We start from the raw sequence: 115,343 nt of genomic DNA, 5'->3' as shown, positions 1-115,343 counted from the left end.
ACAATTACCTTCTTGGGTGTACGTCCTTGCAGTTGCTCTTGTGTTTTTTCATGGGCCATTACTGCAGCTTCAATATCTTCCTTACTCAAATCCAAAGAAAGATCCATCGTAAAGCGCATTTTACCATTAAATGAAATAGGATAGGTTTTACTATCTTCTACCAAGTGCTTTTCATCAAACTCAGGAAAAGAAGCCGTCGAAACGCTCTCACCATTCCCTAGAAGCGACCAGAGCTCTTCTGCGATATGAGGCGCATAGGGCGATATTAATATACATAAAGGCTCTAACACTGCCTTAGACTGACACTTTTGAGACGTTAATTTATTCACCGCAATCATAAAAGTGGAAACTGAGGTATTGAACGAAAAGTTCTCAATATCTTCTTCCACCTTTTTAATGGTTTTATGCAGTGTTTTTAAACTCTCTTTCGAAGGTTCGGAATCATTCACTTTTACGCCATTATCATCTGTATATAACTTCCACATTTTTTTAAGGAACGAATGTACTCCGGTTATACCGGCCGTATTCCAAGGTTTCGCTTGCTCTAACGGACCTAAAAACATTTCGTACATACGCAAGGTATCGGCACCGTAGCGCTCGCAAATATCATCTGGGTTGACGACATTGTATTTGGACTTGGACATTTTTTCGACTTCACGTCCCACAATTATATCCCCTGGTAGTGATGAAATAAAAGAATTACCTTTGAAGGTTTCCCCGCCATCTGGAAAAAAAAGAAAATTACTATAGCCAGGATTATTTGATAAAAATGAGGAAATATCTAACTTATTAGATGAATCTACTAATGATATGTCTACATGAATAGCGTCAAAATAGATTTTTTTTATTTGAGGTTTCATGTTATTGTTTAACTGTGAATAAACAACTTCATCTGAATGAATAAGACTAGCTTCAATCTCGTTACAAATTTTCAGTTTTAAAGCTGGAGATATACCTCCTGTTTCAATAGAATTTTTAAAATTAAGTGAAAAGAGATACGGCAGCCTTAATGTATTTGAATAAGGTTTCCTTTTAATCTCAACATCGTTTTGATCAAATTCCTGTAAAAAAGATTTTTCATAATTCACAGCTAGTCTATATATGAACGCACTACTGCCAGTTATCATTCCTTGGTTGATCAACTTCTTCGCATATTCATCAACAGGTAAATACCCGCGGTCAAATAGGAATTTTTGCCAGAAACGGGAATATAATAAGTGCCCTGTAGCGTGTTCGCTACCACCAATATATAGATCGACTTCCTTCCAATAATCAACCGCCTCTTTGCTAACAAAAGCCTCATCATTATGCGGATCCATATAGCGATTGAAGTAATATGAGCTTCCTGCCCAACCTGGCATGGTGTTGAGTTCTAAGGCAAAGACCGTTTTATTGTCGATTAGGTCATTACTTACAACCTTATTTTCTTTGGTATCCCAAGCCCACTCGGTAGCATTTCCTAAAGGTGGTTCTCCTGTTTCGGTTGGTAAGTATTTTTCCACTTGCGGCAATTCAATGGGTAAATGTTTTGCCTCAATCATTTGTGGCAAGCCATCTTTATAATACACCGGAAACGGCTCTCCCCAATAGCGCTGGCGTGAAAAAACAGCATCCCGCAATCGATAGTTAATCTTCCCTTTGCCTTGGCCGATTTTTTCTAATTCATCAATTGCTTTTCTAACAGCGTCTTTATATGACAAGCCATCTAGAAAATCAGAATTAGCGATAACAGTATTGTCTTTATCTGCAAATGCTTCTTCAGAAATATCAACGTCTTTAAAAATGTTGGGAATATCGATCCCAAAATACTTAGCAAAATCATAATCACGTTGGTCACCACATGGTACTGCCATTACGGCTCCTGTACCATAACCCGCCAACACATAATCCCCAATCCAAATTGGAATTAGTTTTTTAGAAAAAGGATGTTCAGCATAGGCTCCTGTAAATACCCCACTTATGGTTTTCACATCGGCCATACGTTCACGCTCACTTCGCTTTGCTGTAGCTTCTACATAGGCGTCAACGGCTTCTTTTTGTTCTGGTGTTGTTATTTTTGACACTAGCTCATGTTCCGGAGCTAAGGTCATAAACGACACACCAAAAATGGTATCGGGTCTGGTAGTAAAAACTGCTATTTGACTTTCATGATTTTTTATGTTGAATGAAACACTTGCACCTTCCGATCGTCCAATCCAATTGGTTTGAGAATCTTTAAGGGGTTGCGGCCAGTCTATTTTGCTTAACCCGTCCAACAAACGTTGCGCATACGCTGAAATACGCATGCTCCACTGAGTCATTTTTTTACGCACAACTGGATGGCCTCCTCGCTCTGAAACGCCATTGACAATCTCATCATTTGCCAGCACGGTACCCAATGCAGGGCACCAATTCACCTCGGTCTCCGCTAAATATGTCAATCTATATTTTAGAAGAATCCGTTGCTTTTCATCGTCAGAATAGGCATTCCATACATCAGCTGAGAACACCACAATATCTTCATCACATGCAGCATTTACACTTACATTTCCTTCTTTTTCAAATATTGAAGTAAGCTCTTCAATAGCTCTTGCCTTATCCTGATCATTATCATACCAGGAGTTAAAAAGCTGAATAAATATCCACTGTGTCCATTTATAATATTCCGGATTTGAAGTTCGAACTTCACGACTCCAATCAAACGAAAATCCAATTTTATCTAGCTGTTCGCGATAGCGTTTGATATTTGTTTCGGTGGTGATAGCAGGGTGCTGTCCGGTTTGGATGGCATACTGCTCAGCCGGTAAACCAAAACTATCATAACCCTGTGGGTGCAATACATTAAAACCTTTATGCCTTTTGTAACGGGCATAAATATCACTGGCGATATACCCCAGTGGGTGCCCCACATGCAGTCCAGCTCCCGAAGGATATGGAAACATATCTAAGACATAATACTTAGGTTTATCTGAATTATTGTCGGCATGAAAAGTCCCATTTTCTGCCCAATATTGTTGCCACTTGGCCTCGATCGTATTAAAGTGATATTGCACGGTAATTCTATTGTGTATCAGCCTGCAAAAATAAGCGGTTTCAATGACATTAACGCATAAAAAAGCGAAGACAATGCTTCGCTTTTTTTAGTTGTTCGTTTTTTTAAAATTGATAGCCGACAGACAGTTGAAAGACCGCATTTTTCACATCCGGATTTTCATCTATCGTAGTGAGCCCAGCTACGTACCTAACCTGAGTAAAAATACCAGAGTTTGTTTTATAACCAAAGCCCAAAGCTGCTGATACATCCATATTTTCAGCCACAGGATCCATGGTCGTACCATCGCCAAACTCAAATTCATCTTTTACCAAAAAAGAAACTTGAGGCCCTATTTCAACAGCAAATCCTTTAGCTACATAATACTTCGCTAACACCGGAACAGCGATGTAATTTAATTGTAAATCGACCTCATCACCCACTTTTCCGCCTTGCTCAGAGTACAACAATTCAGGCTGAACAGAAAACTTATCAGAAATACCAAGTTCTGCTGTTACTCCAATTAGTAAACCAGCTTGTGCATCATACTGATCCGCTCCCTGTATGTCTGCAAAATTAACCCCTGCTTTTATTCCAAAATCGAACTTTTTGTCTTGTGCTTTTATCCCAAAAGCAAGCAAGAACATTACTAAAATTAGTACTTGTTTTTTCATCTTAAGTTTTTGTTTATTTATTTGGCAGTGGTTAAACAAGCACTATGCCAAAAACAAAAACTGCCGCTATAAAGTGTACTAAGAGACACTTCTCGCCTTTATCTCCATTGGTAACAGACAGTAATAAATAAATGAATTAACTGGTGTTGGGATTCCCATGTTCTTTCCCTCTTTTACAATGTAGCCATTGAAATTTTCTAATTCTGATGGTTTGCCTTCCATTATATCTCGTTGCATAGAAGCGGTGGAGTGATATGCCTGCTTGTCGATCGCCACAAAAGTTCTCGTAATAGTTTCTTGATTGATGTTAATGCCTTTTGCATTAGCAATTTGCAAAATTTCATTCGCCGTTTGAAGCATCATATCTCTCAAATAATCATCTTCACGCATCGGTCCAATTTCCGACCGAGTTAATGCCCCAATGCCGCTAATAGTTGTGATGAATAAAAACTTAGTCCAGATAGCCATTTGAATATTATCAGGAACAATACAGTCAATTTCTGCTTGATCGAATAGGGATTTAATTTTTAAAACACGGTCGGTTTTTTCATTGTCCAGCTCTCCAAAAATAACTTGAGGGTGAAATGCAAAATGATTAATCACCCCTGGTGATTCAATCTTACTTATTATTCTGCATAGGCCAGCCAAGACCTGATTAGGTGTTAGCGACCTTAATAATTTATCGGCATTATCTGCTCCGTTTTGAAGTGGTATTACCACGGCTCCCTTTTTTAATAATGGTTTTAGCTGAATACCAATATCTTCTACTTGCCATGACTTTACTGCCAGAAAAATAACATCGGCTTGTTTTATTTCTTGAAGGTCTTCAGTTGCATTCACATTCGATATTGAAAAGTCTCCTTCTATGCTTTTAACATAAAGACCATTCTTTTTTATCGCCTCTAGATGTTTTCCTCTTGCAATAAAGGTAACATCGTAACCAGCCTTCGCTAACTTACCGCCAAAAAATCCGCCCACTCCACCAACTCCGTATACAACAATGTTCATAATATGTGGTTATTTATACAAAGCAAGATACTATTCATTTGCTTTTGTTAGTTAGATTTGTGTTGACAACAAGATTTCATGAGTTCATCGTACGATAAATATCAAAAACGACGCTTAATATCCTCTTATTTCTCAGTAATCATCAGTATATCACTGGTACTTTTTTTATTGGGGTTATTAGGATTGTTGGTACTCAATACCAAAAAAGTGGCCGATCATTTTAAAGAAAAGATTGCCCTATCAGTTTATTTAAAAGACAATGCGAAAGAGATCGAAGTAAACCGACTGCAAAAACGATTATCAATTGCAGATTATACTAAGTCTGTAACCTATATCTCAAAAGAGCAGGCAGCTGAGGAACAAAGCAAAAAAATTGGCGAGGATTTTTTAAGCTACCTAGGATACAATCCGTTACAAAACAGTATGGACGTATTTTTAAAAGCCGATTTCGTATCACCGGAGGCTTTAGAAGAAATTACAACAGACATTAGCTCAAAAAGTTTTGTAGATGAAGTAGTGTATGACAAACCCCTTATTGCATTACTAAATGATAATGTAAAACGTATTAGCTTTTGGGTTTTAGTAATTAGTGGGGTATTTACATTTATTGCCGTATTACTAATAAATAGTTCGATCAGACTATCGGTATATTCAAAACGATTTATCATTAAGACCATGCAAATGGTAGGAGCTACCAAAGGTTTTATAAGGAAGCCCTTTATTTGGAATAGCATCAAGCTTGGCATCATAGGAGCTTTTCTAGCGATAGCTGGTGTTGCTATGGTATTATACTACCTAAATAAAAGTTTCTTAGAGCTTAACTTGTTAAACGACACTTTATTAATTGTTGGTTTATTTGTGGGCATTTTACTTATGGGAATTATCATTACTTGGGTCAGCACCTTTTTTGCAACCCAGCGTTTTCTCAATCTTCGAACCGACCAGTTATATAGCTAATGAAGTACTTTTTCTGGACTTTTTCGATAACGTTATTCGTTATTTTTCTGGTACTTTTTTGGATTACCTTTCGACCCATAAAAAATGTAACCTCAGATGATGTTATGAAAGTCGAAGGCCTTGTAACCAACATATATCCAGGAAGTGGAAACGATATTTATTTTAAGCTAGAAAAAATAGAGCGCCCTTTTTATATTAATAGAGGAATGGAACTTGGTCTTTATTTAGACAGTCTTAACAATACTGTTTTAAATAAAAGGGTTATTTTGCACAGCATTAAAAGATGGACCCCTTTAACCACAAACAAGATGCACCCGCATATCTCGAAATTAACGGTTGATGGTGCCGTCATCTTTAATGAAATTGAAGATCAATGAGTAAAAAAACGACTAAAAAGTCTGAACAAGAACCCACCAAAGAATTTGTCTTTGGAAAAAGAAATTACATTTTCATGTTTATTGGGTTAGCTTGTATTGCCTTGGGTTTTATTCTAATGGCTGGTGGCGCTAGTGATGATCCCAATGTCTTCAACCCAGAGATTTATAGTACAAGACGTATTCGTGTAGCACCTACTTTGGTACTTATTGGTTTTGCGATAGAGATTTACGCGATTTTAACTTCGCCAAAGAAGAAATAATTAAACGCTTTCAAACCAGATATATCGCGTACTTTTAACCCAACAAAAATTCAAACATCTTTTTTCTGAATGGAAATTATCGATGCTATTATTTTAGGTATTATTCAAGGGCTTACTGAGTTTTTGCCTGTTTCATCAAGTGGGCATTTAGAATTAGGGAAAGCCATTTTAGGAGATGAATCTGTACCGGAGGAGAGCTTGCTGTTTACAGTAGTCATGCATTTTGCAACAGCCCTTAGCACTTTGGTCATTTTTAGAAAGGAAGTGTTTGAAATACTTCGGGGGTTGTTGCAGTTTAAATGGAATGAGGAAACGCAATTTTCGTTAAAAATCATTCTTTCGATGGTACCCGCAGTATTTTTAGGCTTGTTTTTTGAAGAACAATTAGAAGCTCTTTTTGGTGAAAACCTTCAACTTGTTGGTTTTATGTTATTAGTGACCGCCTTATTACTATTTTTGGCAGATCGTGCTAAGGACACCCAGAAAAGTGTAAGCTACCCAAATGCCTTTATTATAGGACTTTCTCAAGCAATTGCAATGCTACCGGGGATATCGAGATCAGGAGCCACCATTTCGACTTCCGTTTTATTGGGGATTGATAAAACACGAGCTGCGAAGTTTTCATTTTTAATGGTAGTTCCATTAATTTTTGGGAGCATTGCTAAAACGCTATTTGAAGGTAAAATAACTTTAGAAAGTGATCAGTTAATTCCGCTTTCAGCAGGTTTTATTGCAGCATTTGTTGCCGGTTTAATAGCATGTACATGGATGATTAGTTTAGTAAAGAAAAGCAAGCTAAGTTATTTTGCTATATACTGCCTTTTGGTTGGCGCGGCTGCCATTATCTATTCGTACTTTTCTTAATATTGTTTTATGCGACTAACTGCGGATGACTACCAAAACGGACAAATATTATTAATTGATAAGCCTCTTGAATGGTCTTCATTTCAAGCCGTTAACAAGATTAAGTGGACCTTAAAGAAAAAGCTTGGTTTAAAAAAAATAAAGGTAGGTCATGCTGGTACCTTAGACCCTCTTGCAACCGGATTACTGATTGTTTGTACGGGGAAATTCACAAAACGAATTCCTGATCTTCAAGGACAAGTAAAAGAATACACCGGAACGTTTCAGTTGGGCGCAACTAGACCAAGTTACGATTTGGAAACTGAAATTGATGCAACCTTTACTACCGATCATATTAGTGATGATCTTATTAAACAAAAAACAGCTCAGTTCATTGGTGAAGTAGATCAACAACCTCCTATCTTTTCAGCCATTAAAAAAGATGGCAAACGTCTTTACGAACATGCTAGAAAAGGCGAATCAGTAGAAATACCTACAAGAAAAGTTACCATTCACGAATTCGAAATTACTTCCATTAATGAGATGGAAGTGACATTTAGAGTAGTTTGTAGTAAAGGTACCTATATACGCTCTTTAGCTCATGATTTCGGTAAGGTGTTAGGATCAGGGGCCTACTTGTCTTCACTTAGACGCACTAAAATCGGAAGTTATGTTGTAGAAAATGGCATTTCTCCCAATGATTTTGCAAAACAATACGAGTAATCTGCAAAACAATTTGTTTAAACTACTAATTTGTTTTAAATTTACGTAAGCACTTACGTAAATTGCGTCATAATGAAAGAATTTTATACCAAGACGGGCAAAATGGCTATCGGCACTCGCCTGCGTTTATTAAGTGAATATTTAACCGACCAATCTGCTAAAGTATTTAAATCATACGATACCGATATGAAACCTAAATGGTTTCCGGTATTCTTTACTATATCGCAAGAAACAGCCTTACCTATTACTATCATCGCGCATCAAATAGGGCAATCACACCCGTCTGTTAGTGGCATCGTAAAAGAACTGCTAAAAGCCGGTTTAGTAGAAGAACATAAGGACAAAACAGATGGCCGTAAAAACCTAATCACATTAAGTAAAAAAGGGCTTGCGCTACAACAAAAACTTGAATATACATATGAGGATGTCGGAAGTGCAATCGAGAAGATCACAGCTCACTCCACTCATCAATTATGGCAGGCTCTAGAAGAATTTGAATATTTACTAGAGCAAAAATCACTGTTGCAACGAGTCTTTGACGAGCGCAAAAAAAGAGAGGCTGCTAACGTAACAATAGTACCATTTGAAGATAAATATCACGTTCATTTTAAAAGGCTTAATCAAGAATGGATTGATAAATACTTCATCATGGAAGATGCTGATCATAACTCTTTAGATAATGCACAAGAATACATTATTAACCGGGGTGGTGATATTATAATGGCCCTGCATAATGACGAAGTAGTTGGTACTTGTGCCTTAATCAAAACAGACAATGAAGAATATCAATATGAATTAGCTAAAATGGCGGTATCACCAAAAGCGCAAGGTCTAGGTATTGGTTGGATTTTAGGTAAGGAGGTTGTTAAAATCGCAAAAAGTAAAGGAGCAAAGAACATATATTTAGAGAGTAATACCATTCTTACCCCTGCTATCACTTTATATAGAAAATTGGGTTTTAAAAAAATCACAGGCATCCCCTCTCCCTATGAACGTAGCAATATTCAAATGGTCTTAGACCTAAATACATAAGGTTTTGACATAATATGTCAGTTTTTGATTCGTTACCAATACCTGACTTATTGATGAACCTTAGAGATGCGGTAATACCGCATCTTTTTATTTAATTAAGTAGGGTATATTTCTTCGAAATCGTTTTATAGGTAAATACCGTATATACTAAACCAAGAAAAAATATGTTATTTTTAAATAATGCAACTCAATAGAAAGCATAAGGCCTCCATCATTACCGTATTAATCGCCATGAATCTTTTAATGTTGGTATTTAACCTCAGTCTTACAGGTGAACCGACTACCATGGCTGAAACTTTTATTGAACTTCCGGTTGCAGATGAAGAAACCCTAGAAGAGCTTGAAAAACAGATTGAAGAATTAAAGCAACAAGATTTCAAGAAAATTGAAAGTCATGACGCTATTAATGAAAACCAAAAGTTTATTAAGGAGTTTCAAGAAACAAAAAGTTTAGAAGAGCTACGTGCAGAAGCAGCAGCACAGCGTGAAGCTGAAGAAGCAGAAGCCTCGGAAGGCGATTTGAATTCTGCTATTGCAGGTAACGAAAAAAGCTTAGCCGAAAAAGAAGAAGAAAAGAAATCATCAAACGGAGATGATAGTAAAAAAGATCTTGCACAAAACTTTACCACAAGCCGCAACAGTACCGTATCTTTTTCATTAATCGATAGAGAACCTGTGTATCGTATTCCAAACCCAACCTACACTTGCATATCAGGTGGTAAAGTGGTTATTAATATTACTGTGAACAAATTTGGTGATGTCATTGACGCTTCTCATAACCAAAGAGCATCTTCTACTAACAATGGTTGTTTAGTTGATAACGCCCTTAGGTATGCTCAAAAGGCCAAATTCAACAATAGCAACAAAGCCCAGCAGATTGGTACAATCACCTACGTTTTTCAACCAAAAAGCTAGAAAATTATTTCAATAATTCAAGTAGGTCCTTAATCGTATCCTGACCTTTATCCTTATTGTACCAAACTTGCAAATCTTGTTTAAATTCTGGAGTTAAAGCACCATTAACATCCTTAAAATCGTTTACCATTTTGGTGGCATTGGTCGGCCGTGGCCCCCAAGTACCAACTACTTTTTCGGTATTATTATCAATGGCTATAAGTTTAGGAATAGAGCGCCCTCCATTGGTAAGGTACTGATCCATAAGATCAAGGTTCTCATCACGAAGTACTACTTTTAAATCGATTTTTTCTGTTAACGCTGCCAACTTATCCATCGCGGGCATTGTTTGCGCAGCATCGCCACACCAGCTTTCAGTAAGTACTAACCAAGTAAGATTCCCCTTAAAGTTGGTAACCTTTTGCTTTGTTTCTTCACTTAGTTTAATAGTCTTTGCCAACCTTTTCATACGCCTATCATTTAACGTACTGTAATTTAATAAGGCCTCCGTCTGTTCTGGTCCGGTCGATTTACCTTCAGCAACCAGATTGGTAACTAATTCTCTATATGCATTGTAGCTAATAGCTTTTTCTAATGCTTTTGTTAAGGGTGATTGTATAATTGTTTCCATATTTTTCAAATCTATTAAATGCATCTTTCATAAAAAGTGACATTTATTACCTTAGTGTGATTTTTATAAAAACCTTACAATGGAAAAACATCGCTGCGGTTGGTGTGTTGGAGACGACCTTTATGAAGCGTATCACGATCTTGAATGGGGAGTACCTGTTTATGATGATGACCAGTTGTTTGAATTCCTAATTTTAGAAACTTTTCAGGCAGGTTTAAGTTGGATTACCATTTTAAGAAAACGCGAAAACTTTAGAAAAGCCCTCGATTTTTTTGATTATAAGAAGATCGCACGATATGATGAGGGCAAGTATGAAGAATTGATGAGCAATGCTGGAATTATTCGTAACAAGCTAAAAATACGGGCGACTATTTCTAATGCACAAGCTTTTTTGAAAGTGCAGGAAGAGTATGGTAGTTTTTCTAAATATATATGGGGTTTTGTAGATCATAAACCCATTCAAAATAACTTAAAACACTACAAAGATGCACCCGCTAAAACCGAATTATCAGACACCATTAGTAAAGGCCTAAAAAAAAGAGGCTTTAAGTTTGTAGGTAGCACAGTCATATATGCATTTATGCAGGCAATAGGTATGGTTAACGACCATGAAGTGGGTTGCTTTAGATATAAAGAGGTGCAAAAATTGTGAGAAGTTTTTTCCTTAAATGATATTAGGTTCATTTCGGGCTTCTTCCGTGGTCGTAATTACAATTTCCTGAGGATTTAACAAAGCCTCATTTTTTGGAGTGTACGGAATAATATTTAACAGCTTTTCTATTACTTCTAGTCTTGCTTTCCCTTTCTTATTTGCTTTGATGATAATCCATGGAGCGATTTTAGTATCAGTCTTTTTAAACATTCGTTTTTTATACTCAGTATATACATCCCATAGTTCTTGCGCCTTAGCATCGACATCACTATACTTCCATTTTTTTAATGGATCTTGTTGAATATCTTCAAAACGCTTTGCCTGTTCATCTTTTGAAATAGAGAAATAAAACTTTATCAATATAGTGCCAGACTCAATAATCATCTTCTCAAAAGGATTGATCTGCCCCATAAAAATTTGATACTCTTCTTCCGTACAAAAACCGTTAACAGGTTCGACTACAGCTCGATTGTACCAACTTCTATCGAAAAATACGATTTCTCCTTCTTTTGGCAGTTGATTTACGTAGCGTTGAAAATACCACTGCCCCTTTTCTTCTTCAGTAGGTTTTGGTAAGGCAACTACCCTAAATTCTCGTGGATTGATATGCTCAGTAATCCTTCTTATGGCACCACCTTTACCCGCGGCATCTCGACCTTCAAACAAGACTACAACCTTTTTGTTATTGGTTGTTACCCATTGCTGTAGTTTGATTAATTCTTCCTGTAGTTTTTCTAACCGGAGCTCGTAATTTACATTACGCAAGGTTTTTCCGATACTAAGCTCATCGTTAGAAAATAACTGTCGTAAACCCCGTTTGGTGTTTAATTTTTCTATATCTGATAACGCACTCATAAACGGCTTAATCTATATGGTTTAATCTTCTATAATAACGGCTAACAATGTTGGGGTCACAAAACAATGTAGCTCCTGAGTTTCCTTTTCCATCATATTCAAACTGTGACAGCACATAGCGCATACTCTCCAACCGGGCTTTCTTTTTATTATTTGTTTTAACAACAATCCATGGACTAAATGTGGTATGCGTGTTGCTAAACATTTGTTCTTTATAATAGGTGTAATCATCCCATTTTTTTTGCCCTTCTTGATCTACAGGGCTAAATTTCCATCGTTTTAAAGGATTTTCAAGTCGGCTTTGAAATCGTTTCTCTTGTTCATCCTTAGAAATGGAAAACCAAAATTTTATTAAGATCAAACCATCTTCATGCAACATATGCTCGAACTCGGGTACCTGAGACAAAAACGTGTGATATTGATCTGTAGTGCAAAAACCCATTACAGGCTCAACTACCGCACGATTATACCAACTTCTATCAAAGAAAACTATCTCTCCCGGGTTTGGCAGTTCTTTCATATACCTGCGAAAATACCATTGCCCCTTTTCTGTATCTGTAGGCTTGTTCAAAGCTACCACGCGCATCGATCTTGGATTTAAATGTTCTTTAAACCTTCTTATTGCTCCCCCTTTTCCTGCCGCATCTCTTCCCTCAAAAATTATACATACCCTTTTTTTATTTGCTGCTACCCATTGTTGCAATGAAACTAGCTCCGCTTGTAGGCGTTTTAGTTCTTCTTCATAGGCAAGATTAGACTTCAAGTTTTTGAGTATTTTAATCTCTCCTTTCTCTTCTAATCGCTGTGCCAGCATTTCACGGGTAGTACACTCTTGAAAATCAGTTAGTGTAAGCATAGTTTGGTTATTTTAAATAGGTTAAAAACTTAGCACGCGGAATTTCTTCTGCGCCTAAACTTTTTAAATGATCAGTATAAACTTGACAGTCTATTAACTCTTTCTGTTCTTTTTTACATTTTTCAACGAGGTGTACAAACGCAATTTTGGAAGCATCACTTACCGAATGAAACATACTCTCACCACTAAAAACTTTTTTCATACTAACACCATATAGCCCTCCGACCATTTCTCCTTCTAGCCAAACCTCAACTGATTCAGCAATGCCCATTTGGTGTAACGTTTCATAAGCTTCAATCATTCCTTCGGTTATCCAAGAACCGTCTTGACCCTTACGTTTGGCATCGGCACATTTTCTAATAACTTCCCCAAATGCTTCATTATGGGTAATCTCAAAAGAATGCGTTCTCATTTTTTTTTGCAAACTCTTCGAGATTTTTAAAGAATCAGGATACAGTACCATACGTGGGTCTGGGCTCCACCACAACAAAAAATCGTCATTTTCTGACCAAGGAAAAATCCCATTTTTATAGGCGAGTAACAGCCTTTCTACACTAAGGTCCCCTCCGATAGCAACGACCCCTTCTGCTGAAGAAGTTGTCACTGGAGGAAACTCCAACTTATTCGTCAGATAAAACATATATTCTTAAAAATAGCAATTAAAAGAAAGATAAGAAATTATCTCTTTTTAATATAGATGATTACCATATTAATAAGCTAACCGTTGTTTTAACATAATCAAACCCGATAAATCTTTGATTTTTAGAGAATTTTCCCCACATTTGAAAATGATCTTCGTATTCTCTTTCTTTTCATCATTGCTTTTGAGTTAGTTTTGAAGATCATTAAATCAATATATCGCTCTCCGATTTTTCGGGGAGCTTTTTGATTATAAGAGCAATAAGCCCAGCAGATAGATAGTACCACCTACAAGCATTAGTATTAGCGTATAAGGAAGAATTTCTTTTGCTTTCAATTTGGTAATTCCCAATAACGGAAGTGCCCAAAAAGGTTGCAACATATTCGTAATCTGATCGCCATAGGCCAATGCCATTATTGCTTTTGGTAATGGAACATTCAAACTCAGTGCCGACTCTACAACAATGGGTCCCTGAATGGCCCACTGTCCACCTCCGCTTGGCACAAAAATATTTACCAGTCCAGCGCTAAAAAAGCTTACTATTGGCAAGGTGTCTTCTGTAGCAATACTAACGAAAAAGTCAGATATGCCTGAAACCATTCCGGTGCTTTTCATAATTCCCATAATCCCGAAATATAATGGAAACTGAATAAGAATACCTGAAGTACCTTGAATTGCCTCATTTAGTGCTTTCAAGAAATTTGTAAAACTACCGTGCAACACAATAGCTAAACCAAACATAAAAAAGTTAAGCATATTGGGAGTAATGGTAAATTCCGTCAGGCTTTTGCTGTATTGATATGAAAATGCTAATAATATCAATATTCCGAAAAACCAAGCCAAGTACTTTGAACTGTCTAATTTCTCTGCCCCATCTGCTTTTGCATTAGTAGTATCAAAATTGTATGGGTTTAATTGAAGTGGTGTCGCTGTTGTTTTTTCTGAAACAACCCTAAGAACCAGTGGCACGATAATTAAAACAGCGCCGAAGATCAACAAATTCCACCAACTAAAAATTGTTTGATCCGTACTTATAAGTTCAGGAATCATTCCTGCGATGTCTTTGTCTTCAATGGTATTAATAAATCCCTTAAGATGGCCTTTTTCAGCAACCTTAAGCGGTGCAGAACCTGATATACCCCCGTGCCACACCATTAAACCAGAATAACCCGCAGCCCCCAATAGTGGATAGTTAATTGGGATGTTATTTTGCTGCGCATACTCTGCTACTTTTCTAGCTAATATCGCCCCAAAAATCAACCCTAATCCCCAATTAAAAAAAGCCACCAGCATAGTAGTAATACAAACCATCACTACGGCACTTTTACCGTTTGTTACTAAGGTTGTGATTGCCAGAATCACCTTGTTCATTGGCTTGCTCAATACAAGAATATGGCCAAGTACCAGTATTAACATCATTTGGTACCCAAATACGAGTAAATCAGTATTCCATATCCCTTTCTCCCATTCTGATAAAATGAATAGCATCTTGTTACCCTCTACATCCGGTGTAAAGAAAAAAGCCAACATCATTGTCAACAATGTTAGTAACACCGCGATAGTGAAGGGAGATGGCATAAAGCGTTTAAAGGCCGATGTAATAGCTTGGGTGATATTCATTAATTTTAATTTGATGTCAATTTATAAAAGAAAAGGCAATACCATATCAACCAAAGTTTGATTCAAATATATTTGTTCATTTTTAATGTAAAGTCCTTGTCAATTCAGCATCAGTGTAACATAATCGTTGATTTATATACCTATTAGATACATCAATTTTATTATAATCATGCATAATGTAGATACGTATCGTACTTTGTTCATTATAAAAGGAATACTTACCCTAGTATTTTCACTCTTCTTTGTGCTCTATATGGCTATGGGTGGATTTTTTAGTGCAGCTATCATGCTAGATTCTAGCAATAATGACTTACCATTTAATCCAGGGATGATTTTTGTAATTATAGGAGGTATCGGCTTTCTCATTACTATAACTTTAGGCATATTAACCTTATATGCAGCTAAGTATTTGGGCCAACGCACCAACTATACTTTTATTTTTGTGGTTGCCATTCTTAATTGTCTTACAGGCGCATTAGGCATTGTTCTTGGCGTATTGACCTTGGTAGAGCTTAATAAGCCAGAAATAAAAGCACTATTTAGTGCACAAGAACATGGACTTATACCAACAAAAAATCCCTACTAAAAAGCAGGGATTTTTTGTTGGTATTTACTTTTTAAAAAGGTAAATCGTCGTGCTCTTCTTCGTTTAGATCCGTAGCTGGTTCGAAAGCTTCCATTGGCGGTACAGGCGGCACGCCTTGGTTCGTATTGGCTGCTGGAGCTAAATTCTCAATTCTCCAACCTTGTATCGAGTTAAAATATTTGGTTTCGCCTTGCGGGTTTACCCACTCACGTCCTCTAATATTAATACTAACTTTTACTTGCTGCCCCACTTGATAGCTATTCAATAAATCACACTTATCTTGAATAAACTCTATTAAAATATGTTGCGGGTATTGCTCATCCGTTGTTACCACCAATTCGCGTTTTCTAAAACCATTACTTCCATAGGTTTTAGTTTCATCAATCATCTTAATACTTCCTGTAATTTCCATCGTTATTTTTAATTTATTGCCAACAATACTTTCCAAGCTGAAAGTACTTCATTTTTATTTAAATATTCTTGTGCTTTTAAATGAACTTTTTCTTCATCATCAGCACTTAAAATAGCTTTTATCCCAATAGACTTGTTCACAAAATTTGCAACCTCATCGCTACTAGGCAGTGCATCTACATTACCTAATTTACCCAAATCATTACCAGTTAACACCTTACTGTTTTTAATTTCATAAGGTATTTTATCAACTCCTATACCCAAGCTCGACAAAGGTTTTGGCACTTCAAACATACCCATATTTGCACGACTATACCAGTTACCCCCCATACGCGCCACTAGGTCTATTTTATGCTGATCAATAATTCCATTTTCATCTAGTACTGCTTCTTCAATATGCATTTTTACCACTTCGCAGATAACCAAGTTACCTGCACCGCCTTCGGTTCCTAATTTAGTGACTTCTTTAACGAAACACTCAAACTGCACTGGAGACTCTTTAACACGAAATGGCTTTACTTTTTCTGAACGAACCGCTGTTAAACCTGATTTTTTAAACTCGTCGACTCCTTCTGCATACTCCGTGCTAGATAATGACATTTGTTGTACAATATCGTAATTTACAACATTGATAACCACCTCCCCGGTGGCCTCTGCATTTTCTAGCGTATGTTTAGTAGTATTATTACGTACCCGTCTTGCCGGAGAAAAAATTAAAATAGGGGGATTTGCACTAAACACATTAAAAAAGCTAAAAGGTGATAAATTTGGCCTACCCTTGACATCAATGGTACTCGCAAAAGCTATAGGTCTTGGACCAATTGCACCCAACAAATAACCATGTAGTTTTGGTATCGCAATTTCTTTCGGGTCTATTGATAACATCCTTACTATTTAATTTGTAGCAAAAGTAACTAAAGTCGTGCGCTCAAAAAAAGGAATATAGATAAAGGTATCATCAAATTAACTTATATTTAATCGCTGTAACACCAACGCACCTAAATGTTATTTGAAGACCAAAAAACGATAACAAGACGCATTATCATTGTTTGCTCTTTTATTGTTGTTGTACTTATCGTTTGGAATACCAATTCATTGTTCCGTATTATGAAAACTGAGGAACGCGTTAAAATGGAAGGCTGGGCCGTTGCACAGCACGAAATACAACGACAGGACCCGGATGAAGATATAAGCGAATTAGCATATTGGTATACGGTTCGGGGTAAATTGAGCTCTCCTATGATTATCGTTGATAAAAATGATAGTATTGTTGGTTACGATAACATTGACACCTTAAAAATTGCAAAAGACCCCAACTACATCTACAAAATGTTGGAACGAATTAAAAAAGACAATGAGCCCATTAAAATTGAGTATGACAATTTTTTAAATCAACGGCTTTATTATGGAAATTCATCCTTATTAAAAAAGCTTACCTACTTCCCGATTGCTCTTGTATTAATTATTGTACTTTTCGCCACTGTCACCTATTTCTTTTATCGCACCTCTAAAATATCAGAACAAAATAAGCTTTGGGCCGGTATGGCTAAAGAAACAGCGCATCAAATAGGCACCCCATTATCATCATTACTGGGTTGGATTGAGATACTGCGTTCTCAGAATGTAGAGGAAAGTACTTTAGTAGAGATCAATAAAGATGTCGAACGCCTTCAAACCATTACCGAGCGTTTTTCTCAAATAGGATCCATACCAAAATTAGAAAGAACTAATATTATAGCTGAAACGACCAATACCTTCAATTACTTAAAAATGCGCAGTTCGAAACTCATTACATTTGAATTGCAGGTCCCAGAAGATTTTATTTATGTAAACTTAAACTCGCAATTATATAGCTGGACCATCGAAAATTTAGTTAAAAACGCTATCGATGCTATGAAAGGAAAAGGTCTTTTACGGGTAGTTGCAAGATTAAGTGACAAAGAGGTAAAGATTAAGATTATAGACACGGGAAAAGGAATCCCTAGAAGCCAGTTTAATCAAATATTTGAACCGGGATTTACCTCAAAAAAAAGAGGATGGGGCCTTGGCTTATCTTTGGCAAAACGCATTATAGAAGACTATCATCAGGGAAAATTACGTGTTAGCCATTCAGAAATTGGAAAGGGCACGACTATGGAGATCGTATTGAATGTTATTGCCTAGACTTTTTTAGAAAGTTCGCTGGCTAAAGCAGCAAACTCCTCTTGCAATCTAGCAGTGTTATTCTTAAAATCCATATCACTCATTGAATTTATAGGAATAAGGTGCACATGTGCATGAGGTACTTCTAAACCCACAACAGCTATACCTACCCGGTTACAAGGCACTACCTTTTCGATAGCTAAGGCTACTTTTCTTGAAAATTGCATTAGCCCATTATAAGTACCTTCATCAAGATCAAATATTTTGTCAACCTCTTTTTTAGGAATGCACAGAGTATGGCCCCAAGCGTTTGGATTAATATCCAAAAATGCTAGAAACTCATCGTTTTCAGCTACCTTATGACAAGGGATTTCCCCTTTAATAATCTTGGTAAAAATTGAAGCCATCTTTTTTATTTGTTATTGTTAAAAGTAGAAAAACGGTTATCAAAAAACCAGCTAACAACTATATAATTGTTTAACTGGTTTTTACGGTTGATTAAAAATAGAATTGTTATTCTCGAGTAATCTCTAAAATGTCAAATTTAAGAGTGCCATTAGGCACGTTAATCTCTGCAACTTCTCCTACTGACTTTCCTAAAAGTCCTTTTCCTATTGGTGAATTAACCGATATTTTTCCTGATTTAAGATCAGCTTCGCCATCAGCAACCAATGTATAATTCATTTCCATACCATTGGTTTGGTTTTTTATTTTAACTGTAGATAATACCAATGCTTTTGACGTATCGAGTTGCGACTCATCAATTAATCGTGCTCCAGAAAGCGTTTCTTCTAATTTTGATATTTTCATTTCTAGAAGTCCTTGCGCTTCTTTAGCAGCATCATACTCCGCATTTTCCGACAAATCACCCTTATCTCTTGCTTCTGCAATTGCTTGCGAAGCACGAGGTCGCTCCACATCTTTTAAATGACTTAGCTCGTCCCTTAGTTTTTTTAATCCTTCTTGGGTATAATAAGACACCTTGCTCATAATTTCAATTTCATTTTATTATAGCTCATATATAAACACAAAAAATCCCATCATAGCGGGATTTTAATCAAATATACGAATAATTTAAGCGATTATTGATGTATATAACCCTCATTGCAAATAAATGTTAATCCAAAATAAACATACACATTACTGTGTTTTGTTTAACTACCTTGCAAAAAAGAACTGCATGAATCGATTTATTATACTACTGTTTTTATTGGTGTTTTTATCTTGTAAAAACGATGACAATCGCCTAAATAGAAATCCATTTTTATTGGATACTGCTTTTTCTTTCGATATCAACCTTTCCTTAAATAGCAACTTATCATTCACTGGCAATAGCCAGTATTTTGCAAATGCTGGTATTGGGGGTATTATTGTTTTTAACTCAGGTATTGGTTTTGTTGCCTGGGAAGCCAGCTGCCCAAATCATGTGCCTAATAATTGCAGTACGATGCAGGTAAACGGAGTGGAAGCCCAATGCAGTTGTGAAGATTATCGTTATAGCCTTGGCAACGGGCAACTTTTAAATCCACCAGGAGGGGATCAACAGGTATACCCAATGCTTAATTATCGAGCAATAGAAAGTAACGGAATTGTAACGGTTTCCAATTAATAAAATCACCGTTCCCAACCCCCCTCCTTTTTAGGAGAGGGAATTAAAGGGAGCGCGTTATATACCTAAAAATTTAATGTCATTCCTAATAAAAAGTTAGTGCCAGCTTGCGGATAAAGAAAGTTTTCAGTGATTGCTGGGTCGTTAGAGCCTTCTGGTCTGAAAAAATAGCTAAAAGTATAACCATTGGATTCATACAACTCATTTAAAAAGTTGTTTACCAACAAATCAAATCGTACCTCTTTAATCCAATTTGGTTTTAGCACCCAAGACGCATTAAAATTGTTAACGAAGTAACTGTCTATTTTCTTGCTATCGCTTGATGTATTGTCTAAAAATTGATTCCCAACATATTTACTAAGCACGCTTAGTTTAAGTTGTTCTACTGGTTGATAGCTTATAACACTACCCGCTATAATATTTGGAGAAAATGCAATATCTGTATCTTCTAAAGTGGTGGTAACCGGTCCAAAAGAAACAGTATCGAAAGTAGCAGGGTCAAACTGAGTATCGAAAACAAGAAAGTCAAATGATTTTATTCTGTTTTGACTTAAAGTGGCATTGGCAGAAAACGTCCATTTTTGTACAGGCTTATATGTTGCTTGCAGCTCAATACCCGCACGATAACTTCTATCTACGTTCTGTCTAATTGGCCCACCGGTATCATCAATTGCACCCGTTAGTACTAATTGATCTTTGTAGTCCATAAAATAGAAATTGGCATTAAATGCTAATTCATTATTCTGTAGGCGATACCCAAATTCCCAATCAAATAGCTGTTCTCTTTTTGCATTGGGGTTGTTAATTAAATCGTCTCGGTTTGGCTCTCTATTTCCAACGGAAAACGAACCATATACCGTTTGGTTTTTATCAAAAGCATAAGACAATCCCATTTTAGGATTAAAAAAACCAAAATTTTGATCGACTGCTATTGGGAGTAAATCAGAACTTGTACCAAATGTCTGGTAATCAACAGCGCGGTATTGCAGGTCACCAAATACTAAAAACTGCTGATTAATATTATATTCAGCTTTCGCATAAACATTGATGTCTCGTTTGTCTCCATTGCTAAAATAATACTCTGTACCTGTTGCAATTGCTGAAGGAAACGTGTCTGAAATGATTTCCCCAAAATGATCACCATCATATCTTGTAAAACTTCCACCAAAATTGGCATTAAGCCCTTCGACTTTATAGTTCAAAGAATATACCAAAGCATAAAAATCGTTATCTAACCAACGTCTTCTCACTACATCACCACCTTCATCAGTATTTGGACTGTTGGGAAAATAATCGCCTAGATCATCACCTTCTCTAAATTGCTCGAAAAACCCACGACCATACGTATAATTAAGTGATAAATTACCTGAAAACTTATCATTAAATTGATGGGTTGCATGCAATTGATAGTGGTCTTGATTGTAGTTATCAACCTGATTTTCGTAAGTATAAAAGTTATACGTACGCCCAGAATTTAATAGATTTTCTGCTTCTGCATCACTTAAAAAATTACGATCAATATATGCTTGTATATCAGCATCAGTACCCTTAACCCTTGATTCTGGTGTCCCAAACCACGATTGATACGTACGTTCTTGCCCTCCGAAAACAAGAGCTTTTATCGCTGTGTTTTGGTTTAAAAACCCACCTTCAACATAAAAAGATTTAAGATCAGAAGTTGCTCGATCTATATACCCATCAGACTGAATTTTTGATAATCGAACCTCAGCATAAAATCCGTTTCTAAGCCCAGTTCCTAATTGAACATTATGACGATTGGTACCAAAAGAACCGAATGAGTTTATGATAGTGGCATAACTTTCTGATGATGGTTTATTCGTCTTTAAATTAACCGTTGCACCAAAAGCAGCAGCACCATTTGTCGATGTCCCCACCCCTCTTTGCACTTGAATATCATCTACTGATGACACAAAATCAGGCATATTTACCCAAAAAGTCCCTTGAGACTCTGCATCGTTATACGGTATTCCGTTAATAGTTACATTCACACGAGTTGCATCGGTACCTCGTACCCGAATACCAGTATAACCAATACCCGCACCTGCATCTGACGTAGTGACTACTGAAGGTAGCTGGTCTATAATAATAGGTAAATCTTGTCCAAGGTTGATTGATTGTAACTCCTCCTTAGTGATGTTGGTAAAAGCTATAGGTGTTTTGGCAGTCACCCGTGTAGCTGATACCAGTACCTCGTCTAAGGCAAATTCTCTTTTTCCCAATTGCACATCGAGGGTAGTGTTTTTTAAAATTACCACCTCCTTTTCAAATGGCTCGGGTGCCAAATAATTAAATTGAAGCGTGTATGTACCTTTTGATAATGTAAGCGCATACTTCCCCTCAAAATCTGTGGTAGTTCCTATAGTTGTTCCTTTAATGATTATAGAAACTCCAGGAAAAGGTTGATTGTTTTCATCGGTGACTAAGCCCGATAGTTTGAATTGTTCTTGTGCAATGGCAAATTGAACTAAAAATACCGCTGCAATTGATAATAAACGTTTCATTCGTATGAAATTTATACGAATAAAAGGGGTCATTATTCAGTTTGTTAATAAATGATTCTTGGCAACATTTGACAATGTGCCAACCGCGTTCCTAAACAGCATTACCTGTTCTAGGTTCAATGGGTATAATCTCAGCCTTTTCAGTTTAGAAGTATGGGTTACAAGTGTTACTCTTAACTATAAACCCTGAACTCATAACTGATCAAAGCACCCCTTCGAGATGTGAACGCAAAACTACAACCAAAACGGGATATAAAGAATCAAAATTTCACTTTTTTTAGAGCTATTAGATGTAGTTCTACCGTATATATATTGATGTCAAAAGCAAAGAAATCAATTACCACTAAGGTTATTTTTGGTTACATACTGGTAACCGCAGTGGCTGCATTTGCGGTAGTATTTCTTTATAATCAACTCCCTTATTTTTCAAAAGCCGCAACCACACCGGAAAGCAAGAACGAACAACTACTGATTATCAGCAACACCTTAACCAATTTATATGCAGCCGAAATTTCGGCTAGAGCGGCCATGCAATCTGGATCAAAAAAGAAATTTGAAACCTACCAAAACCAGATCACAACGATTAAAAAAACGATCGATTCGTTGTTAGTTGCTTACCCAAATCCGGAACAGGTAGATAAACTTGACAGCATTAAGGTTTTGTTAGATAAAAAGACAGCTACAGTTAAAGAGCTTTCGTCTTTAAAGAGAAAAGAGCTTTCTAAAAACTATTACAAAAAAGCCATTGACGAGCTATCCAAAACTGATATCATTTTTGAAGACTATGAAAATGACCCTAGGTTGGCCGATTATGATCCGTATGTCAAAAGAGTTATTGTAGACTACCTTGAATTTTTAAGAAGTGACAACAAGAAAAAACAGCATACTGATTCTTTAGCGCTTGCAGTTAAAAAAACACTAGCTAAACTTAACGAACAGAATATGCGTTTTAAAAAAGTACTCTCTAAAAAGGAGCGTTCTTTATTAGAAAGTGATCAGACAATAACCAATAAAATTAGAGGCATTCTTGTGGATGTTGAAAAGGGGGCAATCTTAAGGTCTATTCAACAAAACAAACAGTTAGAAAGTAGAATGTCTAGAACGGCAAAAACCCTAAAATACACGGGATTTGGGGCTTTATTTATCATATTAGTTTTTATATTAATAATCGCTCGAGATAATAAAAAAAGATATGAATATGAACAGCAATTAGAGACCTCAAAAAAGTATGCAGAGTCAATCTTGAAGAGTAAAGAACAATTAATGGCAGCCATTACCCATGATCTTAGGGCGCCGCTAACTACCATTTCCGGTTTTACTGAATTACTTGAACAAACCGATCAAAACAAAAAACAACGACATTATATCAACCAGTTAAAAAGTGCCACTAACTTTACTCTACAACTGGTAAATGATTTACTTGTTCTTTCGAAATTACAAAGCAACAAAGTTACTATCGAGCCAAAAACATTTGAGGTCGCTTCTTTATTAGATCAAACCTTTAACGAGCTGACTAATAGTGCTCCTAACCCCCGTATCAAATATATTCTTGACATTGAAAAAATTAAAGGCAAACAGATAGTAACCGATCCACTTCGAATCAAACAAATTGTAGTTAATTTATTGTCCAATGCCATTAAATTCACTGAAAATGGGAGCATCAGTCTCCGGGCTGATATTGATAATAGAAGTGATAAACCTTATTTGATAGTAGATGTAACAGATACGGGAATCGGCATAGCAAAAGACAAACAAGAACTTATTTTTGAGGAATTTACGCAGGCAGATAATGACACAGAAGATGTATATGGTGGTAGTGGGTTGGGTTTAACCATTGCTAAAAAACTCACTTACTTACTAGGCGGATCGATTAGCGTTATAAGTGCATTGGGAGAAGGCTGTACCTTTAGAATGGAAATCCCTGTTGATCTTGATGCTAATCAGACTTTAAAAGAAAACAAGAACTTTATCAAACAAAAGGATATATCTAACCTAAAAAATAAATCAATTTTAATTGTAGACGATGACCCCAATCAGTTAACCTTACTCAAAGAGGTATTATCAAGAAATGGCTTAAATGTGACCGCAAGGAACAATGCAAAACGCGCTTTATCTATACTAAAGGAAAGATGGTTCGATCTAGTAATTACTGATATACAAATGCCCAATTATGATGGTTTTTGGTTTGTAGACAGACTTCAGAAAAATGGGGTTTCCACCCCTATTATTGCCTTGTCAGGTCGCACAGACTTGTCTATCGATGCGTATATTAATGCAGGGTTTATCATAAAAGTTGACAAGCCTTACAAATCTCAATTTCTGTTAGAAGCACTGGCTACTGTTCTAAGTGGAGAACGCTTTATTGAAACAAAAAATAATCAGTTAGCTGAGACTAAAAATAACATTATCTATGATCTATCAGAAATAGGGGAATTTGTTCAAGGTGATTCCGATGCTGTAAAAAAAATTTTAGAAGTATTTATTGAAAACACTAAAGAACAACTCGTTACATTACAAAAGCATACAACCAACCGTACAAAAATTGGTTACATCGCTCACAGATTGACCCCCATGTTCAAACAAATTGGTTCAAAACAAATCGTCACTATATTGGAAGTTTTAGAATTTAACAATGAAGCTTTATCTGATTATGAACTTTCGAAACTCATCGAAGATCTTGGGAATTCTGTTCAATTCTTATTCAGTCATTTAGAGGATGAAATTAGCCAATCCCATACAACTTGAGTTTGTTGTAAAGTGTTTTACGATCAATCTGCATTAGTTTAGCTGCTTTAGTTTTATTTCCTTCTGTTTCTTGTAATGCTTTTTTTATTAGTACTATCTCATTATCTGCATTATATAAACTAAACTTTTCCTTAGTAGCGGTTTCTGTCATTTCTGATGGAAGAACAACAACTTCAATCAAACTTCCAGACGATAGCAAAACCCCCCTTTTAACCACATTTTTTAGTTCTCTCAAATTACCTGGCCAGTTATATGCATTGATCAATTCTTGGGCCTCTTCTGTAAATCCAACGATATTCTTATTAAGATCGAAATTAGCCTGTTCCAAGAAATGCAAAGCGAAAAGCATTAAATCGTTGCCACGATCTTTTAATGATGGCACCTTAATTGAAAATTCATTAAGCCTATGATATAAATCTTCACGAAACTTACCACCTACTGTTGCTTTGGTCAAATCTTCGTTGGTCGCTGCAATTACTCTTACATTTACCGTGATCTCATTATTACTGCCTACTGGTTTAATTCGGAGTTCTTGCAATGCCCGCAACAATTGTACTTGAGTTTCGTAACTCAAATTTCCGATTTCATCTAAAAAAAGAGTTCCTCCATTCGCGGCTTCAAAATGACCTATTTTGTCATTAATTGCCCCTGTAAATGAACCTTTTAAATGTCCAAAAAACTCACTAGCTGCTAATTCTTTCGGGATAACACCGCAGTCAACTGCAACAAAGGGTTGATCTTTTCTATTGCTCTTTGCATGAATGGTTCTTGCGACATTTTCTTTTCCGGTCCCACTTTCGCCAATAATAAGAACTGACATATCCGTTGGGCCGACTAAGTCAATAAATTCGTTTAACTTTCTTGAAGCTGGACTAGATCCTTTTAAAAACTTGGGGCTACCATTAGGAATAACATTTTGTTTTTGCCGCGTCTCCGGTTCAGTCACTACTTTTAACGCAGCCTCTACTTTTTCTAGTAATATATTTGGCTGAAAAGGTTTTTCTATATAATCAAAGGCTCCATTTTTCATGGCATTTACCGCAGTAGAAATATCAGCATAGCTGGTCATAACCATAACTGGTGTTTCTTTTTTATCTGCTTTTATTTGATTTAATAACCAAAGGCCATCCTGATCGGGTAAACGAAGGTCGGTAATTACAAGGTCCAGACTCCCTTCCTTTAATTTAGCTAACCCGGTTTTAGCATCATATGAAGTCTCTACTTGGTATGATTTTTTGCCAAGAAAGGTCGCCAACATTGTAGAAAATGCGACATCATCGTCTATGATAAGTAGTTTAGGCATTTACATTAAGGTTATTTTATATACGCAACGACCCGTGTTAACGGACTTTTAAAATTTGTCAAAAAAAATAAGAGAGGCCATTAAAAATGACCTCTCTTAAGCAGCTCCGTTAAAAGCTAAACTAACCCTAAATGAAAATAATCAACTAATTCTACTTAAAGAACTCGTAAACTTTTACTCGATAATCGAGATTAATATATTTCAAGGCTCGCCTCGAAATCTAAATGATCTCTCAATACATAGCACTTAAGCTTGCTCAGAGATCTTTTATTTTTCTTCTTCTTGCTTAATCCAATTTCCTTCAGCATCACAATAAACAGTAGATGTTTCACCAGCTTTATCCGCTAATTCTAATTTAAAAGTAAGCGCGTCTGCTGTTGCATAGGCTTTTGATATGGTGTGCTCTGCATAGTCCTTTGCTGCTGCATCTTTTACTGCTTGTGGCAAATTATCAACTGCAATCTCTACGAAATCTTGAGTTGCAGATGTTACAACAGCGGTTTCAGCTTCGTCAGCTTGTTGAGCCGTAACGCTAAATACAAATCCTAAGGCTAACGCAGGTACTAACAATAATTTTTTCATGATATAATTCTTTAAAATTTACAAAGTGTTTTACTTGCTTATTTCTAAAGGAATAGTTGTGCCAAAAAATTAAATGAAATAATACATAAATTGTAACATATTGATTATCAATATGTTAATTTTGATAAAAGAAAAATGAAACCTAAATCAGCTCTTCAAATTTTTTGTAGATTCTACAGTTTGGGTGTGGAATTTTTCCACAAATTGATTTGTTCATAGCAAGAATACTTTAATCTTTTGCTCTTAGTTTTGTGGTTATATAAAATCTAAATCGACTTACTTGGAAGACATATTTTTGCTTTCTAATGAGCTAGACTTACTCGTCTTTTACCTGATGTGCAGGTTTGAATAAGTCATTTACCGTTTTTACCGGATTAAATGTTGTTAAAGGAACTTGTACGAAGATGGTGTTCCAATTTGCCATAGCCCCATTCCATAGCCCTGGCAGCTCTAAAGCTTTCAATTTCTTGCCATCTTTTGATTTTGCAGCGATGAAATAGGCTTTCTTATCCACAAACTTTGTGAGGTCATATTTAATACCATGATGATCACGCACACCACATACTAGATCAACTGGATTAAAATGCGTCGACTTTTTGAACAATTTGGTTTGTTCTTTGTCCTTTTTATTTATCTGTGCTGACTCTACAATCTGCAAACTTGTGATACCACTTTCATGTTTTACCCAAAAGGGTCCTCCACCAGGTTCCCCTTCGTTTTTGACCATCCCACATATTCTAATTGGCCTGTTTAATTTTTCAAGCAAATATTCAACCTGATATTTTCGAGCATATTTTTCAAACTCAGAACTTACCTGTACGTTTAAACTACTATACACAAATTGAAGTATTTCTTCTAGATCAAGCGAATCGGGATTAGCTTCTAAAGCTCTTGAATATCGAAATATTTGTCGCTGTAATTCAAGTAATTTACCAGCTAAAACTTTCTTATTTGAAGTAACTGCCTCTTCATACCGCTGTACTACCACATTGTCAATATTTTTAATAAAAATAATATCAGCGTCTATGGTATTTAAATTTTCGATTAAGGCGCCATGTCCTCCTGGTCTAAATACTAATTGACCCTCATTGTCTTCAAGTAAGTTATTTTTCAAGTCAACAGAAACCGTATCAGTATAGGCCTTCTGAAAAGAATACTCAATATCAAATGCGATTCCAGTTTTTTCTGAGACTTTGGCCTGTATCTCTTCTTCCTTATTCTTGAATTTTTCAAGGTGATCTTCAGATACAGTGAAATGTAATTTAGCATACTCGTTATTGGCTGCGTATCCAGCTGCTTCAAACAAATGTTCTTGAAAGGGTGTTGCCAAATGGCTCTTATATTGATGAAAAGGAATAAGACCTTTTGGGAAAGCGCCATAATCTAAACCAACCTCAGTAACCAACGTTTTAACAAAAAGAAGTCGAAAAGCATCGGAAGAAAGCCCATTGTAGTTTGGTTCAACTTCCTTTAATTGCGCTAGTACTTCATTGTAAAAAGGCAACTTTTCAATTCCCACAAAAAAAGTACGTAAGCTTGTTTCTCTTTTTCTATTAATATATGCGTTAATTGATTCTTTTTCGACATTGTAATCATTAAGAAACTCGAACAGAAACTTAAACATACGGGTCGCTGCGCCTGAAGCAGGCACAAACTTTATAATATCAAGGTTATTCTTAGCATTTTCATACACCTCAGCAAGATGGAAGGCTTCTTTGTCTAAAACAGTTATGCCATTATCTACAGTGGCAGGAGCAATAATATTCAATGGTAAAATTCCAGATTTAAATAGCTGTAATTGTCTGTTTAATTCATTCTCGCTTATCCCTCTATCAGCTAATTGGGTTTTATGTTGGTCTGTAAGTTCTAGCATATTTATGTTGTGTTCAGTAAACGATCGATTTCTCTTACTGCGGTATTAAAACGCTCTTTTTTGGTTCCTTTCACTAAAATATATGGCCTATCATATTGATCAAGAGTGTTTTTAAAATAAGTGAACATCCTTTCTCGTTCATCTGGCTTGTCTCTTAAATCATCAGCCACCCACGGAGTATCGATATACGTTAACAAATATAGATGGTAGGTATTTTGTAATGCGTACTTTTCAAGTAGGGGATCACAACTACCAACATAATACGCTTCAGAATATACTTTAGTCTCCAATAAATCAGTATCACAAAATAACAGTTTATCGGCGTTTAAGGTAAGCCTATTCTCAGCTGTAATTTGTCCCGCTGCTATTGGTAGCAAATCTTCCGGCTGACAAACTTCTTTGGTTTTGTCCCATTTCTCTTGAAGATATTCTCGCGCATATTCAGCAACCCAAGGCTCCTTATAATGAGCAGCCAATTCCTTAGACAGGGTTGTTTTTCCTGTAGATTCCGGGCCAAAACAAACAATTTTTATAATGTTACTGGAGTGCTGTCTAAGTTTTTCTTCCATGCGCGATACCCTTGAATAGCAAGTATTGTAAAAATAAGATATTGCAACGATAACATTCCCAAACCTCTATAAGCATACAATGGAACGGTTATTAAATCTGCAAAAATCCATAAAGTCCAGTTTTCTATTTTTTTATTTGCCATATACCACATTGCAGTAAAAAATACTCCAGAGGTAAAAATATCAATGTAATTAGCAGCTTCTATTTCATAATTAGCAGTTTTATACACTAAAAACGTGACCAGCATTGTGATTAGAAACATACCAAAACCAATTAATTTCTCTTTTCCATTTGTACGTGATATTTTGATCACTTTTAGGTTCTCTCTTTTTCTTGACCAATTCCACCAACCGTAGATACTCATAATTGAATAATAAAAATTCATCATCATGTCTCCAAAATACGCTGCTTTATAAAGTAGGTAAACTGTAATGATTGTTGCTACTAGACCGATAGGATAAACAAGAATATTATCTTTTTTAGCATAAACGACACTTGCTATTCCAAAAACAAATGCAAAGGCTTCTAGAATTATAAAAAAAACGGAAGTATCCTTATAGGACTCCAGAAAAAAATCAAAAATGGGGCTCATAATTGCTTCTATCTGATTTTACGACTTTCATATTTACTAGAATATGATCTACATTTTCAAAAGCTGTTTTAACTTCCTGTTGGATAAATGGCATCACCTCATCATATGCACCATAAATTTGAGTACTAAGCGGATTTTCAAGAACAGTGAATTTAGATGCTCTAAGTTTTTTAATGAATGCAATAATCGGTTGTTCAAAATTATCTTGAAGCGGTGTTAACGTAAGTTCGATTGATATGTTCATTTTTTAGTATTGAGTAGTTAGTAGTTAGATTTGAGATACTATTAATAGTTGAGTTTCTTGCTTCTTAAAAATCTAATCCTCTAGAGCGTAAACGCAGGTATACCCATCAAATTCTAACCAATGAAGTTGATATTTTTGAGCTACTTCTTCAAAATGTGCCCAGGCTTTTCCCAATTGTTCATCAACTTGAAAGGGAATGACTTTAACATGATCCTTAAAACTCAATCCTCTCGGAGGGAACATCTTATAAATAGCCTCTTTGGCTCCCCAAATTACAGTTAATATTCGAACATAATCACTATCAGTAGTATATTCAAACTCATATTTTAAAAACTTATGTGCAATCACCTCTATTTTATCACGCTGCATTTCTATATCGATCCCAACATTCTCATCACTAACAATAATGCCTGAATAACTGAACGAATGAGTAATAGAAATATGCTTCCCATCTTTCAAGTGAGGTTTCCCTTCTTCATCGTAAAACAAATCGAAATCAGAATAGCCCGCCTCCGCCAATAACATACGTACACTTAGAAATCCGCGTTGATGCTGAACAGATTTCATACCATTAACCCGTTCTTGAGAAGTGGGTTTTAAATCCATTCTCTTCAAAAAATCATCTCTGCTTTCGTCTATTTTCCAGATATATACCCGGCTATTATTCTCAAGTGTTATTGTTTTGTAAAGAGGCATCTACTACCAAGTTATTATGTACCTTTGCACAGCAAAAATTTCAGACGAAAGTAAACATAAATACAATGAGTACAAACACAGTTCCATACACGGCTTATAAAGTAAAAGATATTACACTTGCTGACTGGGGAAGAAAAGAAATTGAATTGGCAGAGGCAGAAATGCCGGGATTGATGTCTTTGCGTGAAGAATATAAAGATGAGCAGCCTTTAAAGGGGGCTCGTATTGCAGGTTGTTTGCATATGACGATTCAAACTGCGGTTTTAATTGAAACTTTAGTGGCACTTGGCGCTGAAGTTACATGGAGTTCTTGTAACATTTTCTCGACACAAGATCAAGCTGCCGCTGCAATTGCAGCTGCCGGTATCCCTGTTTATGCTTGGAAAGGAATGAATGAAGAGGAGTTTGACTGGTGTATCGAGCAAACATTATTCTTTGGTGAAGACAGAAAACCTTTGAATATGATTCTTGACGACGGTGGTGACTTGACCAATATGGTTTTAGATCGTTATCCGGAGTTGGTTGAAGGAATTAATGGACTTTCAGAAGAAACTACCACTGGTGTCCACAGATTGTATGAGCGTATGGCAAATGGAACATTACCAATGCCAGCGATTAACGTCAATGACAGTGTTACCAAATCAAAATTTGATAATAAATACGGTTGTAAAGAAAGTGCTGTTGATGCAATTCGTCGTGCGACGGACGTAATGCTTGCGGGAAAACGCGTGGTCGTTTGTGGTTATGGTGATGTAGGCAAAGGTACTGCAGCCTCATTTAAAGGTGCGGGATCGATTGTTACGGTTACCGAAGTTGATCCTATTTGCGCACTGCAGGCAGCAATGGACGGTTTTGAAGTAAAAAGATTGGAAACTGTTGTTGCCAATGCTGATGTGGTAATCACCACAACAGGAAACAAGGACATTGTTAGAGGGGAACACTTCGAAGCAATGAAAGACAAAACCATTGTTTGTAACATTGGCCATTTTGATAATGAAATTGATGTTGCTTGGTTAAATAGCAACAGTGAAAAAGTAGAAATCAAGCCTCAAGTTGATAAATACAACATTAATGGTAAGGACATTATCTTGCTAGCCGAAGGTCGTTTGGTAAATTTAGGTTGTGCAACAGGCCACCCAAGTTTTGTAATGAGTAATTCATTTACAAACCAAACACTGGCGCAAATTGAGCTTTGGAACAATATAGAAAACTACAAAAACGAAGTATATATGCTGCCAAAGCATCTTGATGAAAAAGTAGCAAAACTTCATTTGGCTAAAATTGGAGTTGAATTAACAGAACTTAGAAAAGATCAAGCGGATTATATTGGTGTAAAAGTTGAAGGACCGTTTAAACCGGAGTATTATAGATATTAGTATTGAGTACCTAGTATTGAGTATAAAGTATTGACCCCGACCTTTTTTGGTTGGGGTTTTTGCTTTAACAATCCAACCACTTTTTAAAGTTACTGGTCCGTTCTCTAGAAACTATGATCTGATCTTCATTTCTAGGATTTAGTTTAAGCAATAACCGACTATTAAAGTAACTGTGTATTTCTTCAACAGCATTTACAGAAACAACATATTTTCGGTTAATTCTGAAAAAATGAATAGGGTCTAATATTTCTTCTAATTGGTCCAAGGAATACTCAATCGGATAATTTTTCCCCTTATACGTATATAAGCAAATAGCGCCGTCATCTGATTTAAAATAGGCGATATCATCCACTTTAAACATATTAAACTGGTTGCCAATTTTTACCATAAAACGGTGCTTATATTCTTTGGTAAACATGGATCTTAGTTGATCAATTTTGTCCGGTGAATCCTTCACCGGTTGCGTTTTGTGAAATTTATTCAGTGCATTTTCCAAATCTTTTTTATCGATGGGTTTTAATAAATAGTCAAGGCCATTATACTTAAAACCTCTTATCGCGTATTCATTAAATGCGGTGGTAAAAATTACCGGAGCATGATTATCTAATGCATCTAAGATGTCAAATCCATAACCATCGTTTAGTTGAATATCCAGAAAAATAATATCCGGTTGTCGCTCCTTTTTAAACCATTTTAATCCGCTTTCTACCGAGGTTAGTTGTGCTACAATCTCAATATCAGGTGCTAGTTCACCAATCAGGTTTGCCAACCTTCTTGATGCGATATTCTCATCTTCTACTATTACTGCGGTCATAACTAACTAACGGCTAATAATGATAATGGCTTAACATTTTTTGACAATAAGGGAATGCTCACTCTAAAAAATTCTTCAGACATTACAGTACTTACTTTTTTATCGGTGTAAAAAGAGTATCGTTTCTGGATATTTTTTAATCCCAACTGTGTACTTGGCTCTTCTAAAGGTCGTTTGTGTAAATTATTCTTAATCACAATCTCAAAATCTTTGGCTTCGATTCTAATCTGTAGTGGTTTTTCCTTTGAAAAGTAATTGTGCTTTAACGCATTTTCTACTAACATCTGCAACGATAAGGTTGGTAATAAAAAATCTTTTGGGTTCACCATAATATTGGTAGATATCGTGACAGAATCCTTATGTCGTATATCCATCATAAAAATAAAAGAGTCTAAAAAATTGAGCTCTTTTTCTAAACTTACTAAATCCTGCTCTCTATTATCTAAAATATACCGATAACAAGATGCCAATCTTGATACAAAGTCAGAAGCTAAATCCCGATCTTCATACATTAAAGAAGTAAGTGTATTTAGGCTATTAAACAAAAAGTGGGGACTAATCTGGTCCTTTAAGGACTTGTATTTTGACAGTGTAGCTTCTTTTGCCACTTCGTGCAATTTATTCTCGACCTCTTTACTTTGCTTTAGTGAAAAATAAAATAAATTAAAGGCCATCAGACTTAAGCAAAGAACCACCGAGCGTAAAAAGTCAATGCGAAATCGCAGCCAAGGATCATTAGGATTTAGCCTACAAATATCATCAAAAACAAAAATTCCTGAATAGTAAATTATTGCAGAAACTGGCAGAAACAAAGCCAAATTGGTTAACAGTATTTTTGAACTACTGCCAAGATCAAGCGTACTATTGGGATGTCTCTTTAAATATCTTTTTACCAGCCAATCATTGGTCTCCCACGTATAGAAAAAAAGAAAAACAGCAGTCCCAAAGTAAAACAAGACGGTAGCTATATGCTCTTTTTCCTCGGTAACAGAGCTGTCATCGATAGTTAGCTTAATGAGGCCAAACACCACTATTACAACTAAAAACCGTAACGAATATTTTTTTAGCTTCTGCTTCAACATCTTTTTTAAACACTTGATAACGATAAATATAAGTAACCATAAATCAATTTAACGCTTAATTTATGCAAACTGTTCTATTTATCATTGAATTGTTGATTTTCTAGGTTTAATCGTTTTTCAGTCTGATTGCACCAGGAAGCACAGTTAAACATACGTATTCGTTGTTTTACAAGACAAATCTTCGTTTAAAGAATCCGCACTTCAAAATACCGCTAACGCTTTTCATATTTGATCAAAACAAAATCAATCATGAAAAAGCTATTTACCATAACATGTATGCTATTAACGTTCTTTCTACATTCACAAGTAGGTGTTATCAAAGGACTAGTAACCGATAAACAATCTGAAATGCCTTTAGAAGGGGCTACTGTTGAATTACTGAATACTGAGACTGCAACTGGCATCGTAACAGATTCCGATGGCTATTTTAGATTGAATAACGTACCAGTAGGTCGACAAATAATAAGAGTAAGTTATATTGGTTTTGAAACCACTACCATTCCAAATATTGTTGTTACATCTGGAAAAGACGCTGTAGTCAACATTAAACTAGTAGAATCTTTTAATCAACTAGATGAGGTGGTGCTGTCAAGTAGCAATACCAATAAGGACCAAGCGCTGAACAAATTAGCAACGGTATCAGCCCGTCAGTTTAGCGTTGAAGAAGTCAACCGATTTTCAGGTGGACGTAGTGATGTGGGCAGGCTTGCCGCCAACTTCGCCGGTGTATCAGCTCCTGATGATAGCCGAAATGATATTGTTGTAAGAGGAAATAGCCCAACCGGATTATTATGGCGACTAGAAGGAATCCCTATTCCAAGCCCTAATCACTATTCAACCGCAGGTACAACTGGCGGACCCGTATCGGCTTTAAATCCAAACATGCTGAAAAATTCAGATTTTATTACCTCAGCGTTTCCTGCGGAGTATGGTAATGCCCTAGGTGGCGTATTTGATCTTGGATTTAGAAAAGGGAACATCGATGATTATGAATATACTGCACAGGTCGGGGTTTTTACCGGCGTGGAGGTGATGGCTGAAGGGCCTCTTGGAAAAAACAAAGGCTCGTTTTTAGTTGCTGGGCGATACTCGTTGGTTGGTCTTATCGGTGCGGGAGCAGGCGGTACAGCCGCTACCCCTAATTATAACGATATCTCATTTAATTTTGATTTCGGCAAGAGTAAACTAGGTAGTTTTAGTTTATTTGGAATCATTGGAAATTCTGATATCGAGTTTTTAGGTGATGACATTGACGAAGATGATTTATTCTCGGCTGAAGATGAAAATGCATTTGTCGATTCAGGATTTGGGGTAGTCGGACTAAAACATAGCATACCCATTGGTAATAACTCTTACCTAAGGACTGTGCTTTCGGGTTCCTTTTCTACAAATGAGTTTACCGCTGACAGATTTATTAATAAAGACACTCCGCAGGAACGCGTTATATTATATAATGAATCGGATAATAACGAAAATCGTTTGAGCTTTTCTACCCTATTTAATTCAAAACTCAGTAATAAAAGTACGCTTCGCGGAGGGGTTTTAGTAGAAAATTTTGGTATTGACTACGATCAAAGCACCCGTGACGAACAGCCTGACAATGATGGTGATGGCGACCCTGATCTTTTTAATTTCAACAACATTGATGACAATCTAAGTATCATACAACCCTATATTCAGGGACAATTTAGACTTACTGAAAAATTAACGCTCAACACCGGCTTGCATGGTCAGTACAGTTCATTAAATGAACAATTCGTTTTTGAACCTCGAGCCGCAATTAATTACGCAGTAGCTCGTAACCATAAAATAAACCTAGGTTACGGAATTCACCATCAGTCGATTCCCCTACCCTTATTATTTTTAAATGAAAATATTAACGGTTCATTGGTTCAAACCAATCGTGACCTTGATTTTGTGCAAAGCAGTCACTATGTGCTTGGTTATGATGCTAAATTATCCAATAGCTGGAGAGCAAAGCTTGAGGTCTATTATCAAGATATCTCAAAAGCCGGAGTAGAATCGTTCCCTTCATTCTATTCGACCTTAACTGAGGGGGCTGATTTTGTATTCAGTAACGATAAAGTATCGCTAGTCAATGAGGGTTCAGGTTTTAACCAAGGTATCGAACTTACTGTAGAGAAATTTTTTGATCAAGGATATTACGGATTGCTTACTGCATCATTGTTTGAAAGCAAATACGAAGGAAGCGATGGCATCGAACGTAACTCTCCATTTAATAACGGTTATGTAGTAAATCTATTAACCGGTAGAGAATTCAAAATAGGCAAAGCGAAACAGAACATTCTTTTTTTTGATACCCGACTCACCGCTTCTGGTGGCCGCTATTTCACCCCTATTGACCTGGCGGCATCACAAGCAGCAGGTTTTGAAGTGACCCAAGACGATATTGCATTTAGTGAGCAATATGATGGTTATTTTAGATGGGACGTAAAATTTGGTATTAAGCTAAATAGTAAGAATAAAAAGCGATCACATCAATTTTATGTTGATTTACAAAACGTTACCGCAAACGAAAACATATTTGCCGCACGCTATAACCGATTAACCAATGAGATCAATCAGGTTGACCAAATAGGGTTTTTCCCAGATTTCGGATATAAATTTCAGTTTTAACTAAGCAAAAATCATCATGATCAAAAGAGTTATCACATCAATCATCATAGTACTTATTATGTTATTTGTAACAGCTGCAATTGTGAACAACAAAGAGCAAGATCCTAATTTTCTGAATGATGAAATCGTCAGAATAGAAAAATATATCCAGTATGGCGATGCACAGAACACTAATGTATCACAAGTAGCTGTTTCATGGCATCTAGATCACATTTTAAAAACCGTCAATAGGATTACCGAAAATCTAGAAACATCAGATCCCAATGCATATGAAAGCAGCTTTAGCGTACCTCGATTAATGTCTAATACATTTGGGTTTATTCCAAGAGGTCGGGCAGAATCCCCACAAAGTGTGCGACCACCAGAGGTTGTTAAAACAGAAGACATTTACAATCAATTAGAAGAAGTAAGACAGAACCTTCAAAAAATTGAATCATTAGATGAAAATGCTTTTTTTGAACATCCGGTTTTTAGTAATTTAAATAGAGATCAAACCAGGCGATTTTTAAAGGTACATACCCAACATCATTTAAAGATCATTCGAGATATACTAAAGAACTAAAATTTAAAAGATAACATCATGTCTTATTTGATTAAAATTTCGTTACTCATTAACATTGTTGTTTTAGTGCCGATTTGTTATGGCCTCATCACAAAAGCTAGCTGGGTCGACGCCAGTTACGGGAGTTTTACTCCGGCCAGAGGAATTTTACTTTCAGTATATATAGCCATTTTACTAGGCTCGATGTTACTTCTTTTTAAGCCAGACCCCAAATTTGTTGCTGCGTTGTTAGTTGTGCAAATCGTGTATAAATTTACGACGCCGTTTACTGTGGGTACAGCAACTAATCCTGTTGTGATGAGTAACCTAATTATTGCATTTTTTCATACGATCACCCTAGTTGTTATTTGGCAAAATAATCTGATGTAGTTTTGGGTAATTCATTCTAAAGGAAGACAGTAACCTACAATCTCATTTTAGGATCACTCTCATAAGCTGAATCAATGGCAACCAAACGATCAAGAATTTCAGCAAACAATTGAAAAAGTAATTTTAGCGTTTCTTTGTTTTTTAAAATCCCGGCTTGTTCAAAATACAACACATTCACACCATCGGGATACTTCTTTCCAAACCAACCTTCATCTTTTCGTATGGAAACGCTAACCTTTGGGATCATTTCAAATAGTATTTTGAGTTTAGGGTCCCGAAGGAACTTTCTTATTTTATTATTATTGTTGGATTGGATAATGTAATTATTGTCAAAACGAGGGTCTCCTATTTCGATGTCCTGCATGCCAAAGAACTTACCAATATCTGCAAAAAAACCTTCACGGTAAATCTTAAAATAAAAGCTATCCTTATTCAAGAAGGGGACTCTAAGTCTGGTATACGTTATTTTATCGCGATGAATAGTATCTAAGAGCAGTTCCCACTCCTTATGATTGTATCGTAATTCGTTGGTTTTCCAAAAGCCACGATCTATAAACTCACCGTCGATATCGTTGGCAATTTGTTTCCAGATTTCATCTTTTGATGGACCAAAAAGGGAATGGCGTGACATAATTTATGATTTATGTATAGTTAATTAGTAATCCTGTTATTATTAATGTTACAATAAACTACAATCATAATTTAATTAAATCACATATGACCGCAAAATAAAAACCCCATCCAAAACGGACAGGGTTTTTAATTCCTTTAAAGAAAACAGGTTATTATGCCTCAAATGGCACGATAGATACGAATGATTTTCCGCCCTTTTTCTTTTCGAACTTTACAATACCATCTACTTTGGCATGTAAAGTATGGTCTTTACCGGCATACACATTTTCACCAGGATTGTGCGCAGTACCGCGTTGTCTTACGATGATGTTTCCTGCAACGGCAGCTTGACCACCAAATATCTTAACACCTAAGCGTTTCGATTCTGATTCTCTACCGTTTTTAGAACTACCTACTCCTTTTTTATGAGCCATGTCTAAAGTTTTATTTTGTTAGTACTTGGTAGTGAAAATTACTTTTCTACACCACCGTCTAATTTGTCTTGTAATTCCTTAAGTTCATCCCACTTACCATCAGCAGCCAATTTAGCTTGCTTTGGCCATGTGTCAGTTACGTGATTTCCGCGAACTCCTTCAATGATCTCAGAAATTTTAGCCGGCTTCGCTTTTGCAAGATCAGCAAACGTTGCGATTCCTGCAGCAACCAAAGTCTCAGCAATTTTAGGACCAATACCTTCAATTTTCTTAAGATCATCAGCTTTAGCAGCCTTTTTCGGAGTGGCTTTTTTCGGAGCAGCTTCTTTCTTAGGCGCTACAGCTTTTTTAGCAGCTGGCTTTGCTTCTTCCTTTTTAGGAGCAGCAGCCTTTTTAGCAGCTGGTTTTTCAGCCTTTGCTTTGGCAGGAGCAGCTTTTTTAGCGCCACTAGCTTTAATTTCTTCAATAATGATCTCTGTCAATGACTGACGGTGACCATTTTTTACTTTGTAACCTTTACGTCTTTTCTTTTTGAAAACGATTACTTTGTCACCTTTAAGGTGCTTTAAGACTTTTGCCTCAACAGCGGCTCCGTCTATAGCCGGGGCGCCAATGGTAACTTTGCCAGCGTCATCTAATAACATTACGTTGTTAAAAGATACTTTAGCCCCTTCTTCAGATGCTAAACGATGTACAAAAACCTTTTGGTCTTTCGCAACTTTAAATTGCTGCCCTGCTATCTCTACAATTGCATACATAGCGTACGTGTTAATTAAAATTGTTATTTGCTTTTACACATGCTTCAAACACAGGTGATTAAACCCTTGTTTTGAAAGCGGTTGCAAATATACTTCTATTTAATTAAATGGCAAAGTGTTTTTAGGTAGTTTGAGTAATGTTTCTGCTCTTTTTAAAAAGTTGCATAAACGCTAGCGTTAACACTACAGAAGATGCGAATCCTTCAATGATTAGTATCGCAATTAATATGCCAGGCCCCTGGGCGTATGATGACTTCCAATAATCTAATAATGCATCAACAAAAGCAGGATCAATATGATACATATAAATTGCCATAAAAACAACAAATAGTACTGTTGCAATAAATCCTGTTAAAAGCCCGGTTTTAAATCCCCCACCATAACTGAAATCTTCATCTTGATCTGCTTTATAAAACCTAATTGAGCTATAAATTCCAAAAGAAACAATCACTCCGTTAAACAAACGAAGCCATGGGTTTTCATGCAATCCAACTAAGCGTAGAATTAAAAAATACGCTACTAACCCTGCGAAAATAAAAAGCGCATATCGAACTGACGAGCCTGCTTCTTTTAACATAATTAATTGGTTTTATGGTTGATAGTTATAAAAAGGTACTGATTTTATATGAAAAAAGAAAAAGCTAAGCGATCAAATACATTTATTAAAACCAATATAAATACTGCATCAATGGTTATTTTTGTAAAAAGTATGTAACAATACTGGTAGGAACGCGTCCTACCACTAGTTTAAAAATATTTCAATAAAAACACACTAATGAAAAAACAATTGCTAGCTGCCTCTGCTTTGCTTGCGTCACTTGCCGTAAGTGCACAAGAGGTGAAATTTGAAGAGTTCGATCTAGCCAATGGCATGCATGTTATTCTTCATCAAGATAATACCGCTCCTGTGATAACCACGTCGGTTATGTACGAGGTAGGCGGTAAAGACGGAGATCGAGAGCGCACAGGTTTCGCGCACTTTTTTGAGCACCTTTTATTTGAAGGAACTAAAAATATTGAACGAGGTTCGTGGTTCAAGCTTGTAAGTTCTAATGGAGGGACAAATAATGCTACCACTTCTTTAGACCGAACTTATTACTATGAAGTATTCCCTTCAAATAATCTTCAATTAGGTTTATGGATGGAATCTGAGCGATTACTTCACCCGGTTATTGATACCGTTGGAGTCAATACTCAAAATGAAGTAGTAAAAGAAGAGCGTCGCCAGAGTTATGACAACCGTCCATACGGAGGCATTTTAGAAGCTATCCAAAAAAATCTGTTCGTAAAGCATCCGTATAAGGACCCTAACGTAGGCTATATGGAGCATCTGGATGCTGCTACTTTAGAAGAGTTTATGGCGTTCAAAGACAAATACTATGTGCCAAACAACGCTGTGCTAGTAGTTGCTGGCGATTTCGAGCCGGAATCAACCAAAAAAATGATCAAAGACTATTTTGAGCCAATTCCACGAGGGAACGATATTGAACGTAACTATCCAGTTGAAGAGGATATTACTGAAACCATTAAGGCAAAAGCCTATGATTCGAATATTCAAATTCCTGCTTTAGTTTTAGGCTACAGAACACCTGGTTTCAAATCGAGAGATGCCAGAGTTTTAGATATGATTTCTTCTTATTTAAGTGATGGGAAAAGCTCTAAATTATATAAGCGCTTGGTTGATGAAAAGAAAATGGCCCTGGCCGTTCAAGCGATCAACCTTAGTTTACAAGACTACAGTATGTACATATTATTTGCCTTACCTCAAGGAGAAAACTCAATGGCCGATGTTCAAAAGGAAATTGATGAGGAAATTGTTAAACTACAAACTGAGTTAATATCTGAGCGCGACTACCAAAAATTGCAAAACAAGTTTGAAAATCAGTTTGTAAATGCTAATTCTAGTGTTGAAGGAATCGCTTCATCATTAGCAACTTACTACATGCTATACGATGATGTAAACCTCATCAATACCGAAATTGACATTTACCGCTCAATTACTCCGCAGGAGATTATGAGTGTGGCTAAAAAATACTTGAAGCCTAACCAACGTGTAGAGCTTGAGTATTTACCAAAAAGCGCTAACGAGAACTAAAATGAACGTATTGAAAACCATACACATGAAAAATAAAATTTTAAGCCTTGCTTTTCTATTCCTATTTACCATAGTAGGGCAAGCACAAATAGACAGAAGTCAGCAGCCTAAACCGGGCCCGGCTCCTAAAATTAACCTAGGAAAACCCTTCACATTTAAACTTAGTAATGGTTTAAAAGTATTGGTTGTAGAAAATCATAAATTACCAAGAGTATCTGCAAGCTTACGTATTGACAATCCGCCACATCTTGAAGGTGATAAAGCCGGCTTATCAGGCTTAGTAGCCTCTATGATGGGTAACGGAACTACCAGTATTGCGAAAGATGCATACAACGATGAAGTAGATTATTTAGGTGCTCGTATTAGTTTTGGTTCTAGTAGCGCATTTGCTTCATCATTATCTAAGTATTTTCCACGAGTTTTAGAATTAATGGCAGATGGTGTTATCAATCCACTTTTAACTCAAGACGAGTTGGATGCAAAACGCGATCAATCTATTGAAGGGTTAAAGGCCGATGAGAAAAATGTAGGTGCTGCGGCATCAAAAGTGCGTAGGGCGTTAGCATATGGTACCAACCACCCTTATGGCGAATTCGAAACTGCTGACACTTATAAAAACGTAACGCTTGATGATGTAAAAAAATACCACCGAGATTTCTTTGCTGCCGAAAATGCGTATTTAGTGATTGTAGGCGACGTAGAATCGAAAGAGGTTAAAAAACTAGTTAAAAAGCAATTTCAAGATTGGAGAAAAGCAGCTGCCCCAGCAGTTACATATTCTAATCCTAAAAATGTACAGTATACCCAAGTCAACTTCGTTGATATGTCGAATGCCGTGCAGTCAGAAATTTCTGTTGTAAATACTACGGATTTGAAAATGAATGATGCGGATTACTTCCCAACACTAATTGCTAACCAAATTTTGGGTGGCGGCGGCGAAGGTCGGTTATTCTTAAACCTAAGAGAGGATAAGGCGTTTACATATGGAGCGTATTCTAGTGTAGGCAGTAATAAATATGGTTCTTCATTATTTAGAGCAGGTGCTACCGTTCGTAATGCTGTTACTGATAGTGCGGTTGTTGAGTTTTTAGATGAGATCAATAAAATTAGAAATGAAAAGGTTTCTGCTGAAGAACTAAAAAACACGAAAGCTAAATATGTTGGCCGTTTTGTACGCGCATTGGAGCGCCCACAGACTATTGCAAACTATGCGCTAAATATTGAGACACAAAATCTGCCTGAAGATTATTATGAAACCTATCTTCAAAAAATCGAGGCAGTTACCGTTGATGACGTACAGCAGGCAGCACAAAAACATTTTGCCGCAAAAAATGCCCGCGTAGTGGTTACTGGTAAGGGTAGCGAAATTGCAGAGAAGCTTTCTAATATGCGCTATGATGGAAAACCATTACCGATTAAGTTTTACGATAAAAATGGTAAATCGGTACCAAAACCAGATTTCAATAAAGCTGCACCAGAAGGGGTAACGGCAAAATCAGTATTACAAAAATATATTGATGCTATTGGCGGAGCGGATAAACTTTCGAAGGTGACGTCGGTTTTGGTAATTGGGGAAGCGAAAGCTCAGGGTATGACCTTAGCATTCGAACAACGAAGAACTTCAAAAAAGCAATTTTCGCAAGATGTAAAAATGGGACCAAATTCGGTGATGAAACAAGTACTGAATAAAGATAAGGGCTACATGATGATGCAGGGTCAAAAAATGGATATGGACACTAATATGGTCAATGGTTTTGTTACTGAATCGTATCCGTTTTACGAAATGACATTTGTGAACGATGCCAACATCAAATTTGAAGGGATTGAAAAAGTGGATGGAAAAGATGCCTACAAGATTAAATTAAGCGATACTAAGGCAGCTTTATATGATGTTGAAACAGGGCTAAAGGTTAAAGATTTAACCAAAGTGAGTATGGGAGGTCGTACTATGGAATCTGGTCTTGGTTTCGGAGACTACAAAGAAGTAGGTGGAATTAAATTCCCATTCCTATACAAGCAGTCTCAAATGGGACAGACTATTGAAACAGTAGTAAAAGAAATTAAAGTAAATGAAGGAGTTAGTGATGCTGATTTCAACTAAACTTTCTTTTCATTCAATATTAAAAAAGGAGCTGTATAGCTCCTTTTTTTATGCTTTCTTATTAACCAGGTAAACTCCTGCCAAGATTAAACCAGCAGCTAACATTTGGATGATGGTAATTCGCTCGCCATCTAGTAACCCCCAGAATATAGCAACTACGGGCATCATATAGGTAACAGAAGTTGAAAAAACCGGATTTGATATCTGTATCAATCTATTGAACAATACTTTTGCCAGCGCGGTACCAAAAACAGACAACAATAGCACATAACCAATCGATATTTGTACGGTCTTAGATGTCATTACCTCAGTTGCGAAAAAGCCGGTATACATTAAAACCCCTAATGCGAAAGGGACAATAAATAAAAAAGTACCCGCAGTTAAACCTAGCGCATTGAGATCTTGTAAATAGCGCTTCACGATGTTTACATTAAGCGCGTACATTACGGTTGAACTAATGACAAAAAGCGAATAGTAATAATTTTGATCTGGATTAATACTGGCACCTTTTAAAATTAAAATTGCGGTACCACTTAAACCGATTAACACCCCGAGTACTTGAATCCATCTGGTTTTAATTCTAAATAACAATACTCCTGTAATAATTGTAATTAAAGGCACTAGGGAATTTAACATCGATGCTACTGCGCTGTCGATTTCAGTTTCAGCATAAGCAAAGAAGAATGCCGGAAAAAATGTTCCCAAAAATCCAGCGAGAATAAGATGTTTCCATGAAGTCTTGGGTATATCTTTTAGCTGTTTATATCCTAAACCAATAACGACGATTCCTGACATGATGATTCGCAATGCACCTAGTTGCATTGCTGTAAGTCCCACAAGCCCCTTTTTAATCAGAATAAAACTGCTACCCCAAATTAATGAGAGAATGATAATTAGTGCCCACTTGTTGGCGTACAACTGCTTTCGCCATTTAATGACAACAAAAAGTAGCACAAGAATTGCCAAGATGGCCTTTATGATTCTTTGATCAATAATAGAATCACTTAGTAATAGGTAAGTCATACTCTTAACATGCAGGTATTTAAAGCGCTGTTTTTAACAGGTATTCGCCAAAATTTAACGCAAAAGTGGCATTTTTCACTTGATTTAATGTGCCTATTTCGTATAATTTTGTCATATTCGTAAAAAGATGGCTAAGAAATTATGAAAAAAGTGTTTCCCCTTATTCTTGTAATGCTACTTGTCGTTGCATGCAAGAAACAATTGAGTCAAAATGACAATTCAGTAGATAAAACAACCATAGCCAAAGCTAGTTTTGGTACTACAGAAAAAGCTGAGTTGGTTATTAGCGGTATGACATGTGCCGTTGGATGCGCAGGTACCATTCAAAAAAGCCTAGCAAAAGTAGAGGGTGTTCAATCTGCTGAAGTTGATTTTGATCGTCAATTAGCAATGGTTGAGTATAACCCTTCTAAAGTTGTTTTACAAGACCTTGAAAATACCATCCGCAAAACTTCTGATACGTATAAAGTAATCTATGCAAAAAAAGTAGACACTTTTAGTAAAAAAGAAAGTGCGGAAGAGCTATCTAAATGAACCAAAGGCATAGAAATTATTGGCCTTAAAAATAAAGTCGGGCCCTATAAAACTTAAGAAATATTGGATGAAACGATCAGGAAGAGAACAACTTTGGATCGCTTTGTCCAATTTTTATTTAGACAATGAGCTAGACGATTATCACTATCGTCAAGTTGCCGCTATATGCAATGAATATAACTTCTCATTTGATGAGGCTAAAAACATAGACAAAACCGAAGTTTTTCCAACATTATACTCCAATTTACTTTCCATTGCTGGCATTTGGGATGGTTTTGATGAAGATTGGTTAGTTGAACAATGTTCACGCAATCAACTTCAAAAAGATAGGGTGATTTTTAAATGTAAATCTATCATCAAAACGCTTTTAGCTGGCCATTTTTTTAAAGAAAACTGGAAGAATTTTGACCGAGTAGTCAGTGATAGATAAAACATTACCTAACTATACTTAAAAGCTAGATAATTTCTTGAAGCTATTGTATTTTTGCACCAAATTTTGGCATCATTTTTAAATGAACCGGTCTGCTGCTATTTTTTTCACTTTTCTATACATCTTAGCAATGCTAAGACCAGTTGCTCCACTTTTTGTTTATGTGGTTAATCAGGATTATATAGCCGAGTTTTTATGTATTAACAAAGATAAACCTGAGTTAGCATGTAAAGGTAAATGTCAGTTGATGATAATGTATGAGGAACAGGAAAAAGAAAACAGTAAAAATGCTCCTCGGATTGCTCTGGAAGAATATCCAATCGGATTCGTAAACTTCATTCTTTTAAAAGAAAAACCACAAACAGTTAACGCAACCAATAATAGCTTTCACTATATCAACAATTACCGTTACAGGTATAGTTTCCAGGATGATCATCCACCAAATTTAAATTCTTAGTCACATCAATTTATTGGGTCCATTCTAACCGCCATCAATTTGATGACGCAACTACTCATGACCCTAATTCAACATAAAACAATAACTAAGAATTGATATTTCAATGAAAAAACTTTTTTATGCCATTTTATTTATGGCTACTACTACATACGCACAAGAATTGGAAAGCACAAAATGGATGGGCAATCGACCCGATGGCCATGCGCCAATATCAGTTATGGGTGACCACACCCATGGTAAAGGAGAATTGATGTTCTCATACAGATATATGTATATGAACATGGAAGACCTTAATCGAGGTAGCAACAATGTTTCATTCCAAGACGCATTATCAGAATACATGGTAACTCCAACCAGTATGCCAATGAATATGCATATGCTAGGCATGATGTATGCTCCAAGTGACAAAATCACTTTAGTAGCAATGGCAAATTATGTAGACAGCGAAATGGAACATTTAACTAGAATGGGAAGCACATTTACTACAGAAGCATCTGGTTTTGGAGATTTAAAAGTTGGAGCGTTATACACGTTTTTTAATAAAAATAGTCAACAACTGCATGGGCAAATTGGTGTTTCTATTCCTACAGGGAATATCGACATAGAGGATGTCACCCCAGCTTCTTCGCCAAATGAGGTAATTTTACCGTACCCCATGCAAATTGGTAGCGGAACATTTGATGCCGAATTGGCGCTAACCTATTTAAAGCAGTGGATTGGTTGGTCATTCGGTTCGCAAGTCAGAACCACCATTCGTACCGGCATTAACGATAACGACTACCGTCTTGGAAATCGATATACTATCAATAATTGGTTTGCACATAATGCCACCGATTGGCTTAGTTTTTCAGGTCGAGTGGAATTTGGCACTATCGATCGTATTGAAGGAGCAAATCCGGCTTTAAATCCCATGATGGTTATTACTGCCGATACAGTTAATTCAGGAATGACCTACGCGAATGCGGCTATTGGTTTTAACTTATATGCATTTCAAGGCGGATTGAAAAACCTTCGTTTTGGTTTCGAAGCAGCATTACCTTTGTTTCAAAATATGAATGGCATACAATTACGAAATAAAGAAACACTAACTTTCGGGTTACAATACGCACTTTAATAATTACATCTCACCGGCAATGCCGGTGAGATTATAAAACATAAAACAACACTTATGAAATACCTAATTTTAACAGTAACCTTGTTTTTTCTAACAGCAAGTTGCAAAAATAAAACTGAGCAATCTGACACAACGAAAGAACCCACTCAAATGCAACGTGTCATGGCCGTACATGATGAGGTAATGCCTAAGATGGGCGAGATTGGGAATCTTATAAATAATTTAAAAGAAAAACAGGACTCTACAAACACTCAAGCCTACGAGAAAGCTATTGAGGATCTGCAAAATGGCCATGATGCTATGATGACTTGGATGCAAGATTTTGGTGAACGCTTCGATTATGAAGAAAGTATGAAGGGAAAACCACTTACTGAGCAAAAAAAGGAGTGGTTAAATGAAGAGGAAGAGAAAGTGAAAATAATGCGCGATAAGGTGATAAATAGCATTAAAAATGCTGAGCAACTTTTAGATAACTAATCTCATGGATAAACCTGAAAAAACCATTTATATAATTGGGGGCGGCATTAGCGGGATGATAGCAGCAATAGCGCTTACAAAGCAAGGATACTCCCCTCAAATAATCGAAGCCTCCGACCGATTAGGTGGTCGGGTAAAGACGGATATTGTAGATGGATATCAATTAGATCATGGTTTTCAAGTGCTACTTACAGCATATCCTGCAGTAGCTAAATATCTAAATGTAGAAAATCTTGATCTTCAAAAGTTCTGGCCTGGCGCAGAAATATTTTTTGACGGGAAGAAAACCAGAATTGGAGACCCGACAAGGAATCTCAAATTATTACTTCCAACTGTTTTTAGCTCAGTGGGCAGTTTAGGTGATAAATTCAAAATTCTGAAACTCAATATCTGGCTAAAGAAAAAACCACTACCCGAGATCTTTGAAATTGAAGAAACTTCTACACTAACTTTTTTAAAGAACTATGGTTTTTCAAATACAATCATTGATCGATTTTTTAAGCCATTTTTCAGTGGTATTTTTTTGGAGCCAGATTTAGCGACTTCCAACCGGATGTTTTTGTTTGTTTACAAAATGTTTGGTGAAGGTTTTGCGGCACTTCCAAAATCAGGTATCGAAGCGATCAGTCAACAGCTAGCGACTAAGATAAATAGTGAAAACATAAAACTAAAAGCCGAAGTGGCTTCAATCGACGGAAATACTATTAGTTTAAAAGATGGTAGTACACTTGAATCTGACTATACTATTATAGCTTGCGATCCTAGTAAGTTAGTTTCTAGTTTTAAAGGGCCATCTATTCAATGGAAATCATGCGACAACCTGTATTTTGAAACAGATGAATTCCTGCGTGATCCGTTAATTGGATTGATCGCAGATGAAAATGCCCTAATAAACAACATCTTTTTTCACAACACTTTAAAAACTCAAAGTACGGGGAGTAAAAATCTGCTATCGGTTACTGTGGTGAAAGATCATCAGTTAACTGAAGGCGATCTGGTTGCTAAAGTTGTCGATGACCTCAAACAGTTTTGTAAGATAGACCATGTGAGATTTGTAAAGCACTATCAAATAAAAAAGGCACTACCTGATTTGGACAATTTACAAAACGATCTGGAACCGCTCGAAGCTCAATTAACAGAAAACACCTTTATCGCCGGTGATCATGTATTAAATGGGTCTTTGCATGCGGCGATGGTTTCGGGTGAAAAAGCGGCTTTAGCTGTGGTTAATGTCATAAAAGCCAATTAGCGACATTCTGTTGTCGGTGCTTGCCCATGTAAGTGCATTCATTCTCAGGATTAAAGAAATGTTTTTTGTACTTTACCTTAGGTAATTAAAACAGCACATTTTTTGAATTTATCATTTGTTCAAGGTCTTGTTTTAGCGGGTATTGTTCAGGGAGTTGTTTTTTCTGGAATTGTTTTCTTTTCAAAAAAGTATAAAGAGCGTTGTCTGAAGTTTCTCGGCGCACTCATCTTAACATTTACCTACAGTAACATTCAATATCTTTTACCAGAAATTGGTGCAATTTCACTTGGCGATATGTATGTCTACCTATTTTTACCTGTCGCAACGCTAGCACCACCATTGTTGTACACCTATGTGCGTACCTATTTACTTCCTCACAAAGCGTTATCTACTGGAGAAAAAACTTGGTTTGCTCCCTTTATTATGTTCCTAATACTCACATTGATCTTCCGTTTTGCACGAATTTCCGGGTATGAAAATGACTCATTTTATAGGTTTTTCAATGTTGCACTTAATTTACAAGAGCTGTTAGGTATTGTATTAATGATTGTTTTGTCGTGCATCTGTTTCTACAAAGTAAATGCGTTTTTAAAGAGTCATAACACAAAAGGATCAGTAATGATAAAACAAAATCTTGGCTGGTTGAAAATAACGTTAGTACTCCTATTTATCACCACTATGCTTTGGGGATACGCGGCAATAAACAACATATTTTTCGCTGGGTTTAATCCTGTTTTATTTTACGGTTTATGGTTAGGCATGTCTTTTTTGATTTACTGGTTGGGTTATGTTGGCGTATATAAATTAGGAATTTTGAAAGAGCGACAACAAATCCATTCTTACAGGCAGAAGAAAGGTAGTAAGATGAAAGATAGAGTTGCAAAAAATCCCAAACTTGAAATGTTACATAATTTGATGGAACATGACCGCATATTTTTAAATCCTACCATTTCTTTAAATGCGGTAGCTGAACGGTTAGATCTTAGTCCAAGTCATTTATCACATGTACTAAATAATGAGCTACAAACCAACTTCACCAATTACATTAACCAATACCGGGTGGCAGAAGCCAAACTGTTGTTAAAAAATCCCACTTTCAGCAAATACACTACTACTGCCATTGGTTTAGAATCAGGTTTTAATTCAAAATCAGCCTTTTACCGTGTTTTCAGGGAATTAACAGGAAAAACCCCCGCAGCTTTTAAGAAAAAAGAAGTTTGATGATATAAGTATTTTTAGCGACAAGCAAAATTGTTGTCCTATTTTATAGGAATTGCCAGAAATTGGGAACGTCTTTTTGTGACCGATCAGTATTTTAACGTTTCCCCCAATTTTCATTTTAAACAGCTGTTTGCCGGTTATGAATCGAATTAATTATTGGAGGTTTTTCTTTTTATTTCTTATTGTACAAAATGCATTTCCGCAGCCTCAAAAAACGCAATTTAAAGCAGAAACGTTGACAGCACTTCATGAAACGCTAAAAACCGTCGAAAAGTCAAACGACGATTTGATTTTAACAATTGCCGAAAAGGCGCAACAGTTACAAAGCAATCTACAGAAAGAAGCTATGACTCCGTTTCTTGAAACACTGAGTCAGTTGGTAGATCTACAAGATAATGCAAGACTGTCATTTATATACCATATCATTTCATCAAGAAATTTATTGTTCTACCATAAGTATGAGATGGCTATTGAATTGGCAGAAAAAGCAATTCATTTGAAAGAACATGGAGCACCCGAAGAAAATATTTATCTATATACTACTTTAGGTACATGTTATTATTACACTGCTAATTATGAAAAAGCACTAACCTACCACTTAAAGGCGCTTGATATTTGTAGCACCTCTGAAATTTCAGGTTGTTCCAGCGGTATTTACAACAATATGAGCGTGGTGTATATGGGTTTGGCTGATTGGGATAAATCGCAACGGTACACCCAGCTAGCGCTAGATAGCAGTGAGACAACAAAAAACGACTTTGAACGATCAAGAGCCATAGGTAATATGGCGATCATTTTTGCGGAGCAAGGAGAATTTGAAGAATCCGAAAAATGGTTTTTAAAAGATTTAGAAATGGATTTCGAAAGTGGTGATAGCATATCGGCTGCTAGGAACTACAACAACTTAGGGATCCTGTATGAGTATCAAAATAAACACAAAAAAGCACTGGAATTTTGCGAGAAAGGATTAGCACTTGCTAAGGCAATGAATGATGAAGCTTCAATAGCTTTGGGCTATCAAAACGTGGGGAATGCACACAGAAAGTTGGGTAATACACAACAAGCGTTGGATTACTTTCAATTGGGAATGAAAATGACACAGTCTTTAGGCAACAGAGATAAGCTTAGGGATGCCTATTTTAACCTTTCAGAGTTTTATGAAACCATAGGTAATTATAAAAATGCGAATAAATATCTAATGCAATACATTGACCTTAATGACAGCATTGTGGGAGAAAATCATTTGAATGCCATCAAAAAAATAGAAATTGAATACGAAACCCAAAAAAAGGAAAATGAAATCCTTAAACTTTCTGAAAAGCAGCTGATTAATGAAAGAACAATCGCTACACAAAACCGATGGGTAAAACAACTATTTTTTGGCCTGATTGCGGTCTTAATTTTAGGCATTCTTTCTTTTTTTATTTACAAACAACGTTTACAAAACAAAAAACAAGAAGAATTAATTCTAGCCATATCAGAAACACAAACTGAAGAACGCAAACGCATTGCGCAAGATTTGCACGATAGCATAGGTGGCGCACTAGCATTAGCAAAAAACAAGGTGGAGGCAGCGGCCGATATCATAAATCCAGAACAACCCACTCTTACTGAAGCTATTCATACCTTGATAAAAACAAGTAATCAAGTTCGGCAAATTTCACATAATTTAATGCCAGGTGAATTGGTTCGATTTGGTTTGGCAGCAGCCATTAGTACGTTGTTAGAGCAGCTAAATACCGAGGCGCTTAATGCGCAATTTTATAGCACGAAAATGGAGCAACGTATTGAACCGGTTAAGGAAGTACAACTGTACAGAATTGTACAAGAAACCTTACAAAATGTGCTCAAGCATGCAAAAGCAAAAAATGTGTTTGTACAACTAAATAAGCACAAAAACTTTTTGAGCCTCATGATCGAAGATGATGGCATTGGTTTTAAAGAAACAACAAATAAAGGCTTGGGAATTTCCAATATTGAACAACGCATTAAAATGCTTAAAGGAACATTTAATATTGATTCAAAACTAGGCATTGGGACCACAATTAACATTCAAGTACCTGTATAATATGATACAAATTGCAATTGCTGACGATCATCAACTTTTTAGAGAAGGCCTCGCTTCGATGCTAGATCAACATGATGAGATTACCATTGTCGGACAAGTGGCAGACGGTAACGAGGCACTCCAACTTCTAGAAGTTACAAAACCGGATATCTTATTGTTAGATATTGAAATGCCCATTGTTGATGGTTTCTCGGTTTTAAAAGCAATGAAAAAAGGTCATTTGAGTACCAAGGTATTAGTGTTAACCATGCATGACTCCAATACTTTTATTAAAAATATTGTTGCAGCGGGGGCGCATGGTTACCTTAAAAAAGATACAGCAAAGCGAACACTCATTGAAGCCATTAATCAATTGGCAAACACAGGAAGTTACTATCCGCCAGAAACCGCTCGCTTGGTTTTTGAAAGTCTTCGTGAAAAAGAGGATGAAAAAGTGGTAACACCACGAGAGAAAGAGGTCATTACATTAATCTCAGAAGGGTTAACCACAAAAGAAATAGCAGCAAAACTTTTTCTAAGTAAGCATACGGTCGAATCACATCGCCAAAATATTCTACTGAAACTTGATTTAAACAACAGCGCTGAGTTGGTAAAATATGCCATGAAAAAAGGTTGGGGGTAAAATTCCCCATACCGCCTAGTAGTATTCAGCCATATTTCATTTTGGTATTTTCAAGCTAAAATTTCACGCTTTTAAAAAATGATCTTGCATACAGCTAAAATTCAAGGTCATGAAAAATTTTAAACCACTATTGCTCATAATTTTCCTATTACTCGTTGTAGTTGCTTGTAATAAAGAGGAAGAAGAACAAGAAATTGAAACCAGCGAAAGCTTTGATGACTTCAATAAAGCAGTTGATATTTATTTTGTTAATGGCAATATATTGTATGGTGTTAGAGATAACGATAGTGTTGGTGGTGCGAATGCACCTGATCTTGAAAAGTTTTTGGAGTACGAGATACCCTCTAACGACCCAACTACGGCAACGCCTATTATTTTTGATATTACTGAATCAACTGCAGCCGTTAAAAACTACGAAGCGTATCAGCTTGCCTTAGCTACAGGAAATGGAGGTGTTGTTTATGTTGATGTACCTGATGATATTACCAGAAACAATGCCCTTGGAGGCAATGTTTTTCGGTATCATCCGATCACCAAAAGCATTAATGGATCACTACGCAGTTTTATTGGTAGTAGCACGGGCACCTTTAGCTGTATTACCAATAATGGCGGAACCAGAATTTGGGCATTTGAAAGTCCTACAGTAGGCGGTTTTGAAGGCGCAACTTTCGCCGGAACAAACCTTGTCGTAACTACAGTGAGTAACGGTTGGGTATATGCGCTTGATGAAACAGATGGTAGTTTGGTGTGGAGTTATGATACAGGAGATTTGATACAATCAAAACCAAAAGTCATCGGCGGAAAGTTAATAGTAGCACGTCAAGACGGAACCATCTTTGCCTTAAATCCTAATGATGGTAAAGAAGAATGGAATAGAAAAGTATCCGGTCCGATTCTTACCGTACCTAGTGAAAATTTTGCACAAGCACCCAATATTAATCCAAATGCGCCTACTTTTTTGGTGAGTTCATTGGATCGAAAAGTATATGATGTGTTACTTGATAATGGAGATATCAATTGGTCTATTGAATTAGATGGATCTATTTATGGTTCAATTGCGTATCATGATAATCATGCATACGCAGTTACCAACCAAGGAACGTTGTATAAACTCGATATTCCTGGCGGGCTTTTCATAGAATGGGAAGTAACCCTGCCAGGCAATACACCAACAAATAGTTCACCACTTTATGTGCCTGTATTTAATCGAATTTATATAAACAATAGTTCAGGTTTATACGGTATCGATGCTGAAACCGGCACCATTGTAAACAAATTTATTATAGGTGAGACCGGAGCGGATCAAGGCAATGCAAATTATCAAAGCTCTCCAGTGGGACTTGAGCTTCCTAACCGATCTCAGGGTAATTTCTTTCCAGTATTTCCTCCCAATATATGATTCATATAATTTCAAAAAAACGAAAAAATGAGAACGCCATTTAATATCCTAATCGTTGCTTTTATCCTATCAGTCATTTCCTGCAATAAAGAAGATGACCAACAAAACAACAATCCAGCTAATGAAGACACATTGCTGCAAAATATCAACAATCGTTTCACTTTTACGCCTAATCAAAATTTTGAAGCGCTGTATTTATGTGCAAGAAGAAATTCAAACCTAGCCTGGTATTTCAATTTTCATACCAACGGTACTTTTGATGTGTTATTTACCACTGATACGAATCAAGACTTTTCTTTTCAAGGAACTTATACCTATACTAATAATCAATTAAATCTTCAAATGAATGGAGGTCCGAACATGCCATTTCCAAACGGGCTAAACGAAACCAGTACCGTTATTATGCCACAGTTCGGTGTAGTTGCAGCTTTCGCAACTAGTGAGATGATCGCAATATGCGTTGGTCATGGTTTAAACACGCAACAACCGCCCCGTATTAATGCAGATTATGCATGTCAAGATATAATACAAGCCGCCACGCGAGAGGAGAACGTAATTGAATTGGTTCATAGGACGGTACCTACATCGTTTGCAGTTCTCGGATCCACATTCAGACAAAAAGATATCTGGGTTGATGGTGCCGCAAATCCCATTATTCGTAGAGGTTATGGTATTTACCGTCAGGTAGGTAATGAGTTTTATGCCTCGTTTAGAATCGCATCTGATTTTGCTGACTTCGCACAAGGCCAATTACCATTTGATGTTGGTATTGTAAACCCCCCGTTCGATGATTTTAACGTCTTAAGCGGACGCATTGAAAGTAGTGGGCAGCAGTTAATTATCGATCAGCTACCTGCGGGAGAAAACGCATGCATCATTAGATAATTTTTTTGGCTTGCAACTAATATTTTAAATAAAACGTCATGAATTTAGTAAGTACTTTTTTTGAGATGTTCCCCTATACAATTATCCTAAAAGTTAAGAGTAGAAGACAATCGAAAACGAAAAAGACTTTTGGCAAAAAAGACATTTTTCAAAGTTGCTTGAACATTAGCTGCCATGAGCTTGCTAAAGAAATGGGGTATAAAACCAAACAACGCTTAAAAGAATAATTATGAAAGTATATGTAGTTTTTATCGCAATGACAGTATCGATATCAATGGCTGCACAAAATAAGGTCTATGTAAATAATAAGCAGGTATCTGAAAACACAATTCATCAGTTGAAAAAGACATATGGAATAGCCATTGCCAACGGTAGTTATTGGTACGACAACATATGTGGTGCATGGGGTTACAGCGGAGGAAAGACAATGGGTTTTATCCCGGCCCGATTACCCATTGGTGGAAGATTACAATCAAATGCCAGCAACGGAAGATCAGGTGTATTTGTTAATGGACGGCAATTACCCTTCGCAGACGTTAGCGCCCTAAAACGCATTATCAATGTCGTTCCCGGAAGGTTCTGGCTAGATCATAAGGGTAATGGTGGCTACGAAGGAATGCCACCTACTTTTAATCTTATATACCTATCAAGAAAATCAGGAGGCTCTAGCTTTTATCGAAACAGTTATACGGGCATTGGTTCTGGAAGTAGTGGTGGCACATCATATGTCATAGGAAAAGGCTGGAGTGTAATAACTAATTAAACTTAAAAACATTAAAAAATGAGAAAAACAACCAACTGTTTATATGCACTAATAGTATTGTTTACTATTAGTAGCTGTTGTACAGGAAAACAGAGCTTTTTTTGCAATGCAGAATTTAGCACAGCTGGTGGAATCAACTTTTCTAACATTAGCGAAGAAGACGAATACGACGGCTACGGTGGCTCCAATAATTCATCACGTATTGGATACCAAGTTGGAGTAAATGCCTTGTTGCCAATAAATGAGAATTTTGGTGTTCAACCTGGATTAGGTATTGCTAGTAAAGGCACGAAAAGAGATTTTGAAAGTGAAGGAGGCGAATTTGGAGAAATGCCTACCTCTTCGGAAGAAGTAACCAGTCTTACCTATTTAGACATTCCAATATTAGCTCGTTATCAATTTAACAACAGTGGTTTTCACACTTTTGGAGGACTCCAACCCTCTTTTTTATTGAATGCCAAGCTTAAAAATGATGAAAACAATCAAATGAATCAAAATACCAATGTAACAGATCAGTTCAAAACTTTTGATACCGCTGCTGTATTTGGTTTAGGTTATGGGTTTGGAAATGGGGTTTCGTTAAATGCCAGATATGATTTGGGGCTTTCTAATATTAGTGATAATCAAAATTTTGGCCAGTCCAAGTTGCGAAATCGCTCATTCAGGATATCCTTAGCGTACACATTCAATTAACGAAAAATAAAAAGGAGCGATTTTGATCGCTCCTTTTTATTTACATCGGCCTTCCTTTCAACCGTTTTTCAATCTTCCGTTTTACGACGGTTAAACGTTTCATCAAATCCATGATATTAGCATCACGGTTTTTCTTATATAGTTCATTCAGACTTAAAATTAATTCCTTTACCTCCCTAGATGCCACGATACGGTCGCTAGTAGTTTTAAAGGAGGTCTTTCTTGTCTCGAATTCTTCTGCTCTTGCAATTAAATCCATAACGAATATTGTTTAAATTTTCTGACCCTAAAATAGTATTGAAAACAACTTTGTTCACCATGTTTAACAAATGTTTAAACATTCTTATTTCTTATACTAGTATTGATCAAATTGATGATTAGAAACACCACTAATGAAGGCATTAACCAACCCATACTTACATTGCCTAGTGGAATCCGATCTTTTACTGGCTGCATCGCTTCACCGAAGCCAATAGTCGATAAAAAATCAGGCAAGCTAAATACAATAGTAGTTACAACAACTGCTTTGAAAACAATAGGAGAAGCCCACTTTTCACTTAACACATTTAACAGAATTAATATGATGGTTATAGGATAAATAAACATTAACGCAGGAACCGCAATATCAATAATAAAATGAACGTCGAACTGACCTATTGCAACGCCTAATAAAGACCCTACCACCGCTGTAATTGTATAGGCCATATTTGATTGTTGAAAAATACCCTTTACAAAATCGGCTGTTCCGGTAATAATACCCACCGCAGTGGTGAAACATGCTAATGACACCAATACTCCCAAAAACATGGTGCCAATATTTCCTAAGGTATTTTTGCTGAGCAATGTTACCAATGCACTTCTATCTTCTGCGGTAACCGCATCGCTATTTAAAGCACCCAGTAAGATAAGTCCGCCGTATATTAGTAACAGCCCCAATCCAGCTATAACTCCGGCCCTAGCAATTATTTCTTTTTTAGTTGAAAAACTATCTGTTTTAAACCCAAGTGATATCACAATAACACCACCCACTACTACACCACCAATGGCATCAAAAGTTTGATACCCCTCCACAATACCGCTCGTGAAAGTATTCTCAAAAATTGAGGCTTTCATCGGTGGATAATTACCCAATATACCAATGCCCACTATTGCCAGAAGAATAATAATTATAGCCGGTGTCAAATACTTCCCGACGACATCTAAAATCTTCGATCTGTTTAAAACAAAAACGAGTACAAGCACAAAATAAATAGCGCTAAACCAAAGACTATCAAACTCAAAATAAGGCTTTATCGCAATCTCGTAAGCTACAGATGCTGTTCTAGGTGCTGGTAACGAAATGGAAATAAGATAGACCAACACACAATAAATTAAGGCAAAAACAGGAGATATTTTTTTAGCAAAATCCATCATTGTACCCTGCAATCTAGCATGACCAATGATAGCCATAATCGGGATGATGACAGCGGAAAGTGCAAAACCTGTGGTTACCCATATCCAACTACTGCCTGCATTAAATCCTAAAAAAGGTGGTAAAATTAAATTTCCTGCTCCAAAAAAAAGTGAGAACAGCGCAAAGGCAGTTACCCAAATTTGTAGTCGTTGTTTACTCATTGATGTGGTTGTTGGCAACAAGATACAGTTTTGACTCGATAATCGAGATTTAAATTCTCCGTAGCTTAGCTCGAGAGGTAAATTAATTTTCTATTTGAAGTATTCTGGCTTACCAGAAGATAGTTTAATTAATGCTATCAAATTCAAATCAAATTAGCCGATTTTTGCCATAGAAACAATTATCATTTATGACCGATACCATTCGCTTTAAAGATATCGATATACATTATTCAATTTCTGGTGACGGACCTACGCTATTATTGCTGCATGGTTTTTTAGAAAACAAAGAAATGTGGCAATTTGCTCATGATGAATTTTCAAATACTCATCAAGTAGTAAGTGTCGATCTTTTAGGTCATGGCAAAACCAGTTACTTAAAAAGCAATCACAGTATGCTTGAAATGGCAAATGCTGTTAAAGCAGTATGCGATCATTTAAGCATTTATCAAGTTAAGGTAATAGGGCATAGTATGGGAGGCTACGTTGCCTTAGAACTGACTCAAAACTATCCGGATTTAGTAAACGGAATTTGCCTAATGAATTCTAATTATTACGCAGATGATTCAGAGAAAAAAGCACTTAGAAAACGAGCCAATGAAATGGCAAGAACCCAGTTTGAAAGCTTAGTACGGATGTCATTTGTGAATCTGTTTGCTCCCAGTAGTAAAAAAGATTTTGAGCATATGATTGACTACGTTTTAAAACAAGCATTACAAACCCCAGTTGAAGGTTATATTAAGGGGCAAGAGGGTATGATCAACAGAAAAGACATGGGTAGTTTTTTTGCGGAAACAACAACCAATAAAATGGTAATCCTTGGATTAAAAGATCCGGTAATGCCAGCTGAGCCTATTATTAATTTTTGTGAAAGCTATAAAATCCCCATTCGCACTCTTCTAAAAGGTCATATGTCTCATATTGAGGATAAAAAAGAGCTGGTTGAAGCTTTTAAAGAATTTTTGCAGTGATTTTGTTAGATGTGAATTAAAATAATCAATATTCCAATCCAATTTTTTCTCTTACACTATCCAATAATTGCATTAGGTCAGTACTGTGTTGATACGACCAACTCGGACTTTGCTTTAAGCCCTTCGTTATGCAATTATGGCATTCTATAATTTCATGAGTGTATCCTTTTCCGAAATTAGCCACCTCAAATTTTTTGGGCACATCGTTTTTTATAATTGAATATGTCGTCGGTTTGTACCATTCCGGATGAATCACAACTTCCCCTTCAGTACCGCTAATTCTTGCAACCGTTTCACTTCTTGAATTAAAATTTGCATACAACATTGCTTGTGCATCACGATAATCGAAGATCATAGCAGTTTGCATATCGACTCCAGTTATAGGATGAAACTTTGCCGTGGCAGTAATATTTTCAGGAATCCCTAAAACCGTATAAGCCAAATAAATAGGATAGATACCGATATCAAGCAAAGCCCCACCTGCAAGTTTTTTATCTAGCAACCTACTGGTTAACGGCCTATCCGCCTTGAATGCAAATTGAGCGTGGACATACTTTACATCCCCAATTTCGCCATCGGTAATTTTTTGTTTTATTTCTTTTAAGCAAGGATTGAATTCACTCCATAAACCTTCCATAAAAAAACATCCGCTTTCTTCAGCCGCTTTTCTTATTTCTTGAAACTGCAAATTAGTTACTGCCACAGGCTTTTCACACAACACATGTTTACCTGCTCCTAATGCTTTTATACTAATTTCAGCATGCGAGTCATGGGGGGTTGCGATATATACAATATGTACCTTAGGATCGGCAAGTAAATCATCATAAGATCCATAATACCTATCCGCATCGAATTCGCTTCCAAACATAGCTGCTTTTTCCTGTGATCTAGACCCTACTGCATATAAATTGGCTTGATCAACAAGTCGAAGATCTTCGGCAAAACTTCTCGCGATATTCCCTAAACCTATTATTCCCCAATTGATATTGTTAATAACTTTGCCCATTTGCTTTAAAAAATCAATCTGAATCAGTAAAAATAGTAGAAAATCAACCTAAAATCGGATTTTAAATTATTTTCATCTATAAAAATTTGACACAAATTTGTTAACAAAATTTTTTTCTTACTTTAGCAACAACCCTAAATACAAACTTACTTATACCCCCACATCATGGAAAAAAGAACCAATCCCCACAATTTTTCACTTACCGGTGTTATGTGTTCCGTTTTTGGTCACAATTTTAAAGTTACACGACAAGTTACACGACATATCAAGGAATATGAATGTGTACATTGCAAAACACAGGCAACTACCGATGTGAGCGGAAACTTAGCTTCCCTTACCAACAAGCGAAAAGAAATCAATCAATCGTTATCTGAGTTGTATCAGAAAAAACTTTCTCGTAAACGACGCCTAGCTGTCTAGCAAGGCATTCCATCCCTGTGCTTTTAAAGGGATTTTTGTATCGGCCCTGGTGATAAGATGGCTACCCTCTGATTTATCAGTAATGTGACCCACTACTGTTAAATTTGGATTCGCCTTAATCTTTGGGAAATCTTCTTGTGAAATGGTGAATAACAATTCATAATCTTCACCACCACTTAGTGCAACCATTGTACTATCAATTTTAAACTCTTCGCAAGTCGCAATAACTTGAGGATCGAGCGGTATTTTATCTTCGTATATGTTAACCCCGACATCGGATTGATCTGCAATATGTAATGCCTCAGAAGCAAGACCATCACTTATATCAATCATTGAAGTTGGTTTTACATCAAGATCAGCCAGTAATTTTATAATATCTTTTCTCGCTTCCGGCTTAAGTTGGCGCTCGATAATATAACTATACATATCGAGATCAGGTTGCGAATTGGGATTTACTTTAAAGACTGCTTTTTCACGCTCTAAAACTTGTAATCCCAAATAGGCACCACCTAGATCTCCCGTGACCACTAAAAGATCATTTGGTTTTGCCCCCTCTCTATACACCGAATCACCAGCATTTACTTGACCAATAGCCGTTACCGAAATAAGCAAGCCCTTGTTAGATGAAGTGGTATCACCACCAACTAGTTCTACATTATAAATTTTACATGCTTGTTTAATCCCCGCATATAAGTCTTCAATAGCTTCTAAAGGAAACCTATTTGATACAGCGATACTAACTGTAATTTGGGTAGCCACAGCATTCATGGCATACACATCTGATAAATTAACCATTACTGCTTTATATCCTAAATGCTTTAATGGCATGTAAGCAAGATCAAAATGAACGCCCTCTACCAAAAGATCAGTAGAAACTACTGCCTGCTTATCCTTAAAATCAATAACGGCGGCATCATCTCCATTGCCTCTTACAGTGGTTTCATGCTTAATGTCAAACTCTTTTACTAGATGTTTTATAAGCCCGAACTCCCCTAATTCTGATAAGGACGTACGCTTCTGGTTTTTATCTTCAATCATTTTGCAAAAATAATCCTATCTCATTTATAATTAACAATTACAACCACAAAATAGTAGTGTTTACTTTTATCAATAATTTAAAGAAGGATCGCCCTTGAATTTAACGCTCCAAAAAAATCATATTTTTGCTGAAACTACGTTCATAATATTACAACCCTCCTGATCATATGAAAAAGATATTGCTACTAACTTTTAGTTTACTCCTATTATTTTCTTGCGCAGATGATGATAGCGGTATTCCAGTAAATCCACCAGATGAAATTCCCAACAGCGACATGGATTTAATTGGCAGACTTGTATGCGAAAATGGCATGGCTGGTGATTTTCCTTGTAATGATTATGACTTGATGAGTAGAGTCACACTCGCTACCATGGAAGCTCAAGCGGGAAACGATGTATGGGGATGGACCGACAGCACTACAGGAAAAGAATACGCTATTATGGGACTAACAAATGGAACCGCTTTTATAGACATTTCTGATGCAGAAAATCCCATTTATTTAGGAAAACTTCCCACCGCAACATCGCCAAGTGCTTGGAGAGACATCAAAGTATATCAGGACCATGCCTTTATTGTAAGCGAAGCAAACGGTCACGGAATGCAGGTTTTTGATCTTACCAGACTACGCGGTGTAACCACTTCGCAATCATTTAATGCCGACACTACTTTTAATGAATTTGGCAGTGCACATAACATTGTAATTAACGAAGAGACCGGTTATGCATACCCTGTGGGTGCTGCAAATCAAACAGGCTCTAGTAGGTTATTTAATGGGGGTCCTATATTTGTAAATATTAGCGATCCTAAAAATCCGGTTGGCGAAGGTGGTTATGAAATGGACGCATATAGCCATGATGCGCAAGTGGTAACCTATAACGGACCTGACACTGATTATACTGGAAGGGAAATATTGATAGGTAGCAATGAAAATGAAATTGTAATAGTCGATGTTACTGACAAAGCAAATCCGGTAAACATTTCTAAAATTTCATACCCAAATGTCGGTTATACACATCAAGGTTGGTTTACTGAAGATGAACGCTATTTTATTTTAGGCGATGAAACTGACGAACAGAATTTTGGATTTCAAACTCGTACCATTGTTTTTGATTTTAACAATCTAGATCAACCGGTTAGATCATATGATTATCTTGGCCCAACATCGGCAATTGACCATAATGGTTATGTAAAAGATGATACTTTCTATCTGGCAAATTATACGGCCGGAGTTAGAATTCTAGATGTTTCAAACATTGAAACACAGCTCACAGAAGTAGGTTTATTTGACACATTTCCTGCAAATAACAGTGCCAATTTTTCTGGAAACTGGAGTGTCTATCCATTTTTCGCTAGCGGCAATATTGTGCTTAGTGATATTGAAGGCGGTCTTTTTGTTATACGTAAAACAGGTAATTAATATGCAGTCTTTAAGAAAAATAAGTCTTTTTGTGCTACTTTTTGTCTTACTAACTAGCTGTGAGGACAGCGAGCAATCAGATAATAATGGTATTGTAACCGAGCCCCTATTAGGCGAAGTCGATTGGCTGAAAACATATGGCGGTAGCGACGAAGAAACAGCACATGCAGTAATTGAAACTAGCGATGGTGGCCTCGCCGTTTTGGGTTTCACTAAAAGTTTAGATGGAGATGTTATGGGGAAAAGTACTCCTGTAAATGATTTCTGGCTACTAAAATTAGATGGTGAAGGGAATATGGAGTGGCAAAACACCTACGGTGGTAGTGATGACGACCGCGGTCGCGACATCATCCAAACCATGGATGGAGGTTATGCCATTGCCGGTTACAGTAAAAGTAGTGATGGTGACGCAAGCAATAATGAAGGGCAACACGATAATTGGATTTTGAAATTAGATGCTACCGGCACAGTTCAGTGGGAAAAAAGCTTTGGTTTTTCCGGGCATGATCACCTATACTCCATTCTTCAAACTGATGATGGCGGTTATTTTTTAGGAGGGTTTTTAGATGTAACAGAAAGCAATGGCGAAGGAAATACCGGAAAAAAAGGCATTAGTACTAGTCATGGTGTTGGAGAATTTTGGGGGCAAAAGCTAGATAGCAATGGCAACTTACAATGGCGCAGGTATTTTGGTGGTACCAACAATGATAGAATTCATAAGGTATTACAAGCCGAAGACGGCGGTTTTGTTTTAGTTGGATTTACTGAAAGTGATGACTTTGATATTACAAACACTAACGGAAGCTATGATTTTTGGGTGGTTAAGATCAATGCTCAAGGCGAAATGGCTTGGCAAGAGACCTACGGCGGTTCAGGGCTCGATATTGCTTACGGAGCGGCAAAAACTCACGATAATGGCTATGTAATCGCCGGTCAAACTATTAGCACCGATGGTGATGTAACCAATAGTAATGGTGAGTCTGATTTTTGGGTAATCAAAATCAATGATACCGGCAATATGGTATGGCAAAAAACCTATGGCGGGACTGATTTTGAAGCAGCATGGTCCATAGCAGCGAGTTTAGATAAAGGCTTTGTAATTGCTGGAAACAGTAAAAGTACCGATAATGATCTAAGCTCAAACAAAGGGGAAAATGACTTTTGGATTCTCAAAATCGATCAAAACGGTAACTTACTTCATGAACTAAATATTGGCGGCAGCGGCTTAGACTTTGCCTACGGAGTTACAGCAACCTCTGACGGAAAAATCATTGCTGTTGGCGATACCGAAAGCACCGACCAAGATATAATGACTAACAAAGGGAAAAAAGATGTTCTCATTGCAAAAATTAAATGATAGCGCAGTATTTAAATTTTGAATTCCATACTTACATGTAATTCAAGGTTAAGGTAAGCACTTAATAAAGTAATGTTGCTGAAGTGCTCTTTCCAATTAAATTCATTAGTACACTCCATTACAAACCTTATTACTAAGCCATAAATAAAACCTATTATTTTATGTGTTATATAAATGTTAGGAATCTTTAAACAATCCTACTTATAGTGTATATTTGCACTTATTTAGAAATAATCTAGATTAATATGATTAAAGTTTCTGAAAACGCTCGTAAAAAAGTTGTCGAATTGATGACTGACGACGGATTTGATAGCGCTACTGACTATGTAAGAGTTGGTGTAAAAAGTGGTGGTTGCTCTGGTCTGTCTTACGACCTAAAATTTGATAAAGAACAACAAGAAGGTGATAAGGTTTTTGAAGATAATGAGGTACGTATCATTGTCGACAAAAAAAGCTTTTTGTATTTGGTGGGTACCACGCTTGAATATTCCGGTGGATTAAATGGTTCCGGATTTGTTTTTAACAATCCAAATGCTCAAAGAACTTGCGGTTGTGGTGAGAGTTTCTCCTTATAAACCAAATACTTTTAACTTGATAACTTTTTAATGTTGCTATTATGAGCAAGTATACTGAAGAAGATTTAGAGAAAGATTTAGCCACTAAAGAATACGAGTACGGATTTTATACTGATATAGAATCTGACACGTTTCCTGTCGGGTTAAACGAAGATATTGTAAGGGCTATTTCTAAGAAAAAAGAAGAGCCTGAATGGATGACTGAATGGAGACTTGAAGCCTTTAAGGTTTGGAAAGAAATGGAAGAACCGGACTGGGCAAATGTAAATTATGAAAAGCCCAATTTTCAGGATATCTCTTACTACTCTGCTCCTAACAGCAAACCAAAGTATGAAAGCTTAGATGAAGTTGATCCAGAGTTATTGGATACGTTTAAAAAGTTAGGTATTTCAATAGATGAGCAAAAGAAATTAGCAGGAGTCGCTGTTGATATTGTAATGGACTCAGTTTCTGTTGCTACCACATTTAAAAAGACATTAGCGGAGAAAGGTATTATCTTTTGTTCAATCTCTGAAGCGATACAAGAACATCCTGAACTGGTAAAGAAGCATTTAGGAACGGTAGTCCCTCAAAAAGACAATTTTTATGCTGCTTTAAACTCTGCTGTTTTTAGTGACGGTTCTTTCTGTTACATTCCAAAAGGGGTTCGTTGCCCTATGGAACTCTCTACCTATTTTAGAATCAACCAAGCTGGCACAGGTCAATTTGAAAGAACATTGGTAATTGCCGATGAAGGAAGTTACGTAAGTTATCTTGAAGGTTGTACCGCTCCATCCCGTGATGAAAATCAGCTACATGCGGCTGTCGTAGAGCTAATAGCTCTTGAGGACGCTGAGATAAAATATAGTACGGTACAAAACTGGTATCCAGGAAACGCAGAAGGAAAAGGTGGAGTTTATAACTTTGTTACCAAACGAGGCCTTTGCGAAAAAAATTCAAAAATAAGTTGGACACAAGTAGAAACAGGAAGTGCCGTTACCTGGAAATATCCTTCTTGTATTTTAAAGGGAGATAATTCAGTAGGAGAATTCTATTCAATTGCTGTAACCAATAATTTTCAACAAGCCGATACGGGAACCAAAATGATTCACCTAGGAAAAAATACAAAGAGTACAATCATCTCAAAAGGTATTTCTGCAGGACAATCTCAAAACAGTTACCGCGGTTTAGTTCAAATAAACAGTCGTGCCGAAAATGCGCGTAATTTCTCGCAATGTGATAGCTTGCTAATGGGCAACAAATGTGGTGCTCACACTTTTCCTTATATAGAAGCGAAAAATAAAACTGCTCAAATTGAGCATGAGGCTACAACCAGTAAAATTGGTGAAGATCAGATTTTCTACTGCAACCAACGAGGTATTGACACTGAAAAGGCAATTGCGTTGATCGTAAACGGTTTTAGTAAAGAAGTGTTGAACAAACTTCCTATGGAGTTTGCTGTAGAGGCACAAAAATTATTAGAAATAAGTTTGGAAGGATCAGTTGGCTAATCAATGTGCACAACAGTTTAAAAAATATTAACGAAAACGTACAATCAACTACGATGTTATCTATAAAAAACTTACACGCTAGTGTAGAAGACAAGGAAATATTAAGAGGAATTGACCTAGAGGTAAAACCAGGAGAAGTACACGCCATTATGGGACCTAACGGTTCAGGAAAAAGCACACTATCTTCTGTTATTGCTGGAAAAGAAGAATATGAAGTTACTGAGGGTGACATATTTCTTGAAGGAGAAGATATTGGAGAATTAGAAGCTGATGAACGTGCTCACAAAGGCATTTTCATGTCATTTCAATATCCGGTAGAAATTCCCGGAGTTACAGTAACTAACTTTTTGAAAACTGCAATAAACGAAACTCGTAAAGCTCGAGGTCAGGAAGAAATGCCTGCAAAAGATATGTTGAAGATGATTCGTGAAAAATCAGAGTTATTAGAGATTGATCGCAAATTTTTATCACGATCGCTTAATGAAGGGTTTTCTGGTGGTGAGAAAAAACGAAATGAAATCTTTCAAATGGCTATGTTAGAGCCCAAGTTGGCCATTCTTGATGAGACAGATTCTGGACTGGATATTGATGCCTTGCGTATTGTTGCCAATGGGGTAAATAAGTTAAAAAGTAAGGATAACGCTGTAGTAGTAATTACCCACTACCAGCGACTGTTAGAATATATAGTCCCCGATTTTGTACATGTTTTGTACAATGGAAAAATCGTAAAATCTGGCACGAAAGAATTAGCCCTTGAACTAGAAGAAAAAGGGTATGATTGGATCAAAGAAGAAGTTAGCGCCTAGGTCGGTTTGCAGTTCAATGTTTGTAGTTTTAAGTTATGGCAACGATAAGGAAATTTGAAGATTTAGAAATCTGGCAAGAAGCTCGGAGAATTTCTAAAATTATCATTTCTATATCTCAAACTACGGAGCTTAAAACAGATTTTAAACTTCGGGATCAAATTAAAGGCTCAATTGGTTCAGTTATGGATAATATCGCGGAAGGATTTGATAGAGACGGAAATAAAGAATTCAGGCAGTTTTTATCAATGGCAAAAGGTTCGGCTGGCGAAACTCGTTCTCAATGTTACAGAGTTTTTGACTCTGGTTACATTCAAGAAGAACAACTAAATGAGTTTGTTAAAGATTTGGAAACCTTGAGCAAAAGAATTTCCGCGTTTATATCCTATCTAAACAAGGAAGAATTTAAAGGTTTAAAGTTTAAAGGGTAACGCGAAACTATAAACCTAAAACAAAAAACTAATAATGAGTTTAAAAGATAAATTAGTATCGTCATTCATTGCATTCGAAAATCAAATTGATGTCGATGCACCTGTGCATAATGTTCGTGCCGAGGCGATGAAGCGTTTTGAAGAAGAAGGGTTTCCAAGTAAAAAGCAAGAGGCTTGGAAATATACTTCGTTAAACAGCTTGTTGAAACATGATTACAGCGTATTTCCTAAAAAGGATTCTGCGGTAGCATATGCTGATGTAAAGCGTTATTTTCTACACGATATAGATACTTATAAAGTGGTGTTTGTTGATGGTATTTACTCATCTCATTTATCGGAGACCACACATGACGGTATTGATGTATGCTTAATGTCTTCTGCGCTGACTAAAGACATGTATAGACCCGTTATTGATAATTATTTTGATAAAATTGCGGAAAAAGATGGCTTATCATCACTAAATACCGCTTTTACAAAAGAAGGAGCCTACATCTATATTCCGAAGAATAAATTGGCGAACAAACCTATTGAAATCATTTTCTTTTCAACAGGCAACGAATCTTCTTTGATGCTGCAGCCAAGAAATCTGATCGTAGTCGAAGAAAATTCGCAGGTACAGATTATCGAGAGACACCAAAGCCTTACTGACAATCCTGTCTTAACAAATTCAGTAACTGAGATCTTTGCAGATAAACGTGCCATTGTAGACTACTACAAAATTCAGAACGATCGCGATAATGCATCATTAATAGATAATACTTTTATAGAGCAGCAACGTGAGAGTAACTGTTCGGTCCATACATTTGCTTTTGGTGGTAATTTAACACGTAATAATCTTAACTTCTATCAAAAAGGTGAACATATTGATTCTACTTTAAAAGGCGTCACTATCATTGAAGGTAAGCAACACGTTGACCATAACACACTAGTACATCACATAGAACCTAATTGCGAAAGTCATCAAGACTACAAAGGTATTTTTGGTGATCGCTCTACTGGTGTTTTTAATGGTAAAGTCATTGTTGAAAAAGAAGCACAAAAAACAAATGCATTTCAGGCAAATAACAACATACTTATTGATGATAAAGCATCGATTAACACAAAACCTCAGCTAGAAATTTTTGCAGATGATGTAAAATGTTCTCATGGTTGTACGATCGGTCAGCTTGATGAAAGTGCATTGTTTTACATGAAAACCCGAGGTATTCCAGAGAAAGAAGCGCGCGCATTGTTGATGTATGCATTCTCAAACAATGTACTAGAGAGCGTAAAAATACCACAGCTAAAATCTCGTATAACTAAACTTATAGCTAACAAACTAGGTGTAAATATTGGGTTTGATTTATAAGAAAAACGAATGATACAAGATAAACCTGTCATCTTTAGTAATTTGACAGGTTTTTTTATGCCATTTTATTGTACCCTAGTCATTATATTTGAAACTTATTAACCTAATAAAAAGTGAGCCTAAAAATCGGGAGGACATCCAATCGTAGAAAAGTACTAGAGGTCATAGTCTGGCTAGCTTGTTTACTGATTATTGTATCATCGGTTCTTAGTCTAAGAGATCGCATACAAAGTAATACTGCTTTTGAAACCGCAAAAGAAGATCTTATTGAAGAATTAGAATACAACTACTACGCCATGGTACAAAGCGAAGTACTGTATTGGCGACCCTTTTACAATCGAATTTCAAGCGATCAGGGCTACCCTCCTTATACTATTAGTAAATGGGATTTTAAAAAGGAGTTTGGTCTTGGGTTCAACTACACTAGCTTTAGCGTCTATACTCCGAAAAACGCTACTTGGCAAGCCTTTAAAACGGCGGGATACGTAAACAGGCTTGATTTTAATACTGTAAAATACATTGAAGAATATTATAGGGAGCAAGCTGTATTTAATAAGAGAATGGAGGACTTTATTAAGGTTCCCTATGAGCTTGCCAGAAACAACAAAAACACAGCGGTGCTAAACGATTACCATAAAACGGCAGGTAGCTTTTATCACAATATCTTTTTAATTAATATTAGTAAGAACAATCATCTTTTTTTAATTGAAAGCGCATTGGAAAACTTAGGTGAAGATCTAAATCAAGATATGAAAGCACTTCGTGAACTATACACAGAGTCTGCTAATGCTGAAGTATCGAAAGAGGATTCAAACTAATGGTTAAAGTAAACTAGGATGAATTTCGTTTGTAGCTTGTCAGCAAATTTTTCAATTAATTTAAATACTTGAAATTAGTTGAATGATTCTGTACATTTAACATATGGTAGCGCAAATACAATTACTTCACAAATAAAATTTATGACTTGCATAAACTGTGGAAGTACCATAGATAAAACCGACAAGTATTGTAGAGTTTGTGGTAATAAAATTGTTAGTCAAAGACTAAACATAAGGGACTTATTCATTGCAAGTTTGTACCAATTCTTTAATTTCGACAACAAATTTTTTAAAACTTTTCTAGATTTATTGGCTAAACCAGCGAAGGTTATAGATGGTTATGTAAATGGTAATAGAAAACGATACCTAAATCCTTTTAACTATTTCGCATTAGCATTATCAATATCCGGTTTGCAAATATTAATTATTCGAAACTTTTTTATTGATACTATAAAATTTACAAGTTTTAATGGAGAAGCTGGAAGTGAGATTAGTAGGAGAATTATGGAATTATCCTTTGATTATCAACCGTTATTATTTGCTATTCAAATTCCAATATTGGCTGGAATATCGTATTTAATCTTTAGGAGAAATCACTATAATTTTAGTGAGCATTTTATCTTATTCACTTATACTCAATGTGAATATAGTATTCTTACTTTTCCCATTAACTTTCTAATTCTAATTATTGCACCAACTGTGTTTTCAAGTGTTGGTTTATTGCTAACATTTTTTATTTTGGTCTATTCTTTATACGTTCTTTTTAATCTGTTCAAAACATCCTTAAAGAATAGAATTATCAAATCAATTTTATTTATTATGCTTTATTTGGTAGTTTTTAATCTGATATTTTTTATAGTTGGACTAGTCTTATTCAGACTTAAACTTATCTAATCATCGGTTGGTATTTTTTAGGTCCATTTCAAGAAAATCTTCAAAGTCATAAGGACGATTTGTAGCAATCATAATATTTTTGACTATTGCTTCCCTACAAACTGCACAAAATTTAGCTCCTTCATCCATTATGCAGTTTCTAGATGGTTTCCAAGCAGCGTAAGGCGTTCCACAACTTCTTTTAAAAACACCTATTTCATTATAACCCGGAAGGTTGATAAAATGCTTCCATTTTACTAGTTGTTCATCATTTGTGATATCTAAATTTGCCGTTGTAGAGGTGTCCTCCAAAAAGTTACAAGGAACACGATATTCTTCACCGAGTTTTCCCGCAACATGACCTACTTCATGAATCATAATCCACATATTATTATTGGGAAAAGCCGCATCTACAGCACCAGCGGTACCTTGATTACGGGAAGCGTTTTTTGTTGAAATTAGTATAATGTCAGTTTCTTTAAAATTAGGAAACAAAGAACGCACCATTTGTTCAGGACTGGTTTCAAACGAATCTTGATCCGGCTCAGGATCAAGATAAAGTATGATGGCATTATAATTCTCCTTATATTCTGAAAAAGGAGGCGTTTCAAAAATCTTATTTATGACACGAATAGCATCAAACCGATACCTTCCTATCTCTTTATCGAAATCGCTACCCTTATAGTTAACTCCAGTAAAAAATAATGTAATACCATTAGGATCATTTTCAAAAAGCACCTCATAATCAGTATGCGTGAAATTAGAGCTATTTGAATCGTTTGATGTGTCTGATTCACACGACAAGACAAGAAGGAGAATCACTATTATCATAAATGACTTCATAATTTAAATTATTTGTATGGGTCTTTGGTTATTTTGTGTTTTGATGCATTATACCTTTTTAAAAGAAGGGTCCAAATCAAAATAGACACTAATAAAATAATCGCTTTCTCCAGTTTTGATATTGCGTTACTTACAACTCCGTACATAAATAATATATTGACTATACTGTGAAACGAACCACACCAAAGAATTGACTTTGTTTTTTGAAGTATAATATCCAATCCGGCACTAGCAAAAATTAATAACGGTAAAAGGGCAATTTTTGAACTCCCACTTTCCGATCTTAAGAAGAACCAATGCCATAAATACCAAATACTACCAGTTATGACATAAACCAACCACTTATTAAGTCCTGTTGAGAAAAGCGCTGGATGTAAATACCCCCTCCAACCATATTCTTCCATTAAAACATACACCAAAACAATACATCCAGTATAAAACCCAAATATGTTTTCTTGGACTTGATAAGAATTGGCAACACCAACTATGGTTAGTAAAATGACGGGGATTACCGCTGCAGTAACTGAGCGAACACCATTCTTCCCAGATAAAGTGAAATTTCCGGTAATATTATTTTTTCTAAATACTAGGGCACCCAACGATAGCCCAATAGCCGGTACGAGCCCAAACAAATAATAAAAATACCATTGTTGTGTATATAGTTCGGAAAGTTCAGTTTTATAAATTGTCCATAATAAAGACCAAAGAAGTACAAAAACACTAAAAATTATTACTTGAACCGTTATCTTTCTATTATTCATCAACTTTTTTAAATGTGATCAAATTATTCCATAAAATTTCATAATTATTACTTGGCTGCTTTATAAAAGCGAGTCTTTCGCCATCATTCACATCAATAAGTAGTGTATCGGATAGTGCTTTTAAAGCATAAGCTTTATCTTCTTCGTCTTTATCAATTAATAACAAATATGTTCCGCTTTTCTTTAACTCAATAGTATATATTTCTTCTTCGTATTCACCCGAGTAAACCCCTTCGTAAGCTAGTTGTAGCTCATCTGAAAGTTCAACTGTCTCAATAGTTTTTGGCTGCATAAAATCCCAATGATACTCATTGGAAATACCTCGCAAAACTTCACTAAAAAAATACCCTCCTTGGTCAGAATTTGTTAATATAACCACCGCATTTTTAGTATTCGCATAGCCTGCCATCAAATTTGTAAAGCCTTTCATCTTTCCACTATGAAAAAAAATCAAATCATCCTCTTTGTTTTTAAGATAAAAACCCAATCCGTAATTCGACAAAACAGGTTGTAACATTTTTAACATTGAAGCAGATGTAATATAGTCGTCTCTACCTTGGACTATGTCTTGTATTTTTAAACAAAAACGCGCTAGGTCTTCGGCAGTGGACCATAAACCTCCACCTCCTTTTACTGCTGGATTATACCAAAGGCCTTTATGAACTCCACCATCAGCATTAAAAGCATGACTTACATTAGCGCTATCTTCGCTCGTTAGAGTCTCAAAAGTACTGTTGCGCATATTGAAAGGTTCTAGAACCAGTTGTTTCATTGCATCTTCAAAAGAACTATTTGTTACGTCTTCTATCATTTTTTCAAGCACGCCATAACCTGTGTTTGAATATCGATGTATTGCTGTGGGAACAGTATCTAATATCGCGCCTTTATAAGGTGGTTTTCCTTTTAACATTTCTTCTAGTGAAGGTAATGTTTCATTTTGCGGAAAGCCCCGATAATTGTTATTTATCATACCAGATGTATGACTAAGAAACTGTCTTATTGTAACAGGTGCATCTTCAATAAAACTGGGCTTCTCTAGTTGCCAAGTTTTTAGGTAAGTATTAATATCTTCATCAAGATCTAGAATACCGCTCTCAGCTAATTTCATGATAGCCATAGCCGTAATAGATTTAGAAATAGAACCTGCCTGAAATAAGGTCTTATCACTAATTTTTACACTATCTTGGCCAATCTGCCCATAGCCATAATGTTTTTGGGTCGTTATTATTCCCTCTTTTACCACAACAATACTAGCTCCTACAATATTATAGTAATCAAGTCTGTCATCAATTGAATAGTATATTGGGCTAGTAGCTGACTGAAAAGAAGGTATAAGCTTACTTTCAAAAGATATATTTTCGACTTTAGTAGGTTCTTCTTTAACCTCTTTGCATGAAATAATAAGGAATAACAATGATGCAAATAAGTTGATTCTTTTTCTAGTTATTAAATTCATTTTGGCAAGTTTTTCAGATGTTTAGCGTATCCTAAAAATGATATTATAAGTAGTATTGTCCATAGGGTAACTAGTAGTGGTGACCCTAAAACCCAAGTCTTATTTAGCAGACCATTACTCAATAATGTATTCATCAGTCCCAAAACTACAATCAATGAAATAATCATTGGTCCGATGAGAAATAATACAAAAATCCCAATCCTGTTTTTATTCTTGATAGCCTTAAAAGCCGCAACCAAAGGTATAATCGAGAGCCCAACAACTATAAGTAGTCCGAGAATCCAAGAAAATTTATAATTAGAACTTAATGTATACAATGCCGACACTTCATCTCCTGCTCCATAGGCTGCAGTATATATTCTGGCAAAAGGAAGGTTTGCAAAAATGAGCGAAAATCCTAAAGATTTAATCCCCTTCTTGTCATTTTTTTTTAATAACAACCAACCTAACCATATTAGTCCAAACGAAAACATGGGGCCAGCGAAAGTGGCTATTGTTGACAACTGATCACTTATTTTACAAGATTCACATAAGCTCCATACATTGAAGTCTCTGCTTCCCCAGCATTCGCAAAGTAATCTTCCCACAGAGGTATGAACCAATTCATGCAATTCTCCGCATAAAAACAATAAGAGACAAAAGGCAGTTGCATAAGGGTAAGAAAATCGTAAAGTCATGTAAAGGTTTTAAATCAAAAATGATTCAAATTAATGACTTAAGAGATATACAAAATTAGTTTTGTGATAAAGACGCTTGTTTTTGTGATGATTTAAAAGCTATTCTTAGATTTTCTGACTCTTTTCTTGATATTGGAATCACAATGTTATCTTTCAACAGCAAATACATTGAATTGTCTCTCTTGATTATTTCTGTAAAATGTATCATACTGAAAAGATGTGATCTATCAGCTCTACGAATATTGCTATGTAATTTCTCTACATCTTTAAGAACACCTCGCATCAATTTGTTCTTCATGATTCCTTCCATTAAATAAAACACTTCAAAATAATTTCCATCGGATTTTACATAAATAAGATCTTTAAATGGAATTTTTAAATAATCGAACTTACCTTTTCCTTTGATTAAAAGTTCATTATCTGGTTTAAGACTTAATAGTTTTTTTGACTGACTTCTATTTTTTTTAAATAACAAATAGCTACTATAAAACAAAACCATTATGAAGGTTATAAGCAGCGGAAAAAGAAAGTTTACCACGCGTTCTTGAAATAAAAAATCTGATAAGTTATTTTGATATATTAGGACAACTTTTATGAACCTTATAAGTGCAATCAGTACTAATGAAACGAAGGCAACGCAAATTATGGAAATAAACAGACGTTTTTTAGGAATACTATTTAAATAATAGTTTTTGTCTAAATAATTAATAATAAAAGCATTGACAATTGTAAGAAGAAGACTATAAATAAATACCACCAAATACTCACGCCAATCTAACAAGTTAATTGTAGGTATAATTTGAAATATCCATTTGAGAATTACAATTATTAATGTTAGCCTAACACTTGTTTTAAATAAATTTTTAAATCCTTGAAACATGGTCTATATAGTTTAGAAATTAAAAATATATTCCATTAACTGATATCAAGAACTTACTTTTCTAAACTGTAAAAAAACAATGATGAATTGTGAGTTATGACTCTAGCAACGACATATGTTTCTGAAAAGAGAAATAGCGTTTACATAATGGAAATGTAGATATGAAAGCAGTTCGTGAACTATACACAGAGTCTGCTAATGCTGAAGTATCGAAAGAGGATTCAAACTAATCGTTATTTTATACTTTTCTATTTTTTAAATTGAAGTATTTCGAAATTTGAATACACCCATTGTGGTCCAAAAAACTGATAATAGAGCCGGTAACACTACGATAATAGTGAACATATACCATGAATCAATTTGAAAAAACAGATTTTCGATAAAACTTTGTAATTCAAATCCCATATTTCTGGATACCTGAGGTCGTACTGCTATTAACATAGGTACCAATAGGATCACCACTATAGCAAACATCAGGTATACTGGAGTTTTTAAAGGTTTGTATACTTCTTTTCGGTTTGTTTTATGAAATAAGAATTTCTCCATTGTATTTTCCACAAACTTTTCAGAAGGCTTCGGACCAGAACGTGATTTAAGTATCTCTATCAACTGTTCATCATCATTCGAAAGTTCATTATCAAAATTTAATTTTTTCATCTTATATCATGTGTTTCATTTCCCAGCAACCTAGAAAGTTCCTTATATAAATTCTGTCGTGCCCTATGCAATCTTGTTTTAATAGTCGAAATATTCCACCCTGTAATCTTAGCAATTTCAATAATTGAACACTCATTTTTATAATAGAGTTCGACTACTAAATTTTCATATTCCGAAAGGCTTGCTATAGCTTTATTCACCAATATGATTCTGTCGCTTTTAACCAAGTCATTGAACCCATTGGAATAGTTATCAGGAATGTCTAGCTCATAATTTTCAGCCTCGTTCAACGAACTAACATCAATCCTTTTTTTTCCTCTTAAACTGGTCAGCGAGGTATTATATACTACTCGGTACAACCAAGTTGAAAACTTACCTGTTTTTTTGAATTTAGCAATATTGTTAAAAACCCTAATGAAGGCATCCTGGACAACCTCTTCCGCATTTTCTTCATTTCTGACAATAGCAATAGCAATCGAGTATGCAAAAGTTTGATACTTTTCTAGTAGATATCTATATCCAGATTCGTCTCCAACTATTGCCATTTCAATAGCAGTTTCTTCCGAATAGTTGGATTTATTCATTTCCGATCGTATATACTCTTACTGAATTTTCTTTTTCAAATTCCTATTTACAAAGTATGAAATGAGCATTCCAAGACCCATGAATAGCGTAACCATACTTATGTATGCTTGAGGATAGTTATGATATTCCTTTGGGTTATGATTTTCCAAAAGGTATTTTTCAAAAAAGAAGCCTGTAAGAATGCCAATTGCAAATCCGATAAGAATCAAACCAAAACTCAAAAGCATTATACTCTGTCTACGAGTCTTAAGTCTAAAGTATTCAACATCGATTCCTGATTCTATTAAAGCCATTCGTTCTTTATTACGATATGTAAAAAAGGTATAAGCAATTCCAAAGATTGAGAGTGCTATTGCTATTATAACAAAGTATTCATACATATTTTTAAGTTTTGTTTTTCATAATATAAGACTACTAATTTTGAAATTGGGTTTCAAATTGATTACGAAATGACTTTACCTGACAGGAACATTTATTGATTTACTACTGAATCTATCCAATCATTGGCCCTTGAAACTCTAGCCAAAGCCATGACAGAGCCATATTTAATTTGGCGGTTCAAAGCTCCAGAAACGATTCCAACTAATACCGTCGTACCATTATCATCCATAAAAACACCGCCGCCGCTATCCCCTTTCGAGCCTCCTATTTCCAATTCGAGAGGAATCGAAGAACCAAAATGATTAGACTGCGGATTTTCAGGATTATCGAAATCACACACCATAACCCTGGTACTGAATTCCCGCCCTTCAAACATGCCTCCTATTGCATCTATGATATTTTGTCCTCCGAGTTTTTCTTGAGTTCTTGGCAATGATAATCCGGCCTTACCGTTTCCAAAATAGCCGTAACCCACTTTAGTAATAATTCTTCCAAGCTCTTCATCCCCACGATAGCGCTCGGCAGGTTCAATATCTAAAACAGGTTCATTTAGTTCTACGAGAGCCATATCCCATCCGTTCCATTGCGGTTCTTCTGCATTCGGCTTTAGATTTGGGTGTTTAATTATTCTTTTAGTTTGATAAAAGTTATTCCCAAATTTCCATACAGATGAATCTTCTACAAAATGAGCCGCTGTTAACACCCATCGAGCTGATATCAGAATCCCCACAGCATAATCCTCTTCTGTTGGTGAAATAGAATATCTTCCAACACAATTATACTTAGTCTGCTTTCCCAATTTCCTGTATTTGTCAATGTCTGTGTCATGACGGATCATGCCACGATAATGGGTCGTAATAAAGCTTAGGAACATCAAACTCACTATCAAAGGAAGTAAAACCAATAATCTTTTCATATTCTAAGTTTTGAACAAACTATATTTCGGGTGAGTGAAATTTCCATGCCACCTCTAGAGTATTAGACTACATATTTTCAAATTGGGTTTCGCTGAGGTATAAAAGGAGTAGGTCACCATGCCTTTTAAGTTTCTTTTTCAGACAATAAGACTTAAAATTCCCTTTTTTCAGGGAGGCATTTGATTGCTATACTATCGTATTTTTACACTATGAAACCTAATATGATATGAAAGGTACATCCTTAATTAAGAAGTTAGCAACCACCATTTTATATATCCTAATCATTGTAAGCTGCTCATTATATATAACCAATTCCTTAATTTCCTATAATTCATATAAACAAGAACAGCAAGATTTTGAATACGCCAAGAAAAAGCTTGTCGAAGAACTTAAGTTTAACCATTGGGCTTTAGTAGATCAAGAACTACAATATTGGCGTCCATATTTTAAACATGTTTCAGATTCCAATGGGCATCCCATTAGAAATGTATCAAAAGAACAATTTTTAAGCAGCCCTTATTCTGGTTTTTCTTATACCAGTTTTGAAGTACACGAACCCTTAAATGAAGCTTGGGATACTTTTAAAAAATCAAAACATATTGATCAGCTAGATTATCAAAGTATTGCAAGTTTAGATAAGTATTACAAAGCACAAGAAACACTCAAATTGAGAATGAAGGAATTTACTGGGGTGTCCAAAAGTGTGCTATACAATAGCGATAGTGAGGAAACACTTGATTACCATTTCCAACGAGCGGGTAGTTTTTACAACAATCTTTTTATGATCAATATCACCAAAAACTCACATATATACTTAATTCAAAATGCATTAAAAGATCTAGGGGTAGAAATGGATGATACATTCAAGAAACTAAACGAACAGTATTATGAGTCAATATCACAAAATGACAGCATTTAATGATCATTAAGACTGTTTACGATTAAAATACCTTCTTAAAAAATAGTTCCTTAAAACGCTTAAAACGGTTAAGTAAATGGTGATCAACGCATTTTTACCGGTATTGTTTTCCATTCCTAATAATGGAAAAATCACATGAAGTGAAATCATGGTAATTAAAAATCCAACAGTAACATTCGTTAAACTCTCTATAAGCGACTCTTTCTTAGTCTGCATCTTTAAAAAGTTTAACCCTCGAACTTATTTCATTTTTTGACAACTCAATCATACGATAACCGAACTTGGTGGAGTTAATCTTGATCTTATCGGGTATTTTTTCAACCAAGTAAGAAACTGCTGGAGTGATATACTGGGTAACATTTTTGTGTACGATCATACTTTCCATATGATAATGACCACAGAAGATGGTTACATTATTTTCAATATCGGTTAAAAGTGCAAGTATCTCCTCTCCATTAGTCGTACCACCTACCTCATCAATCTTCAAGTTCAACTTCATAATAGGATGATGCATAAAAATGATGATGGGTTTTAAAGTGAATAATTCCTTTTTTAACCACGAAAGCTGCTTATAATCAAGTAAGCCAGATGAAGAATCAAGAAATAAGTACTTATAATGGTCTCCTATTTTACTACTATACATTTTTTGAGTGCGGTAATCTGCACCGTGATTATAAAATGCAGATACCTGGTCAAACGTATCATGGTTACCAAGGGTAATGTATAATGATTGCGACTTAAGCTGCTCAAAAAAATATGGGAGCCCCCCATTCTCACTAATATCTCCCGTACAAACAATCTCATCTATCTCTTCTTTGGTTATCTCATTTAGAATTCTGTCGAATCGCTTTCTTGTTTGAATACCATGTTGGTGCGGAAATGCTTCGTCTAAATGCAAATCTGTGATATGTGCAATTTTAATACTCATATTTTTGTTTTAACCTTTCGAAAGTAGTGATACGACCAATAAGAAAATTATAGAATCTTGCAGATTTTACAACCCATTTCTATATTGAGTTGGTGTAACACCAACATGTCTTTTAAAGGTATTTGAAAAATAAGGCGTGTTTTCAAACCCACAATCAATGGCAATTTCGAAAATAGTGCTGTTTGATTGTTGAAGCCGTTTTTTAGCTTTTTCTAATCGAATAGTTGTTAAATACGAAAGTGGCGTTAACCCGCAAATTTCTTTAAACAGCCTATGCAAATAATATTTGCTTATGCCCACATGTTGACATATTGTTTCTAATGAAATATGATTCGCAATATTGTCGTTCAAGTATTCCTTTACATCAGTAATACGCTGAAACAGTTCCTTTTTGGTGGCGTGTTTAATTATCTGCAAAGTCGAAAATCCGTTTTGAATGGCCAATTGGTCTTCGACAATCATTTCAGATAGCTGAAGAAATAAGGTATCCATTTGACTATCTATTGCGATAGGATTTTGCTCTATACATTGCGTTATGACCCCAAGAACCGCACCGATCTTACTTATTGACTTTTTCTGAGGTATCTCAAAGAACTTAAAACCCGATCGATCAATAATATGATAGTCATAAATTTCATATATGAGTTTTGGTGCTAAAAAGATCGATATGCCACGTGTACCTTTATTCGCTCTGGTGGTAATCGTATCTTGATTAAGCAGCACATATTGCCCCGGCAACACCTCTACCGTTTGTTTATTTATGTCATATTGTTTAGATCCTTCTAATACATATTTTAAAGTATAGGTCGATTCGTATGATATTGAAATGTCTTGATCATGATTAGAATACAGTATTTTGTTTTCTAACTGATTCGAAAATGTAGGCTTTGTGGTTACCTCTTCTAATTTTACCATCTACTTAAAAAAATCAAATACGCTATTTTTTATTTGGCTTCCGTTTTTTACTTGCCTTTGCTAATGGATTAAATGCCAGACAAAGATTCAGCCAGTACTCCAAATCCTCATCAAGATCAAAACCATCAGGAGAAATAAACACATAGCCTTTCATTGGTCTGCCTGTAAAATCCATTGGGTGACAACCATCTCTTTTCATTGCTTCAGGGCTAGCATCTTCACCAATACGGGCCATGATCAAATCCATTTGCTTTTTTTTATCAAAATGAATGCCGCAACACATCTTATCATTTACCATAAAACACAAACCGCCCATCATTTTTTTTTCATAAAAATTAGCCTTTTCATCCTGAAAAAAACGTCGGATCCTATCTGCTAAAAATTCATTGTATGCCATAATAACAACTAATTAAAGATAAGTTAATACTATTACAGCAATTATAAAAAAGAACCGCATAAGCATTATCTTTGCTGTATGATTGATGTACAAAAAATCAGGAATGATTTTCCTATTCTTAAACGGGAAGTAAATGGCAAACCGCTCGTTTATTTTGATAATGCCGCAACCTCGCAAACGCCACAACAGGTAATTGATGTTATTGTAGACTATTACTCAAACTATAATGCAAACATTCACCGTGGTGTACATGCCCTAAGCCAAGAGGCTACAGATGCATATGAGCAGGCCAGACAGAAAATTCAAAGGCATTTTAATGCGGCAAAGTCGCATGAGATTATTTTTACTTCGGGTACAACACATAGTATTAATTTAGTTGCTAATGGTTTCGCCTCCATTCTACAAAAAGGAGAGGAAGTCATCGTATCTGCATTGGAACATCACTCAAATATTGTGCCTTGGCAAATGCTTTGTGAAAAAACCGGTGCGATTTTAAAAGTCATTCCAATGAACCAAGATGGTGAATTAGTGATGGATGAATACGAGCAATTACTTTCACCAAAAACTAAGTTGGTATTTGTGAATCATATTTCAAATGCACTAGGTACCATTAATCCTATTGAATTCATTATTGAAAAAGCCCACGCAGTTGGAGCTGCCGTTTTAGTTGATGGTGCGCAAGCATGTCCGCATATAAAACCAGATGTTCAAGCGTTAGACGTTGATTTTTATGTAGCTTCTGCGCATAAAATTTGTGGTCCTACAGGTCAAGGAATGCTATATGGCAAGTCAGCGTGGTTACATAAGCTTCCCCCTTATCAGGGTGGTGGTGAAATGATTGCAGAAGTTACTTTTGAAAAAACAACCTACGCGGATCTGCCTCACAAGTTTGAAGCAGGTACTCCTAACATTTGTGGCGGGATAGCATTTGGTGCAGCTATAGATTATATGAATGCCATCGGTTTTGACAATATTGCGGCCTATGAGAACGAATTGTTGGAATATGCGACCACGCAACTTTTAAAAATTGAAGGATTAAAAATATATGGCACCTCTAAAAATAAAACTTCGGTGATCTCTTTTAATGTTGAAGGTGTTCACCCTTATGATATAGGTACCATTCTTGACAAATTAGGAATCGCAGTGAGAACTGGACACCACTGTGCTCAACCAATTATGGACTATTATAATATTCCTGGCACCGTACGTGCTTCTTTCTCATTTTACAATACCAAAAAAGAAATTGATTTGCTTGTTGCTGGTGTCGAACGAGCAGTTGGTATGCTGGTTTAAAACTCACTATTTTTGCATCATGACAATAAAAGAGATACAAGAAGAGATTGTTGATGAGTTTTCAATGTTTGATGACTGGATGCAACGCTATGAATATATGATAGAACTTGGTAAGTCTTTACCGCTTATTAACGACCAATATAAAGTTGATGAAAACATTATAAAAGGCTGTCAAAGTAAAGTTTGGGTTCATGCTGAAATGAAAGACGAAAAATTATTTTTCACCGCTGATAGTGATGCGATTATTACTAAAGGTATTATCGCCATTTTGATTAGAGCGTTTTCCAATCAGCACCCTAAAGATATTATCGAAGCAAATACTGATTTTATTGATGAAATTGGGCTGAAAGAGCATCTTTCACCAACACGTGCAAACGGACTGGTATCGATGATTAAACAACTAAAAATGTATGCAATTGCCTATCAAACGCAATTGAATTAATATGAGCGAAGAAAAAAATACTGAGGAATTAGGAGAAAAGATCGTACGTGTTTTAAAGACTATTTACGATCCAGAAATTCCTGTCGATATCTACGAGTTAGGTCTTATTTACGATGTGTTGGTTAATGAGGATGACCAAGTTAAGATTTTAATGACCTTAACGACTCCTAACTGTCCTGTAGCAGAAACATTGCCAGCCGAGGTTGAAGATAAGGTAAAGTCTATTAAAGATATTAAAGACGCGGAAGTAGAAATCACATTTGATCCCCCTTGGAGTCAGGATCTAATGAGTGAAGAGGCAAAATTAGAATTGGGAATGCTTTAAATTTTTCTTCATTCAAGAAAATATCAATTCATTTTTTATATGGCTGAGGAAATTATAAATAGAGTTGCAAATAGTAAATTAGTCACTATTAACCTTGAAGATTTTTATCCTGACGGTAAACGAGTGTTATTTGATATTAAAGAATGGCTGTTTGAAGGTTTTGTTTTGCGCGAAAAAGAATTTCGGTCTAAAGTAAAAGAACACGACTGGAGTCAATATCAGGATTCCTATGTTGCACTTACCTGCTCTTCCGATGCCATTATTCCCGGATGGGCTTATATGTTATTAACCATACAGTTAAGTCCGTTTGCCAAGAAAATAGTAACTGGCGACTTAGAAGTGCTTGAAACAGCAATTTACCAAGACATTATTGCCAATTTATCGGTTGACGAATTTCATAATAAACCTATCATCATTAAAGGGTGCACCAACAAACCTGTTCCTGCAAATGCTTATTTATTTCTCGCGAATAAACTTGAGAGTATTGCAAAGTCCATTATGTACGGCGAAGCATGCTCTTCCGTTCCGCTCTACAAAAAAAGGTAGTAATTAACCTACTTTTTCATTCCTTTATCGAAAATATTAATTTCTGTAGTCTACAGTCTAAATGTTATTCGTACATCTTAATAGTTTTACAACTAAATAATTAAAACGTACTTATGAAAAAACTTTTATTGTGTGGCTTGTTTGCTATAGCAACAACCACCATGTTTTCACAGACTGCCGAAGAACTTAAAGCCCAACAAGCACCAAAAAAAGATTCTATAGCAAAACTACAGGCAGAAGTGGATGCAATTCAAGCAAAAATCGATGCTCTACCAGGTTGGAAAACCGGTGCTTTCGGAACCATTGGTTTCAACATTTCAGAATTTAGCAATTGGTATGCACAAGGATCTCCAAATGTTTCTTCCGGTAACATTGGTTTTACTGTAAACGCATTTGCAAACTTAAAAGAAGAGAAGTTTTTCTGGAGAAATTCAGCAAACGTCAACCTCGCATGGGTAAAATTTGATGATAAAGACGTAGTTGAAGCCGAAGAAGGCTTTCGTGAAGCAACCGACGTATTTAATATTACCTCATTATACGGGCGTAAGTTAAGTGAAAAATGGGCCGTTTCAGGTCTTGTGGAATATAGAACTACTATTCTAAATAACTTTAACGACCCTGGCTATTTAGATGCTGGTATTGGTATGACCTGGACACCAATCAACAATCTCGTAGTGGTAATTCACCCATTAAATTACAATTTTGTTTTTGCTGAAAATGACGCAGTATTTGAGTCATCAACCGGTGCAAAAATTGTTGCTGATTATACTCGAAAATTTGGACCTGTAAGTCTAAAAAGTAACCTTTCGGCATTTCAAAGTTATGAGAACAGCGACCTGTCAAACTGGACATGGATCAACTCATTTGGCTATACACTATGGAAAAAAATCGGTGTTGGTTTTGATTTTGGCTTAAGAAGCAACAAACAGGAAGCCCTTAATTTTGCTTTAGCAAGCGAACCTACCACTACATTTGATACGGTTGATAATGATCTTCAAACATACTGGCTATTAGGTTTAAACTATTCGTTTTAAAAAAATTAACCTCAACATAATTACTTGAATTAGTCAAAATTCTTGTAAGGGCCCTTGAAAAACATTAAGGGCCCTTTTCTTTTAAATTAAAGTATATTGTACCTCTAAATCCATATCATGATTAAATACTACTTAACCTTACTCTTACTACTAATTTCATTTTCTATTTATTCGCAAGAAGAGGTCATAGAAGAAACGATAATTGAGGAGGTTGAGATTTATGAGGAAGAAGATTATAAACCTCCTACCGGAATTGCTAAATTTTCAGAAAACAATGCCTACGGACTTAAGAATTACGATACCAAAACGGTTTTGTTACCAGCGACTTATAGATCTATATATGAACGTGCAAAACAGGTTTATGAAGTTTGGGATCGATCAAATTACGGCTTGTATGATGCTTTAAATGAACGATTTATTCTTCCGCTAGAATACGAACGTATCTCGGTATATACAACCAATGGCGGATACATAAAAAACTCAGATTCAACCTATATAATTTCTGTACAAAAAAACGGTAAAAAGGGATTGCTCAAGCAAGATCTTAGTCCAATTCTTCCTACCGAATATGACAAGCTCGAAGTAAACAAAAATCGGGTCCGACTTGTAAAAGATAAAAAAGAAGGTGTTTACTTTTTTGATGATGCACGCAAAGCTATTCCTTTGATATATGATACTGTACTGTCAATTTATCCAACGGATTGTCATTTTGGACTATTGAATAATGTGTATTATTTCTTTGATGAAGATGGAAAGCTTCTGGTAAAAAAAGCAAAATCAATAGGCCGGTTTAGACATCGTTGGAATTCAAAAACTTCCAAAAACATACTAATTATAGACAAAAAAGGAAAAGCTGGTATATACAATGCAAAGAATAAAGAATTCATACTCCCCTTAAAGTACGATAGTCTTACTGATGAGTTTGAACAACATTTTATCGTTAGTAAAAAATCTAAGTTTGGAATTGTCGATGAAAATAATAGGATCATTATCCCTTTTAACTATGATCAGTTAACTTTTTTGAAACCACTCAAAATATCGGATCCGCTAGCGGCATCAAAAAATGGTAAGTTCGCCTTGATCACTACTGAAAAGGTTTTAACGGAGTTTCTTTATGATGAAATTGAAGCGCTTAACGATTATTATAAGGCAAAGTTAAACGGCAAGTATGTCATCTTGAATCGCGATGGAAAGGTCATCTCAAAACAGTCTTTTGATAATATTGGATCCTTTTATAATAATAAGGCTGCGGTTTTTAATAATGGTAACATCGGCTATATCAATACAACTGGTGAAATAACAAATCCGATAACCCGAAAATCAAAAGCAAGAGGCTACAGCAATATCGATTCGATGTTCGTGGACTTTGTAAATGTATTAAAATCAAAAGATGATGAACGCTTAATGGCATTTACTAAAGATGTAATGTTTGATGAGTATACGGAAGAATTTTTTGACCGTATTTATTATCAATATCGTGGATTTCCTCGTAAAATGCGAGAAAAAGGATATACGATTGATCAAGCCAACGAACGATTTTTTAAGAGCGTAAAACGGTTTAGAGATCGACTTGATCGCCAAAAACAGCTTGAAGGATTGGAGTATGTTAGACTCGACAATCCACGATATAGTTATTGGGAGCGAAAAGCCAAATTACTGGGTATTGAAACTTATGGAATACTTAAAAATGGAGAAGATCAATATCGTTTCAAAATTGGTGAAATGATCTATGCTGATGGTTATTGGAAATCGTTTACGATGCCACGTAGATTGTAGCCACCAGAATATCATCTTTGTACTCTCCCAAACATAATGATCACAAAGGCAGAGGCGTACATAATTAGGGTATATATAGCCGCCGCAATTCCGTAGGTTGTATTTTGTAATGTAATGATTGCAATCGTAATTGCCAACCCTGAGTTTTGAACCCCTGATTCAACAGCAATACTAATAGACTGTGCTTTTCTTAACTGAAATATACGAGCTGTCAAATATCCTAATGATAGACTAATAACATTGAGTAATGTTGTGGGAACGCCCGCTTGTTTGAAATATGGAATGATATTAGCACGCTCTTTGAAAATCAAACCAACAGTAATCAATACAAACAACGCAGTTGCAATTATATGTACTGATTTTTCCATTCTTGTAGCAAAGCGAGTAGCCTTCGCTCTTAGTAGCATTCCAATTATAACCGGTATTACTACTATAGACAACAATTGAATGATCATTTTAACAGCATCTAACTCCATTTGCGATTCTAGAGATTGAAAATGAGTTATAGAAAACCCCACAATTAGGGGTATACTGAAAATTGTAACTATACTTGCCACCGCTGTTAAGCTAACCGAAAGAGCAGTATCTCCTTTAGCTAAGAAAGCAATAATATTAGAAGTAGCACCTCCGGGGCAAGCGGCTAAGATCATAATACCGATCGCAATTTCTGGAGGAACCTCAATGAATGTAACAAGTGTAAATCCAATTATTGGAAGAAGTACCAGCTGGTTTATCAACCCAATTAAAATTGCTTTGGGCTCATCAATTACACGTTTAAAATCTGCAATGGTTAGGGATAAACCCATTCCAAACATGATAATCATTAAAGATATACCTACTATTAAAGAGCTTATTTCGTCCATAAATTAATTATAAGCCCTGAGTTGCGCAGATGTCTTGCCATAGTGGTTGAAACTGAAAATATCCTGCCAATGGAAAGCCAAGCTCCGCACGTGTTCTCATGGCAATATCATGTTTAATCTCAATGAGTGGCTGCCCTGTTTGCATTGCTAACAATTGCGCTTGACAACTACGCTCCATAGTAATAAACCACCATGCTGCCTCATCAACAGAATGTCCTACCGTGATCAAACCATGATTTTGTAAGATCGCTGCTTTATAATCAGATAATGCTACAGCAATTCGTTTCCCTTCATCCAACTCATTTACAATCCCAGTATAGTCATTAAATAGCGCATGATCTTTATAAAATGCACAAGCATCTTGAGTGATAGGTAACAACTCTTGACCTAAAGCAGAAAATGCTTTGCCATATACCGAATGTGAATGTGCCGCGGCTACTACATCTGGTCTGGCAGCATGTACTTGCGAATGAATAGCAAAAGCAGCTCGATTTAAGGGAAGCTCTCCTTCTATAACTTCCCCTTGGTGGTTCACTAGCAGTAACTGATCAGCAGTCAATACGTTAAATGAAACACCAAAAGGGTTTACCCAAAAATGATCTTTCAATTCCGGATCTCGAACGGTGATATGTCCTGCTACTCCTTCTGAGAATCCAAATTTTCCAAAAATGCGAAAAGCACCGGTCAACTTTCTTTTCAAATACGCTCTTTCCTCTTCGATAGTATCAAATTGCGGAGGCATCGGAATATTCCCTGGTAGCATTTCTAGAGGTGGGTTTGGTACTGCCATAACTTAATTGTTTTTCTTTTTTACACCCTTAAATAACAGGTGTATTTTCAACTTCTTTTAAGTATTTTCTTTGCCGCTCGAATCTCCTTATACTCTGTAAAACCTTTTTCGGTTAAATAAGGTTTAAGCATGTGCCAAAGCGATTCTATCGGTGATTCTTTTGCCAAGTAGTTCGTCTTTTCTAAATCAATTAACGAAGAGCTGTTTTTCCAAAACATATTAACGATCCATAGATTATGAATGAGATAGGTATAACTGATCTCATCATTCTCGGGCTTTAATCGATCTGTACTAATATAATAATCAACTAATTTACGGGCATTTTCAAGGCGCTTAGAGGTGGTTTCTTTATACTTTCTCATCACCTTTGGATGGGCAACATTTAAGTAAAGAATATTGGTAAAAAAGAAACGATACTGATCTTGTATGCTGTAGAACTTTAAAAAAATCAACTCAAAATGCTCAAGGGTAATATACTTTCCCTCAGGAATAATGATGTCTTTAGAAGCAAGCAAGATCTCTTCTTGAATTGTAGCAAGTAACTGTTCTTTCTTTTTAAAGTGATATGTGAGGTTTCCTGGGCTTATCTCCATTTCATCAGCAATCTCTTTAATACTAACATTGAAAAAACCCTTTTCATTGAAAAGTGAGGTTGCTGTATGTATAATATGTTGTTTGGTATCTTTCAATTAATTAGTATATATAAACTATATTTTAGTACAAACATACTAATTTTAAATTAAACCAAATAGTCGCTACTAAAGCAATGTTTTAACGTTGATTACTCTGTGTATTCTTGGTACAGAAACTTGTTATATGGAAATCGGGTAATATGAATTTCTCTCACAGCCTTATACACCTGTTCTCTAAACTCTTCTAAGTTCTCTTTATTAATTGCAGAAATGAACAGCGCATTTTCACCTACCTTCCCCATCCAGGTTTTCTTCCAATCATCTAAAGTGTAGTGAATTTTGGTTTTTTCAGTGACCAGATCATCCGCATCTATTGTTTCATGAGTGTAGGCATCAATCTTATTAAAAATCATCATGGTGGGTTTATCCCCTCCTTTTATTTCATCAAGAATTTGATTCACCGAAGCAATATGATCTTCAAAATTAGGATGGGAAATATCAACAACGTGAAGTAGTAAATCAGCTTCCCGAACCTCATCTAAAGTACTTTTAAAAGATTCTACTAATTGGGTCGGTAGTTTTCGTATAAAACCTACCGTATCACTTAACAAAAACGGAAGATTTTTTATCACAACCTTTCTCACCGTAGTATCTAAGGTTGCAAACAGCTTGTTCTCCGCAAATACATCGCTTTTACTGATGACATTCATCAATGTACTTTTACCAACATTCGTGTAACCTACTAATGCCACTCGGACCAATTGCCCTCTATTTCCTCGCTGAACTGCCATTTGTTTATCAATAGTAGTGAGCTTTTTCTTGAGCAATGATATTTTATCGCGAACAATACGTCTATCGGTTTCAATTTCTGTTTCACCCGGACCACGCATACCAATACCACCTCGTTGTCTTTCAAGGTGTGTCCACATACCGGCTAATCTCGGTAGCAAATATTGATATTGCGCTAGTTCAACCTGTGTCCTGGCATAGCTGGTTTGTGCCCGTTGTGCAAATATGTCAAGTATAAGATTGGTTCTATCGATAATTTTACAACGCAAAATGCGTTCGTTATTTTTTTGCTGCGCAGGAGAAAGCTCGTCATCAAAAACGACTGTACCAATATCGTTTTCTCTCACGAATGCCTCTACCTCTTCCATTTTTCCGGTTCCGATAAAGGTTTTAGGATTAGGCATATCCATTTTTTGGGTAAATCGTTTTACCACCTCACCACCTGCGGTATAGGTTAAAAATTCTAATTCATCCAAATACTCTTTAGACTTTTCTTCATTTTGATCTCTTGTAATAACACCAATGAGTACGGTCTTTTCGTATCCTATTTCCTTCTTTTCTAACATATAGCTGTAATAGGATGCAAAGGTACACAAATAGGTTGGCCTACCATTAAGTACCCATGCTGATAGTTTTGTATTTTAGATTTTGAAAACTAAAACGAAATGGATATCCAATCTTTCAAAAAACTTCCTCTCAACGATATTTATACGGTAGCCTTTTATAATCTTGAAAACCTATTTGATACTAAGGATGATCTTAACACACTGGATGATGATTTCTTACCTAAGGGAAAAAAGCGATGGACGGAAAAGCGATATGAAAAGAAATTAATGAAACTGGGGACAGCTATTTCTAATGTGGGATATCATAGATCTAAGAAAGCTCCAGTCTTAGTGGGCGTAGCTGAAGTGGAAAATAAGCGCGTGCTAAAAGATCTTGTTAGCACAAAAAATTTAAAAAAGCACGACTTTGATGTAGTGCATTTTGACTCGCCTGATGAGCGGGGTATGGATGTAGGCTTGTTGTTTCAAAAATCATATTTCGAAGTTGAAACTACTAAAATGTATCCGCTGTATCTAGAAGATGAAAATGGCATGCGAGATTATACTCGTGATGTACTTTTAGTTTCAGGAAAATTAAATGGGGAATTGGTTCATGTTTTGGTAAATCATTGGCCGTCAAGACGAGCAGGGGCGGATAGCACACAACATAAACGCATTAAAGCAGCACAATTGGTCAACAGAATTATTGGAGAAATTCATCAAATATACAGAGATGCCAAGATCATTATAATGGGTGATTTTAATGATGATCCACATAGCCCCAGTATAAAAGAGCACCTTATGGAGCCCCGGCTTTATAATCCCATGGAAACACTGCTTTCGTTTACCAAAGGAAGCTTAAACTTTAAGGGAGATTGGAATATTTTCGATCAAATAATATTTACCCACAACTTTTTTAAAAACGAAAAAGACAAACACACCTTTGCACATGCAGATGTGTTTGATAAAAAATTTTTAAAAGTATATGAAGGTCGCCATGAGGGCAACCCCTTTCGCACCTATGCAGGTAAAAAATACCTAGGCGGCTATAGCGATCATTTTCCTGTTTACATTCAACTTAAAAAGTGAATCTATTTAGGAGGCACTTTTTTAACCGTTGAGTGCAAGTGCGTTATTTTCCAACCGTCATCATATTTTTTCCAGATTTTGGTAACCGTTTCTTTTTGACTTATTATTTGGTTTTTACCTAAGTCCATTGTTCTTATCGTATAAGCAGTATTTTCAGATAGCACATGATAATCAATATTAATAGATATTGGTTTTTTAAATGGCCTACGAACCTTTTTACAAAAGGTTAAAATCATTTCTTTAGATGGTACTTTTTTCCCGTTTGCATGGAAAGTAATGTCATCTGCCATCAAATCAACCACCTTTTCGCAATCACCATTGACAAAAAACTTACTTTCCAACTCAGACGCTTTTTGTACTTCTTTTTTAATTGATGCAACATCAAATTGCTGTGCATTAGCTATAAAGCAAAAACAAAACAAAAGCATCATACAATACATTACAGCTGCTTTTTTTATCATAATGGACGAAAAAAAATATAGGTGTTATCTATGTTAAATCTTCAATAACAGCAATTGGCGCATTGTTCATGACAGAGCGAATACCGTTTTCACATGCCTGTTTACTAGAATAGGTCTCACTAGTACCGATGATTCTTCCATTACTGGCTTTTAGGTTAAAATAAGGCTCCCCGTTTTTTGCGATAAGTCGCACGTACCTTCGGTCCTTATCCGCATTCATTTTAACGGAGTCGATACCATTTTTGCAGCTTGCACGAACCACATAGCCTTCACTTTTAAGAATGTTTTCGCCATTACCCGCCTTTAAACGAAAGCGAAACTGACCGCCTTTGTCCTGATACATTTCAAATTTCATTGTCTTGTTGTTTATGATTATACAACAAAATTGAATAATATAAACAAGAATATAAGAAGTGTATTAGCCCAAATAGTTAGGGGATTAATCCTATTAATCCAGTAGATTTTCCCCTAGTCAATTCGCCTGTACTCTAATCCAGGACCGTCACAAGCATTCCAAGTACCGTATAACACAGTACCGTCTTCGGTTACACCCAAATGTTCAGTAAGGTCTCCGCTACAGCTTGCTCTTAGTATATTGCTTTCATTGTAAGTTAAGACGATAATGTTTCCACTTTCCGGATCAGCCGGAGTAAAAACTCCTGATGCAGAAGTTGTTGATTCGTCTCTTACCCTAGTTTTTATGAATGTTCCATTTAAGTTAAAAACAATAGTTTCTTGCCATGCCATTTCATCACCGGTAGTTTCAGATCCTTGAAACGAACCTGTCATCTTTACCAATTTCCAGCTTTGTGGTAGTTCTTCATTTCGCAATGCATCATTTTCATTACAAGAAAACATCACGACCGATCCAAATAAAAAAACAAGGAAGCTTTTCATATCTGTTATTTTCAATAAGATAATATGGAAGCTAAAAGGTTGCGCACATCTAAGAATTCATTAATTCCTCAATCTCATCAGCTTCAATAGGAATATTTCGCATTAGATTAAAAGGAGCTCCAGTTTCTTGCACTACCACATCATCTTCAATTCGAATCCCAAATCCCTCATCAGGAATATAAATCCCAGGTTCTACAGTAAATACCATATTGGCTTGCATGGGTTCATGCAACAATCCATAGTCGTGGGTATCGAGACCCATATGGTGAGAAGTACCGTGCATAAAATATTTTTTATAAGCCGGCCAATCTTCATTTTCATTCTGTACATCTGCTTTGTCTAATAACCCCAAACCTAGTAATTCGCTCGTCATTATTTTGCCAACTTCCACGTGATATTGTTCCCAAAGTGTTCCAGGAACAAGCATTTTTGTGGCCTCATCTTTTACTCTTAAAACTGCATTGTATACCGCTTTTTGTCTATCAGTATATCGACCAGATACGGGAATTGTTCGTGACATATCACTACTGTAATTAGCATATTCCGCAGCGACATCCATTAAAATCAATTCGCCTGCATTACATTGCTGATTATTTTCAATGTAGTGTAATACGTTGGCATTGTTTCCTGAAGCAATAATGGGGGTATAAGCAAATTTCTTGGAACGATTTCTAAGAAATTCATGCATGAGCTCTGCTTCGATTTCATATTCCCATACACCTGGTTTTACAAAGCCTAGCAACCTTCTAAATCCTTTTTCAGTAATATCACAGGCTTGCTGAATCAGATCGATTTCAATTTGATCTTTTACCGATCGTAATCGTTGTAAAATCGGATTACTCTTCATCACGGGGTGTGCAGGATATTTTTCCTTACTCCATTTTATAAATCGATCTTCCCGTGTTTCTGTTTCAACAGCTGCCCTATAATGTTCATTGGTATTATAGTAAACTGCATCAGCATAACTCATTATTTCAAAAAATACCTTTTCAAAATCTTGCAACCAATACACCGTTCTAATACCGCTGTTCTCAAAAGCCTTTTCCTTAGTTAACTTCTCCCCCTCCCAAACAGCAATATGTTCATTGGTTTCCCTTAAAAAAAGTACTTCTCGAAACTTCTCCTTAGGTGAATCGGGAAACAAGAGTAAAACACTTTCTTCTTGATCTACTCCACTTAAATAAAAAATATCGCGATGCTGTTCAAACGGCATAGTACTATCGGCGCTTATAGGATAAATATCATTACTGTTAAAAACGGCAACACTATTTGATTTCATTTTGGTCATGAAATTCGTGCGATTCTTTATAAAGAGCTTTCTATCTATTGGATGGTATTTCATCTTAGTGGTAAATAATTAAAAATGAATAGGGTGTTTTACATTATGAACATTTCAAAAATACGACAACATTGATACATGCTGTTAAAGTTAGAAGTGCAATTTTGCTTAACAACCAACAATTGGTAACTTCACACTGACTAATTCACACCAAAAAAATGAAAAAACTACTATTGGTAGCATGCATTTCTTGTCTTTCTATAGGATATGCTCAACAACCTGCCACATCTGCTTCAGACGTCTTAAAATCGTTAACTTCTAAAAATGAGATGCAGTCTAGCTCGCTAGTAAAAAATGTAACTTTTAGTAACATAGGACCTACTGTTATGAGTGGACGTGTGGTTGACCTAGCGGTCAACCCGGAAAACCCGATGGAGTTTTACGTGGGCTACGCTTCCGGTGGGCTTTGGCACACCAAGAATAACGGAACATCATTTACACCCATTCTCGACTCCTCAGACACTCAAAATGTAGGCGATATTGCAGTAGATTGGAAAAATCGAACCATTTGGGTCGGCACCGGAGAAAATAACTCGTCCCGATCATCGTACGCCGGAATCGGTATACTAAAGTCTACCGATAATGGAAAAACTTGGGAGAATATGGGTTTACATGATTCGCATCACATAGGCCGAATTATTCTTAATAAAAACAATCCAAACGAGTTGGTAGTTGGTGTGACCGGTCATTTGTATAGTGCAAATAAAGAACGGGGCATTTATAAAACTACCGATGGCGGTAAAAGCTGGAAACAAACACTATTTGTTGATGACATGAGCGGCATTATTGATGTTTCCGTTTCACCTTCGAACCCTGATATCATGTATGCATCATCATGGACCAAGGACCGTAAGGCATGGAATTTTGATGGCAGTGGTAATAACTCCAGCATTTACAAAAGTACTAATGGTGGCGATAGTTGGATTAAGGTATCAACTGCAGCGAGTGGTTTTCCGACAGGAAAAGGTGCAGGACGCATTGGTCTTGCTGCTTTTAACGACAATGTGGTTTACGCTATACACGATAGTCAATTCCGTAGAAAAAAAGAAAAACAAGAAAACAAAAAACGTGGCTTGACTAAAGATGACTTTAAAACTATGAGCGTAGACGCTTTTTTAGCGCTAGAAGACAAAAAACTAAATACCTTTTTAAAGCAAAATAATTTTCAAGAAAAATATCGCGCTCAAAATGTAAAACAAATGGTGCGCAGCGGAAACGTAAAGCCTATTGATCTTGCTAAATACTTAGAAGATGCTAATAGTATGTTGTTTGACACTCCTGTAACAGGAGCCGAAGTATATAAAAGTATTGATGGGGGAAAAACTTGGAAGAAAACGCATGACGATTACCTAGATGATATTTACTTTAGTTACGGATATTACTTTGGTCATATTTATGTTGATCCTAGTGACGAAAATGGAATTTACATTTACGGTGTACCCATACTTACTTCAAAAGATGGGGGTAAGACCTTTAAATCTATCGGAAAAGAAAACGTACATGCCGACCATCATGCGCTTTGGATAAATCCGAAAATGCCTGGTCATTTAATTAATGGTAACGATGGCGGCGTTAACATTACCTATGATGATGGTGAGACTTGGATAAAAAATAACTCTCCCTCGGTTGGACAGTTTTATGCGATAAATGTAGATAATCAAAAACCATATAATGTATATGGTGGCCTGCAGGACAATGGCGTTTGGATGGGCCCCCATACAGCTTCAGAAAATCGCAGCTGGCACCAATCGGGCCAATATCCTTGGAAAAGCATTATGGGAGGTGACGGTATGCAAGTTCAAATTGACAATCGAAATAGCAATATTGTATATACCGGATTTCAATTTGGAAACTATTTTAGAGTCAATTTAGAAACAAACAAGCGCACATACATACAACCTAAACATACCTTAGGCGAAAATCCTTACCGCTTTAACTGGCAAACTCCTATTCTACTCTCATTACACAATCAAGATATTTTGTATTTAGGTGGAAATAAATTGATGCGATCACTAAATCAAGGTGATGATTGGGAAGCTATTTCTGATGATCTCACAGGAGGTGGTAAAAAAGGAAATGTAGCATACGGAACGATCGCAACTATATCAGAATCTCCATTTAAATTTGGTTTAATTTACACAGGTAGCGACGATGGTCATATTCATATTACTAAAAATGGCGGTGGTAGTTGGGAGAATATCTCATCAAGCTTACCAAAAGACCTTTGGGTAAGTCGGGTTGAGGCATCATCACATAAAAAAGAACGAGTATATGCCAGTCTAAATGGGTATCGCTGGGACGATTTTAAGACTTACGTATATATGAGTGATGATTATGGCAAAACTTGGAAAAACATCACTGCTAACATACCGCATTCTCCAGTAAACGTGATTAAAGAAGATCCTGAAAACGAAAACATTTTGTATGTCGGGACCGATAACGGGTTATATGTTTCGTTTGATAAAGGAGCAAATTGGGAAGCATTCTCAAAAGGATTACCTAATGTTGCTTTTCATGACTTAGTTATTCAAAAAGAGGCAAAACACCTTATTGTTGGCACGCATGGACGAAGTATCTACAAAACGGATATTGCTCCGATTCAAAAAATAAATGCAACATTACTCAATAGTCCTATCACAATTTTTGATTTAAACGATGTAAAACATTCCTTCAGATGGGGTGGCTCTTGGAGCAAATGGCTAGACGCCTACGAACCAAGCATGGATTTTTCTTTTTACACCAATACTACACAAAATATGACGGTTAAGGTGTTATCAGAAAAGGGAGTGCTCATTAATGAAATCCCCTTTAAAGCAGATAAAGGTTTTAATTACGGAGTCTATGATCTTAGTTTTTCTGAAAAAGGAAAAAAGGCGTACAGTAAAAAAAATAAAGACTTCGAATTGAAGGAAGCAGTAAACGGCAAGTACTATTTACCTAAAGGAAAATACAAACTTGAAATTAACGGAAAAACCAAAGGTTTTGAAGTAAAATAGCGTAAAAACACATATCTTGATGTAAATTTTTTCGGTATATGTATAGTAAAAGGATATTTTTTGGTCGTCAAGGAATATCCTTTTTTTTATGTTGGGTAGTACTACTTACTTGTTTAAAAATATCAGGGCAAGAACAAATTACATTTCGACAGCTCTCTGTTAAAAATGGACTTTCTCAAAACAGTGTTGTATCAATTTCTCAAGACAATACTGGGCATTTATGGATTGCCACTCAAGATGGACTAAACAAATATGACGGAAAAAGGTTTACACAGTTCCCTTTTCAGTTTACTGATATTACTCAGCCCGGTCATAGTAGTCTAGGCAAAATTTACATCGACAAGCAAGATCATGTTTGGATTATACCTGATGATAGAAAGGTATACAAAAGCGCTCCCAACGGATCAGCTTTTAAACTTTTTGGTAAGGTCGAAAATGCCTATACTTTTTATCAAGATTCAAATGATAATTATTGGGTGGGAACCACTGATGGACTGTTATATTTTATTGATCAAAAATCGGAAGAAGTTTCAACCATAGTGATCGATAGCATATCAAACCAAACTATTTATCACATTGATTCGTACAACCAACAACCCGATAGCATTGTATTAACATATGAGAACCAACTAGCAACAATTGATATTAATACAAAAAAGGTTAATCGGCTTCAATTAAAAATTGATGATAACACTACCGTCAAACGTAATTTTAGCGCTTTAGCCACTGATAACACTAATGGTATTTGGGTAGGAACTTTTGGCGATGGTTTGTACTACCTAACTTCAAACAAGCAGCTATCAAGACCCTTTATTAAAGGTAACTGGATAGACATTCCCAACAATCTTAATATACTGGATATCTATAACGATTCGAAAAACAGATTGTGGATCGCCACCTATGGTAACGGACTCTTAATGCTAGACTTCAATCAAGAGAGAACACATCATTTTCAACCTCAAAAGACGAATCCAAGAGCCATTCATTATAAAGATATTTTGTGCATATATGAAGATTATCTTGGTACTATATGGTTTGGCACAGATGGCGCCGGACTAAGTTATTATGATGAAAATCTAGAAAAATTCAACTCATTCACAAACTACCAAACTCCTGAAAATGTTAGCATTGACGTAGTGAGATCGATAGCCGTTTCACCTGAAAATATCTGGATCGGAACCTCAGGAAAGGGACTTACTTCTTATAATGCAAAGGTCGATAGCTGGAAAACATATGCTACCAACAATTCCAAAATCACATCGGACAGGATTATGAGCTTACTCCTTGACCATGAAAACGAACTGCTTATTGGTACTCAGGGATCTGGGCTTTGTTTACTTGATAGCTCAGGAAATTTTATTGACTATTCTAACTATGTTTCTGCCAATACTATTTGGGATATTTTTCAGGAAAATGACACAACTATTTGGATTTCTACCCAAAGTAGTGGTTTGATCAAATTTGATAAACAAAACAAAAAGCAAACCGTTTACAAAACACCTATTAAGGTCGATGGGGAATTAAAACAACCAAGTATTAGAGTAATCGAGAAAGATCTTGAAGACAACTTTTGGTTAGGTACAGATCAGCATGGGTTATTAAAATTCCATCCAAAAACAGGAAATACTGAAAATATTAATTCTGAAGACCTCAAAAGTATCAAATCACTATTTTATGATCCTTCAGGTAAGTTATGGATTGGTACAAACGGAAATGGACTAATACAATACAACGAAAAAAGCGCATCTTTTAAGAAATACACCATTGAAAACGGACTACCAAATAATGTTATTTATGCCATTCTTCCAGATACACAAAACAACCTTTGGTTAAGTTCCAATAAAGGTATAACAAAATTCACCTCAACAAACACCACTCCCGTCATAACGAATTATGCAAATTATGATGGCCTTGCTACCGAATTTAATACAGGAGCCTATTTCAAAAACAAAGACGGCTCCTTATATTTTGGAGGGCTTGACGGTTTTTACTGGTTTGATCCTAATGAGATTAGAAATACGGCTATCTTGCCAAAAACGATAATCACTGGTATGCAGGTGCTTGATCAGGAATATCCTCTTGCTGAAAATCTCAAACTCGACTCCAATAAAAATACCGTTGCGTTCACCTTTTCGAGTATGCAATTCTCGTTGCCGGAAAAAAACAGTTACCAATATCGTTTGGTAAACTATGATAATGACTGGATTCAAGCAGGCCACAACAACTTTGTACGGTATTCGCAGTTACCTGCTGGCGATTATACTTTTCAAGTAAAATCTAGTAATTATGATGGGGTTTGGAACGATGATGCCGAATCATTTTCATTTACAATAAAGGCACCATGGTATTTAACAATAGTAGCGAAATTGGCATATGCACTGTTGGCTATTGTTTTAGTTTTTACAATTTATCGCTATTTAAAATGGCGTTGGATGATGCAACTAAGTCTAAAAATGAAGGAGGAGGAGGCGTTAAAATTCAAAAATTTGAATCAACTTAAGTCAAAATTATACACAGATATTGCCCACGAATTTAAAACACCATTAACCTTAATTTCAGCCCCACTTGAAGACAAATTACGTGAGCCTTCACTATCTCAAAAAGATCATTCAAATATGACCATGGTCACACGCAATGTATCTCGACTATCCGATCTTGTAGATCAGTTATTGGCACTGGCAAAACTTGATGATGGTAAGCAAAAAGTAAAACTGGAAACCGATGACTTAGGTCTCTTTTTACATGCCATTTCGGAATCATTTGAATATAGAGCTCAACAAAAACATATTTCATTTTCAAAAGTGATCAATGTACGTGGTCAAATTTCTTATGACGCTGATATAATTGAGAAGGTGCTTACCAATTTACTTTCTAACGCCATGAAATATACTCCAGAAAGGGGTAGCTGTATTTTTAACGCGAATCATACACACAACAGGCTACAATTACTGGTAAAAAATGAGACTTCTAACCCTGATCAACTTGAACTTGAAAAACTCTTTAACCGTTTTTACCAAGTTGATAGCCATTCTGATGGTGCTGGAATTGGTCTTTCTCTTGTCAAGGAATTAGTAAAACTATATAAAGGAACTATTGAGGTATTTTTTGATGATGATCAAAAAATATGTTTTAAAGTTGAAATTCCTGCGACACTTGAATCACCCAAATCACATATTCAAGAAGAAGTTGATGATACACTTGTTACCGTGAACAGCACCTCCAATTTTTTCGGTCCTGTCAATATTGAAAATAGTGATTTACCCATTCTACTTGTTGCTGAAGATCATCATGAGGTCCGGAAATTTGTTGTTAAAACCTTCAAGGACACCTATACCGTAATCGATGCTGCCAACGGAAAAGTTGCCTTAGAAAAGGCTCTCGAGTTTGTTCCTGATATTATTCTTTCTGATATTCAAATGCCATTTATGAATGGCATTGAATTATGTAACACGATAAAAACAGACCCTCGTACCAGTCATATCCCAATAATACTTTTAACAGCCGGTTTTGACGAAGAGGTAGAACTAAAGGGACTTATTTCGGGCGCCGATGATTATGTCACTAAACCATTTAAACTGGCTGTTTTAGAACAACGCATTGCAAACTTAATCAATGTCAGAAAAAAACTAAAGGAGCGTTATCAGCAAGAATTAATCTTAAAACCAAAGGACATTCAGATCACGTCGGCAGATGAACTTTTTTTAAACGATATTCAACAAGTGCTGGACGAACATTTAACTAACCCAGAGTTTACTGCTGAAAAATTTAGCGAATATGCACATATGAGTCGAATGCAATTACATAGAAAGCTAGTTGCATTTACGGGCTTATCGACCTCTGCCTTTATACGATCACAAAGACTTAAAATGGCAAAAGAATTGCTAGAAAAAACCAACCAAACTGTAAGTGAAATAGGATATGAAGTTGGATTCAGCACCCCATCTTATTTTATGAAGTGTTTTAAGGACACTTTCAAGAAGACCCCTACCGAGTACATAAATTCTTTGAAAAGGTAAGAAAACTAAATCTGGTTACATACGTTTAGTTCATTGTTACATTTGACAAGTGGATACAGATACTAAGTTTCTAATTTCATTTTTAAAAATTGAGAGATGAAATTAGTAAGCAATTCACCGTTTAATGAGATTAAGGCCATTAGCTTTTTCTCTTCTTCCATACAAACCAAAGAATCTGTTGAAGAAGTACTTTGGGATATTACAAAAAATGTCATTCATCAATTGGGCTTTGTTGATTGTGTCATTTATGAGTACGACTCCAAATCAAACATATTACACCAACGAGCAGCCTACGGATATAAGAATCCAGCAGATGATTTTATCCATAACAAGATTATACTAAAACTAGGAGAAGGTATTGTAGGTAGCGTGGCTATTTCGAAGACAGCGGAGATTGTTAACGATACTTCAAAAGATAGCCGATATGTAGTTGACGATGCTGCCCGCTTATCCGAAATATGTGTGCCAATTATGATCAATGACAACCTATTTGGCATCATTGACTCTGAACATCCTGAAAAATCATTTTTTAATGAGCGTCATCTGCATTTACTCAACATTATAGCAGCATTGTGCGCTCAAAAGATTATCAGCTTAAAAAACAGTACAAGAAAACCTCTAACCCGCGCTAACGAGTATTTTAAAAGGTTAGAACAACTTATGAAGGTTGACAAAATATATCAAAACCCCAACCTAAATTTATCATCAACAGCCGATTTATTAGGTATTTCAGCCTGTTACCTTTCTAGCCTGATCAACTCCGTAATCGAGGGTAGTTTTATAGATTATGTCAATGGCTACCGAATTAATGACGTCAAAAATAATCTGCATTCCCCCCGATTCGAACATTATAATATTTTATCGGTTGGTTTAGAGGCCGGCTTTAACTCGAAGTCTACTTTTTACAATGCGTTCAAAAAACATACGGGGATGTCTCCTAGCGACTACCGGGATAAAGACCCCTTTAAGGTCCAGTTTCTTTCAAATTTAAATATTTAGGACTAAGACCACTGAGGTCATTTTTAGGTTTGAATAATTATAAATTTCAAAACTTAGAAATGATGAAAGCAACAAGAATTTTTAAAAGACTAACACCCCTTTATTTTCTGGCAACATTGCTAGTGATAGGGTGTAATCCTGAAGATGGAGAACAAGGACCCATTGGGCCTGCCGGACCACAAGGTGAGCAAGGGCCTGCCGGGCAAGATGGTGCAGATGGAGAAGATGGCGCACAGGGCGAGCAAGGCGAACCCGGTACAGCCAACGTAATTTACTCCGATTGGATCCCATCCGGATTTGACGATCCTATTACAGATGATTTTGACCAATTTGAACTAGATGTACCACAGCTGAATGAAACACTACAGAATTCAGGAGTAATACTTGTTTATGCTCGAGTGGGAACATTAATTTACCCTATACCTATAACCTTTTTCGGAACAATTGGTGAAAATTATAACTGGCGGTTATTAACTATTAATGATGATATAATTGCTGTACGTATTAACTCAACTGATGGTGGAGCAATTGGAAGTCCGTTTCTAAATGGTGAATATCGATATGTATTAATTCCAGGTGGTCAACCAGCTTCCTCCGGTAAACAAACACCACCCGATTATACCAAAATGTCTTATGAAGAAGTAGCAAAACTTTTTGGTATCAAGGATTAGATTAGTTTGAATGCTGAGCCCTCTTTTGCAATTAGGTTGGATGGAATTGTCAGGGGGCTCAAATGATCTTTAACTACAATTTCGAAAATTTTAAAAAATGAAAACGTTACAAAGAATAATAAAATCTATTTCTCTACTGAGCCTAACCGCTTTATTAATTATGAGTTGTTCTCCTGAAGATGGAGCACAAGGTCCCACGGGACCGGCCGGGCCCCAAGGTGAGCAAGGACCTGTCGGACCAGATGGCGCTCAAGGGGAGACCGGTAACGCCAATGTTATTGTATCCGATTGGATTGAAAATGGATTTACACCGGGAGGCGGATTGCTTCAAAAAGTATTCACCTTAGCAACGGAAGCAGAAATTAATGCGCTGGATATAGATTTAGATCAAAGTACTATCATGGTTTATGCACGGGGTAATATCTTATTACTTGCAGGAGATGAGGTTATCCCTTTGCCTTACTTTAGGGCATCAACTGAAGACACCTACTCTTTTACATTTGGCGATGGCTCTTTGCGTGTATTAGGTATCACCCCTAATGACGGCACTAATGACTTTGATCTTTTTGATGATTATAGATATGTCATTATTCCTGCAGAGAATTCACAATCCGGTAAACAAACCCCACCCGACTATACCAAAATGTCTTATGAAGAAGTTGCAAAACTCTTTAACATCAAAGACTAGATTGGTTTGAATGATAGCCCTCCTGAACGATTAGGTTGGATGGAATTGTATGGAGGGCTTTTCATAGATATACTAGATGATTAAAAAGACAAATCTTGTGTCTGCTAAAATCAAAACAAAGAATAATGAAAACAATACAACTGGCGATACTTGGTCTTCTTTTAACAATGACCTCTTGCCATAAAGATGATCTGTCAAATTTAGAAATCGATGACGCTAGCAAGCTAGGTTTTCAAGTTAAAAAACTCTCTAAAAAAGGAGAAAAAGTAGTCAAAGAAACCTCTTTTGAAGGGCGAGGCGAGCATACAACTTTAGTCTTCAACAATAAACTTTGGATGATGGCTGGTCGAGGCTTGAACCATTTAAATGACGTTTGGAGTAGCAAAAATGGAGAAGATTGGTCGGTAATAGTCAAAAAAGCTGCTTTCTCAGAAAGAACAAGACATGCAGCCACAGTTCACGAAAACAAAATGTGGATTTCAGCCGGCGACGACGGAACTGTAAAAAATGATGTTTGGTACTCTAAAAACGGAAAAGAATGGTTTGAAGTAATTCAAAAATCTGGATTTCCTGCTAGGAGCCGACATACTATGACCAGTTTTAAAGGCCGAATGTTCATTATAGGCGGAAGAAATGAAACTTCCGAACTCAATGATGTTTGGATTAGTGGTGATGGTGCAAATTGGTCACTTGCTACTGCTTCGGCACCATTTAGCAATAGACGGGACCATACCGCAATTGTTTTTGATGGCAAATTATGGGTTATTGGCGGACATCACGGCGGTAACCAACTTCTAAACGATGTTTGGTACACCTCTGATGGTTTTAACTGGTTTAATGCAACTCCTCAAGCCGACTTCCCAGTACGAAGAAATCATACAACGGTAGCCACCAAAAATGGAATATATGTTATAGGAGGTTCCGCAAGTAATAATCAAGAATATCTAAACGATATGTGGTATAGCACTGACGGCATAAATTGGAATGAAGTAACGCTTATAATTAACAAAAAATTCGAAGAGCGTAGTGCACATTCTTCAGCCTACTTTGACAACAAAATTTGGGTTATTCACGGCTTTAATTTTGAAGGAAATTCCACCAATATTTTACAAGACATCTGGTCATTTGAATAAAATATCAAGAGATGAAAAGAGTACAATTTTTAGTAATAATATTATTCTGCTTTGTATTGACAACATCCTGCAATAAGGATGAAAAAGAACTTCCTCAAATGGAAGAAAGTGGCGAAAACGAAGAAGAGCCAACTGAAGAGGAACCGGACAACGAAGAGCCAGATGATAATTCGGAAAGTAATGTATCTCCTTTTGGAGACAATCCTATCTTAATGGAATACTCCCCTCCCGTTAATGGTGAAGAAGGTGACACATCTGGTAGCGCTATTGCTTTAAGTGGTGACGGAGGTACTATGATAGTAGGATCACCTGGGGCAGATGTTACAGCTGGTACTAGCGGTGGTCTTGTTCGGGTATACAATCATAACGGCGGTTGGGGCGAATTTGGATTGGCTTTAGAGAGTCCGCAAGCCAATAAAAACTTTGGAACGGCAGTTAGCCTTAATGAAGCTGGCACCATACTTGCCATAGGTGATTCAGCCAGTCATTTATCAGGAGAATCCCTCTCTGGTATGGTTCGTATATTCCTGCTAAGCGGTGGTGCCTGGAAACAACATGGCAACGATATTTATGGCGTTGCCAAATCAAATGGCTGCGGATTCTCAGTCGCACTAAGTGCTTCTGGAAATCGCATAGTGGCGGGTTCACCATATAACGATGACGTTGCGGAGGATGCAGGTCATGTGCGAGTATTTGATTTAGTGGGCAACACCTGGCAACAGGTGGGAAATAGCATTGAGGGTACGTCAAAAAATGATCTATTCGGCAAAGCAGTAGCCATTAGTGATGATGGAGAAACGATTGCGGTAGGCGGTAGTGATGTTGGATCGGTCAGTATTTATAAGATAATCAATGGAATTTGGACCGAAAAAGGCAATGGAATCAGCAGCGGAACTACCGAATTAAATAGAAATGCAATTGCTTTAAGTGGCAATGGAAATACATTGGCAATAGGTGCTGATAGGGTGAATAGTAATAAAGGTCGTGTAAGGATTTATCAATATGAAAATGATACTTGGGTGGCTAAAGGTAGTGCCATAGATGGACTTGAAGCCGGAGATCGGTTTGGAAATGCAGTTGGTATCAATCAAAATGGTAGTGTGGTTGTGGTTGGTGCTGAACGAAGTGCTACTAACGGCAATAATGCAGGTGCAACAAGTGTATTTCATTATAAAAATGGCAATTGGAAGCCAATTGGCGATCCTATACCAGGTCAAAAAGGCAGCTATCAAGGTTTTTCAGTAGCCATTAATAGTAAAGGAGATGTTGTTGCCTCAGGAGCTTGGGCATGGTCAGAGTTGGATAATGGGAGTGCCACAGGCCAAGTAGTAAGCTATAAAATTGAATAAAAAATGAAATGAGTATGAACTTTTTTAAGCATAACCTACCAGCATGATTAAAATAAGTTTATGCGAAAACAACGTGGTTACATCTATTTCAAATTTTGTAACCACTTGTTTTCAAATAATTAGAAAATTTGAAATAGATGAAAAAACTAATGAATAATATGTTACTATCAACCCTTCTTTTAGGATTGATAGGGTGTAATAAAGATGATGGCACCGACGTATTACCGATACGGTTACAATATTCAGACAATCCGTCAACAACATACCGTACTGCAGGGACTTTAACTCCTATTATCATTGACTGGAATGGAGAGGCAGGAAGTTTTGAAGTGACCACTGAATCAGAAATACTAAGAAGAGATGTAATGACTTTCGATAGCATTACAGGGGTATTTTCCTGGCAAAATGAGCTCCCACTTGGAGCATGGGATTTTACGGTTACGGCAAGAAACAGCATGACCTCAGCTTCGGTAATGTTTACTTTTAAAAACGAATTTGTAGAAGGTGTTTTCACCGGTGGGTTCATAGAAAACCTCGAGGTTGATACTACTGATCAAGGCAACTTTCCACCGGCTTACACTATTTCTTTAAATGAGGACAAGACGATTACCATGACCAAATTTGATGACCCCACGTTTTCAGCAGTAGGCGAATGGCGTCATCGCCAAGGCGGGTCTTTTAATGTAGAGTTTATTACCGCATTATCAGCACCTAATATCATTTACTTAGACGGATTTATTTATGCCGGTAACCCAAGGTTTTCAGGGAAATATGGTAATGGCATAAATGAAGACGGTACTATTAAAGATCCCTCTGGCACATTTTCTTTCTTTTAAAATTGATTCCTTAAAATATGAGAACAATACTTTTATTTATTTCGTTAATGGCCTGCGCGTCAATGACCGCCCAGGAAAGAAACAGCATTCATCTTATAGAACGAATGCGATATGTTGATCCAAATCCAAGCTTTAAAGCTTCGGTTGTGGTTTCATCTTATTATGCTAACTACAATAACAATTCGGTCAATACGGCAGAACTCATCTCACAATTCGAGGAAAAACTAATTAAAAACGACATTAATCCAGAGGATTTGGAAAAGGATGAAACGGGATACATTTCTTTAGCCCTAGGCAAAGAAGGCATGTTATATCATTATAAAACCACATCCCAGAAAAAGCTTTTTAAGCTTATAAGTATTAATACGCTAGGTAGTTCACGTTTAAACTATGACTACATAGCAAAATTAAGTCCAACCGCAGAAGGAAATCTCATCAAAAAAGCTGTTGAAAAGGCTCGAATAAGAGCACAAGAAATGGCCTCGACTTTTGATAAAAAAGTGGGTGGAGTGATCAAACTACAAACCAATTATGACGGTGGTGATTGGATACGAGGTATATTTAGAGACACGGTTATTGGCGAAATGGTAATAGATGTCCAAGTAGATTTTGAACTACTGGAATGAGTGAACAAGGCTTACTTAATACAATAATTAAAGCCAGTACTATTGAGCACCTAGGAGATTATCATGACTACGAAAAACTTACTAAAAAAGCGTTGGGAAGAGCTTTTTATTGCACACCTATCGGGTTAAATATGACAGGCAACCTATTCGGTTTATCATTATGTTCTACAAACCGAAAAACCATTGGAAGGTTAGCAGCTTTGTGTCCGAATCCAGTTTATGGTCAGAAATGGAGGAAATGGCAAAAATGTATCGCTTAAAAGATACTGGAAGATAATATTTGGGTGATTACCTTATCCTGAACCTAAATAGTTTTCTAGCATTTAAGCAAATTGTATTTACACATATTAAAATCCATATTATAAGCTGAACTCAGCTGCCCAAAAATTGCACATTCCCGCTCGTTACCTGTGCCTATATTTCTTTAATTCGAACAGTCGAAAAATGAAACAACTCAATAACACATTTTTTCAATACTTAGTTTTAAGTTTTTTATCTATAGGTCTAGAATCCTGTAATAATAATAATAATAATGATGATGAGTCCATTCGACCTACTTTAGAGATACCTCCAGTAAATTTAACAAACTTAAATGTTGTGTTGATTTTTGGAGAAGAATTAAGTCCTGATCAAAAAAATCCGGCTTTTGAATACATAATGAGTGATCCAACGGACCTAGTAATGGCAACCAGCTCAGGACGAGTTGAAACCATACTTTTAAATAATAACGTATCCGATTACGAAATACGTATTCGTTTAGAAGAAAATCCTGATTGGTTGGTAATCCACGACCACGTTTTAAATTTACAGGTTGCAGAAGGTGACACCGTAAATGCTGGAACTATTTTAGGTGTGGTCGGTATGTTAAATAGAACCGAACTACAACTTAACAACGGAAAAGGGAACAGTACAATTGCTCATTGTCCCATTAACTATGGTTCTGATCATTTTATCCTTGAGCATGAAAGCATCATGGCGAATTGGTGTTTAGAAAAAACTGTAATTCCTTAGTCGCGGACAAGCTTAACTGCGATATTACTTTTTCCCAATTTTGTTTAATATTTATATGGAATAGAAAACGTTTTCGCCAAAACTGTTCAACACCAGTCAAATTCACCTTAAAACCATTCTAAATACGCAGTAAAAGCCTAAGCAAAGTTTGTTAAAACCGGCTTTGTCTCATAACTTTGCTGGAACTTAAAAAACTAAAACCCAAGAATGGCTACAATCTTTAGTTCTTCGATAGGAAGAAAGTTTGCAATGGCACTTTCAGCTCTCTTTCTAATGGTATTTCTGATAATGCATGTTTCTATCAATTTTACCTCAGTATTTAGTCCTGATCTTTTTAACGAATTATCGCATTTTATGGGTACGAATCCAGTAGTACAGGGATTAATGCAGCCCATCTTAATGGTTGGTGTTATTTTTCACTTTGTAATGGGTTTCGTGCTAGAATTTAAAAACAAACAAGCACGTCAAGTTAGTTATGCAAAGAATAAAGGCAGCGCAAACTCTACTTGGATGTCTAGAAATATGCTGTTATCTGGTCTTGTTATCTTAGCCTTTCTTCTAGTTCATTTTTATGACTTTTGGATACATGAAATGACTGTTAAGTATATCGATGGTGACATGTCTGGTTTGGTGAATCCTGACAGTGCTGACTCTGGATTCAGATATTATGAAGAACTTAGAGAAAAGTTTGTGAGTCCTATTAGAGTAGGTCTATACAGTTTATCTTTCGTTTTGTTAGCGCTTCACTTGTTGCATGGTTTTAACTCAGCTTTCCAATCCATTGGTGCGAATAATAAATATACCAAAGCCTTAAAAGGATTTAGCAAGGTGTATTCCATTGGCATCCCTGCATTATTCGTTTTTATTGCAGTATTTCATCATTTCACTCACTAAAAATCACTTACTGACATGGCAATATTAGATTCAAAAATACCAGAAGGTCCATTAGCAGATAAGTGGACCAATCATAAAAATAAAATTAACCTAGTTAACCCAGCTAACAAACGTCTTATTGACGTTATTGTGGTAGGAACGGGACTAGCTGGAGGTTCAGCTGCAGCTACGTTAGCAGAACTTGGTTATAATGTAAAAGCATTTTGTTTTCAAGATTCGCCACGCCGCGCACACTCTATTGCTGCGCAAGGTGGTATTAATGCTGCAAAAAACTACCAAGGTGATGGTGATTCTACCTATCGTCTTTTTTATGATACCATAAAAGGGGGTGACTACCGATCGCGTGAAGCAAATGTGTATCGCCTTGCTGAAGTATCAACCAATATTATCGACCAATGTGTTGCCCAAGGAGTTCCTTTTGCAAGAGATTATGGTGGCCTTTTAGACAACCGATCTTTTGGAGGTGTGCTTGTTTCTAGAACATTTTATGCTAAAGGACAAACCGGTCAACAATTGTTACTAGGAGCTTATGCAGCTATGAATAGACAAATAGGCCGTGGTAAAATCAAAATGTACAATCGTCACGAAATGATGGACGTTGTTATTGTTGATGGTAAAGCAAGAGGCATCATTGCGAGAAATCTCGTGACTGGTGAAATTGAAAGACACGCTGCACACGCTGTTGTCTTGGGTACAGGAGGTTATGGTAACTTATTCTACCTTTCAACATATGCCATGGGTAGTAATGCATCTGCAGCTTGGAAAGTTCATAAACGTGGTGCTTTCTTTGCCAACCCGTGCTACACACAAATTCACCCGACTTGTATTCCAGTTTCCGGCGATCACCAGTCAAAACTAACACTAATGTCGGAGTCATTACGTAATGATGGTCGTATCTGGGTTCCTAAAAATAAAGAAGATGTTGAAGCTATTAGAAACGGTAGCTTAAAACCAACAGATATTGCTGAAGAAAACCGCGATTACTACTTAGAAAGAAGATATCCGGCCTTTGGTAATTTAGTGCCTCGCGATGTGGCGTCTCGTGCTGCTAAAGAACGTTGTGATGCAGGTTATGGAGTTAATAAAACAGGCGAAGCGGTTTACTTAGACTTCGCAGCCGCAATTGAACGCTATGGTAAAGAGCAAGCGCATGTAAAAGGACTCAATGAAGATGATAAAGCCCTTGTTACCAAACTAGGAAAAGACATCATTAAAGCTAAATATGGTAACCTTTTCCAAATGTATGAAAAGATCGTTGACCAAAACCCATACGAAACACCGATGATGATCTATCCTGCAGTTCATTATACAATGGGAGGACTTTGGGTTGATTATAACCTGATGACTACAGTCGAAGGTTTATATTCAATTGGAGAATCAAATTTCTCAGATCACGGTGCTAACCGGTTGGGAGCTTCTGCTTTAATGCAAGGTTTAGCTGACGGCTATTTTGTTCTTCCTTATACCATCGGTGATTATTTAGCACACGATATTAGAACAGGACCAATCTCAACTGCAACCAAAGAATTTGAAGAAGCTGAAAACGAGGTTAGAGAGCGCATAGATAAATTAATCAATAACAACGGCACCAAATCGGTCGATCATTTCCACAAAAAATTAGGAAAAATTATGTGGAACAAATGTGGCATGTCTCGCAATGAAAAAGACTTAAAGGAAGCCATGACTGAAATCGCAGCGCTTCGAGAAGAATTCTGGAAAGAAGTCCGCATTCCGGGAACGCAAAATGAGTTCAACGAGGAACTTGCTAAGGCTGGTCGTGTTGCCGACTTTTTAGAACTTGGAGAATTGTTCGCAAAGGACGCTTTGGTTCGTGAAGAATCAGCAGGAGGTCACTTTAGAGAAGAATATCAAACTCCAGAAGGCGAAGCGTTAAGAAGACCGGAATTTAAATATGTTTCTGCTTGGGAATATAAAGGTGAACCAGCCGATTCTGTAGAGCATAAAGAAGATCTGGTTTACGAAAATATTGAAGTTAAAGAAAGAAGCTACAAATAAAAAAGCTATGAAATTAAAGTTAAAAATCTGGAGACAGAAAAACGCTCAAGATAAAGGCAAAATGGTCGATTATGACCTTGACAATGTGTCGCCTGATATGTCATTTCTAGAGATGATGGACGTTCTAAATCAGGATCTCATGGAAAAGGGCGAGGAGCCTGTTGCATTTGATCATGATTGTCGCGAAGGTATTTGTGGGATGTGTTCTATGTACATAAACGGACAAGCACATGGTCCAGACCGAGCTATTACTGTTTGTCAACTACACATGCGTTCATTTAACGATGGTGATTCCATTTACATAGAGCCTTGGAGAGCAAAAGCTTTTCCGGTGATCAAGGATTTAGTTGTTGACCGCTCAGCATTTGATCGTATTCAACACGCTGGTGGGTTTATCTCGGTAAACACCTCTGGTAACACACAAGATGCAAATGCGATCCCTATTGAAAAAGCGAATGCTGATGCTGCTTTTGACGCTGCAACCTGCATTGGCTGCGGTGCATGCGTAGCTTCTTGTAAAAACTCAAGTGCCATGCTATTTGTTTCTGCTAAAGTTTCGCAATTTGCTTTATTACCACAAGGTCAGGTAGAAGCTACGGATCGCGTATTAAACATGGTAAAACAAATGGATGAAGAAGGTTTTGGTAACTGTACCAATACCGGTGCATGTGAGGTTGAATGCCCTAAGGGGATTTCACTAGAAAACATAGCACGAATGAATCGTGAGTACTTAGCTGCAAGTTTAAAAGGTTAAGTAGATAACTAAGCACCACCAATAAAATTAAAAATCCCATTCCGGAAGGTTTGGGATTTTTTTATTAGATCTCCTCGATATATTTTTGAAATAGCCCTTATAAGAACTTCTTCAATAAGTAGAATTGAATTGAGATTGCACTCCATTTCTGTATCGTAGCGCTATTTCATGCTTTTAATCTCGATAATCCTTTCTTGCGAATGTATATTATCAGGTTGTAATGCTATCGATTTTTGGTAATGGGATAATGCTTTTGTAAACTGTTTGTTGTTGTAATAAACATCACCTAGATTGCCATGCGTTTTTCCTGACGGAAATTTATCTGATAGTAATTGATTAATTAAAATAGCGTCTTGAACTTGATTTTCAGCTAGAATTCGTGCTGCTAAATAGCTAATGGCTTCTTCGGATTTTTTGGGAATCTCAGCAACCAAGAGCCTCAATATTTGCATTGCATGATCGCTTTGCTTTTTTTCGAACAGTTTGTAAGCTAAACGTGCCAATTCCCACTGGTCTGAAAAATTATAGGTATTAAAGTCATTTTTCTTTAAATCGTGATAAAGCGCAATGCCTTGATCTACATTTTCATAGGTTTTCTCGCGAATAGTTAAATAAATCGATTTATGCGGTATGGTAAAATCTTCATCCTTTGCTACGTGGATAATTGCCTCTGCTATTTCACCTATTTTCAAACCCTTGCTATTGGTCATCAAGATAGCTAATATATCATTTTCTAGGTCATAGTAAACAATTGCTTCATAGCTACGCGATGAGCCATGGTGATAGTATGAAGTTAGCTCCCCATCCGTAAACATTCCATTACCGAGAGCAGACTGGCTTTCTTTTGAATAGGCTTCAAAAAGCTGATAAACAGATTCCTTGGAAACTAACTGATATGACATTAGCTGATTAACCCATTTGGCAAAGTCATTTATTGACGGACATACCCATCCAGAGAATACCATAGGTTTTTTTTCATCATTGATACCCTTGCTATTGAATCCGATAACAAAATCTGGATTTTCGTATTGATGGTCAATTACAGAATTGTTCATGCCTACAGGTTGTAGAATATCCTCCTGTAAAAACCGATTAAACGTTTTTCCGGTGACCTTTTCTATAATTCTTCTTTGAAGAAATACATTGTTATTGCTGTATAAATAACCTGTACCGGGCTCAAACGCTAGTGCTTTCAATTGTTTTAAGTTGTTGTATACCTCGTCTGCGTTGTGGACATTCTCCCAATCTATTGATGGCAAACCACTCGTATATTGTAAAAGATGTTTGATAGTGATTTTATTTGACCAGGCTGGAAGCCCCAACTGGTATTTCGATATCTTATCCTCTAAATTGAGAAGTCCTTTTTCCTTAAGCATCATAATACCCACTGCATTAAACTCTTTGGCGATCGAGCCAATATTAAACATTGAATTATCGGCAAGCGGTATCGTTTTACTTCCGTCCGTGAAACCTTTTTGAGTGCTGTAAATGACCTTTGCATCCTTAATCACTAAAGCATTACCGTTGAATATGCCCCTTTTATAGCAAATATCTAATACGGAGTCGATTTGTTTTTGGTGATTGTTTTGTGCCTCTATAGAAAAAATGAAACTTAAAGAGAATAGAAATAAAACTGAAATTGATTTACTCATAATTGACGTATTGATTGATTGTCTATAAAAGATAATTTTGAGCAGATTTTGTTACAGTGTAGCAATCAGATTTAATCAGCAATTTCATGAAAGAATACCGTACGAATGAACCGTGAGTATTTGACAGTAAGCCTGAAATGCTTGTCATTGCTGAGAAGACTGAAATCTCAACCCTGTTAAATCAAGCTGATATGAAATGAAAATCCCAAACCTTTCGGAATGGGATTTTCATTAAAATATATGTTTAAGCCTAAAACGCTTTTCTAAGCAACCGGACAAACTCCCCTACTTTTGAAGGTTCTAACCAACGAGTAACTGCTACAAGATCATTTTCTTTATCGATAATAATAAAGTTACCTCCAAAGCCCGCTGCATAATACACATTCGTAGGGACTTCCTCCCAATGTCTATTTCCTTTGTTATTAAGCCACCACATGTAGCCATAATTTGAATTAGCTGCCGATGCTTTAGTTGCTTTCTTAATCCAATCTTCGCTGATCAACTGTTTCCCATCCCATTTTCCATTGTTCAAAAACAACAATCCAAACCGGGCATGGTCTTCCGTACTAATAAAGAGTCCACCTCCTGAATGCCCTCCTCCTGAAACCGATTGCATGTGCATACCGTCCATGTTCACCCAAGAATTTTCATATCCATACCAACGCCAGGTAGAAGAGGCTCCAATCGGATCCATAATCTGTTCTTTTAATACCATTGGTAAGGGTTTTCGCCATACTTGTAATAATGAATATGCCAAGACATTTACCCGCACATCGTTATACTCAAATACGGTTCCGGGTTCATTGAATGTTCTGTTTTTCCAGTCATCCAATCCTCCTTTTCTAGGCGGCCGATCAGCCCAATCATGACCTCCCCATAAGGTTCCTGACCAATCTGATGACTGCGTTAATAGATGATCCCAAGTAATTTTAGCATTGTGATCTCCCTTAAACGTATCATCCCATACAAAGTCTTTTACGAGTTCATTTTCTGACCTAATGATCTTCCTATCTATTGCTAATCCCGCTATGGTAGAGAGGTAACTTTTAGTTACACTAAAAGTCATATCCACTTGCTTGGTATCGCCCCATTTAGCAATGACATATCCGTTTTTAAGAATCATTCCGTTAGGAGCCCCGCGCTTTTTTGTAGGACCTAGTATGTTATGAAATGGCTCTCTAGAAAAGCCTCTTAAAATGGCTACTCTTAAATCTTTCGAACCAGAATATTCATTTGCAAGGGCAAAGTTTACAGCAGTATTTAATTGGTCATTATTAATATTGAAATCTGAAGCATCCTTCGCACGCCATTCTACCCCCTTTTCAGGGAAGTAATTTTCGTTTTGGGCAGTTGAACGTTGGCTGAATACAATTAATAAGAATGCCAGGCTTAAGTGATACCTGTAAAATGGAATTCTTCTTTTATTTATCATAAATTCAAACTTGGTTTTTAAAAGTACATATCATTTTTGAAAAACATAAGGGATGTTACTAAATGCTATTTTATTTTTGCTGCCTAGTCCAACACTTTTTTTGATGAATGAAGCTCTTCAATTTTATAAGAAGCAAAAACAAGATTTTGCAGTCAAACTTAGCGCTACCAAAAAACAGCTTTTTACCTTAGGCACCATTAGACTAGTTGTTTTTCTGGCAACTGTCTGTGGGATCTATTTCTTTTTTGATCAAAGCAGAATTGCTACTGCCATAGGAATAATAGGAATTGCT

At 36.2% G+C, this 115,343-nt stretch carries 120 protein-coding genes (2 of these 120 running past the window's edge); 66 read left to right on the top strand and 54 right to left on the bottom strand.

Annotated elements, in window-relative coordinates:
- The 3 genes from ABN763_RS07295 to ABN763_RS07285 form a co-directional block, all read right to left on the bottom strand.
- Positions 1-3,032, bottom strand: the 5' portion of a protein-coding gene (locus tag ABN763_RS07295) for a leucine--tRNA ligase (protein WP_410484787.1). Its footprint begins 34 nt before the window's first position; only the first 3,032 of its 3,066 coding nucleotides appear in the window; the start codon lies at positions 3,030-3,032; its stop codon lies off the left edge, out of view.
- 103 nt (positions 3,033-3,135) lie between these two features.
- Positions 3,136-3,684: a porin family protein gene (locus ABN763_RS07290; RefSeq protein ID WP_410484786.1), complete on the bottom strand. Its 549-nt coding sequence runs from the start codon at positions 3,682-3,684 to the stop codon at positions 3,136-3,138.
- A 78-nt stretch (positions 3,685-3,762) separates the two neighbouring features.
- A complete protein-coding gene (locus ABN763_RS07285; protein WP_410484785.1) occupies positions 3,763-4,692 on the bottom strand; it encodes a ketopantoate reductase family protein in 930 nt (309 codons plus the stop codon).
- 78 nt (positions 4,693-4,770) lie between these two features.
- On the opposite strand from ABN763_RS07285, the gene ABN763_RS07280 reads away from it, so the two are divergent.
- The 7 genes from ABN763_RS07280 (at position 4,771) to ABN763_RS07250 (ending at position 9,799) form a co-directional block, all read left to right on the top strand.
- Positions 4,771-5,649 (top strand): cell division protein FtsX, encoded by an 879-nt coding sequence (locus ABN763_RS07280; protein ID WP_410484784.1) that lies wholly within the window; start codon positions 4,771-4,773, stop codon positions 5,647-5,649.
- Positions 5,649-6,026, top strand: a complete 378-nt coding sequence (locus ABN763_RS07275) for a hypothetical protein (protein WP_410484783.1) — start codon at positions 5,649-5,651, stop codon at positions 6,024-6,026. The genes ABN763_RS07280 and ABN763_RS07275 overlap by 1 nt, the downstream gene beginning before the upstream one ends.
- Complete coding sequence (locus ABN763_RS07270) at positions 6,023-6,286, top strand: DUF3098 domain-containing protein (protein WP_410484782.1); 264 nt, start codon at positions 6,023-6,025, stop codon at positions 6,284-6,286. Before ABN763_RS07275 ends, ABN763_RS07270 begins: the two co-directional genes overlap by 4 nt.
- A gap of 69 nt (positions 6,287-6,355) precedes the next feature.
- A complete protein-coding gene (locus ABN763_RS07265) occupies positions 6,356-7,150 on the top strand; it encodes an undecaprenyl-diphosphate phosphatase (RefSeq protein ID WP_410484781.1) in 795 nt (264 codons plus the stop codon).
- Between the two features lie 9 nt (positions 7,151-7,159).
- Entirely contained in the window at positions 7,160-7,852 is a 693-nt protein-coding gene (truB, locus tag ABN763_RS07260; RefSeq protein WP_410484780.1) for a tRNA pseudouridine(55) synthase TruB, read from the top strand.
- 72 nt (positions 7,853-7,924) lie between these two features.
- Positions 7,925-8,884, top strand: a complete 960-nt coding sequence (locus tag ABN763_RS07255) for a GNAT family N-acetyltransferase (RefSeq protein ID WP_410484779.1) — start codon at positions 7,925-7,927, stop codon at positions 8,882-8,884.
- Positions 8,885-9,064: 180 nt separating this feature from the next.
- Complete coding sequence (locus ABN763_RS07250; RefSeq protein WP_410484778.1) at positions 9,065-9,799, top strand: energy transducer TonB; 735 nt, start codon at positions 9,065-9,067, stop codon at positions 9,797-9,799.
- A 4-nt stretch (positions 9,800-9,803) separates the two neighbouring features.
- Here ABN763_RS07250 and ABN763_RS07245 read toward each other — a convergent pair whose 3' ends face one another.
- The gene (locus ABN763_RS07245; RefSeq protein WP_410484777.1) at positions 9,804-10,409 is read right to left on the bottom strand and encodes a thioredoxin family protein; all 606 of its coding nucleotides are present in this window, start codon (positions 10,407-10,409) and stop codon (positions 9,804-9,806) included.
- Positions 10,410-10,488: 79 nt separating this feature from the next.
- On the opposite strand from ABN763_RS07245, the gene ABN763_RS07240 reads away from it, so the two are divergent.
- Complete coding sequence (locus ABN763_RS07240; protein ID WP_410484776.1) at positions 10,489-11,061, top strand: DNA-3-methyladenine glycosylase I; 573 nt, start codon at positions 10,489-10,491, stop codon at positions 11,059-11,061.
- 12 nt (positions 11,062-11,073) lie between these two features.
- On the opposite strand, the gene ppk2 (ABN763_RS07235) is transcribed toward ABN763_RS07240, so the two are convergent.
- The 4 genes from ppk2 (ABN763_RS07235) to ABN763_RS07220 form a co-directional block, all read right to left on the bottom strand.
- The gene (ppk2, locus tag ABN763_RS07235; RefSeq protein WP_410484775.1) at positions 11,074-11,916 is read right to left on the bottom strand and encodes a polyphosphate kinase 2; all 843 of its coding nucleotides are present in this window, start codon (positions 11,914-11,916) and stop codon (positions 11,074-11,076) included.
- Between the two features lie 7 nt (positions 11,917-11,923).
- Positions 11,924-12,772, bottom strand: a complete 849-nt coding sequence (gene ppk2, locus ABN763_RS07230) for a polyphosphate kinase 2 (RefSeq protein WP_410484774.1) — start codon at positions 12,770-12,772, stop codon at positions 11,924-11,926.
- Positions 12,773-12,779: 7 nt separating this feature from the next.
- Entirely contained in the window at positions 12,780-13,412 is a 633-nt protein-coding gene (aat, locus tag ABN763_RS07225) for a leucyl/phenylalanyl-tRNA--protein transferase (RefSeq protein WP_410484773.1), read from the bottom strand.
- 249 nt (positions 13,413-13,661) lie between these two features.
- Positions 13,662-15,032 carry a short-chain fatty acid transporter gene (locus ABN763_RS07220; RefSeq protein ID WP_410484772.1) on the bottom strand — a complete coding sequence of 457 codons (1,371 nt, stop codon included), beginning with the start codon at positions 15,030-15,032 and terminating at the stop codon, positions 13,662-13,664.
- 169 nt (positions 15,033-15,201) lie between these two features.
- Between ABN763_RS07220 and ABN763_RS07215 the strand changes: the two genes are divergently transcribed.
- Positions 15,202-15,618, top strand: a complete 417-nt coding sequence (locus tag ABN763_RS07215) for a hypothetical protein (RefSeq protein WP_410484771.1) — start codon at positions 15,202-15,204, stop codon at positions 15,616-15,618.
- Positions 15,619-15,649: 31 nt separating this feature from the next.
- Here the strand turns inward: ABN763_RS07215 and ABN763_RS07210 are convergent, their stop codons facing one another.
- Both ABN763_RS07210 and ABN763_RS07205 read right to left on the bottom strand, forming a co-directional pair.
- Positions 15,650-16,030: a DUF3127 domain-containing protein gene (locus tag ABN763_RS07210; RefSeq protein WP_410484770.1), complete on the bottom strand. Its 381-nt coding sequence runs from the start codon at positions 16,028-16,030 to the stop codon at positions 15,650-15,652.
- Positions 16,031-16,038: 8 nt separating this feature from the next.
- Positions 16,039-16,914 carry a flavin reductase family protein gene (locus ABN763_RS07205; protein WP_410484769.1) on the bottom strand — a complete coding sequence of 292 codons (876 nt, stop codon included), beginning with the start codon at positions 16,912-16,914 and terminating at the stop codon, positions 16,039-16,041.
- 117 nt (positions 16,915-17,031) lie between these two features.
- Between ABN763_RS07205 and ABN763_RS07200 the strand changes: the two genes are divergently transcribed.
- Complete coding sequence (locus tag ABN763_RS07200; protein WP_410484768.1) at positions 17,032-18,192, top strand: sensor histidine kinase; 1,161 nt, start codon at positions 17,032-17,034, stop codon at positions 18,190-18,192.
- On the opposite strand, the gene ABN763_RS07195 is transcribed toward ABN763_RS07200, so the two are convergent.
- Positions 18,189-18,578, bottom strand: coding sequence for an HIT family protein (locus ABN763_RS07195; RefSeq protein WP_410484767.1), 390 nt, complete (start codon positions 18,576-18,578; stop codon positions 18,189-18,191). The genes ABN763_RS07200 and ABN763_RS07195 overlap by 4 nt on opposite strands.
- Positions 18,579-18,684: 106 nt before the next feature.
- A complete protein-coding gene (gene greA / locus ABN763_RS07190) occupies positions 18,685-19,161 on the bottom strand; it encodes a transcription elongation factor GreA (protein ID WP_410484766.1) in 477 nt (158 codons plus the stop codon).
- Positions 19,162-19,351: 190 nt separating this feature from the next.
- Between greA and ABN763_RS07185 the strand changes: the two genes are divergently transcribed.
- Entirely contained in the window at positions 19,352-19,780 is a 429-nt protein-coding gene (locus tag ABN763_RS07185; protein ID WP_410484765.1) for a hypothetical protein, read from the top strand.
- A 65-nt stretch (positions 19,781-19,845) separates the two neighbouring features.
- Here the strand turns inward: ABN763_RS07185 and ABN763_RS07180 are convergent, their stop codons facing one another.
- Positions 19,846-22,302 (bottom strand): TonB-dependent receptor, encoded by a 2,457-nt coding sequence (locus ABN763_RS07180; protein WP_410484764.1) that lies wholly within the window; start codon positions 22,300-22,302, stop codon positions 19,846-19,848.
- Between the two features lie 315 nt (positions 22,303-22,617).
- Here ABN763_RS07180 and ABN763_RS07175 point away from each other — a divergent pair, with 315 nt between their 5' ends.
- Positions 22,618-25,047 carry a hybrid sensor histidine kinase/response regulator gene (locus ABN763_RS07175; RefSeq protein ID WP_410484763.1) on the top strand — a complete coding sequence of 810 codons (2,430 nt, stop codon included), beginning with the start codon at positions 22,618-22,620 and terminating at the stop codon, positions 25,045-25,047.
- Here the strand turns inward: ABN763_RS07175 and ABN763_RS07170 are convergent.
- The 7 genes from ABN763_RS07170 to ABN763_RS07140 form a co-directional block, all read right to left on the bottom strand.
- Positions 25,025-26,350: a sigma-54-dependent transcriptional regulator gene (locus ABN763_RS07170; RefSeq protein ID WP_410484762.1), complete on the bottom strand. Its 1,326-nt coding sequence runs from the start codon at positions 26,348-26,350 to the stop codon at positions 25,025-25,027. The two genes, ABN763_RS07175 and ABN763_RS07170, sit on opposite strands and share 23 nt — an antisense overlap.
- A 267-nt stretch (positions 26,351-26,617) precedes the next feature.
- Entirely contained in the window at positions 26,618-26,932 is a 315-nt protein-coding gene (locus ABN763_RS07165) for a hypothetical protein (protein WP_410484761.1), read from the bottom strand.
- 316 nt (positions 26,933-27,248) lie between these two features.
- Complete coding sequence (locus ABN763_RS07160) at positions 27,249-28,805, bottom strand: DUF4301 family protein (protein WP_410484760.1); 1,557 nt, start codon at positions 28,803-28,805, stop codon at positions 27,249-27,251.
- 2 nt (positions 28,806-28,807) lie between these two features.
- Complete coding sequence (locus tag ABN763_RS07155; RefSeq protein ID WP_410484759.1) at positions 28,808-29,374, bottom strand: AAA family ATPase; 567 nt, start codon at positions 29,372-29,374, stop codon at positions 28,808-28,810.
- On the bottom strand, positions 29,335-29,967 hold the full coding sequence (pnuC, locus tag ABN763_RS07150; protein ID WP_410484758.1) for a nicotinamide riboside transporter PnuC: 633 nt from the start codon (positions 29,965-29,967) through the stop codon (positions 29,335-29,337). Before pnuC ends, ABN763_RS07155 begins: the two co-directional genes overlap by 40 nt.
- Entirely contained in the window at positions 29,951-30,211 is a 261-nt protein-coding gene (locus ABN763_RS07145) for a YkoF family thiamine/hydroxymethylpyrimidine-binding protein (RefSeq protein ID WP_410484757.1), read from the bottom strand. Before ABN763_RS07145 ends, pnuC begins: the two co-directional genes overlap by 17 nt.
- 72 nt (positions 30,212-30,283) lie before the next feature.
- Positions 30,284-30,907 (bottom strand): 4'-phosphopantetheinyl transferase family protein, encoded by a 624-nt coding sequence (locus tag ABN763_RS07140; protein WP_410484756.1) that lies wholly within the window; start codon positions 30,905-30,907, stop codon positions 30,284-30,286.
- 65 nt (positions 30,908-30,972) lie between these two features.
- On the opposite strand from ABN763_RS07140, the gene ahcY reads away from it, so the two are divergent.
- Complete coding sequence (gene ahcY, locus ABN763_RS07135; protein WP_410484755.1) at positions 30,973-32,283, top strand: adenosylhomocysteinase; 1,311 nt, start codon at positions 30,973-30,975, stop codon at positions 32,281-32,283.
- A gap of 64 nt (positions 32,284-32,347) precedes the next feature.
- On the opposite strand, the gene ABN763_RS07130 is transcribed toward ahcY, so the two are convergent.
- Complete coding sequence (locus ABN763_RS07130; protein WP_410484754.1) at positions 32,348-33,097, bottom strand: LytR/AlgR family response regulator transcription factor; 750 nt, start codon at positions 33,095-33,097, stop codon at positions 32,348-32,350.
- A gap of 2 nt (positions 33,098-33,099) precedes the next feature.
- Positions 33,100-34,179, bottom strand: coding sequence for a sensor histidine kinase (locus tag ABN763_RS07125; protein ID WP_410484753.1), 1,080 nt, complete (start codon positions 34,177-34,179; stop codon positions 33,100-33,102).
- Positions 34,180-34,428: 249 nt separating this feature from the next.
- Here ABN763_RS07125 and ABN763_RS07120 point away from each other — a divergent pair, with 249 nt between their 5' ends.
- Genes ABN763_RS07120 through ABN763_RS07110 form a run of 3 tightly spaced genes read left to right on the top strand, consistent with a single transcriptional unit; the run spans position 34,429 to position 37,747 of the window.
- The gene (locus ABN763_RS07120; RefSeq protein WP_410484752.1) at positions 34,429-36,816 is read left to right on the top strand and encodes a TonB-dependent receptor; all 2,388 of its coding nucleotides are present in this window, start codon (positions 34,429-34,431) and stop codon (positions 36,814-36,816) included.
- 16 nt (positions 36,817-36,832) lie between these two features.
- Positions 36,833-37,378, top strand: coding sequence for a DUF1569 domain-containing protein (locus ABN763_RS07115; RefSeq protein WP_410484751.1), 546 nt, complete (start codon positions 36,833-36,835; stop codon positions 37,376-37,378).
- Positions 37,379-37,396: 18 nt separating this feature from the next.
- Positions 37,397-37,747 (top strand): hypothetical protein, encoded by a 351-nt coding sequence (locus ABN763_RS07110; RefSeq protein WP_410484750.1) that lies wholly within the window; start codon positions 37,397-37,399, stop codon positions 37,745-37,747.
- 34 nt (positions 37,748-37,781) lie between these two features.
- On the opposite strand, the gene ABN763_RS07105 is transcribed toward ABN763_RS07110, so the two are convergent.
- The 4 genes from ABN763_RS07105 to ABN763_RS07090 all read right to left on the bottom strand — a co-directional run bounded on the left by ABN763_RS07105 (position 37,782) and on the right by ABN763_RS07090 (position 40,128).
- On the bottom strand, positions 37,782-38,378 hold the full coding sequence (locus ABN763_RS07105) for a hypothetical protein (RefSeq protein WP_410484749.1): 597 nt from the start codon (positions 38,376-38,378) through the stop codon (positions 37,782-37,784).
- Between the two features lie 154 nt (positions 38,379-38,532).
- Positions 38,533-38,793 (bottom strand): 50S ribosomal protein L27, encoded by a 261-nt coding sequence (rpmA, locus tag ABN763_RS07100; protein WP_410484748.1) that lies wholly within the window; start codon positions 38,791-38,793, stop codon positions 38,533-38,535.
- A 38-nt stretch (positions 38,794-38,831) separates the two neighbouring features.
- Positions 38,832-39,551, bottom strand: coding sequence for a 50S ribosomal protein L21 (rplU, locus tag ABN763_RS07095; protein WP_410484747.1), 720 nt, complete (start codon positions 39,549-39,551; stop codon positions 38,832-38,834).
- A 121-nt stretch (positions 39,552-39,672) separates the two neighbouring features.
- A complete protein-coding gene (locus ABN763_RS07090; protein WP_410484746.1) occupies positions 39,673-40,128 on the bottom strand; it encodes a DUF4199 domain-containing protein in 456 nt (151 codons plus the stop codon).
- Positions 40,129-40,326: 198 nt separating this feature from the next.
- Between ABN763_RS07090 and ABN763_RS07085 the strand changes: the two genes are divergently transcribed.
- Together ABN763_RS07085 and ABN763_RS07080 are read left to right on the top strand one after the other, a co-directional pair.
- On the top strand, positions 40,327-41,646 hold the full coding sequence (locus ABN763_RS07085) for a M16 family metallopeptidase (protein ID WP_410484745.1): 1,320 nt from the start codon (positions 40,327-40,329) through the stop codon (positions 41,644-41,646).
- A gap of 25 nt (positions 41,647-41,671) precedes the next feature.
- Positions 41,672-43,747, top strand: a complete 2,076-nt coding sequence (locus ABN763_RS07080) for a M16 family metallopeptidase (RefSeq protein WP_410484744.1) — start codon at positions 41,672-41,674, stop codon at positions 43,745-43,747.
- 48 nt (positions 43,748-43,795) lie between these two features.
- Here the strand turns inward: ABN763_RS07080 and ABN763_RS07075 are convergent, their stop codons facing one another.
- Complete coding sequence (locus tag ABN763_RS07075) at positions 43,796-44,770, bottom strand: DMT family transporter (protein ID WP_410484743.1); 975 nt, start codon at positions 44,768-44,770, stop codon at positions 43,796-43,798.
- Positions 44,771-44,911: 141 nt separating this feature from the next.
- On the opposite strand from ABN763_RS07075, the gene ABN763_RS07070 reads away from it, so the two are divergent.
- The 14 genes from ABN763_RS07070 to ABN763_RS07005 all read left to right on the top strand — a co-directional run bounded on the left by ABN763_RS07070 (position 44,912) and on the right by ABN763_RS07005 (position 56,682).
- Complete coding sequence (locus ABN763_RS07070; protein ID WP_410484742.1) at positions 44,912-45,304, top strand: heavy-metal-associated domain-containing protein; 393 nt, start codon at positions 44,912-44,914, stop codon at positions 45,302-45,304.
- Positions 45,305-45,371: 67 nt separating this feature from the next.
- Complete coding sequence (locus ABN763_RS07065; RefSeq protein ID WP_410484741.1) at positions 45,372-45,734, top strand: hypothetical protein; 363 nt, start codon at positions 45,372-45,374, stop codon at positions 45,732-45,734.
- 130 nt (positions 45,735-45,864) lie between these two features.
- Positions 45,865-46,191 carry a hypothetical protein gene (locus ABN763_RS07060; RefSeq protein WP_410484740.1) on the top strand — a complete coding sequence of 109 codons (327 nt, stop codon included), beginning with the start codon at positions 45,865-45,867 and terminating at the stop codon, positions 46,189-46,191.
- Between the two features lie 103 nt (positions 46,192-46,294).
- Positions 46,295-47,305 (top strand): transporter, encoded by a 1,011-nt coding sequence (locus tag ABN763_RS07055; RefSeq protein ID WP_410484739.1) that lies wholly within the window; start codon positions 46,295-46,297, stop codon positions 47,303-47,305.
- A gap of 54 nt (positions 47,306-47,359) precedes the next feature.
- Positions 47,360-47,782: a hypothetical protein gene (locus tag ABN763_RS07050; RefSeq protein WP_410484738.1), complete on the top strand. Its 423-nt coding sequence runs from the start codon at positions 47,360-47,362 to the stop codon at positions 47,780-47,782.
- Positions 47,783-47,786: 4 nt separating this feature from the next.
- Complete coding sequence (locus tag ABN763_RS07045; protein ID WP_410484737.1) at positions 47,787-49,031, top strand: NAD(P)/FAD-dependent oxidoreductase; 1,245 nt, start codon at positions 47,787-47,789, stop codon at positions 49,029-49,031.
- A 102-nt stretch (positions 49,032-49,133) separates the two neighbouring features.
- Complete coding sequence (locus tag ABN763_RS07040) at positions 49,134-50,252, top strand: helix-turn-helix domain-containing protein (protein ID WP_410484736.1); 1,119 nt, start codon at positions 49,134-49,136, stop codon at positions 50,250-50,252.
- A 139-nt stretch (positions 50,253-50,391) separates the two neighbouring features.
- Positions 50,392-52,320, top strand: coding sequence for a tetratricopeptide repeat protein (locus tag ABN763_RS07035; RefSeq protein ID WP_410484735.1), 1,929 nt, complete (start codon positions 50,392-50,394; stop codon positions 52,318-52,320).
- Between the two features lies 1 nt (position 52,321).
- On the top strand, positions 52,322-52,942 hold the full coding sequence (locus tag ABN763_RS07030; RefSeq protein WP_410484734.1) for a response regulator: 621 nt from the start codon (positions 52,322-52,324) through the stop codon (positions 52,940-52,942).
- A 109-nt stretch (positions 52,943-53,051) separates the two neighbouring features.
- On the top strand, positions 53,052-54,341 hold the full coding sequence (locus ABN763_RS07025) for a PQQ-binding-like beta-propeller repeat protein (RefSeq protein ID WP_410484733.1): 1,290 nt from the start codon (positions 53,052-53,054) through the stop codon (positions 54,339-54,341).
- A gap of 27 nt (positions 54,342-54,368) precedes the next feature.
- Positions 54,369-55,226: a hypothetical protein gene (locus ABN763_RS07020; RefSeq protein WP_410484732.1), complete on the top strand. Its 858-nt coding sequence runs from the start codon at positions 54,369-54,371 to the stop codon at positions 55,224-55,226.
- 38 nt (positions 55,227-55,264) lie between these two features.
- Positions 55,265-55,453, top strand: a complete 189-nt coding sequence (locus ABN763_RS07015) for a hypothetical protein (protein ID WP_410484731.1) — start codon at positions 55,265-55,267, stop codon at positions 55,451-55,453.
- A 2-nt stretch (positions 55,454-55,455) separates the two neighbouring features.
- Positions 55,456-55,989, top strand: coding sequence for a hypothetical protein (locus tag ABN763_RS07010; RefSeq protein WP_410484730.1), 534 nt, complete (start codon positions 55,456-55,458; stop codon positions 55,987-55,989).
- An 18-nt stretch (positions 55,990-56,007) separates the two neighbouring features.
- Positions 56,008-56,682, top strand: coding sequence for a porin family protein (locus ABN763_RS07005; protein ID WP_410484729.1), 675 nt, complete (start codon positions 56,008-56,010; stop codon positions 56,680-56,682).
- Positions 56,683-56,722: 40 nt separating this feature from the next.
- On the opposite strand, the gene ABN763_RS07000 is transcribed toward ABN763_RS07005, so the two are convergent.
- Both ABN763_RS07000 and brnQ read right to left on the bottom strand, forming a co-directional pair.
- Positions 56,723-56,941 (bottom strand): hypothetical protein, encoded by a 219-nt coding sequence (locus ABN763_RS07000; protein WP_410484728.1) that lies wholly within the window; start codon positions 56,939-56,941, stop codon positions 56,723-56,725.
- A 74-nt stretch (positions 56,942-57,015) separates the two neighbouring features.
- Positions 57,016-58,296, bottom strand: a complete 1,281-nt coding sequence (gene brnQ / locus ABN763_RS06995) for a branched-chain amino acid transport system II carrier protein (protein ID WP_410484727.1) — start codon at positions 58,294-58,296, stop codon at positions 57,016-57,018.
- Between the two features lie 188 nt (positions 58,297-58,484).
- On the opposite strand from brnQ, the gene ABN763_RS06990 reads away from it, so the two are divergent.
- Positions 58,485-59,264, top strand: coding sequence for an alpha/beta fold hydrolase (locus ABN763_RS06990; protein ID WP_410484726.1), 780 nt, complete (start codon positions 58,485-58,487; stop codon positions 59,262-59,264).
- 25 nt (positions 59,265-59,289) lie between these two features.
- Here the strand turns inward: ABN763_RS06990 and ABN763_RS06985 are convergent, their stop codons facing one another.
- Positions 59,290-60,270 carry a Gfo/Idh/MocA family protein gene (locus ABN763_RS06985; protein ID WP_410484725.1) on the bottom strand — a complete coding sequence of 327 codons (981 nt, stop codon included), beginning with the start codon at positions 60,268-60,270 and terminating at the stop codon, positions 59,290-59,292.
- Between the two features lie 165 nt (positions 60,271-60,435).
- On the opposite strand from ABN763_RS06985, the gene ABN763_RS06980 reads away from it, so the two are divergent.
- Positions 60,436-60,690 (top strand): hypothetical protein, encoded by a 255-nt coding sequence (locus ABN763_RS06980; RefSeq protein WP_410484724.1) that lies wholly within the window; start codon positions 60,436-60,438, stop codon positions 60,688-60,690.
- On the opposite strand, the gene thiL is transcribed toward ABN763_RS06980, so the two are convergent.
- The gene (gene thiL, locus ABN763_RS06975) at positions 60,679-61,728 is read right to left on the bottom strand and encodes a thiamine-phosphate kinase (protein WP_410484723.1); all 1,050 of its coding nucleotides are present in this window, start codon (positions 61,726-61,728) and stop codon (positions 60,679-60,681) included. The genes ABN763_RS06980 and thiL overlap by 12 nt on opposite strands.
- Before the next feature lie 167 nt (positions 61,729-61,895).
- Here thiL and ABN763_RS06970 point away from each other — a divergent pair, with 167 nt between their 5' ends.
- From ABN763_RS06970 to ABN763_RS06930, 9 genes are all read left to right on the top strand, one after another.
- Positions 61,896-63,146, top strand: a complete 1,251-nt coding sequence (locus ABN763_RS06970; protein ID WP_410484722.1) for a choice-of-anchor B family protein — start codon at positions 61,896-61,898, stop codon at positions 63,144-63,146.
- A gap of 1 nt (position 63,147) precedes the next feature.
- Positions 63,148-64,503: a hypothetical protein gene (locus tag ABN763_RS06965; RefSeq protein WP_410484721.1), complete on the top strand. Its 1,356-nt coding sequence runs from the start codon at positions 63,148-63,150 to the stop codon at positions 64,501-64,503.
- Positions 64,504-64,748: 245 nt separating this feature from the next.
- Positions 64,749-65,078, top strand: a complete 330-nt coding sequence (locus ABN763_RS06960) for a HesB/IscA family protein (protein WP_410484720.1) — start codon at positions 64,749-64,751, stop codon at positions 65,076-65,078.
- Between the two features lie 41 nt (positions 65,079-65,119).
- Positions 65,120-66,568 (top strand): Fe-S cluster assembly protein SufB, encoded by a 1,449-nt coding sequence (gene sufB, locus ABN763_RS06955; RefSeq protein ID WP_410484719.1) that lies wholly within the window; start codon positions 65,120-65,122, stop codon positions 66,566-66,568.
- Positions 66,569-66,621: 53 nt separating this feature from the next.
- A complete protein-coding gene (gene sufC / locus ABN763_RS06950) occupies positions 66,622-67,374 on the top strand; it encodes a Fe-S cluster assembly ATPase SufC (protein ID WP_410484718.1) in 753 nt (250 codons plus the stop codon).
- A gap of 35 nt (positions 67,375-67,409) precedes the next feature.
- Positions 67,410-67,802, top strand: coding sequence for a four helix bundle protein (locus ABN763_RS06945; protein ID WP_410484717.1), 393 nt, complete (start codon positions 67,410-67,412; stop codon positions 67,800-67,802).
- 34 nt (positions 67,803-67,836) lie between these two features.
- Positions 67,837-69,150, top strand: a complete 1,314-nt coding sequence (gene sufD, locus ABN763_RS06940; protein ID WP_410484716.1) for a Fe-S cluster assembly protein SufD — start codon at positions 67,837-67,839, stop codon at positions 69,148-69,150.
- A 113-nt stretch (positions 69,151-69,263) separates the two neighbouring features.
- Positions 69,264-69,968, top strand: coding sequence for a hypothetical protein (locus ABN763_RS06935; protein WP_410484715.1), 705 nt, complete (start codon positions 69,264-69,266; stop codon positions 69,966-69,968).
- 141 nt (positions 69,969-70,109) lie between these two features.
- Positions 70,110-70,862: a DUF3667 domain-containing protein gene (locus ABN763_RS06930; protein WP_410484714.1), complete on the top strand. Its 753-nt coding sequence runs from the start codon at positions 70,110-70,112 to the stop codon at positions 70,860-70,862.
- On the opposite strand, the gene ABN763_RS06925 is transcribed toward ABN763_RS06930, so the two are convergent.
- The 9 genes from ABN763_RS06925 to ABN763_RS06885 form a co-directional block, all read right to left on the bottom strand.
- Positions 70,863-71,684, bottom strand: a complete 822-nt coding sequence (locus ABN763_RS06925; protein WP_410484713.1) for a hypothetical protein — start codon at positions 71,682-71,684, stop codon at positions 70,863-70,865. It abuts the gene before it with no gap.
- Positions 71,685-71,692: 8 nt separating this feature from the next.
- A complete protein-coding gene (locus tag ABN763_RS06920) occupies positions 71,693-72,445 on the bottom strand; it encodes a CPBP family intramembrane glutamic endopeptidase (RefSeq protein WP_410484712.1) in 753 nt (250 codons plus the stop codon).
- Positions 72,438-73,901, bottom strand: coding sequence for a serine hydrolase domain-containing protein (locus ABN763_RS06915; protein ID WP_410484711.1), 1,464 nt, complete (start codon positions 73,899-73,901; stop codon positions 72,438-72,440). Before ABN763_RS06915 ends, ABN763_RS06920 begins: the two co-directional genes overlap by 8 nt.
- The gene (locus tag ABN763_RS06910; RefSeq protein WP_410484710.1) at positions 73,898-74,578 is read right to left on the bottom strand and encodes a hypothetical protein; all 681 of its coding nucleotides are present in this window, start codon (positions 74,576-74,578) and stop codon (positions 73,898-73,900) included. The genes ABN763_RS06915 and ABN763_RS06910 overlap by 4 nt, the downstream gene beginning before the upstream one ends.
- A 55-nt stretch (positions 74,579-74,633) precedes the next feature.
- Positions 74,634-75,458, bottom strand: a complete 825-nt coding sequence (locus ABN763_RS06905) for a LytTR family transcriptional regulator DNA-binding domain-containing protein (protein WP_410484709.1) — start codon at positions 75,456-75,458, stop codon at positions 74,634-74,636.
- A 255-nt stretch (positions 75,459-75,713) separates the two neighbouring features.
- Positions 75,714-76,115 carry a hypothetical protein gene (locus ABN763_RS06900; RefSeq protein ID WP_410484708.1) on the bottom strand — a complete coding sequence of 134 codons (402 nt, stop codon included), beginning with the start codon at positions 76,113-76,115 and terminating at the stop codon, positions 75,714-75,716.
- A complete protein-coding gene (locus tag ABN763_RS06895) occupies positions 76,112-76,699 on the bottom strand; it encodes an RNA polymerase sigma factor (protein ID WP_410484707.1) in 588 nt (195 codons plus the stop codon). The genes ABN763_RS06900 and ABN763_RS06895 overlap by 4 nt, the downstream gene beginning before the upstream one ends.
- A gap of 18 nt (positions 76,700-76,717) precedes the next feature.
- A complete protein-coding gene (locus ABN763_RS06890) occupies positions 76,718-77,080 on the bottom strand; it encodes a DUF6249 domain-containing protein (protein WP_410484706.1) in 363 nt (120 codons plus the stop codon).
- A gap of 92 nt (positions 77,081-77,172) precedes the next feature.
- On the bottom strand, positions 77,173-77,919 hold the full coding sequence (locus ABN763_RS06885) for a trypsin-like serine protease (protein ID WP_410484705.1): 747 nt from the start codon (positions 77,917-77,919) through the stop codon (positions 77,173-77,175).
- Between the two features lie 305 nt (positions 77,920-78,224).
- On the opposite strand from ABN763_RS06885, the gene ABN763_RS06880 reads away from it, so the two are divergent.
- Positions 78,225-78,917 carry a hypothetical protein gene (locus ABN763_RS06880; RefSeq protein ID WP_410484704.1) on the top strand — a complete coding sequence of 231 codons (693 nt, stop codon included), beginning with the start codon at positions 78,225-78,227 and terminating at the stop codon, positions 78,915-78,917.
- 6 nt (positions 78,918-78,923) lie between these two features.
- Here ABN763_RS06880 and ABN763_RS06875 read toward each other — a convergent pair whose 3' ends face one another.
- The 4 genes from ABN763_RS06875 to ABN763_RS06860 form a co-directional block, all read right to left on the bottom strand.
- Positions 78,924-79,133, bottom strand: coding sequence for a hypothetical protein (locus ABN763_RS06875; protein WP_410484703.1), 210 nt, complete (start codon positions 79,131-79,133; stop codon positions 78,924-78,926).
- Entirely contained in the window at positions 79,123-79,845 is a 723-nt protein-coding gene (locus tag ABN763_RS06870) for a metallophosphoesterase family protein (protein WP_410484702.1), read from the bottom strand. The genes ABN763_RS06875 and ABN763_RS06870 overlap by 11 nt, the downstream gene beginning before the upstream one ends.
- A 66-nt stretch (positions 79,846-79,911) precedes the next feature.
- Positions 79,912-80,760, bottom strand: a complete 849-nt coding sequence (locus tag ABN763_RS06865) for a helix-turn-helix transcriptional regulator (protein WP_410484701.1) — start codon at positions 80,758-80,760, stop codon at positions 79,912-79,914.
- Between the two features lie 22 nt (positions 80,761-80,782).
- Entirely contained in the window at positions 80,783-81,157 is a 375-nt protein-coding gene (locus ABN763_RS06860; RefSeq protein ID WP_410484700.1) for a TfoX/Sxy family protein, read from the bottom strand.
- Positions 81,158-81,235: 78 nt separating this feature from the next.
- On the opposite strand from ABN763_RS06860, the gene ABN763_RS06855 reads away from it, so the two are divergent.
- The 6 genes from ABN763_RS06855 (at position 81,236) to ABN763_RS06830 (ending at position 86,573) form a co-directional block, all read left to right on the top strand.
- Entirely contained in the window at positions 81,236-82,450 is a 1,215-nt protein-coding gene (locus ABN763_RS06855; protein WP_410484699.1) for an aminotransferase class V-fold PLP-dependent enzyme, read from the top strand.
- Between the two features lie 19 nt (positions 82,451-82,469).
- Positions 82,470-82,892, top strand: a complete 423-nt coding sequence (locus tag ABN763_RS06850; protein ID WP_410484698.1) for a SufE family protein — start codon at positions 82,470-82,472, stop codon at positions 82,890-82,892.
- Between the two features lies 1 nt (position 82,893).
- Complete coding sequence (locus tag ABN763_RS06845) at positions 82,894-83,217, top strand: SUF system Fe-S cluster assembly protein (protein ID WP_410484697.1); 324 nt, start codon at positions 82,894-82,896, stop codon at positions 83,215-83,217.
- Between the two features lie 39 nt (positions 83,218-83,256).
- Positions 83,257-83,763 (top strand): DUF2480 family protein, encoded by a 507-nt coding sequence (locus ABN763_RS06840; RefSeq protein WP_410484696.1) that lies wholly within the window; start codon positions 83,257-83,259, stop codon positions 83,761-83,763.
- Between the two features lie 113 nt (positions 83,764-83,876).
- Entirely contained in the window at positions 83,877-84,797 is a 921-nt protein-coding gene (locus tag ABN763_RS06835) for a DUF3078 domain-containing protein (RefSeq protein WP_410484695.1), read from the top strand.
- 117 nt (positions 84,798-84,914) lie between these two features.
- Positions 84,915-86,573 (top strand): WG repeat-containing protein, encoded by a 1,659-nt coding sequence (locus ABN763_RS06830; RefSeq protein WP_410484694.1) that lies wholly within the window; start codon positions 84,915-84,917, stop codon positions 86,571-86,573.
- An 11-nt stretch (positions 86,574-86,584) separates the two neighbouring features.
- Here the strand turns inward: ABN763_RS06830 and ABN763_RS06825 are convergent, their stop codons facing one another.
- From ABN763_RS06825 to hflX, 4 genes are all read right to left on the bottom strand, one after another.
- Positions 86,585-87,436: a bile acid:sodium symporter family protein gene (locus ABN763_RS06825; protein ID WP_410484693.1), complete on the bottom strand. Its 852-nt coding sequence runs from the start codon at positions 87,434-87,436 to the stop codon at positions 86,585-86,587.
- A 7-nt stretch (positions 87,437-87,443) separates the two neighbouring features.
- Positions 87,444-88,226 carry a class II aldolase/adducin family protein gene (locus tag ABN763_RS06820; RefSeq protein ID WP_410484692.1) on the bottom strand — a complete coding sequence of 261 codons (783 nt, stop codon included), beginning with the start codon at positions 88,224-88,226 and terminating at the stop codon, positions 87,444-87,446.
- Between the two features lie 47 nt (positions 88,227-88,273).
- A complete protein-coding gene (locus ABN763_RS06815; protein WP_410484691.1) occupies positions 88,274-88,915 on the bottom strand; it encodes a TetR/AcrR family transcriptional regulator in 642 nt (213 codons plus the stop codon).
- A 92-nt stretch (positions 88,916-89,007) separates the two neighbouring features.
- On the bottom strand, positions 89,008-90,213 hold the full coding sequence (hflX, locus tag ABN763_RS06810; RefSeq protein ID WP_410484690.1) for a GTPase HflX: 1,206 nt from the start codon (positions 90,211-90,213) through the stop codon (positions 89,008-89,010).
- A gap of 99 nt (positions 90,214-90,312) precedes the next feature.
- On the opposite strand from hflX, the gene ABN763_RS06805 reads away from it, so the two are divergent.
- A complete protein-coding gene (locus ABN763_RS06805; RefSeq protein WP_410484689.1) occupies positions 90,313-91,281 on the top strand; it encodes an endonuclease in 969 nt (322 codons plus the stop codon).
- Positions 91,282-91,283: 2 nt separating this feature from the next.
- Here ABN763_RS06805 and ABN763_RS06800 read toward each other — a convergent pair whose 3' ends face one another.
- The 4 genes from ABN763_RS06800 to ABN763_RS06785 all read right to left on the bottom strand — a co-directional run bounded on the left by ABN763_RS06800 (position 91,284) and on the right by ABN763_RS06785 (position 93,981).
- Entirely contained in the window at positions 91,284-91,742 is a 459-nt protein-coding gene (locus ABN763_RS06800; protein WP_410484688.1) for a nuclear transport factor 2 family protein, read from the bottom strand.
- 28 nt (positions 91,743-91,770) lie between these two features.
- On the bottom strand, positions 91,771-92,097 hold the full coding sequence (locus ABN763_RS06795; protein WP_410484687.1) for a YegP family protein: 327 nt from the start codon (positions 92,095-92,097) through the stop codon (positions 91,771-91,773).
- A 113-nt stretch (positions 92,098-92,210) separates the two neighbouring features.
- A complete protein-coding gene (locus tag ABN763_RS06790) occupies positions 92,211-92,639 on the bottom strand; it encodes a hypothetical protein (protein WP_410484686.1) in 429 nt (142 codons plus the stop codon).
- Positions 92,640-92,688: 49 nt separating this feature from the next.
- Positions 92,689-93,981, bottom strand: coding sequence for an aminopeptidase P family protein (locus ABN763_RS06785; protein WP_410484685.1), 1,293 nt, complete (start codon positions 93,979-93,981; stop codon positions 92,689-92,691).
- A 155-nt stretch (positions 93,982-94,136) separates the two neighbouring features.
- Here ABN763_RS06785 and ABN763_RS06780 point away from each other — a divergent pair, with 155 nt between their 5' ends.
- The 14 genes from ABN763_RS06780 (at position 94,137) to ABN763_RS06715 (ending at position 111,967) form a co-directional block, all read left to right on the top strand.
- The gene (locus ABN763_RS06780) at positions 94,137-96,974 is read left to right on the top strand and encodes a WD40/YVTN/BNR-like repeat-containing protein (protein ID WP_410484684.1); all 2,838 of its coding nucleotides are present in this window, start codon (positions 94,137-94,139) and stop codon (positions 96,972-96,974) included.
- A 38-nt stretch (positions 96,975-97,012) separates the two neighbouring features.
- Complete coding sequence (locus ABN763_RS06775; protein ID WP_410484683.1) at positions 97,013-100,990, top strand: two-component regulator propeller domain-containing protein; 3,978 nt, start codon at positions 97,013-97,015, stop codon at positions 100,988-100,990.
- A gap of 96 nt (positions 100,991-101,086) precedes the next feature.
- Complete coding sequence (locus ABN763_RS06770) at positions 101,087-101,989, top strand: helix-turn-helix domain-containing protein (RefSeq protein WP_410484682.1); 903 nt, start codon at positions 101,087-101,089, stop codon at positions 101,987-101,989.
- A gap of 62 nt (positions 101,990-102,051) precedes the next feature.
- A complete protein-coding gene (locus tag ABN763_RS06765; protein ID WP_410484681.1) occupies positions 102,052-102,660 on the top strand; it encodes a hypothetical protein in 609 nt (202 codons plus the stop codon).
- A 97-nt stretch (positions 102,661-102,757) separates the two neighbouring features.
- Positions 102,758-103,348 carry a hypothetical protein gene (locus ABN763_RS06760; RefSeq protein WP_410484680.1) on the top strand — a complete coding sequence of 197 codons (591 nt, stop codon included), beginning with the start codon at positions 102,758-102,760 and terminating at the stop codon, positions 103,346-103,348.
- A 125-nt stretch (positions 103,349-103,473) separates the two neighbouring features.
- Positions 103,474-104,481 carry a kelch repeat-containing protein gene (locus tag ABN763_RS06755; protein ID WP_410484679.1) on the top strand — a complete coding sequence of 336 codons (1,008 nt, stop codon included), beginning with the start codon at positions 103,474-103,476 and terminating at the stop codon, positions 104,479-104,481.
- Positions 104,482-104,492: 11 nt separating this feature from the next.
- Complete coding sequence (locus tag ABN763_RS06750; RefSeq protein ID WP_410484678.1) at positions 104,493-105,830, top strand: hypothetical protein; 1,338 nt, start codon at positions 104,493-104,495, stop codon at positions 105,828-105,830.
- Between the two features lie 137 nt (positions 105,831-105,967).
- A complete protein-coding gene (locus ABN763_RS06745; RefSeq protein WP_410484677.1) occupies positions 105,968-106,666 on the top strand; it encodes a hypothetical protein in 699 nt (232 codons plus the stop codon).
- Between the two features lie 17 nt (positions 106,667-106,683).
- Positions 106,684-107,292: an SIMPL domain-containing protein gene (locus ABN763_RS06740; protein ID WP_410484676.1), complete on the top strand. Its 609-nt coding sequence runs from the start codon at positions 106,684-106,686 to the stop codon at positions 107,290-107,292.
- Entirely contained in the window at positions 107,289-107,552 is a 264-nt protein-coding gene (locus tag ABN763_RS06735; protein ID WP_410484675.1) for a hypothetical protein, read from the top strand. The genes ABN763_RS06740 and ABN763_RS06735 overlap by 4 nt, the downstream gene beginning before the upstream one ends.
- A 184-nt stretch (positions 107,553-107,736) precedes the next feature.
- Positions 107,737-108,303: a hypothetical protein gene (locus ABN763_RS06730; protein ID WP_410484674.1), complete on the top strand. Its 567-nt coding sequence runs from the start codon at positions 107,737-107,739 to the stop codon at positions 108,301-108,303.
- A 207-nt stretch (positions 108,304-108,510) separates the two neighbouring features.
- Positions 108,511-109,197: a succinate dehydrogenase cytochrome b subunit gene (locus ABN763_RS06725; protein ID WP_410484673.1), complete on the top strand. Its 687-nt coding sequence runs from the start codon at positions 108,511-108,513 to the stop codon at positions 109,195-109,197.
- A gap of 15 nt (positions 109,198-109,212) precedes the next feature.
- On the top strand, positions 109,213-111,213 hold the full coding sequence (locus tag ABN763_RS06720; RefSeq protein ID WP_410484672.1) for a fumarate reductase/succinate dehydrogenase flavoprotein subunit: 2,001 nt from the start codon (positions 109,213-109,215) through the stop codon (positions 111,211-111,213).
- Between the two features lie 7 nt (positions 111,214-111,220).
- On the top strand, positions 111,221-111,967 hold the full coding sequence (locus tag ABN763_RS06715) for a succinate dehydrogenase/fumarate reductase iron-sulfur subunit (RefSeq protein ID WP_410484671.1): 747 nt from the start codon (positions 111,221-111,223) through the stop codon (positions 111,965-111,967).
- 161 nt (positions 111,968-112,128) lie between these two features.
- On the opposite strand, the gene ABN763_RS06710 is transcribed toward ABN763_RS06715, so the two are convergent.
- Positions 112,129-113,619: a serine hydrolase gene (locus tag ABN763_RS06710; RefSeq protein ID WP_410484670.1), complete on the bottom strand. Its 1,491-nt coding sequence runs from the start codon at positions 113,617-113,619 to the stop codon at positions 112,129-112,131.
- Between the two features lie 250 nt (positions 113,620-113,869).
- On the bottom strand, positions 113,870-115,051 hold the full coding sequence (locus ABN763_RS06705) for a serine hydrolase domain-containing protein (protein WP_410484669.1): 1,182 nt from the start codon (positions 115,049-115,051) through the stop codon (positions 113,870-113,872).
- A gap of 103 nt (positions 115,052-115,154) precedes the next feature.
- Between ABN763_RS06705 and ABN763_RS06700 the strand changes: the two genes are divergently transcribed.
- Positions 115,155-115,343, top strand: partial view of a MutS-related protein gene (locus ABN763_RS06700; RefSeq protein ID WP_410484668.1) — the beginning only. Its footprint extends 1,581 nt past the window's final position; 189 of the gene's 1,770 nt are visible here — the first part of the coding sequence; it begins with the start codon at positions 115,155-115,157; the stop codon falls past the right edge of the window.

It is taken from the genome of Spongiivirga sp. MCCC 1A20706 (genome assembly GCF_046524175.1).
In the GTDB taxonomy this organism is placed as follows: domain Bacteria; phylum Bacteroidota; class Bacteroidia; order Flavobacteriales; family Flavobacteriaceae; genus Spongiivirga.
The sequence above is the reverse complement of the archived record's forward strand: the minus strand, read 5'-3'. Positions and strand labels throughout refer to the sequence as shown.

What these genes read in the sequence shown, in the direction of transcription:
- ABN763_RS06895 (WP_410484707.1), bottom strand. Translation starts at nt 76,699, where the DNA reads ATGAATAAATCCAACTATTCGGAAGAAACTGCTATTGAAATGGCAATA.
- ABN763_RS06985 (WP_410484725.1), bottom strand. Translation starts at nt 60,270, where the DNA reads ATGGGCAAAGTTATTAACAATATCAATTGGGGAATAATAGGTTTAGGG.
- ABN763_RS07285 (WP_410484785.1), bottom strand. Translation starts at nt 4,692, where the DNA reads ATGAACATTGTTGTATACGGAGTTGGTGGAGTGGGCGGATTTTTTGGC.
- ABN763_RS06750 (WP_410484678.1), top strand. Translation starts at nt 104,493, where the DNA reads ATGAAAAGAGTACAATTTTTAGTAATAATATTATTCTGCTTTGTATTG.
- ABN763_RS07155 (WP_410484759.1), bottom strand. Translation starts at nt 29,374, where the DNA reads ATGGAAGAAAAACTTAGACAGCACTCCAGTAACATTATAAAAATTGTT.
- ABN763_RS06745 (WP_410484677.1), top strand. Translation starts at nt 105,968, where the DNA reads ATGAAAAAACTAATGAATAATATGTTACTATCAACCCTTCTTTTAGGA.
- ABN763_RS07250 (WP_410484778.1), top strand. Translation starts at nt 9,065, where the DNA reads ATGCAACTCAATAGAAAGCATAAGGCCTCCATCATTACCGTATTAATC.
- ABN763_RS06735 (WP_410484675.1), top strand. Translation starts at nt 107,289, where the DNA reads ATGAGTGAACAAGGCTTACTTAATACAATAATTAAAGCCAGTACTATT.
- ABN763_RS06980 (WP_410484724.1), top strand. Translation starts at nt 60,436, where the DNA reads ATGGAAAAAAGAACCAATCCCCACAATTTTTCACTTACCGGTGTTATG.
- ABN763_RS07085 (WP_410484745.1), top strand. Translation starts at nt 40,327, where the DNA reads ATGAAAAAACAATTGCTAGCTGCCTCTGCTTTGCTTGCGTCACTTGCC.
- ABN763_RS07205 (WP_410484769.1), bottom strand. Translation starts at nt 16,914, where the DNA reads ATGTTATCAATAGACCCGAAAGAAATTGCGATACCAAAACTACATGGT.
- ABN763_RS06820 (WP_410484692.1), bottom strand. Translation starts at nt 88,226, where the DNA reads ATGGCAGTACCAAACCCACCTCTAGAAATGCTACCAGGGAATATTCCG.
- ABN763_RS06870 (WP_410484702.1), bottom strand. Translation starts at nt 79,845, where the DNA reads ATGAGTATTAAAATTGCACATATCACAGATTTGCATTTAGACGAAGCA.
- pnuC (WP_410484758.1), bottom strand. Translation starts at nt 29,967, where the DNA reads ATGAGCCCCATTTTTGATTTTTTTCTGGAGTCCTATAAGGATACTTCC.
- rpmA (WP_410484748.1), bottom strand. Translation starts at nt 38,793, where the DNA reads ATGGCTCATAAAAAAGGAGTAGGTAGTTCTAAAAACGGTAGAGAATCA.
- ABN763_RS07045 (WP_410484737.1), top strand. Translation starts at nt 47,787, where the DNA reads ATGGATAAACCTGAAAAAACCATTTATATAATTGGGGGCGGCATTAGC.
- ABN763_RS07290 (WP_410484786.1), bottom strand. Translation starts at nt 3,684, where the DNA reads ATGAAAAAACAAGTACTAATTTTAGTAATGTTCTTGCTTGCTTTTGGG.
- ABN763_RS07245 (WP_410484777.1), bottom strand. Translation starts at nt 10,409, where the DNA reads ATGGAAACAATTATACAATCACCCTTAACAAAAGCATTAGAAAAAGCT.
- ABN763_RS07030 (WP_410484734.1), top strand. Translation starts at nt 52,322, where the DNA reads ATGATACAAATTGCAATTGCTGACGATCATCAACTTTTTAGAGAAGGC.
- ABN763_RS06920 (WP_410484712.1), bottom strand. Translation starts at nt 72,445, where the DNA reads ATGAATAATAGAAAGATAACGGTTCAAGTAATAATTTTTAGTGTTTTT.
- ABN763_RS07275 (WP_410484783.1), top strand. Translation starts at nt 5,649, where the DNA reads ATGAAGTACTTTTTCTGGACTTTTTCGATAACGTTATTCGTTATTTTT.
- ABN763_RS06840 (WP_410484696.1), top strand. Translation starts at nt 83,257, where the DNA reads ATGGCTGAGGAAATTATAAATAGAGTTGCAAATAGTAAATTAGTCACT.
- ABN763_RS07075 (WP_410484743.1), bottom strand. Translation starts at nt 44,770, where the DNA reads ATGACTTACCTATTACTAAGTGATTCTATTATTGATCAAAGAATCATA.
- ABN763_RS07050 (WP_410484738.1), top strand. Translation starts at nt 47,360, where the DNA reads ATGAAATACCTAATTTTAACAGTAACCTTGTTTTTTCTAACAGCAAGT.
- ABN763_RS06770 (WP_410484682.1), top strand. Translation starts at nt 101,087, where the DNA reads ATGAAATTAGTAAGCAATTCACCGTTTAATGAGATTAAGGCCATTAGC.
- rplU (WP_410484747.1), bottom strand. Translation starts at nt 39,551, where the DNA reads ATGTATGCAATTGTAGAGATAGCAGGGCAGCAATTTAAAGTTGCGAAA.
- ABN763_RS07185 (WP_410484765.1), top strand. Translation starts at nt 19,352, where the DNA reads ATGAATCGATTTATTATACTACTGTTTTTATTGGTGTTTTTATCTTGT.
- ABN763_RS06710 (WP_410484670.1), bottom strand. Translation starts at nt 113,619, where the DNA reads ATGAGTAAATCAATTTCAGTTTTATTTCTATTCTCTTTAAGTTTCATT.
- ABN763_RS07165 (WP_410484761.1), bottom strand. Translation starts at nt 26,932, where the DNA reads ATGAAAAAATTATTGTTAGTACCTGCGTTAGCCTTAGGATTTGTATTT.
- ABN763_RS07270 (WP_410484782.1), top strand. Translation starts at nt 6,023, where the DNA reads ATGAGTAAAAAAACGACTAAAAAGTCTGAACAAGAACCCACCAAAGAA.
- ABN763_RS06900 (WP_410484708.1), bottom strand. Translation starts at nt 76,115, where the DNA reads ATGAAAAAATTAAATTTTGATAATGAACTTTCGAATGATGATGAACAG.
- ABN763_RS06705 (WP_410484669.1), bottom strand. Translation starts at nt 115,051, where the DNA reads ATGATAAATAAAAGAAGAATTCCATTTTACAGGTATCACTTAAGCCTG.
- ABN763_RS07240 (WP_410484776.1), top strand. Translation starts at nt 10,489, where the DNA reads ATGGAAAAACATCGCTGCGGTTGGTGTGTTGGAGACGACCTTTATGAA.
- ABN763_RS06715 (WP_410484671.1), top strand. Translation starts at nt 111,221, where the DNA reads ATGAAATTAAAGTTAAAAATCTGGAGACAGAAAAACGCTCAAGATAAA.
- hflX (WP_410484690.1), bottom strand. Translation starts at nt 90,213, where the DNA reads ATGTTAGAAAAGAAGGAAATAGGATACGAAAAGACCGTACTCATTGGT.
- ABN763_RS07200 (WP_410484768.1), top strand. Translation starts at nt 17,032, where the DNA reads ATGTTATTTGAAGACCAAAAAACGATAACAAGACGCATTATCATTGTT.
- ABN763_RS07180 (WP_410484764.1), bottom strand. Translation starts at nt 22,302, where the DNA reads ATGAAACGTTTATTATCAATTGCAGCGGTATTTTTAGTTCAATTTGCC.
- ABN763_RS07215 (WP_410484771.1), top strand. Translation starts at nt 15,202, where the DNA reads ATGCATAATGTAGATACGTATCGTACTTTGTTCATTATAAAAGGAATA.
- ABN763_RS06925 (WP_410484713.1), bottom strand. Translation starts at nt 71,684, where the DNA reads ATGAAGTCATTTATGATAATAGTGATTCTCCTTCTTGTCTTGTCGTGT.
- ABN763_RS06795 (WP_410484687.1), bottom strand. Translation starts at nt 92,097, where the DNA reads ATGAAATTTGAAATGTATCAGGACAAAGGCGGTCAGTTTCGCTTTCGT.
- ABN763_RS06725 (WP_410484673.1), top strand. Translation starts at nt 108,511, where the DNA reads ATGGCTACAATCTTTAGTTCTTCGATAGGAAGAAAGTTTGCAATGGCA.
- thiL (WP_410484723.1), bottom strand. Translation starts at nt 61,728, where the DNA reads ATGATTGAAGATAAAAACCAGAAGCGTACGTCCTTATCAGAATTAGGG.
- truB (WP_410484780.1), top strand. Translation starts at nt 7,160, where the DNA reads ATGCGACTAACTGCGGATGACTACCAAAACGGACAAATATTATTAATT.
- ABN763_RS06830 (WP_410484694.1), top strand. Translation starts at nt 84,915, where the DNA reads ATGATTAAATACTACTTAACCTTACTCTTACTACTAATTTCATTTTCT.
- ABN763_RS06860 (WP_410484700.1), bottom strand. Translation starts at nt 81,157, where the DNA reads ATGGCATACAATGAATTTTTAGCAGATAGGATCCGACGTTTTTTTCAG.
- brnQ (WP_410484727.1), bottom strand. Translation starts at nt 58,296, where the DNA reads ATGAGTAAACAACGACTACAAATTTGGGTAACTGCCTTTGCGCTGTTC.
- ABN763_RS07025 (WP_410484733.1), top strand. Translation starts at nt 53,052, where the DNA reads ATGAAAAATTTTAAACCACTATTGCTCATAATTTTCCTATTACTCGTT.
- ABN763_RS07105 (WP_410484749.1), bottom strand. Translation starts at nt 38,378, where the DNA reads ATGTCACGCCATTCCCTTTTTGGTCCATCAAAAGATGAAATCTGGAAA.
- aat (WP_410484773.1), bottom strand. Translation starts at nt 13,412, where the DNA reads ATGTTTTATCTGACGAATAAGTTGGAGTTTCCTCCAGTGACAACTTCT.
- sufD (WP_410484716.1), top strand. Translation starts at nt 67,837, where the DNA reads ATGAGTTTAAAAGATAAATTAGTATCGTCATTCATTGCATTCGAAAAT.
- ABN763_RS07120 (WP_410484752.1), top strand. Translation starts at nt 34,429, where the DNA reads ATGAAAAAGCTATTTACCATAACATGTATGCTATTAACGTTCTTTCTA.
- ABN763_RS07255 (WP_410484779.1), top strand. Translation starts at nt 7,925, where the DNA reads ATGAAAGAATTTTATACCAAGACGGGCAAAATGGCTATCGGCACTCGC.
- ABN763_RS07055 (WP_410484739.1), top strand. Translation starts at nt 46,295, where the DNA reads ATGAAAAAACTTTTTTATGCCATTTTATTTATGGCTACTACTACATAC.
- ABN763_RS07060 (WP_410484740.1), top strand. Translation starts at nt 45,865, where the DNA reads ATGCTAAGACCAGTTGCTCCACTTTTTGTTTATGTGGTTAATCAGGAT.
- ABN763_RS07035 (WP_410484735.1), top strand. Translation starts at nt 50,392, where the DNA reads ATGAATCGAATTAATTATTGGAGGTTTTTCTTTTTATTTCTTATTGTA.
- ABN763_RS06845 (WP_410484697.1), top strand. Translation starts at nt 82,894, where the DNA reads ATGAGCGAAGAAAAAAATACTGAGGAATTAGGAGAAAAGATCGTACGT.
- ABN763_RS06755 (WP_410484679.1), top strand. Translation starts at nt 103,474, where the DNA reads ATGAAAACAATACAACTGGCGATACTTGGTCTTCTTTTAACAATGACC.
- ABN763_RS07065 (WP_410484741.1), top strand. Translation starts at nt 45,372, where the DNA reads ATGAAACGATCAGGAAGAGAACAACTTTGGATCGCTTTGTCCAATTTT.
- ABN763_RS06775 (WP_410484683.1), top strand. Translation starts at nt 97,013, where the DNA reads ATGTATAGTAAAAGGATATTTTTTGGTCGTCAAGGAATATCCTTTTTT.
- ABN763_RS07010 (WP_410484730.1), top strand. Translation starts at nt 55,456, where the DNA reads ATGAAAGTATATGTAGTTTTTATCGCAATGACAGTATCGATATCAATG.
- ABN763_RS06805 (WP_410484689.1), top strand. Translation starts at nt 90,313, where the DNA reads ATGGATATCCAATCTTTCAAAAAACTTCCTCTCAACGATATTTATACG.
- ABN763_RS06945 (WP_410484717.1), top strand. Translation starts at nt 67,410, where the DNA reads ATGGCAACGATAAGGAAATTTGAAGATTTAGAAATCTGGCAAGAAGCT.
- ABN763_RS07195 (WP_410484767.1), bottom strand. Translation starts at nt 18,578, where the DNA reads ATGGCTTCAATTTTTACCAAGATTATTAAAGGGGAAATCCCTTGTCAT.
- ABN763_RS06850 (WP_410484698.1), top strand. Translation starts at nt 82,470, where the DNA reads ATGACAATAAAAGAGATACAAGAAGAGATTGTTGATGAGTTTTCAATG.
- ABN763_RS07220 (WP_410484772.1), bottom strand. Translation starts at nt 15,032, where the DNA reads ATGAATATCACCCAAGCTATTACATCGGCCTTTAAACGCTTTATGCCA.
- ABN763_RS07265 (WP_410484781.1), top strand. Translation starts at nt 6,356, where the DNA reads ATGGAAATTATCGATGCTATTATTTTAGGTATTATTCAAGGGCTTACT.
- ABN763_RS06730 (WP_410484674.1), top strand. Translation starts at nt 107,737, where the DNA reads ATGAAACAACTCAATAACACATTTTTTCAATACTTAGTTTTAAGTTTT.
- ABN763_RS06765 (WP_410484681.1), top strand. Translation starts at nt 102,052, where the DNA reads ATGAAAGCAACAAGAATTTTTAAAAGACTAACACCCCTTTATTTTCTG.
- ABN763_RS06965 (WP_410484721.1), top strand. Translation starts at nt 63,148, where the DNA reads ATGCAGTCTTTAAGAAAAATAAGTCTTTTTGTGCTACTTTTTGTCTTA.
- ABN763_RS07140 (WP_410484756.1), bottom strand. Translation starts at nt 30,907, where the DNA reads ATGCCTCTTTACAAAACAATAACACTTGAGAATAATAGCCGGGTATAT.
- ABN763_RS06970 (WP_410484722.1), top strand. Translation starts at nt 61,896, where the DNA reads ATGAAAAAGATATTGCTACTAACTTTTAGTTTACTCCTATTATTTTCT.
- ABN763_RS06990 (WP_410484726.1), top strand. Translation starts at nt 58,485, where the DNA reads ATGACCGATACCATTCGCTTTAAAGATATCGATATACATTATTCAATT.
- ABN763_RS07090 (WP_410484746.1), bottom strand. Translation starts at nt 40,128, where the DNA reads ATGTTAAAAGAAGCAGGCTCGTCAGTTCGATATGCGCTTTTTATTTTC.
- ABN763_RS06785 (WP_410484685.1), bottom strand. Translation starts at nt 93,981, where the DNA reads ATGAAATACCATCCAATAGATAGAAAGCTCTTTATAAAGAATCGCACG.
- ABN763_RS06910 (WP_410484710.1), bottom strand. Translation starts at nt 74,578, where the DNA reads ATGACTTTACGATTTTCTTACCCTTATGCAACTGCCTTTTGTCTCTTA.
- ABN763_RS06825 (WP_410484693.1), bottom strand. Translation starts at nt 87,436, where the DNA reads ATGGACGAAATAAGCTCTTTAATAGTAGGTATATCTTTAATGATTATC.
- ABN763_RS07160 (WP_410484760.1), bottom strand. Translation starts at nt 28,805, where the DNA reads ATGCTAGAACTTACAGACCAACATAAAACCCAATTAGCTGATAGAGGG.
- ABN763_RS06865 (WP_410484701.1), bottom strand. Translation starts at nt 80,760, where the DNA reads ATGGTAAAATTAGAAGAGGTAACCACAAAGCCTACATTTTCGAATCAG.
- ABN763_RS07080 (WP_410484744.1), top strand. Translation starts at nt 41,672, where the DNA reads ATGAAAAATAAAATTTTAAGCCTTGCTTTTCTATTCCTATTTACCATA.
- ABN763_RS06915 (WP_410484711.1), bottom strand. Translation starts at nt 73,901, where the DNA reads ATGAATTTAATAACTAGAAAAAGAATCAACTTATTTGCATCATTGTTA.
- ABN763_RS06835 (WP_410484695.1), top strand. Translation starts at nt 83,877, where the DNA reads ATGAAAAAACTTTTATTGTGTGGCTTGTTTGCTATAGCAACAACCACC.
- ABN763_RS07130 (WP_410484754.1), bottom strand. Translation starts at nt 33,097, where the DNA reads ATGACCGCAGTAATAGTAGAAGATGAGAATATCGCATCAAGAAGGTTG.
- ABN763_RS07280 (WP_410484784.1), top strand. Translation starts at nt 4,771, where the DNA reads ATGAGTTCATCGTACGATAAATATCAAAAACGACGCTTAATATCCTCT.
- sufB (WP_410484719.1), top strand. Translation starts at nt 65,120, where the DNA reads ATGAGCAAGTATACTGAAGAAGATTTAGAGAAAGATTTAGCCACTAAA.
- ABN763_RS06885 (WP_410484705.1), bottom strand. Translation starts at nt 77,919, where the DNA reads ATGATCCGTCATGACACAGACATTGACAAATACAGGAAATTGGGAAAG.
- ABN763_RS07000 (WP_410484728.1), bottom strand. Translation starts at nt 56,941, where the DNA reads ATGGATTTAATTGCAAGAGCAGAAGAATTCGAGACAAGAAAGACCTCC.
- ABN763_RS06960 (WP_410484720.1), top strand. Translation starts at nt 64,749, where the DNA reads ATGATTAAAGTTTCTGAAAACGCTCGTAAAAAAGTTGTCGAATTGATG.
- ppk2 (WP_410484775.1), bottom strand. Translation starts at nt 11,916, where the DNA reads ATGAGTGCGTTATCAGATATAGAAAAATTAAACACCAAACGGGGTTTA.
- ABN763_RS06890 (WP_410484706.1), bottom strand. Translation starts at nt 77,080, where the DNA reads ATGTATGAATACTTTGTTATAATAGCAATAGCACTCTCAATCTTTGGA.
- ABN763_RS07210 (WP_410484770.1), bottom strand. Translation starts at nt 16,030, where the DNA reads ATGGAAATTACAGGAAGTATTAAGATGATTGATGAAACTAAAACCTAT.
- ABN763_RS07170 (WP_410484762.1), bottom strand. Translation starts at nt 26,350, where the DNA reads ATGCCTAAACTACTTATCATAGACGATGATGTCGCATTTTCTACAATG.
- ABN763_RS06800 (WP_410484688.1), bottom strand. Translation starts at nt 91,742, where the DNA reads ATGATAAAAAAAGCAGCTGTAATGTATTGTATGATGCTTTTGTTTTGT.
- ABN763_RS07125 (WP_410484753.1), bottom strand. Translation starts at nt 34,179, where the DNA reads ATGTTGAAGCAGAAGCTAAAAAAATATTCGTTACGGTTTTTAGTTGTA.
- ABN763_RS07110 (WP_410484750.1), top strand. Translation starts at nt 37,397, where the DNA reads ATGTCTTATTTGATTAAAATTTCGTTACTCATTAACATTGTTGTTTTA.
- ABN763_RS06880 (WP_410484704.1), top strand. Translation starts at nt 78,225, where the DNA reads ATGAAAGGTACATCCTTAATTAAGAAGTTAGCAACCACCATTTTATAT.
- ABN763_RS07020 (WP_410484732.1), top strand. Translation starts at nt 54,369, where the DNA reads ATGAGAACGCCATTTAATATCCTAATCGTTGCTTTTATCCTATCAGTC.
- ahcY (WP_410484755.1), top strand. Translation starts at nt 30,973, where the DNA reads ATGAGTACAAACACAGTTCCATACACGGCTTATAAAGTAAAAGATATT.
- ABN763_RS07115 (WP_410484751.1), top strand. Translation starts at nt 36,833, where the DNA reads ATGATCAAAAGAGTTATCACATCAATCATCATAGTACTTATTATGTTA.
- greA (WP_410484766.1), bottom strand. Translation starts at nt 19,161, where the DNA reads ATGAGCAAGGTGTCTTATTATACCCAAGAAGGATTAAAAAAACTAAGG.
- ABN763_RS06790 (WP_410484686.1), bottom strand. Translation starts at nt 92,639, where the DNA reads ATGAAAAGCTTCCTTGTTTTTTTATTTGGATCGGTCGTGATGTTTTCT.
- ABN763_RS07015 (WP_410484731.1), top strand. Translation starts at nt 55,265, where the DNA reads ATGAATTTAGTAAGTACTTTTTTTGAGATGTTCCCCTATACAATTATC.
- ABN763_RS06780 (WP_410484684.1), top strand. Translation starts at nt 94,137, where the DNA reads ATGAAAAAACTACTATTGGTAGCATGCATTTCTTGTCTTTCTATAGGA.
- ABN763_RS07175 (WP_410484763.1), top strand. Translation starts at nt 22,618, where the DNA reads ATGTCAAAAGCAAAGAAATCAATTACCACTAAGGTTATTTTTGGTTAC.
- ABN763_RS06855 (WP_410484699.1), top strand. Translation starts at nt 81,236, where the DNA reads ATGATTGATGTACAAAAAATCAGGAATGATTTTCCTATTCTTAAACGG.
- ABN763_RS07070 (WP_410484742.1), top strand. Translation starts at nt 44,912, where the DNA reads ATGAAAAAAGTGTTTCCCCTTATTCTTGTAATGCTACTTGTCGTTGCA.
- ABN763_RS06905 (WP_410484709.1), bottom strand. Translation starts at nt 75,458, where the DNA reads ATGTTTCAAGGATTTAAAAATTTATTTAAAACAAGTGTTAGGCTAACA.
- ABN763_RS06720 (WP_410484672.1), top strand. Translation starts at nt 109,213, where the DNA reads ATGGCAATATTAGATTCAAAAATACCAGAAGGTCCATTAGCAGATAAG.
- ABN763_RS06930 (WP_410484714.1), top strand. Translation starts at nt 70,110, where the DNA reads ATGACTTGCATAAACTGTGGAAGTACCATAGATAAAACCGACAAGTAT.
- sufC (WP_410484718.1), top strand. Translation starts at nt 66,622, where the DNA reads ATGTTATCTATAAAAAACTTACACGCTAGTGTAGAAGACAAGGAAATA.
- ABN763_RS07145 (WP_410484757.1), bottom strand. Translation starts at nt 30,211, where the DNA reads ATGAACATATCAATCGAACTTACGTTAACACCGCTTCAAGATAATTTT.
- ppk2 (WP_410484774.1), bottom strand. Translation starts at nt 12,772, where the DNA reads ATGCTTACACTAACTGATTTTCAAGAGTGTACTACCCGTGAAATGCTG.
- ABN763_RS06875 (WP_410484703.1), bottom strand. Translation starts at nt 79,133, where the DNA reads ATGCAGACTAAGAAAGAGTCGCTTATAGAGAGTTTAACGAATGTTACT.
- ABN763_RS06740 (WP_410484676.1), top strand. Translation starts at nt 106,684, where the DNA reads ATGAGAACAATACTTTTATTTATTTCGTTAATGGCCTGCGCGTCAATG.
- ABN763_RS07005 (WP_410484729.1), top strand. Translation starts at nt 56,008, where the DNA reads ATGAGAAAAACAACCAACTGTTTATATGCACTAATAGTATTGTTTACT.
- ABN763_RS06760 (WP_410484680.1), top strand. Translation starts at nt 102,758, where the DNA reads ATGAAAACGTTACAAAGAATAATAAAATCTATTTCTCTACTGAGCCTA.